This window comes from Pseudomonas sp. GM102, from assembly GCF_000282555.1.
In the GTDB taxonomy this organism is placed as follows: Bacteria; Pseudomonadota; Gammaproteobacteria; order Pseudomonadales; family Pseudomonadaceae; genus Aquipseudomonas.
The window spans coordinates 1-104,972 of sequence record NZ_AKJB01000055.1 but is presented as its reverse complement, the minus strand read 5'-3'; the positions used below and the strand labels follow the sequence as shown (position 1 = coordinate 104,972).

Here is a 104,972-nt window from a genome sequence, read left to right as displayed (position 1 = left end):
CCGCAGAAACGGATATGTACCCGATCAAAGAGCCCAGTCGACTATCAGGCCGCCTTCGCGGGCAAGCCTCGCTCCTACAAAGACGGGCGATAACCGCCAGCGGCCGTGACCGCAGAAACAGATATGTACCCAATCAAAGAGCCCAGTCGGCTATCAGGCCGCCTTCGCGGGCAAGCCTCGCTCCTACAAGAGCGGGCGATAACCGCCGGCCCAACACAGAGGGAGCCCCCTCGCCACAGGGCCCTAAAGCTCGAACCGCAACTCAGGCCAGATCGGCGAGGTGCCGCGTTTTTGCGACTCCAGAATGGCCCGGCACAGCGAGCACAGGCGCTGGTCCTGGAACACGGTACGGTCGACGCTTGACCAGCGCGGTTGCGCCGGCAACAGGCTGCCGCACAAGGTTCGGTCCGCCGAGCCGCCCAATTCCAGTTGACGGGTCACCAGATGTACCCGCACTTCCTGGCAGGCGAACAGATCCAGCTGTTCGTCAGGCTCGATCAGTTGATAGGCAAAAAGGGACCAGGCAGGACGCGGCATCGGGGGCTCCAAATCGGGGGCGCCACCTTAGCCGAAACACCGCCGCTAGAAAAGCGTCAAAGCAGCGGTTTCAGTGTCGGCCAGACATTTTCCAGCAACTTGTCCTGAGCCGCCTCAGCCGGGTGCAGGCCGTCGCCTTGCATCAGGTCCGGGTGACCGCCCACGCCGTCTAGAAAAAACGGCACCAGCGGGATCTTTTTCTCGTTAGCCACCTTGATGAATACCTCGGCAAAGGCCTGGGTGTAACGCACGCCATAATTGGGCGGCAATTGCATGCCCAGCAACAGCACCTTGGCGCCACTGACGCGGGAGCTGTCGATCATCGACGCAAGATTTTGTTGCAATTGTGTTGGCGGCATTCCGCGCAGGCCATCATTGCCCCCCAACTCGAGGATAACCAGCGCAGGCTTATGCTCTGCAAGCAGCGCCGGCAGGCGCGCCCGACCTCCGGCACTGGTGTCGCCGCTGATGGACGCATTGACCACCTTATCGTCGAAACCTTCGCGCTTGAGCCGTTGCTCGAGCAATGACACCCACCCCAAGCGGGTATCCAGGCCGAAACCGGCGCTGATACTATCGCCAACGATCAGGACTGTACCCGCCGCTGCGCTCTGGGCCATGCACATCAAGGCCAGGCCAGCACTCAAAAACCACACACGCATCGGATTCTCCATGGGCGCAAGCATTCTCACCGCGAAGAACCTCAGCAAAGTGGTTCCGAGCGCGGAAGGTGAACTGACTATCCTGCACGAACTCAGCCTGGAACTGAACAAGGGCGATAGCCTGGCCATCGTCGGCGCTTCCGGTTCCGGCAAATCCACCCTCCTCGGCCTGCTCGCCGGCCTCGACCTGCCGAGCAGCGGCGAAGTCACCCTCGCCGGGCAAGGCCTGAGCAATCTCGATGAAGATCAGCGCGCCCGCATTCGCGCCGAGCACGTGGGGTTTGTCTTTCAATCATTCCAGTTGCTCGACAGTCTCAACGCTTTGGAAAACGTCATGCTGCCGCTGGAACTCGATGGCCGCAAAGACGCTCGCGAACGCGCCACTGAACTGTTGCAACGGGTCGGCCTGGGACAACGCCTGACCCACTCACCGCGCCAGCTCTCCGGTGGCGAGCAGCAGCGCGTGGCGATTGCCCGGGCGTTCGCCGCCGAGCCCGACGTGCTGTTCGCCGATGAACCCACCGGCAACCTCGACAGCCACACCGGCGAGCGCATCAGTGATCTGCTGTTCGAACTCAACCAGGAAAGCGGCACCACCCTGGTGCTGGTGACCCATGACGAACGCCTGGCACATCGCTGCCGGCGCCTGATCCGCCTTGAAGCCGGCCTGCTGGTCGCCCCTCTGGAGCCTTGATGGCACGCTTGCCGCTGTTGCGCCTGTTCAGCCTCGCCATCCGCCAACTGCTACGCGATGCCCGCGCCGGTGAGTTGCGGGTGTTGTTCTTCGCCTTGCTGGTGGCCGTGGCGGCAAGTACCGCCATCGGTTACTTCGGTGCCCGCCTGAATGGCGCCATGATGCTGCGCGCCACCGAATTTCTCGGCGCCGACCTGCTGCTCGAAGGCAGTTCGCCAGCGCGGCCGGAGCAGATCAGAAGCGGCACGGAGCTGGGCCTTGAGCACGCTCAGGTGGTGGAATTTTCCAGCGTCATCGCCACCGACAACGGCATTCAGCTGTCCAGCATCAAAGCCGCCGATGACATTTACCCGTTGCGCGGCGAACTGAAAAGCGCCCCCGCACCCTTCGCGCCGGAAGAACCCGGTGGTGGTCCGAAACCCGGCGAAGCCTGGGTCGAAGCGCGACTACTGACCGCACTGGACTTGAAGATCGGCGACAGTATCGATGTTGGCATGAAAACCCTGACGCTGGCGCGGGTGCTGACCTATGAACCGGATCGCGCTGGCAATTTCTACAGCCTGACACCACGGGTGCTGATCAACCTTGGCGACCTTGAGGCGACCGGCGTGGTGCAACCCGGCAGCCGGGTCAGTTACCGCGAACTCTGGCGCGGCAACGCCTCGGCGCTGGAAACCTATCGGCAACTGATCAAGCCAGGCCTGGCGGCCAACCAGCGTATCCAGGATGCTCGCGATGGCAATCGGCAGATCGGCGGCGCCCTGGGCAAGGCTGAACGTTATTTGAACATGGCCAGTCTGGTGGCGGTGCTGTTGTCCGGTGTGGCGGTGGCGCTGTCGGCGACACGCTTCGCCACCCGCCGCTTCGATGCCAGCGCATTGCTGCGCTGCCTGGGCCTGTCCCGTCGGGAAACCATGGTGCTGTTCAGTCTGCAACTGACCGTACTCGGACTGCTCGCCAGCGTCAGCGGCGCCCTGCTCGGCTGGCTGGCGCAGCTCGGGCTGTTTGCATTGCTGCATGATTTATTGCCGACCGATGTTCCACCGGGTGGCCTGCTGCCGGCCATCGCGGGGATCGGCACCGGGCTGGTGGCGCTGGCCGGTTTCGCCCTGCCACCATTGGCCGCTTTGGGTCGAGTGCCACCGCTACGCGTGTTGCGTCGCGACATGCTGCCGATTCCGTCCAGCAGCTGGATTGTTTATGGCGCGGCATTGGGCGCCCTCGGCCTGATCATGTGGCGCTTGAGCCTGGACCTGTTGCTGACCTTCGCCCTGCTCGGCGGCGGTGTGATCGCGGCACTGGTGCTGGGCAGCGTGCTGTTGCTGCTACTGAAAAGCCTGCGCCGGATGCTGGCACGCGCCTCACTGCCATGGCGCCTCGGGTTGGGCCAACTGCTGCGCCATCCACTGGCGGCGGCCGGTCAAGCCCTGGCCTTCGGTCTGATTCTGCTGTCCATGGCGCTGATCGCTTTGCTGCGTGGCGAATTGCTCGACACCTGGCAAAACCAGTTACCGAAAAATGCCCCGAACTACTTCGCCCTGAACATTCTGCCGGCGGACAAACAGGCCTTTACCGATCGACTGATGGAGTTGTCGGCACAATCGGCGCCGCTGTACCCGGTGGTGCCGGGACGGCTGATCAGCGTCAATGGCGAGCCGGTGCAGGACATCGTCAGCAAGGATTCGGCCGGTGATCGAGCCATTCAACGCGACCTGAGCCTGACCTGGGCGGCCGAGCTGCCGGAGGGCAACAAACTCACCGCCGGCAACTGGTGGGATCAGCAACCATCGGATGAAATACCGGGAGTATCGGTGGAAGGTAAAGTCGCCGAAAGCCTCAAACTCAAGCTCGGTGATCACATGGTATTCACCGTTGGCGGGGTCAATCGGGAAGCGAAAGTCACCAGCCTGCGGGAGGTCAACTGGGACAACTTCCAGCCGAACTTTTTCATGATCTTCCAGCCCGGCACCCTGAAGGACTTGCCGGCGACCTACCTGACCAGTTTCTACCTGGCGGCCGGTCACGATCAGCAGATCGTCGATCTGTCCCGAAGCTTTCCGGCAGTGACCATTCTGCAAGTCGAAGCGTTGCTGGCGCAGCTGCGCAGCATCCTCGCCCAAGTCACTCTGGCGGTGGAATACGTACTGTTGTTTGTATTGGCGGCGGGGATGGCGGTGCTGTTCTCCGGCTTGCAGGCAACGCTGGATGAACGCATTCGCCAAGGTGCATTGTTGCGAGCGCTAGGCGCCGAGCGACAGTTGCTGGTCAGGGCCCGGCGGATCGAGTTCGGCCTGCTCGGCGCGGTCAGCGGGTTGTTGGCGGCACTGGGTTCGGAACTGGTGAGCCTGGTGCTCTACCGCTACGCCTTCGACCTGCCCTGGCATCCGCATCCATGGCTGCTGGTGTTGCCACTGATCGGTGCCGTGCTGATCGGCGGTGCCGGTGTGTTCGGCACGCGCCGCGCCTTGAATGCCAGCCCCCTGACAGTCTTGCGCGAGGGTTGATAAACACATCAAGTACTCAATCGCAAGAAGTCACCACGAGCCGTTATCGCCCTCCCCGTAGGGCGATCGCTCGGAAAACGCCGAGTGCACCCTATTTCGGGTATCTGATCTCGTTTATCCACCACAACATTTCTCCGCTCGGGGTCTGCACAACAGCCTCATCACCGACCTCTTTCTTCAAAAGCGCACGCGCCATTGGCGAATCGATGGAGATGTAATCGTTGCGACCGTAGATTTCGTCATACCCCACAACCCGGAATTTCTTGATTTCACCTGCCTCGTTTTCGATCTCGACCCAAGCCCCGAAAAAGACCCTGCCTTCCTGCTCAGGTGAGTACGCAACCACCCGCACATCTTCGAGGCGCTTGCAAAGGTACCGAACACGCCGGTCGATTTCCCGGAGCAGCTTCTTGTTGTATTGGTAATCCGCGTTTTCGCTACGGTCGCCGAGCGACGCCGCCCAAGTGACCTTGCGCGTGGTGTCAGGACGCTTTTCCCGCCAAAGGTAGTCGAGCTCCTGCTTCAGAGCCTCATGACCTTCCTTTGTGATGATGTTCGTACTCAAGATGGATTTCTCACTAACGATTTATCTCCAGCAAGGTTATATCGACTCTTGGAGCCCCAGGTCGCGCTCAAGCGAAGTGCACCCTTGAATCACTGAGAACCCGGTGAATTGCTGCCCCCGCAGACTTGGGAATTTTCAGTGCTCTGAGCACACGATCCCAGTCATCAAGCGCCGCGAGGGTTTGGTCGAGGTATTCATCAGGCTTGAGGTATTTGTAATCCTTGCACAGGTCTCTGATGACCTTTCGTGTCGGTTTACCATGACCTGAAAATGCAGTGGAATGCTCACCCATCCCATCGGAGAAAGTAAGGTCGTACGCCGGAGACAGCCTCCAGCCCCCCTGCCCACTTTTGTCCTGAGGTTCGTGATACAGGAACGCAAAGTTTTTGGTGTGATCGTCGTAGTTGTGGAACACCGCATTGAAGATCATGAGCCTTGCCATTTTCTCAACCTCGGCAGCGCTTTTCGTCAGTGCGCTTGTCAGCTTGAGTAGCTGGCTGTAATCCATTGTCGGCGCCCGGAAGTCTGCGTAGACCAACGCGCAGAGGGTAATCATATGAATCTTGCGATCGCCATCACGATCGAAACGTTTGGCTGCGAAGAACCGTTCAAATCCGCCCTGGCGCATCTGCACCTCTAGCAGTTCCGTATGCGCCATATTCACCCCAGCCCTTCTGGCCATCACCGCATACGCTTGCTCGATCCCGCCAGTCTCCAAAGGCTCACTCAGAGCCCTGAACTTCACAAGCCAGTGAGCGTATCCAGGTGGAAGTTGGCCAAAAGCTGAAGTCGCAGTTTCAAGATCGTGTGACAGTGCGGCGATTGCTTTGGGGCGAGCACCACCGGGGGAACCACCCGCCAAGCGTAACCCCTTGAGCACTCTTGGGGTGTCTCCATGTTGTACCTCGACAGATGCCTCGAACAGGCGAGCAAGATTCACTGACTCGGCGGCGACCTTTTCTGCTTTGGGATGGTACTCAAAGATCCCCATAGCTCGATCACCTATATAGGCCAGCCGATCCAGCGGACTGAGCGTCAGCGAGGTGCCTGCTCCGAAGGTCGCGTCGAAGAATCTATCCATCAGCAGAAGCCCCCAACCGTCCGGCAAGGAATCTGCAAATGGGCCATGCAAGCCCTTGAACACACGACTTTCACGAGCGAGCTGTGGCTTGTCATCGAATGTCATTGTCAGGGGAGAAAGGTCAAACCCCTTGGCCAGCCATTCTTTGTCGTACACAAAGTAGATGCCTTTCCCCTCGATACGGCTCAATTCGCCAACCATTACGCCATTGGCAGTGACGGTGAGCGATTCAGTGGGCTTGAACCTGGGGATAGGCGAGCTCATTTGGTGCCTCGTTTACGCTTGAGATTTTTTAGCTCGTCGATTGAGCCTGGATGCGAGGGTTTGAAAAGACTCATCATCGGCGTTAGCTCATCGAGCGCCGTGGCCAGGAGAATCATGGACTCAAGAGTGATCGAGCCTGAGTGTTCGAACCGCTTGATGGAGGACTCAGACACTCCGGATTGCTCAGCCAAGGTTCTGCGAGAAAGGTTCTTGGACAAGCGCAACGATTCAGCATTCTTCCCCAGCTCGCGTGCGATTTCCGCTGGACTGTACAAAAAATGCACAAGCGACATAGATTTCTCCGAACACACTATTGGTCATAACTGATCCAGTATGACCAATAATATCGAACAAAGGATCTATTCTGACCAGTTGCATCAATAGAAAGATATGTAATTTTTTACATTAATGGTCATATCAGACCAATTAACACAAAATAACAACCATAAAAGGTCAAATACGACCAATATAATTAAAATGCGCGCACCCTGATCGGCAAGGCACAGGACGCCGAAGTGCGGGTCCAGACACCGACCGGTGAACAACTCGTGTATATCGTGGCGATCGACTATTTTTGAGCCGCGGCGCTCTGAGTCGCAGCGCCATGAACCTCAGCGACGGGTAATCAGCCCTTGGCGAGCCACGCGAGTCAGCTGCCTGATCACTTCCGGTGCATCCTCGAGGCTGGGTGCCAGAATCACCGCCAGATCGAAACTGTCGTTGGCAAACCGTGCCAGTGACTCGCCGTCGTCGACAAACTGAATCAGGAAGGCAGCAGGCCCACCGGTACGACGTGGCCAGCCATCGAGGTAACGCAGAAGCGTCGGCTGATGTTTACCGCCAAGCAGGATTTTTGGATTGCGCTGGGTGAGGTGTGCCGTGATCGGCGCGGGGCGTATAACGGGGCTTAATGCATTCATTGTGTCGTGTCTCTGCCTCAAAAGTCTGCATGGCAGGTGAGAGGCAACACCGAACCAGCGCTTTAGCGGTATTTCGAAGCCTGTTTCAAGCTTCTATCGGCAACTGAAGGAGTCACCTGGCGCCCCGCAAGTAGCTGTTTAAATCGGCGCATGGGCAGCATCCTAGAGAAGCTGACCGGACAGTGTCAAGAATCACGCGCAACAAAAAAGGCCTGCACAGTGCGTCGCACAATGCAGGCCTTTTTGTTGAGCCAGGGCAGTCAGTTGGTGATGGCGCGGTCTACCGAAAGTTTGCCTGCACCTTCGATCAGCACCGCGAGGCTGCCACCGAGCAAAGCCAGGGCGAATTCATAACCGTTGTTGGCCATGAACAAACCGTTGCTGATGTGCACCGTGAAGATCGCCACCAGCGAGAGAAAGGTCAGACCCAGCGCTGCCGGGCGTGCCAGCAGGCCGATAATCAGCGCCAGACCACCGAAGAACTCGGTACCACCGGCCAGGATCGCCATCAGATGACCCGGTGCCAGCCCGATGCTTTCCATGTACTGCGCGGTGCCGGCAATGCCGTAGCCGCCGAATGCCCCGAAGAGTTTCTGTGAGCCATGGGCCGCGAAGATGATGCCGACGAAAATACGCAGAATCGTCAGACCGTAGCCCGCGCGAGTGAACAGTACCTTGTTGATCAGTGTGCTCATGCTATGTCATCCATTGTGAGTGCGTGTTGGTTGGCCGCTATATTAATCAGTAAAACTCATGTTAAAAGCGCAAAAAACGCACCATAACAATCAGATTAGTCGATCATTTCCGTGAGGCCACTTTTTGCCCTTGGGGCTCCAACGACTCCCGCTCCCGATCGAACGCCAGGTAATACTTGTTCACGCTATTAACATAGCTGACAGCCCCCATCCCCACCTGCTCCATGGCAATGCGCTCGACCTGGAAGAACCACTGATTAGGATTCAAGCCGCGTCGCCGGGCTTCGGCGCGCATGCCTTGAACCCGCTCCGGTCCCATGTTGTAGGCCGCCAGCACGAACGCCATGCGCTCGCGCTCATTGAGTTTGGGGCTGGCGAAAAACTTGCGGCGGATCATCGCCAGGTACTTGGCGCCGGCCTGCACATTGGCGTCGAGGTTTTGAATATTGCTCACGCCAACCCGTTGGGCGGCGGACGGGGTGATTTGCATCAGGCCGGTGGGGCCGCTGCCGCTTCTGGCGTTGGGCTGCAGCGCCGACTCCTTGAAGGCCAGCGCTGCCAGGTTCAGCCAGTCCATCCCTTGGGCTTCGGCGTGTTTCTGCAACACCGGGCGAAGTTTTTCCAGGCGCTGCCGATCAGCCTTGGCCAAGGGATAGTGCACTTGATACAGACGCCTGTAGATCCGCAGGAACGCCGCATCCTGGTCCGACGGTTTCTTGTAAGTAGTCAGGAAGCGATCGATGCTCGAACGCAGCATTGAAGCGTCGCGGCGCACAAACCAGTATTCCTCGCCTGGCTCGCTGATAAGGACCTGTCGATCGAAGCGTAATTTGGGCAGGATCTTGCCCCAACGTTCGGCAATCGGTTGCTCGACAATCGTCAGATGAAAAATCCCGCCCTGGACCATTTCCAGCACGTCCTCGACCGCCAGGCTGGGATCGACCCACTCGATTTTCACCGGCGGCAGTTTGTGCAGCGCGAGCTTCTGATTGATCTGACTGACCGCATCCCCGGCGGCACTGCCGGTGGGCAGCGCGAGGGTTTTGCCCGAGAGTTGTTCGAGGCGGGTGTAACGTCGCTCGCCTTTGATCCCCACCAACAGCAACGGCACATTGCTGGCGATCGGTTGGCTGGTGCTGACCGCGAGGCCCGATTGCGGATCGAGCAATTCCCCCGGCGCAACCAGATCACCCTCCCCGCGCTGCAACGCGCCGAGCAGTTGATCCTTGGCTTTGGGAATGATCTTGAGGGTGATTTCCTGGCCATCGCGGGCATGGCCATTGAGGTATTGTTCGAAAGCGCGCAGGCGGTGGTATTCGACGCCGATGGCCTGGCCCTGGACTTCACCGGAGCTGTTGCGGCTCTGGTTGACCAACACCCGCAACACGCGACTGCTGCGAATCTCCGCCAGGTCGCGGACCTTGGCCGCCGGCACGGCTTGCAACGGCCCGGCCAGACGCGCAACCGCCGGCATGGGCAGCAGCAACGAGCAACACAGCAGTAACAAAACCGAGGGACGAGTCATCCACTCTCCGGGAAGAATACGGGTCGACTCATGGATAATTTCATGACGTCGAGCGACAGAAACAGAGCGCCTGAAGCGCTGGCAAAGTGCGAGAGTGGCACAGTGATAGCAAACCTACCAATTCAATCCTACCAATCCGACCTGCCTCGCGGCCTCAACAGACAGCTTTAACTCGTTGTAGTTCTTGGCTTTTCTTATAAATCTACAGCTCTGATATGCTTTCCGGCCTTTGGTCCGAGGTAGCACCATGCAACTCATCGATATCGGCGTCAACCTGACCAACCCCAGTTTCGCCGACAAACACCAGGCTGTACTTGACCGTGCGTATGCTGCCGGAGTCTGCCAACTGGTGCTCACCGGGACCAGCGTCGAGGGCAGCGAACAGGCTCTGGAGCTGTGCCAGCAACTGGACGAAAGCGCTCAGCGGCTGTTCGCTACGGCCGGTATTCACCCGCACTCGGCCAGCGACTGGAACGCCGACAGCGCTCAGCGTCTGCGCAGTTTGCTCAAGGAGCCGAACGTGGTGGCCGTGGGTGAATGCGGCCTGGATTTCAATCGTGATTTCTCGCCCCGCCCGCAACAGGAAAAGGTCCTCGAAAAACATCTGGAGATGGCGGTCGAACTGCAGCTGCCGGTGTTCCTGCATGAGCGCGATGCCAGCCAACGATTGCTGGAGATCCTGCGTGATTACCGCGACCAGTTGCCAGCCGCCGTGGTGCACTGCTTCACCGGTGAAAAGAAGGCGCTGTTCAGCTACCTCGATCTGGATCTGCACATCGGCATCACTGGCTGGATCTGCGATGAACGCCGGGGCACGCACCTGCATCCGTTGGTCAAGGAGATTAAACGCGGGCGCTTGATGCTGGAGAGCGATGCGCCATATCTGCTGCCGCGCAGTCTGCGCCCCAAGCCGAAGAATGGTCGCAACGAGCCGGCTTATCTGACCGAAGTGTTGCGTGAGGTGGCGTTGCATCGTGGGGAAAGCCAGGAAGACCTGGCAAACCACACCACAGCATGCGCACGGGCATTCTACGGGCTGCCTTCGATCCCCCAGTAACTACAAATCCCCTGTGGGAGCGGTATGTGGCGAGGGGCTTGCCCCCGTTCGGCTGCGTAGCAGTCGTAAACCATTGCATGCGGTGTACCTAATACACCGCGATTGCAGGTTTTGGGGCCGCTTCGCGACCCAACGGGGCGATGCGGCGTTCCGACAAGCCCCCTCGCCACACAGGCTCGCTCCCACATTTGGATAGGCTGTGCTCGTTGACCTGCATCAATATCTGAAGCCCTGCATAGCGGCACAATGCTGGCACCTTGCCAAAACTGTTTCCGCTATCAGAGAAGACCTCCATGGGTGCCTGGCTTAGCAACATCTCGCTGAAATACAAATTCTGGGCGGTCAACGCCGTCGCCTTCGTCACCACCCTGTTGCTGGTGCTGTACGCCGTGCAGCTTGAACAACAAGCCCGCAGCCACGCCGCCCAGGCTTCGGCTCAGGCCCAGGCGCGATTGCTCAATGCCTGGCCTGCCGGGCAGCCGCTGCCCAAGGCCGATAACCTGTTGACCTTCAATCACGGACAGGCGCCGTTACTGAATGGGCAGCCGCTGCTGGAGCTGACCGATACCAACGGTTGGGTCGAGATCAACGCTATGCCGCTGTTCGGTGAAAACCCGTTGATGGGCGCCGAGATATTCACTCGCCCTGACGGTCAACAGGTCGCGGTGATTGCCTATGGTCCGAGCCTGATCCAAGTGTTCGGCGAACGCTTCACTCACTATGCGGTAGCAGTGTTCATTCTGATGCTGGCAATGCTCGGCGCGTCGCAACTGTTGATCCGCTTCTTGCTCAGCCAGCTCAACACCTTGAAAGACGTGATGCTCCACGTCGAGAAAACCGGTGACCTGTCGGCCCGTGTGCCACTGGCTTGCAAGGATGAAGTCGGGCAGATGGCCAACGCCTTCAATGCCATGCAGGCCGGTTACCAGCGAGTGGTGAACACCGTCGCCAGCACCGCCCGGCAACTGGATGTTGGTGCCGCGCGGCTGGCCTCGAGCATGAACGAGGTGCGTCACGGCATGCTCGGTCAACAAAGCGAAACCGATCAGGCCGCCACGGCGATCAACGAAATGACTGCCACGGTCCATCACATCGCCCAACACGCCGGTGCCACCCGCGACCTCTCGCAAACCGCCGACACCCTGGCGGGCAGCGGCCAGGCAGTGGTCACTCGGGTGCAGCAATCGATTGGCGGGTTGTCCACCGGCGTGCAGCAAACGGCCGAGATGATTCAGCGTCTGGCCGAGGACAGCCAGAAGATCAACGGCGTGGTCAGCGTGATCCACAGCATCGCCGAACAGACCAACCTGCTGGCCCTTAACGCCGCCATCGAAGCGGCCCGGGCCGGGGAAATGGGCCGCGGGTTTGCGGTGGTCGCCGATGAGGTGCGTAACCTGGCCAAGCGAGTCCAGGCGTCCACCGACGAGATCACCACCATGGTTTCAGCGCTGCAAGCCGGCACTCGGGATGCCGTGGACTTCATGCAGGAAAGCTCGTACAAGGCGGACGACTGCATGCAGCAGGCTCAGGAAGCCAGTGTGGCCCTGGCCGAAATCACTGGAGCGGTGGCGCAGATGCGTGAAAGCAATACGCAGATCGCAGTGGCAGCCGAGCAGCAGAGCCATGTGGCGGAGGAAATGAATCGGGCGGTGGTGAGCATTCGCGACGTCACCGAAAACACCGTGCAGCAGACAGTGAATTCAGCGATCACCAGCAATGAGTTGGCGATGTTGGCGGGGGAATTGAGCAAGGCCATTGGGCAGCTCAAGCTTTGAGGGCCTCTTCGCGGGCAAGCCTCGCTCCTACATGGGATGATGCGTTCACAAATCCCTGTAGGAGCGAGGCTTGCCCGCGAAGGCGTCAGACCGGTCAACATCAATATTGACCATGACCCCTATCACTTCGATAGCCAGCCTCGATTCGCCGACGGCTTTCGCCCGGCCTATTCTTTGTTCAAGAGCCTCATCGAACCAAGGATAAGCATCATGGGCAAACGTCACCCCAACCTTCCCGCCTGGCAATGGCGAACGCACCCGCATAATCATCAGAACCCGACTAATCCGGTATTGCACCTGATTGCCGTGCCGCTGTTCATCGTGGCGTTTTTACTGATGGTTTCGGGGGTATTCAGCCTGGATCTGACGAGCATCGCGATCGGCGTTATCGGCCTGCTCGCCGCCCTGGGCCTGCAGCGCCACGGTCACCGCCTGTAGGCGTAGCCTGCGAGCAGTGGCGGCTGGTGGCGCGCTTGGCGTGAACGCCACCGTCGTCGTCACTGATCAGGCGAAAATCGTGACTGTCTGCCGGCTCATGGCAATCAACTGACCGTCTTCGCTCCACAGTTTTGCGGCGGCGTGCCCGTAGCCGTCAGCGGCATACTCGATTTCAACCAGGTACTTGCACCAGTCCAGCGTGCTCAACGCAAGCAACGGCTGGACGAATTCGATGGTCCAGGTCAGCGTGCTGCCTGCCGCCGGCTTCTTAAGATACGACAACAAGGACGGCGGCCAAGCGTCGACCAGCGCCAGAATATGCGCCTCGCTGACCACCTCGTCCTTCCCTTCTCCACGCAAGCGCACCCAACCTCCCATGTCGCGGGAGGTGTTGCCGGTGAACGGCAGGCCACCGACACTCCAGCGCATTGCCAAATGACGCATGAACTCCGGGGTCACCCCTTTGATATAGGGCATTTCCTGGCAGTCGTCCCAGTGCTTCATCTCGGGCGCAGCGTTGGCCGTGACCGCCACTTCGGAAGGTCGCGAGGCGCCGAAGCTGCCCTGGACCAACGTCACCACTTGCCCCTTCTGCATCGCCCGGCCCAGCACCTGGCTGACGGCTTTGCCTTCGCGCAACACATCGACTTCAAAACTGACTGGCACATCAGGCTCGACTGGGCCGACAAAGGTGATTGCCAGCGAACGCACCGGACGATCCGCCGGGACTTTTGCGCGCATGGCTTCGTATTGCAAGGCGGCTATCAGCCCCCCAAAACTCGCCCGGCCCTGGCCCCATTCGGCCGGAATAGACAGCTCCTGCGGCTGACTGCGCACAGCGTCGAGCAGATCGGAAAAGTGCATGGGAACCTCAGAGACAGGAAAATGGATGGAACGATCTTAACCAGCGCGCAAAGCCGATACAGCGCTTATTCCGGCCAAAATCACTGACAGATGAGCCGTGCCTGCATTGAACACACAACTAATGTGGGAGCGAGCCTGCTCGCGATGAGGCCATGACATTCAACATTGATGCTGGCTGTCATGCCGCCATCGCGAGCAGGCTCGCTCCCACATTTGATCTTTAGGGTGTTCAGGATTTGAAGCAGGCGGCACTGAATTTGTCGAGGACGCGGTCGGCGCGCTCTTCGGCCTTGGCCAAGGTGGTTTTCCAGACCGCGACACATGGCTGCAAATCGGGCTCTTCTTTGGCGCGATCCAGCCACTGCCAGCTGTCGTGCCAATCGCCCAAGGCAGCCTGCGCCGATTTCAGTCTGGGCAGGGCCGCTTCCGGCAAGCGATCCAGTTCGGGGTAGGCTTCGATGCCATAGCGCACGCGCTTGATCAGCAGACGCAGGCGATGGCGGTCATGGGCGGGATCATGCAAAGCCTGGTCGAGTTTCTTCCACTGTTTGCCCAGGCGTTTTTCGATGCGCTTGCGCAAGCCCTTGAGCAAGCCCTGACGCTGGGAAGCCCGCAGGAAACGCGGAAAAGCATCGAGGATCATCAGCATCTGCGCCACTTCCCGGCTCGCCGCGACGATGGGATAAGCCTCGTCCATCCGCGCCATGCGCCGGTGCGCGGCCTCGGGTTGATCGTGCTGGAGCAGGTACGCCGCTAGCACTTCGCGATCACGCAACGGCGTGGTCAGGTCACCGACCCTGGATGCCGCCGCTTCCAGTTGCTCGACCCCGGGCAAACCGCGCAAGGGCCGCAACAAGCTGCGCAAACGCCGCACGGTGGTGCGCAGATCGTGCAGCGCTTCAGAATCGGTACGGGCACTCAAGCGTGCCTGGCAGGCGAGCAGGCGAATGTCCAGGCTCAGAACGTGAGCCACCAATCGATCAACCAAGGCAGACATCGCTTGCTCCGTGAATCGAATTCCCCCATTGGCTATAGCATGCTTCAGCGACCGGCGCGAGATTCACGAATGTAGAAGCGCGCCTTCTCGGCCTTCTTGGTGCAACCCTCGTACGCTTCGAATTGCTGCTGGGTCTTGGCACCGGTCAGCAACGACAGCGCCTTGGAGTAGCTGACAGTCCCGGCAAAGCCCTCGACCTTGGCCAGATCCAGTTCACGCCAGGCGGCATCGAGCTGGCTGCCGCAGGCGTCACGGTAAGCGGTTTTACCGGCACAACCGGCGAGCGCCAGGGCAATCAACGGCACACAGATCCAGACTTTCATCACTCACACCTCAAAGATAGGTAAACATGCATGCACGTAAGACGGTCTGGCACGTGAAAAGTGCCTTGGGCCGCAGTGGAAACCCGCCGTGGAAATCACAGCGCCCGCGAGAATACCCATTCGCTCTCCCAGAGTGTCAAAAAACGACGCACTGGCCTCGCCGAACGACCATAGCGATTGAAGCGTGCCCCTCGATAGGTGCATTGTTGAACCTTGTCAGAGAGGTCGATTCATGAAAAAGCGTGTCGCACTGGTGTTGGGCTCGGGTGGCGCCCGGGGCTACGCCCATATCGGCGTCATTGAAGAGATCGAACGGCGCGGCTACGACATCGCCTGCATCGCCGGTTGCTCCATGGGCGCAGTGGTCGGCGGGATCTATGCCGCCGGTAAACTCAACGATTATCGCGACTGGATCGAGAGCCTGGATTACCTCGACGTGTTGCGTCTGGTGGACGTCAGCTTTCGCCTGGGCGCGATTCGTGGGGAGAAAGTCTTCGGGCAGATCCGCAAGATCGTCGGCGAGATCAATATCGAAGACCTGCGCATTCCCTACACGGCCGTGGCCACGGACCTGACCAACCAACAGGAAATCTGGTTCCAGGAAGGCTGCCTGCATCAAGCCATGCGCGCCTCGGCGGCGATCCCCAGCCTGTTCACGCCGGTGATGCAGGGCAATCGAATGCTGGTGGACGGCGGTATCCTCAACCCGTTGCCGATCGTGCCGGTGGTGTCGAGCCATTGCGACCTGATCATCGCAGTCAACCTCAACTCCACCAACCAGCGTCACTATCAACTGCCGGTGATCCAGCGTCCGGCCGCGTTCAAGACCCGCTTCGACAGCCTGATCAACTCGCTGGGTTCGAAATTGCCCTTCCGCCGCAAACAGGCCGAACAATTGCTGCTGCTGGAAAAGGAAGCGTTGATGGCAGAAGCGGCCGATATCAATCCGTGGATCGAGTCCGCCGAGCCCGAAGGCCAGCAACCGGCGGCGGCCCCGGAAAGCAACGGCGCACCGAAGTCCGCCACCGGGTCGTTCATCATCGACAACGTCGGGCCGGCGTCCTTGCTGGATCTGATCAACCAGAGTTTCGAGGTGATGCAGACGTCATTGGCGCAGTACAAGATTGCCGGGTATCCGCCGGATATCCTGATCAACGTGCCCAAGCGAGTGTGCCGGTTTTTCGAGTTCTACAAGGCGCCGGAGTTGATCGCGCTGGGGCGCGAGATTGCGCGCGATACGCTGGATCGGTATGAGAATGAGCGGGATTCTTGAGGTTCTTGGGTGAATGTGAGGGCCTCTTCGCGGGCAAGCCCGCTCCCACAGGGTTTGAGTCGATCATACGTTTTGTGATCAACATCAAACCGTAGGAGCGAGGCTTGCCCGCGAAGGCGTCAGATCAATCAATACAGAACTAAAGGCTACCCTCACTCAACAACCGATACCCAACCCCCGCCTCGGTAACGATGAACCGTGGCTGAGTCGGATCATCCGCCAGTTTCTGCCGCAGGTGCCCGACCACGATCCGCAGATAGTGGCTGTCTTCGGTGTGTGTCGGGCCCCAGATGTCCTTGAGCAATTGCTGCTGGGTGATGACCCGCCCCGGATGCCGCGCCAGTTGCGCCAATACCGCATATTCCTTGCGCGTCAGCGCCACTTCGGTGCCGTCCAATAGTACCCGGCGATAAGCCAGGTCCACGGTGAGCGGGCCGAAACTAAGCGCCGCTTCCTGGGCCTCACCCGTCGGCGCCTGACGCAGCAACGCGCGCACTCGGGCCAGAAACTCCTGGATGCCGAACGGTTTGGTTACGTAGTCGTTGGCGCCGCCATCCAGGGCTTGTACTTTCTGCCCCTCGCTCGCTCGCACCGAGAGCACCAGTACCGGCATCGTCGACCACTCGCGAAACTCGCGCAGCACCTGCTGGCCATCCATATCCGGCAGACCGAGGTCGAGCACCAGCAGGTCGGGTTTGTTCAATGCGGCCTGGACCAGGCCTTCCGTGCCGGTGCCGGCCTCCAGCACTTTGTAGCCTTGGGAAACCAGGCTGATGCGCAGGAATTTGCGGATCTGCGGTTCGTCGTCGATGACCAAAATGGTCGCAGTCTGGCTCATGAATTCACATCAACATAAAGAAGTGGCAAGAGAGTAGCGCAGGCGAGATCAGGCTTCACTGTCCAGTCCCGGCTGAGTCTGCAACGGCAGGTGCAGCGTGATGCAGGTGCCGCGTCCGCCGATACCGTCGGCGACGCTGATCCGCCCGCCATGGGCACCGACCATGCCCTGACAGATCGCCAGCCCCAGCCCGGTGCCCTGCCCGCCGCGATCGCCGCGAGCGGCGGTGTAGAACATGTCGAAAACCTTCGCCCGTTCCTCCTCCGGAATCCCCGGCCCCTCATCGCTCACCGAAAAAAACAGCTCGCTGTCATTGGCCCCTGCACGCAATTCAAGACGCCCGTGGGGTGGTGAGAAACGCGCGGCGTTTTCCAGCACGTTAACCAGAGCTTGTTCGATCAGCGCGGCATGCACATAGAGCAGCGGCAACTCGGCCGGCACTTCGGTAATCACCTGCAACGATGCCAGCACCGCGCGCAGACGATTGAGCGAACTGCCGACGATGTCTGCTGGCGACACCCAGTCTCGTGCTAGCTTCAGGGCGCCGTGACCGAGGCGAGTCATGTCCAGCAGATTTTGAATATAGCGATCCAGCCGTTCGGCTTCATCGCGGGTGCCTTCGAGCAGTTCGCGGCGGTCCTCCAGGGGAATCGCCTCGCCAAGCGCCAGCAGGCTGTCGATGCTGCCGCGCATGGAGGTCAGTGGCGTGCGTAAATCGTGGGACACCGAGGCCAACAGCGCACTGCGCAGTTGCTCGGTTTCACCATGCAAGCGTGCCGCCTCAAGGTCATCGGCCAGTTGCGCGCGAGCCAATGCCTGGGCCAGCGGTTGGCTCAGTGCGGTCAACAAGCGCCGACGCTGGCCGCTCAAGGTCTGACCTTCTTTGGCACACACGCCGAGCAGCGCGAGCGGCCCATCGTCCACCGACAACGGCCACCACCACCAGCGCCCGAACGGCAAGGTGCCGGTGCCTGCGCCGGCCGGTTGGTCGTGTTGCCAAGCCCAATCGGCGGCGGCACGCTCGGCTTCGGAGAACTCCAGCGGCCCGCCGGTTTCAACTTTCCAGCCGTTCTGGCCATCGCGATTGAGCAGGCACAGTTTCAGGTCGGTCCAGCCATTGAGGTGCTGCGCCGCAGCGCTGACCACGGCCTGACGGTCGGTGGCGGCGGTGAGTTTGCGCGACAGGTCGAGCAGTTCGCTGGTTTCTTCCTGGGTGTCACGCAAGGCCTGCAATTGCCGCCGTTGCCGAGCCGCAAGGTTGCCGGTCAAGGCCGCCATCAACAGGAAGAACAACAAGGTCAGCACGTCTTCTTCGCGCTGGATGCTGAAGGAGAAATTCGGTGGAATGAACAAAAAATCATAGGTCAGAAACGACAGCGCCGCACAGGCCAGCGCCGGGCCGAGGCTGCTGCGCACCGCCACCAGCAACACCGCCGCGAGGAACACCAGGGAAATGTTGGGCAATGGCAAGACGCTTGAGACCGCCCAGGCCAGGGCACTGGCGAGCACCGTCGCCACCAGCGCCAACGCGTAGTCGAACCACACCAGCGACTGCGCCGAGCGTTGGCGCGGTTGATGCTGTTCGTGGTCACTGTCGAGCACGTTGATTTCCAACCCGCGAGCATCGCGCAGTAAACGAGACGCCAGCCCGCCACCGAACAACCGTCGACGCAAACGCTGGCGCGACTGGCCCACCAGCACCAGGCTGGCGCGTCGTTCAGCGGCATGCTGGATCAGCGTTTTCGCCACCTCGCCCGCGCGCAGCAACACCACTTCGCCACCGAGGCGTTCGGCCAGTTGTTGAGCGCTTTGCAGGCGCAGACGCGATTGCTCGTCGCGCACACGGCCGTTGTCCACATGCACCAGACTCCACGGCAGATGCCGACGCTGGGCGACACGACTGGCGTGACGCACCAGGCGCTCGGCCTGAGCATCGCCGTCGACGCCCACCAGCAAACGACCGCGCACCGCCGGTGCGGCCTGCCCCAACTGGCGATACCCCTGGGCCAGATCGTTATCGACCTGAGCGGCGGCGGTTTGCATCGCCAGTTCGCGCAGGGCGGTGAGGTTGGTCTGGGTGAAGAACGCATCGATGGCCGCCCGCGCCTGCTCCGGCACGTAAACTTTGCCGTCGCGCAGACGCTCCAGCAACTCGCGCGGCGGCAGGTCGATCAGCAGCAGTTCGTAGGCTTCTTGCAGCACCCAGTCCGGCAGGGTTTCGCGCACCTGTACGCCAGTGATGCCGCGCACCTGATCGTTGAGACTTTCCAGATGCTGGACGTTGACCGTGGTGAACACGTCGATGCCGGCAGCCAGCAATTCCTGAATGTCTTGCCAACGTTTGGCGTGACGACTGCCGGGGGCGTTGCTGTGGGCCAGTTCGTCCACCAGCACCAGTTTTGGTTTGGCTTTGATGAGACCGTCGAGGTCCATTTCTTCGAGCATCACGCCGCGGTATTCCGAGCGCACCAACGGTTGCTGCGGCAAGCCAGCCAACAGCGCTTCGGTTTCGGCGCGACCATGGGTTTCGACCACCCCGGCCATGACTTTCACGCCCTGGCGCAGTTGAGTATGGGCGGCTTGCAGCATGGCGTAAGTCTTACCGACCCCTGGGGCTGCGCCCAGAAATACCTTGAGCCGGCCACGGCCATCGCGGGGCAGGTCTGCTAACAGCGCGTCGGCGCGGCCGGAGTCACTCATGCTTGGGGATCTCTTTTTTTCAGATTGATCGTTCCCACGCTCTGCGTGGGAATGCAGCCCGGGACGCTCCGCGTCCCAGCCGAAGCGGACGCAAAGCGTCCATAGATGCATTCCCACGCAGAGCGTGGGAACGATCCTTTCCAAACTTTTGACCTTTACAGTTTTTCCAGCGCCATATTCAGCGCCAACACATTCACCACCGGCGGCCCCACCAAGGGCTGCTCGATGTGCGCGGCCATCAGTTGCTCAAGCGTAGACACTGGCAGATTGCGCGCCGCCGCGACACGCGCCAGTTGATAGGCAATTGCGGCCGGTGGCAAGTGCGGATCGAGGCCGCTGCCGGAGGTGGTCAGCATCGCCAACGGCACCGGCCCCTGGCCAGCTACCTGCAATTTACTGGCCTCGTCGATAACCCGAGTGGCGAGCGCCCGATTGCTTGGCGAGAGGTTGCTGGCGCTGCTCGACACAGTGGCAAAGGCACCGGCCGATGGTCGTGGGTGGAACCAGGCGTCGCCGACGAAATCCTGGGCAATCAATGACGAGCCACGAACCTTGCCGTCGGCGTCACGCACCAGGCTGCCATTGGCCTGGTCCGGGAAGGCGACCTGGGCGACGCCGGTGACCACCAACGGGTAGGCGACGCCGGTGATCAGGGTCATCAGCAACAACAGGCTCAGGGCCGGACGTATCAGTGTGGACATTTCAAAATCCTCTATTCGACTCGGAAGGCACACACATCACCTGTGGCGAGGGAGCTTGCTCCCGCTCGGCTGCGCAGCAGTCGTAAACCTGGTGAATGCGGTGTGCCTGAATAAACACTTGGGCCTGAGGTGGGGCCGCTTCGCAGCCCAGCGGGAGCAAGCTCCCTCGCCACAAAAGCCCCTGCCTCAAGCAGCAACCGCTATACCAAATGCAACGCCGTCAACAGCATGTCGATCGCCTTGATGCCCACGAACGGCACCAGAATCCCGCCCAGCCCATAAATCAGCAGATTGCGCCGCAGCAACGCCGCCGCGCTCACCGCTTGCACCCGCACACCGCGCAATGCCAAAGGAATCAGCACCACAATGATCAAGGCGTTGAACACAATCGCCGACAGAATCGCGCTCTGCGGACTGCTCAGGTGCATGACGTTGAGCACACCCAGTTGCGGGTAGATCGAGGCGAACAGCGCCGGCAAAATTGCGAAGTACTTGGCCACGTCGTTGGCGATGGAAAAGGTGGTCAGCGCACCGCGGGTCACCAGCAATTCCTTGCCGATTTGCACCACGTCCAGCAGCTTGGTCGGGTCGCTGTCGAGGTCGACCATGTTCGCCGCCTCCCGCGCCGCTTGTGTGCCGTCGTTCATCGCCATGCCGACGTCCGCCTGAGCCAGGGCCGGGGCGTCGTTGGCGCCGTCGCCACACATGGCGACCAGGCGACCGTCGTTCTGCTCGTGACGAATGCGCGCCAGTTTTTTCTCCGGCGTGGCTTCGGCCAGCACGTCATCCACGCCTGCTTCGGCAGCAATCGCAGCAGCGGTCAGCGGGTTGTCGCCAGTGACCATGACCGTGCGAATCCCCAATTTTCGCAGTTCGGCGAAACGCTCGCGGATGCCGGGCTTGACCACATCCTTGAGGTGGATGACACCGAGCAATTTGCCGTCAGCGCAGACCAGCAACGGTGTGCCGCCACTCTGGGCGATCTTGTCGATTTCCCGGGACAGCGGCGCGGCCAGATCGGCGCGTTTCAGGCCAACGAAGGTCAGCAGCGAATCCACCGCGCCTTTGCGATAGACCCGGCCTTGATAGTCGACACCGGACAGGCGGGTTTCAGCGCTGAACGGCACGGCAGTCAGCACCTCGGCGGACGGCTCGGGTTGCGGGTGAAGACCGCGCAGGTACTCGACGATGGATTTGCCTTCAGCCGTGTCATCGGCCAAGGAGGCAAACAACGCGCCTTCGGCCAGTTCCTTGGCAGTGACACCCGGCGCGGCATAGACCGCGGAGCAGCGACGGTTGCCGAAGGTGATGGTGCCGGTCTTGTCCAGCAGCAGGACGTGAACGTCCCCCGCCGCTTCCACGGCGCGACCGGATTTGGCGATCACATTCAGGCGTACCAGACGGTCCATCCCGGCGATACCGATGGCCGACAACAAACCGCCAATGGTGGTCGGAATCAGCGTGACCAATAACGCCACCAGGAACACCAGCGGCAGGCTGCCATTGGCGAAGTGGGCGAACGGTTGCAGGGTCACCACCACCAGCAGAAAGATCAGGGTCAAGCCGATCAGCAGAATATCCAGCGCCACTTCGTTCGGGGTTTTCTGGCGTTTGGCGCCTTCGACCAGCGCGATCATGCGGTCGAGGGTCGATTCACCGGGGTTGGCGGTGATGCGTACCAGCAGCCAGTCGGACACCAGGCGGGTGTTGCCGGTGACGGCCGAGCGGTCGCCACCGGACTCACGAATCACCGGTGCCGATTCACCGGTAATCGCCGCTTCGTTGACCGCCGCGATGCCTTCGATCACCTCGCCGTCACCGGGGATCATCTCCCCCGCTTCGACGCGCACCACATCACCCTTGCGCAGGCTGGTGGCGGGCACCACCTGAAAGCTGCCATTGGCGTTTTTGCGCCGGGCACTCAAGCCTTCGCTGCCGGCCTTGAGGCTGTCGGCGCGGGCCTTGCCGCGACCTTCGGCCAGCGCTTCGGCGAAGTTGGCGAACAGCACGGTGAACCACAGCCACAAGGCGATTTGCGTGGCGACGAAAGTCGGCACGGCGCTGTCGGGAATGAAGCACAGCACGGTGGTCAGAATCGCGGTCAGTTCCACCACCAGCATCACCGGCGCACGTTGCAATTGCCGTGGGTCGAGCTTTACGAACGCTTGCACCAGCGCCGGGCGCCAGAGCGCTGCGATCGCGGTTTTCGGTTGTTCCGGCGCCTTGACGACGGCGGCTTTAGTTGCGGGCATATTCATCATTGACTCCTTAGAAGCCCAAGCTCAGATGTTCGGCAATCGGGCCCAGCGCCAGGGTCGGCAGGAAGGTCAAACCACCCACCAGCAAAATGGTCACGGTCAACAGGACCACGAACAGCGGGCCGTGAGTCGGGAAGCTGTTCTGGCCGATCGGCGCGGTTTTCTTCATCGCCAGGCTGCCGGCCAGGGCCAGTACCGGGAGGATGTAACCGAAGCGACCGATCAACATGCCCAGCCCCAGCATCAGGTTGTGGAACGCGGTGTTGGCACCGAAGCCGCCGAACGCCGAGCCGTTGTTGGCACTGGCCGAGGTGTAGGCATAAAGCAACTGGCTGAAACCGTGAGCACCGGGGTTACTCACCGCCGCGACCGGGCCAGGCAGGCTGGCAGCAATCGCGCCGAGCACCAGCACGCCGACCGGCATCACCAGCAAGGTCACCACCAGCAACTGGACTTCTTTGGCTTGCAGTTTCTTGCCGAGGTATTCCGGAGTGCGGCCGATCATCAGCCCGGCAAGGAATACCGCAATCAGCACGTTGAGCAACATGCCGTAGAGCCCGGCCCCGACGCCGCCGAAAATCACCTCGCCGACCATCATGTTGACCAGCGCGACCATGCCGCTCAGCGGGTTGAGGCTGTCGTGCATGCCGTTGACCGAACCGTTCGACGCCGCTGTGGTGGTCACCGACCACAGCACTGTGGCGGTGGTGCCGAAACGCGCTTCCTTGCCTTCCAGCGGCGCGGTCTGTTCGACGGCGACGTTGTTCAGGGTCGGGTTAGGCTGGTACTCAGCCCACAGTGAAGTGGCGCCGCCGATCAAAAACAGCGCCAGCATGCAGGCGATGATCGCGCGGCTCTGACGCAGGTCTTTCACGTAATGGCCGAAGGTGAACACCAGCGCCACCGGGATCAGAATGATCGAAGCGACTTCGAACAGGTTGCTCCACGCCGTCGGGTTCTCGAACGGGTGCGCCGAGTTGACGCCGAAGAAGCCACCGCCGTTGGTGCCCAGTTGCTTGATCGCAATCTGGCTGGCGGCCGGGCCGAGCGGGATCACCTGATCGACGCCCTGCATGGTCACGGCGTTCACGTACTGGGCGAACGTTTGTGGCACGCCCTGCCAGACCAGATACAGCGCCAGCAGCAGGCACAGCGGCAGCAGGCCGTAAAGGGTGGCGCGAGTCATGTCGACCCAGAAGTTGCCCAGGGTCTTGGTCGTGCGACCGATGCCACGCGCGCCTATACCTCGACAGAGTGCAACCAAAACCGCCAGGCCGGTGGCAGCGCTGACGAAGTTCTGCACGGTGAGACCGACCATCTGGCTCAGGTAGCTGAGGGTCGCTTCGCCGCTGTAGGACTGCCAGTTGGTGTTGGTCATGAAGCTGACGGCGGTGTTGAACGCTTGCGTCCATTCCTGAGCCGGCAAATTTTGCGGATTGAGCGGCAAATAATTCTGAAACAGCAGGATCGCGAACAACAGCAAAAAACCCGCGAGGTTGAAGGCGAGCAAGGCCAGGGTGTATTTCTGCCAGCTCTGTTCGGCCTGCGGATCGACGCCGGCCACCCGATAGCAACCCCGCTCCACCGGCCCGAGGATCGGCGACAGCCAGGTACGCTGCCCTTCCATCACCTTGTAGTAGAAGCGCCCCAGAAACGGTGCCGGGATCAGCACCACGGCGAAGAAGGCGAGGATCAGCCAATAGTCATAACTGTGCATAGCCGCTCCTAGTTCCGGTCCGCGCGCAACAGCGCAACCAACAGATAAATGAACAGCCCCACTGCCAATAGCAGTGACACCCCGTCCAGAACGCTCATGGAAATTCTCCGTGTTACGGCGTATTGCCGCGTGTGGAGTGATTGTCGGGAGGGAGGCTGTAAAGGCGCGAGATCGAGGGGTGTGGCGGGGCATAAAGAATGCGTAAAGAGTGGGTTTATGCCGTTGTTACGTTGGTGTCTGGTCGGGCCTCTTCGCGGGCAAGCCTCGCTCCTACAAGGTCAGGTGCGCCATATCTCCTGTAGGAGCGAGGCTTGCCCGCGAAGGCGGCGGCACAGCCGATAACGCCCCCAACTGGCGCACAAAAGCCCCCCATCTAGCGCCGAACATCCCCGATACGACACCTTTTCGCGCTTTACGACTGGTGTCGCAACACTGGCACGCCCACTGCACACGCCCTCCCCCGAGCTTTTCCAAACCGTTCAGGGAGCAACGCATGAACACACAACTCAAACCCACGCTGGGCACGCTCCACCTGTGGGGTATCGCGGTCGGGCTGGTGATTTCCGGTGAGTACTTCGGCTGGAGTTACGGCTGGGGCGTTGCCGGGACACTTGGCTTCCTGGTGACCTCTTTCATGGTCGCCACCATGTACACCTGCTTCATCTTCAGTTTCACCGAACTGACCACCGCGATTCCCCATGCCGGCGGTCCCTTTGCCTACAGCCGCCGCGCCTTTGGCGAGAAAGGCGGCTTGATAGCCGGGTTGGCGACGCTGATCGAATTCGTCTTCGCCCCTCCGGCGATTGCCCTGGCCATCGGTGCCTACCTGAATGTGCAGTTTCCCGCCCTCGACCCGAAACACGCGGCGGTCGGTGCCTACATCGTGTTCATGGGCCTGAACATTCTCGGCGTGAAACTGGCCGCGACCTTCGAGCTGGTGGTCTGCGTATTGGCGGTCGCCGAATTGTTGGTGTTCATGGGCGTGGTCGCCCCGGCGTTCAGCTTCAGCAACTTCGCCCTCAACGGCTGGGCCGGTTCTGATGTGTTCGGTGCGCCCGCGATTGCCGGGATGTTCGCGGCCATTCCGTTTGCCATCTGGTTCTTCCTTGCCATCGAAGGCGCGGCCATGGCCGCCGAAGAAGCCAAGGACCCGAAACGCACGATTCCCAAGGCCTACATCAGCGGCATCCTGACCCTGGTGCTGTTGGCCATGGGCGTGATGTTCTTTGCCGGCGGCGTAGGTGACTGGCGCACCCTGTCGAATATCAACGATCCGCTGCCGCAAGCCATGAAAGCCGTGGTCGGCGAAAGCTCCGGCTGGTTGCACATGCTGGTGTGGATCGGTTTGTTCGGCCTGGTGGCGAGTTTCCACGGAATCATCCTCGGTTACTCGCGGCAGTTCTTCGCCCTCGCCCGGGCCGGTTACCTGCCGACATCCCTGGCCAAACTGTCGCGCTTCCAGACCCCGCACCGGGCGATCATCGCCGGTGGCGTGATCGGCATCGCGGCGATCTACAGCGACGGCTTGATCAACCTCGGTGGCATGACGCTGACGGCGGCGATGATCACCATGGCGGTATTCGGCGCGATCGTGATGTACATCATGAGCATGCTCAGCCTGTTCAAACTGCGCAAAACCGAACCGAACCTGGAGCGTACCTTTCGGGCACCGTGCTATCCGCTGGTGCCGTTCATTGCGCTGGTGTTGGCGGTGGTCTGCCTGGTAGCGATGGCCTGGTTCAACACGCTGATCGGGTTGATCTTCCTGGGCTTCATGGCAGCGGGTTTCGTGTACTTCATGCTCACGGCGCAATTGCGTGCCGATGCGCCGGCGGACGCGATGCTGACCGGGCTCTAAACAGGCGAAGTGCGGCTGTCAGAACAGGCATAGAATGGAACCACTGCGAAAATTAATCGCTCAAAGTGGTATGCACGATCGATTGGCGAAACCCGCCAATCGGCCTGCCCTCAAGGAGAGCCCTATGCCCTGGTATGCCTGGTTGATTCTGATCGTTGCCATCGGCTCGATCGTTGGCGGTTTGATGCTGCTGCGCGACACCGCCAACAAGGTCGAATTGACCGAAGAGCAACGCAAGCGCGTCGCCGAACGCAATGCGGAAGCGGATGCCAAGGATGCGCAGGACCGCTAGCAAACAATTGTGGCGAGGGAGCTTGCTCCCGCTGGGTCGCGTAGCGACCCTTGAGGTTCCTCGCACATTTTTTGCGCCCGCTGCGCGGTCGAGCGGGAGCAAGCTCCCTCGCCACAAAACCTTTTCTATTTCTCCCAATCGGCCTTGGCAATGTGCAGGCCATGCAGCCCTTTATAGGCCGCACGTTCCGGCTGGCTCCAGCCTTCAAGCAACGACTCTTCCAACCGATAAATCTCAACTCCCAACGGGCGACACACACTCAGCGGATCCTGCGCATCCGGCCCCCACATGGCCAGGGACAGATCGCCACCCGGGCAGGTCGACAGTGCGCACAGCAAATCAATCTCGGCAAAAAACTCCAGGTAATCGCCCTTCTGCGCCGGACAGGCTTTCATGAAGTACATGTCATCGTGATTCAGGCCGGTGCACTGGAAAATGTTCAGCACATCATGCACGTCAAACTCGGTCAGACCATGGGGCAACACTGCGCGAGTCAAATTCGAGTGACAGTGATGATGGAAATCCTCGCCGGTGAGCATTTTGTTCACATACGGATCGCACCGCGTCCCCAACAAATCGTGCAAACGTCCTCCGTGCTCGTCGATGCCGTATCCGGCCAGGCTGTCGTCGGTGATGGTCACCAGCGGTCTTAAGAAAGGCAGATTCGACCAGAGCCGGTCATGGGTGCTGACATGAGCGCCCTGCAACTGCCGGGTTCGCGCCGCCCACAAGCGTTCGCGCGGGTCGTGGGCATTCCAGACATTGAAGTCCCCGACTTGCGGGCCGACCGGGGTCGTGACCCTGAACACATGCCCGGCTGGCACATTCCAGGCGCGACCGGTGCGGATCGGCACTTCGAATTGTTCGATCAGCGTGCGCCCCTCTTTCTTGTCCCGAACTCTCTCGTAAAAAGCCGTGTCTACCTGCAAGGCCCAGCCTTTGCTGACTTGATAGGCCGCCGGATAGTCTTTGTACATGGCACAAATCCTCGATCAATGATGGGAAGAAGGGGCAAGCATCTGCAACAGGAGGTGTTCGGAGTCGTCGAGATAAAGGCTCATGGCGTCACCGGCCGCACGCTTATCGCCGTCGGCCAACAAGTCATGAATCTGCCGGTCACGCGCCAGCCAGGGCGCCTGAAAACGTGATTCATCGGGAGCGGTGCAAAACACCAGGCGCAGTTGCGCGACGACGTTGGTGAAGAACTCATCGAACAATGGACTGCGCAGCAACCCGACGATGTGTTGGTGAAAGGCCAGGCTGTGGGTGCCGACCGCGCGCCAGTCCTCACGCTCCCGGGCCAGCTCGGTGGCCTCCAGGGCTTCGAGCATCCGGTCGGACTGATAATCACGAAGCGGCTGACTGGCGCTGATGGCTTGCAACTCCAGGGTGCGACGCACCTTGAACAGATCGCGCACATCATCAGCCCCCAACCTGCGCACCATCACACCCTTGTTGCGGACATAACGGGTCAACCCTTCTTGCCCCAGACGATGCAACGCCTCGCGAATTGTGTTTCGCGAGGCGTTGTAAGCCGACACCAGATCGTTTTCCACCAGCGCCATGCCGGGCAGCAAACGACCGCCGATGATGTCAGCACGTAACTCCAATGTAATGTGGTCAGCCAGGGACAGTCCGCTGCTCATACTCAACGCCTCTAGATTGTTCAACAATCGTCAGCGGATGAGTAATCACTATTCGTGCCATCAGCCTTGAACTACTCCTCCCAGTATTTGAACAACACACTGGCATTGACACCGCCAAATCCGAAGCCGTTGGATAAGGCGTAATCGATGGTCATTGGCCGCGCCTGACCGTGAACGATGTCCACGCCTTGCGCCGCCGGATCCGGGTTATCGAAGTTAAGCGTCGCCGGCACCACCTGATCGCGGAGCGCCAACAGCGTAAAGATTGCCTCGATCCCGCCAGCGGCGCCTAGCAAATGCCCGGTGGCCGATTTGGTCGACGTCACCGCTATCTTGTTGTCCGAGCCGAACAACGACTTGATGGCCGCCAACTCCCCCAGATCCCCGACCGGCGTCGAGGTCGCATGAGCGTTGAGATGCTGCACCTGCGCCGGCGAAATGCCCGCCTGGGCCAACGCCAGCGACATCGCCCGACGTGCACCGCTGCCATCTTCAGGCCCCGCGGTCAGGTGATAGGCGTCGGCGCTGGTGCCGTAACCGACCAGCTCGGCCAACGGTTGAGCGCCGCGCGCCAGGGCATGCTCCAGGGATTCGATCACCAGCAGGCCCGAGCCTTCGCCCATCACAAAGCCATCACGTCCACTGTCGAACGGTCGCGAGGAGCGCTCCGGGGTGTCGTTGTAACCGCTGGATAAGGCCCGAGCCGCCGCGAACCCGGCAAGGCTGACACGATCGATCGCCGCCTCCGCACCGCCACACACTGCAATGTCTGCCTCACCACATCGAATCAGCCGCGCCGCGTCACCAATCGCCTGAACCCCGGCCGCGCACGCTGTTACCGGAGCCCCCAAAGGGCCCTTGAAACCGTGCTCGATCGACACATGGCCCGCGGCGAGGTTCACCAGAAACGAAGGAATGGTGAATGGCGACAAACGTCGCGGGCCACGGCTGTCGGTGGTGCGCACCGCATCGGCAATCGCGCCGAAACCACCCACACCCGAGCCAATAATGGTGGCCGTGCGTTCCTGGGCGTTGACGTCCTGCGGATGCCAACCGGCCTGCTCCAGCGCCTGACGCGCCGCCTCCATGGCAAACATAATGAAGCGGTCCATCTTCTTCTGCTCTTTGGGCGGCGTCGCCCGGTCCGGATCGAAACCCGCCTCGGGATCTTCCGCCAGCGTCTGCACCGCGCCACCGACCTTGGCCGGCAGATCGGCAACCACCTCGTTCGGCAACACCCGCAACCCGGAGCGCCCGGCCAACAGACGTGCCCAAACCGCTTCGACGCCACTACCCAAAGGCGACACCAGCCCCATTCCCGTGACCACCACTCGACGATTACTCATAACGCAAATACCTCAAGCCGATTCATGGTGCCTCACTTGTAACGCGGGGCGGCCGTGCTTCTAGACAGATTCGGCGCCATCGCATGACGCGCCGCCATAAAGGTCTCCCACTCGGAGGCATTCGGTAACGAAGGAATGGTGATCAACTCCCCCTGATCCAGCCCCGACAATGCCGCGTCGACCATCTCCCCCGCTTCCATGATCATGTCCGCCGGAATCTGGGACGCATCGATACCGGAGCGCTCCAAAATCTCGGTGCGTGTTACACCCGGCAACACCGCTTGAACCTGAACCCCGGTACCCTGCAGTTCGGCGTTCAACGACTGAGTCAGACTCAACACATAAGCCTTGCTCGCGCTGTACGTCGCATTGAACCGCTCAGGAAACAACGCCACCACCGATGCGATATTGATGATCGTCCCGCGACCAGCCTTGGTAAAACTGGCCGCCGCCGCCGAGGCCAAGCGCGTCACCGTAGTAACATTCAGCTGAATCAACCGCTCCAGCTGATCCATATCCGCGTTGGCGAGCAAACCATCCGCCGCGACACCGGCGTTGTTCAGCAGCAGGCTGATACTTGAATCGCTGCGCAGACGCTGCTCAAGCTTCAACACATCATCCTTTTGCGTCAGATCCGCCTTCAGTACCTCCACCTGAACACCATGCGCAGCGCGCAACTTACTCGCCGCAGCTTCCAGCCGTTCTTGATCACGGGCCACCAGCAACAAATCAAAACCACGCGCTGCCAACCGCTCCGCGTAAACCGCACCGATGCCGGAAGAAGCACCGGTGACGAGGGCCGTACCTTGGGTCTGGACAGAATTCATGACAATGCTCCTGGAGGATGCTTGAGGATGCTTGAGGAAGGCGAGCGCCCGGAAGTCAGGGCGCATCAACGAATGATGAATTTATTATAGGCATAATTTAAGCGCCATATGATAACCATAATTTTTTGTCTTCCGATGAAAGGCGTCAGATCACCCTCTGCGGCAATATGCAAAAAGGCCGGTCAATGACCGGCCTCTTGGTGTGGATTTACAAGCTTAGTTCACTTCCAGCTTCTCGCGATTCTTGTCCAGAATGGCTTTGCCAATCCCCTTCACTTCCAGCAATTCGTCGACGGACGAAAACGGCCCATTACTCTCACGATACGCAACAATAGCCTTGGCCTTGGCCTCACCAATCCCGGACAACTCGCGCTGCAGAGTCGGCGCATCAGCCCCATTAAGATCGACCTTGGCGGCAACGTCCAGCATCAAGGGTGCCTTGGCAGCCTCTGGCGCAGCCGTTGGCGCAGCAATGGCCGCAATAGAGGCGCTGGTGAGCAGGGCAAAAACCAGAGAGTAGAAATAGCCAGTACGCATAGATGAAGCTCCATGACATCGATTGAAAGAAGCAGCTTTTCCGAAGCTGCCTTCCAAACTTAGGCGATGTGCTGGAGCTGTCAAAAGTGTGTCTGTTGCAGGATGTGAAACAATCAAGGTTCAAGGCGGCGTTGTTGGCAAATCCAGTCGACGATTTCGCCATCAGGGCTATAACCGCTGATGGTTTTCACACAGGAGCTGGACGCGCGAGGGCGCGTGGCTCACTGGCTCTTGCGCACGACGCACCATGCTTGGTGTATTTTAAAAAAACCGGTCAATCACCACCCCTGTCTCTGATTGACCACCTAAGGCATTGCGGCGCTGGCCTCCATGAAAGTGGCAGGGAAACTGTTGAGCAAAGCTGCAGCACTCCCGAGCCATCAGCATCATAAGCGTCAGATTGATGAAATCTTCCTTCCTGTCGAAGGCGCCTAAGACGCCGCATAATTAGTCGATAACTTCAGCGGCTCTGCGCTCAACCCAAACAGACAGTCACAAAATCGCGGCCTTAAGCGCGGTTAGTTTTCATTGATTTTGTGAGGAAGGACACAAGATCAGAATTCGGCGGGAATTCATGCGTGAAAGAGAGAGGCGTAGCAGTGAAATTGCTCTTGCGAAAGAGATGGTGCTGGGTCGGCAGAAGACCAGAGAGGCCTAGGCCAACTCTCTCTTGTGAGCTCATCTGTTTGCGGCCGAGAGTGGCATGACCGAAGTAGCACAGCTAATTTCTCAAAGATTTATTCAAGATACAACGCTGGCCACTACCTCACTTGATTAAGCTATACCCTTTCTGATAATGTTATCAGTTCTTGAAAAATGCATTGAGCCGTTAAAAACATTCAGTGAATGGAGGGCTATATCCACATGATATCCAAAACTGCACGAAATACCCAATGAGCACAATACACGCCTCCTCTATTGGTGGATAAACTTCGTAATCGCGGCCTTCAGGCTGTGCACCACAAGAAAAATACATCGAAATGAATAAGTTATCTGGTATTGACCGCCATGCAATAATGGGCTGCGTGGGGGTCCTGTTCATGGTGCTCTGGCTCTCTTTTAATTTCAATCACGGCGAAAGAATTCAGCACAACGATGGTCTAGGCTGGGACGGCAGTGCCTATGCTGATTGGGCGCAACGCGATTCAATAGAGATACTCAACAGTCACACAGTGTCCGAGTATTATATCGGCCGTCTACTTCCCTCCATCATTATTCACAACACCACGAAATTACTAGGCTACGATATAACTTCGACCCCTCGAGTGATTCACGCCTTCTACTTATTCAATGTCGGCCTACTTGTCATTGCAGCCGGATTACTCATCCTGATCGGCCGACACTATCAATGGCGAATGCCTATTTACTTCCTGGGCTTCAGCGCACTTTTTTTCAATTACCCGGTACTCACCAACCTATCCTATAACCCAACTCTGACAGATATTTCCGGTTACGTCCTAGGCCTGGGTATTTTCTATGCCTACATCAAAAATCGCTTCGCCCTTTTGGTAGTGCTCAGCTTCCTCTGCTGCTTTGTATGGCCCACGATGCTTTACGGCGCGCTACCGATGATCATGCTAGGCAGGGCCAGCGTCGCCAACCGCCCGCCCTCTCTGCATAGCCACCTGTTGGCATTGCTGGTTGCCATCTCCCTGATTGCGCTTGCCGCCTACCTATATGCCAATGGCCTACGACAATCCTTAGGCACAACCGTTTTCAAGAAAGAGATTCTTCCACTCAGCATAATTCTGTTTATTACCTACATTTACTTAGCGCTGAAGCCGATGATCGACGTGCCCGCCTATCTGCGAGCATCCAAGTACATCAAGGTGGCTCCAGTGGTAGTGGGCATCCTCCTGTACGTATCGGTCAAAGCAATTGTCTTTCACTTTTCCGACCGGACGCCTGGACCACTCACAATCACTAGCTATCTAGGCCTGTTTACACAGGCATCCTTGTCAAACCCGTTAATCAACGTCGTTGCGCACGCTATGCACTATGGTCCGTTTTACATGATCGCCATCTTGCTTTGGCCGCGTATCGCTGCGCAGGCAAAAGCCGAAGGCCTGGGTCTCAGTGTCTTCATCGCCTTGTTTGCCTTCCTGTCCATCGGCTCCGAATCACGTCAGTTCCTCAATGCCTGGCCGGCTCTTGCAATGCTGACGTGCCAGGCACTGAACCAGTTGGGCGATGAGCGCAAGGTCGACTGGTGGTTTACCTATGCCGTCGCCGGCATGGCACTGATCCTGTCCAGGTTCTGGCTGAGTATAAATGTCGGCCCTTGGACAGGTAACTTCCAGGCATTCCCGGACCAGATGCTCTACATGTATTCCGGCCCATGGATCTCTCACCAGATGTATGGTGTTTTTCTCGCTGTGACGTTGCTCTGCTTCATTAGCCTGCTTACATTACTGCGCCAACCGTCCAGTTCACCCGTGCGCACATCGACACAGGAAGTATGATCCGATGAAAACGCTATCCATTGTGGTACCTGTCTATTTTAACGAAGGCTCCTTGCCGGATCTATTCAGCAAGCTTCTTTACATAGAGCAACTACTTAATCAACAAGACATGCTGCTGGAGCTCATTTTCGTCGACGATGGCTCCCAAGACAACTCACTGAATTTGCTCAGACAGTTTGTGATTGCGCGCCCGGGCAGCAAAGTGATCAAACTAAGTCGTAATTTCGGAGCCATCAGCGCGGTAAAAACTGGCCTCAATTACATCACTGGGGATTGCTTTCTGTTCTTGGCCGCCGACCTTCAGGATCCGCCAGAGCTTATCCCGGAAATGGTTAGCCGCTGGAAAAACGGTACCAAGTACATTATCTGTGAGCGCACAGATCGACAAGATCCATTGGGGTCAAAAATATTTTCAGCGGTGTATTACAAGCTCTTGCGCAAGTTCGTGATGGCAAGCTATCCGAAAAATGGTTTTGACCTCGCTCTCATGGACGCCCAGCTTCTGCCCTATCTTAAAGACAGTGGCAAGCATATTAACTTCCCTCTATTCCCATTTTGGCTAGGGTTCACCCCCGAAAAAATACCTTACGTTCGTGTGGCTCGTGAGCATGGAAAATCCAGGTGGACTTTCGGAAAAAAATGGAAACTGCTTATCGACTCCATTTTTTCGTTTTCCTTCGCTCCGGTCAGGCTGATTTCGGCAATAGGCCTGATAGTGTCGCTGGGTAGCTTCGCTTATGGCACCGTTGTGGTGCTGAGCGCTCTGTTTGGCAAGGTTGAGGTGCCTGGGTTTGCGACACTGGCCACCCTCGTCTCCTTCCTGTTGGGTCTGATCATAGTAATGCTTGGTGTAATGAGCGAATATATTTGGAGGATATTTGATGAGGTCAACAGACACCCTCATGCAGTTATTGAAGAAGAAATTCTTTAATTTTGAATTCATTAAATTTCTTATCGTTGGTTGCATCAATACTGGCGCTGGATATATTTTCTATCTAGTGTTTATTCAAGTGATGGTATACACATATGCCTATTCTCTTTCGTATGCCTTAAGTATCGTAATTTCGTACGTTCTCAATGCGCGCTACGTCTTCAACGAGCCCCTCTCCCTGAAAAAGCTTCTCTCGTTCCCGCTTGTTTACATCGTTCAATACCTAAGTGGTTTATGCCTGATATACATCGCTGTTGAACAGCTCTCTATCCCCGTCACCCTAGCTCCGCTCCTAGTCGTGGTTATCACCCTACCGATCACCTTCCTACTTGCTCGGTTCATTGTGAAATAGCGTGGCGCGGTGAAAAACACCACTGCTCTGGCTGGCACGCTGGGCTTGGGTACTGAACGACCTCAATGAGCCAAACCCAAGTGCTTCAAGGATGCAAAGGGGGCGGCACCGTCACCACCAGAATCGAGTAGGAGGCGGCTTTACAGCCCCGCCCTCTCACACCAACGTACGTACGGATCCGTATACGGCGGTTCAAGCGCTCCATGAACCCCACATTTTAAAGGTGCGGATCTACGGCTATCTTGAAATTTGCGACGTGCAGTTCCACGGCAGCAAGGCCTCGAAGTCTTCTACGCTCGAGGCTTGTGGCAGGCGCTCAAGTGCGTGGCGCAGCCACGCATAGGGCTCTTGGCCGTTGGCTTTAGCCGTCTCGACCAGGCTGTAAAGTTGAGCGCTGGCCATCGCACCTTTGGGCGTGTCGCTGAACAGCCAGTTCTTGCGCCCGATCACGAAGGGCCGGATCGCCCGCTCGGCCGCATTGTTGTCGATCGGCAAGTAACCGGCTTCGGTGTAGCGCACCAACTTGATCCAGTTGCTGGCCAGGTAGCTGATGGCTTTGCCCAGTGCATTTTGCGCCGTCACTTGTGGCTGGGTTTTCTCCAGCCAGGTGTGCAACTGCGCCAACACCGGCAGGCTGTTTTGCTGTCGGCTTTCATGGCGATGTTCATCGCCGACTTCTTTTAAATCTCGTTCGATACCGTACAGCTTGTTGATCAGATTCAGGGCGATATCCGCACGCCCGGTTTTGCCCTTAGGCTGCACCTTTTGCGCCTCGACAAACTTGCGTCGCGCATGTGCCCAACAGCCTAAACGCTCGACACCGGATTGTGCACCCAAGGCGTTATAACCCCCTTGCCGGGTGTGCAGAGGACTTTCACCTCCAAGTCACCCGCGAGGCCACCACAGCCAAGCTGGTTGCGCTTGCGCGCAACGCGCCATGCCTGGCGCACCATGCAAAAAGGCCGGTCAATGACCGGCCCTGATGTTGAGCTACTAGCTTAGTTCACCACGATTTTATTCGCGACGCCTATCCAGAGAATCGCTTTCTTGATTCCCTTCACTTCCAAAACTCCTCCACCGAGATGTGAAACAATCAGGGCTCTAGGCGACGTTGCTGGTAGATCCAGTCGACGATTTCGCCATCAGGGGTGTAGCCGCTGACTGCTTCGCGCAGAAGTTGGCGAACACGTGAGTAGTCGTCTCGATCAACTGCCGCTAACAAGTCAGTCAAACGACCTTTCAGGACATCCCAGGCGAGGTGATCTTCGTTCGCGCTCATAATCATCGGGTGCTGGGTAGCCGATACGTTTTCGCCAATCAGTAGCTCTTCGTACAGTTTTTCGCCTGGACGCAACCCAGTGAACTCGATAGAAATGTCGCCGTGCGGGTTCTTGTCCGAACGAATACTCAATCCAGACAAATGGATCATTTTCTCCGCAAGTTCAACGATCTTCACCGGCTCGCCCATGTCCAGCACGAACACATCGCCACCCTGCCCCATGGAGCCTGCCTGGATCACCAGTTGCGCTGCTTCAGGAATGGTCATGAAATAGCGGGTGATTTTAGGATGGGTAACCGTTAGCGGTCCGCCCGATTTGATCTGGCTATGGAATAGCGGGATGACGGAACCCGACGAGCCGAGGACATTGCCGAAACGAACCATCGTGAAACGTGTTTTGTTGACGTGCGAAACGTTCATCTTATCGCCAAACAATACGGGGGCAATCTCACGACTCAGCGCTTGCAATGTCAACTCGGCGAGACGCTTGGTGCTGCCCATTACGTTTGTTGGACGGACCGCTTTGTCGGTCGATATCAGCACGAAATTGGACACACCCGTCTGTAGTGCCGCTTGAGCCGTGTTGAGCGTTCCAATTACGTTATTCAGCACGCCTTCAGCAATATTGTGCTCGACCATCGGCACATGCTTGTAGGCGGCAGCGTGGTAGACCGTGTCGACACGCCAGGTTTTCATCACATCCAGAAGCTTGTCTTTATGACGAATGGACCCAAGAATCGGCAACAGCTGAATCGCAGACGACTCTCGAGAACTGCGCTGCTCGAGTTCGGACAGGATACTGTAGAGATTAAATTCACTGTGTTCGAACAGCAGCAGCGTAGCGGGTCCCAGGGCGAAAATCTGTCGGCACAGTTCGGACCCGATCGAGCCGCCAGCGCCCGTTACCATGACCGTTTTGCCGCGGATACAGCGTTCCAGCAACTCAGGCTGCGCAGGCACCGAGTCGCGACCTAGCAAGTCGGCGATATCGACTTCCCGAATATCTTCAACCTTCACGCGGCCGCTGGCCAAATCGGTAAAGTTGGGGACGCTACGCACGTGAAGCGGAAACCCTTCCAGCACATTGAGAATTTCCCGGCGTCGAGCGCGGGTCGAAGACGGCAGCGCAAGAAGGATCTCTTGGGCACCAGTGACATCGATCATCTGCTGGATGTGTTTGGGTTTGTAGACGTGCAAGCCGGAAATGGAGCGATCGGCAATGCTGGAGTCGTCATCGATGAATGCGACCGGTCGCATGACACGGCCCATACGCAATGCTGCTACCAGTTGGTTGCCCGCTACGCCCGCGCCGTAGATAGCGACCTTTGTCAAACCGTCCTCACGGTTTGTGAAAGGAACGTGCTGGGCAGCTGTGAACCAGTCGCCCATGAAATACTGGCGCATGCATAGGCGCAGACCGCCGATGATGACGAGGCTCAACCACCAGTAGTTGAAAATGACAGACCGGGGAACAACCGTCTCGTGATTGCTGTACCAGTAGACCATCAAAGCCAGGATCAGCGAGGAAAGGCTGACCGCTTTAATGATGGCAACAAGGGCATCGTTACCAAAATACCGCATTACGGCTCGGTACATGCCGAACCGTATGAACAAGGGAATCGCGACAACCGGCGCAAAGACGAATAGCCATATAGGAATTTTGAAAGGATTGATCATCTCATCAATCCCCAAACGCACAACGAACGCCATCCACAGTGCAACCCAAACGAGAATAACGTCCGTGAACACTTGGATTAACCGCTTCTGCCGACGCGGAAGCCCCAGCAAAAACATCCTCAGCCTATCCATATAGCCTTGCCCCAAAGTGCCCTACTCCCTTGCTTGAACTCGTTGAAGTCCATTGTACGTAGGTAAGCATCGTCGTAACAGGAAAAAACGACGTATAGGATCTCCTGACGGGTTTGTACGACCCATTAGTCTATTGTGGGTTAATCGTGGCGGACGTTGCGACGGACAATCTGAGCGTGCGATAGGCCGGTTCCGGCGCTCAGGACGAGCAGCTAAAAAACAGATTTACTGTAAGCGCTCATAACCCCGCCGATTTCAAGGCTACAAACCTCGGTAACTGGCGCTCTCTTTCCGAAGGTTTGCCTCGACGTTACGTTCGGGAATCCAGCCCAACGTTCGCTGGGCATTGGAGCTGTCCACCTCCAGTGAACAGCAAAGCTGCTGGTAGAGTGCTTGCTTACCTACCAGTGAGAACAATGTCTTCAGCAATACTGGCGGAACAGGCAACTGTATACTTCGCTTGCCCATCCCTCGCGCCAGTGCTCGCACCATAGCAGCAGTGGATATTGCTGGCTCATCAGCGACCAGGAACAATTCCCCCGCCGCCTTCGGATGTTGTGCAGCGAGCAAGATGAAATTACAAAGGCTCTCAACGCTGATAACACTGCGCCTGTTGGCTACCCCAGCGAACGGCATCGGCGCGCCGCTGGCGACCAGTTTCAATAGACGCCGAAAATTCCCCGGTGCGCGAGCCCCGTATACCAGCGGCGGGCGAATAATCACCAGTTCGGTAGGCGTGTCTTTAAAAAGAGAAGTCAGCCCCACCTCAGCTTCGTGCTTGGCAATCGCATAAGGAGCGTGGGGGGCTACTGGTGACAGCTCAGTGAATGCCTTCTCGCGTGTTTCATTTCCGTTCACACCGATGGAGCTAATGAAAACAAACCGCTGTACACCATGTAACAAGCAGGCCTCAGCTAGTCGAATGCATGCATCTCGATTGACTTTCCGAAACGCTTCCAGCGGGTTTGGCTCATTGGCATTTTTCACATGTGCCCGCCCCGCCAGATGAATGACACAATCAACTGTTTCCAGTCGGTCTGACCAGGCTCCGATGTCGTCAAGCTCTCCAAGCACTACTTCGCCGCAAGCGATTTCCGGAGGACTACGATGCAGCGCTACCACTTCATGCCTCTCAGCCAAAAGTTGCTCGCACAAGTTACGGCCAATGAACCCGGAGGCCCCCGTCACAAATATCTTCATGCATCCTCCTTAGCTAAACCGTCATGCGCCAGCCCTGCGACTGGAGCCATGCTTTCAGCTTTTGCCAACGCGCCTCAGGCAAGCCGCCAAAAGTCCTACCAGCAACCCGGTGATAAGCCCCAGAAGAATCACTGGGGTTTGCCGCGGGAATACAGCTTCAGGAGTAGGATAAACAGAAATCAACTGCGTGGGCACGTAACCCAATGCGTATTCGTACTTGCGCAATACGGCTTCGATTTTGTTGATGGCATCTCGGTGCGCGAGGTAGACGGCCATTCCCTCTGCCACCCCACCCCCGCCCCCTAGCGCGTCTAAATGAGCTTGTCTCGATTTACGAAGATCAGCAACCATTTGCGAAAGACGTTCCCGGCCGGGTTGGCTCAAGACATCCTGTTGCTGACGAACCATCTCGAAGATACCTTCGGCGCATTTTGAAGCTAGCTCCGCACCTCGAGCTCGGACGTTGACCATAAGGAAAGCCGGCTGACCTTCGGCGGTGTACCGAGCCAGCCTAGTCATCCGCTGTTTAGCCTCTGGCACATCGTCAAGGCCACACTCACGCAGGACTTCGCCTGAATAAGCGGCAGGGCTGTTCAGCCGCGCGATGACTGAAGTTGCAGACTCGATCTGGTTTGTAATCGGCGGGCCGTCACCTTCCAACCCACGATTTTCAGCCATTCTTATTATCGCAGAGGCTTCGTACTCTAATGGGGTAACCCATAAATAGGCGGTAGCTCCCAGTAAGCCGAAAACAGCGCCGGCAGTGATAAACTTCCAGCCTTGTGTCAAAAACTTCAGCAATGACACAAATGTAAAAGCTTCCACATCATTTTTCACTTCAGGGTCGTGCATAAAGCATCACTCGCGTAAGTTGAAATTAGGCTATCTGGTCCGAACTCGATAATCCGCCCCCCTTCCCAAGGCCGTTGAGAAGACACAGGAAACGCAAACCCAGCATAAGCTCGCGGATAAATTGCACATCTGCAAGAGCAAGCGAGCCCAGCTGTCGGACAACCAGAAGCGATCATCTAAAACCATATAAAGAGGGGCCGGGTTCCGCTAAATTTTTGCGCAAATACGTGGAGTCGTATTGACCTACCACCATTCGATGCGACCTCCACCTCGATAACGCCAAGGTACAGGAGAATACTGCGCCACTGCTGTCACAAATAAATTCGGGATGTATTGTACTGAAATACAGGTGCGTGTGAGTACAGTTGTCGCAGCCGCCGCATAAAGCAGACTCAGGCTTAGCTTTTTCTGTCATATTTCGATAGTGCTATTAAGGGTACCCGGTATGTAAATATTTGCATGAGCAGACACAACGCAATGAAGCCCAGATTGGTCCAAGTGTAAGCTTGAGGAGCGAAGCCTGCCATCACACAACAGTAACTGATGCGCAAAAATATCAAGAACGAGATTATATTCGGGCGCTTCCAGAAGAAATAAACGGAGGCGACTAGTGACAGGTACAAAAACAATGCCGCACCCACCGCCCCCACAGGCCCCCACGCCATCAGGAAGGGAAAGTATTCAGTTCCAACGTTAATGACAGGCTCATCAAATGGGATAGTAGACCCTAAGGTTTCTACTCCGCCTGCTTGGGGGACCAATTGATTAATCAAGAAATCTGAATCGATGTAACCTTTGGCCATTATTGAACTAAAGTTGTAAATCCCCGCACCAATGTAGAGTAAAATCCATTTAAACCCGGATGAAGCCGCTACGTAGAATTCGCTGAAAGGTAATGCCACCCAATCAAGGCGTCCCGAACGAAACTGCCCCAATTTAGCAAAAAGAAGCAGCGCCCCTAGCAAGCTGACAATCAGGGTTTTCCAGGGAATTTGCCGCTTGGAGAAAAAGACCATGGTTACGGCCAATCCATACACCGAGGCAAAAAGCCGGTTTCGATCCAGTACCAGAACAGGAAATGCCAGTCCTATAGCAATAAAAAAAACTCTGATGCGTTTGTCTGGGTAGCAAAGCAATCCTACAATGGGAAGTACCCAGCACATATTCGAGATATGTCGAACATGCGATCGACCTCCGTCGAAGTTGGCATAGATCTCCGGATTGAGTAATGGCAATGGAAACAAGGTCAAGTCGAGGATGCAGGCCACCAGCACCGACCAAGCCAACACCTTCACCCAATAGCATTCGGGCGAGCGATCAAAGGGCACTAGTTGTAGTGCGCGGCGCGCGGGCAAACGAATACCTAGTATCGAATCGAACACTATCGCCAAGGCGGCGACCACCATCAAAATCGAAATACCGACGCCGTAACCTTGAGGCAGTTCAAATGTAAGCAGCGCAATAATGCAGCTGCCCAGCAAGGGCAATGAGAAAAATATCGAGGGAGACCGATGGAAATCTTTCACACGTCGCCCTTTTTAGAGTTGCTCATTCTTTGCAACTCCCCCGCAATGCTAAATGCAAAATATCCTGCCATATAAAATGACGTCTTGAGCCACTGGTGCTTTAAAAATGCTACCTTTGCGTCGACCAAGTAACACTGTGCTTGAAGCAATTTTTTATAAGGGCCGTGGAATTTTGCGATGTGCCGTTTTGCTACTTTTCCGGACTCTTCGAGATTCCTGATTCTAGACGCGACGTCGGGAGTTCGGCAGGTATTGGTGCTGTGTACTCGGTATGCACATACGCGCTCATCGATAAAGCCCAGCCCACCTTGTGCCGCGATCCGGAGAAAAAAATCCCAATCATCAATCCGCAACCCCTCGTCCCAGCCTTCACCGCCAGTAACGAATGCTTTACGCACCATCGGGACAGGGCCCGCAACAGCCCAGTCGCTAATAACCGACGCGATAATGCCTTTCTCCGAAAGGTATCTTTGCTTGTTCGCCCGGTGCAAGCCGGTCATGCCGCTGTCGTGAATCACTTTGCCATGCTCGTCGACAACGATGGAGTCACCAATGACAGCCAACTTATCCGGGCAATTTAGCAAATAGTCGACCAGCTTTTGACTGCCTCCCGACAAGAAATAATCATCACTGGCGCCCAACCTGAGAAAATCGCCGTTTGCCAAACTTGTAAGCTCATTTATAGTCGCCGTTACACCTTTGTTTGGGCGACTCTTATAGATAACGTTTATGCTCTCGGCGTGGCGTGAAAGCCATTGTTCGATCACCTTCGCGGTATTATCGGTAGATCCATCATCAATAATAACAATTTCTTTATTGCCATAAACATCGGCTAAAATACTATCAAGGCAGCATTGAACGTATTGATCATGATTGTAAGCAGGTACGATGTAGGATACTAAAGGTACCAATACGTCCTCCGGACATTGTTGCGACCGAAATAAGGCCTAATTGAATAATCGCAATTTATATACTATGGCATGCAGAGAGTCAACCGAAGCCCCCCCTTTGAAACAATTGCCTGCATCAGGTTCAGTCCACCCAAGCTTCTTATGCGCGCGCCTTTTGCCGCTCTGAGGGCTGCGCAAAGCTGATCTTTTAGTCGTTCTGCGGTGCCTTGCGAGTCTCCCTTCATGGTTTGGTTTTCCGTGTTGACAACCTTGCAGGAGTACTTGAGGTCAGTGCCAAGGATCACGGTTACACGGATTAGATCCCCAGCCTACAGCTGGATCGAGACCGCAATGGCAGACAGCAATCGTATTTGTGGCTATGCCAGTACAGGAACCGTAGGTGGCGTTGATTGAGGGTTCGAAGCGCTACTTTCTTGAAAACAGAGGCGTCATGAATGTCAATCCTGATCATCAGAGGGTCGATGAATCGGCTGCATTGACCCGCCGAATCATCGAACGCCTGCAAGGCGCCGGAGTCCTTGGACGCTCGCAAATTGATGATGCAGTTACACGAATACGACATTGATTAAAACTTGAAGCTGTCGCTTTTTACGGCGCGACAGCCCAAGCAATAGCTCACCAGAATTGTTTTTGAACAAGCCGTTGATGCTAGCAATAATGCCCGAAAATTTTCGACAACCTTCACCTAGCCGCATCACTATATCCACATGACGCATTCCATGTTTGTCGACAACAACTTATCTTATCAATTCGTTAAATCTTACCACCACCGAGGCCGTCGGCATTTTCCATTTCACCAGCGTGAAATTTCACCGCCAGAATTATTAAAGGAAAGTAGGCCAAAATCAGACCAAACATACCGTCCACCCCTAGTAAAACCACACTTAGGGCAATTGGGAGCAGCCAAAACGCATTGATAGCCGCTACCGCCAGTATTACCGGTAAATGCTTACCAAAGCGTCGCGACGCAAACTGATAGGCATGACTGCGATGCGCCTCATAGACTTTGTCACCACGCATACAACGACGCATTAAAGTAAAAGTGGCATCCACGACGAACACGCCAAGCAAAATCAACATTGCCCAAAACAACTGTGAAGAAGCCCAGGCAGAATTAATGGAAATCACTCCCAACACAACCCCTAAAAACCCGCTCCCGGCATCGCCCATAAAAATTCGCGCTGGAGGGAAATTCCAAAACAAAAAACCTGCAGTAGCGCCAGCGAGTGCAAGGGGAAGCCAAACCATGCTATCAAAACCGCTTACCTGATAAAGCAAACAGGCCCCCGTACATACGCAGATAGTTTCGATACTGGCGATGCCATCGATTCCATCCATAAAATTGTATAAATTTAGCATCCATACCAAGTAAAGCGCAGATAGAACGTACCCAAACCATCCCAGGTCAATAGTCAACCCGAAAATGACGATCGCAGGTAAACCACCCAGCCAAAATAATGCCCAAGCAGCGGCAGCGAAATGCCCTAACAAGCGCCATCTAGCGGCGACATGGCCATGATCATCAATAAATCCGATCACTGCGATCAATGCTCCAGCTCCGCCTACCGCGACCAACGTAGTGACCGGCACCAACTGCATCCATGCCAAAAACGGCAGGCACAAGAGAAAAACCAAAACAATCGCTACCCCCCCACCACGAGGCGTTGGAACCGAATGAGAACTTCGAGCATTTGGAACATCAATAATGCTGCGCGCAAGGGCATAACGCCTCAGCAGCTCAGTCAGCGTTAAAGACAGGAGAATAACGAAAGGAAGGAACAGCCACTGAATCATTATTTTTCATGCTCCATTTATTGCTCCGCAGCAGCTTTCAGCTGCTTCCCCAGCTGATACAAGTGAACTCGTTTGCACAAGAGCGTAAGTTATTAACATGCGAAACCTCATTGATTCGCAAAGATTTCGATAGGATTATACATTCCTAAGAATTCTACTCAAGATTTCAACGCCCGACTGAAGACTCAAAATGATCCGCCTGCACGCCAATATCTTGATCAAGATATAATTGACTCTCTGCCAAGAAGAGCGGAATAGCTCTTCCAATATTCAAAAACCTTAATGTCAAACACTCAATACCGCTTAACCTAAGAGCATAGGGGTGAAAGCCCCAAAAAACCAGACCATTGCACAACTACCTAATAAATCCCCAGAACAACCATCACCAACAAAAAAACTCGATCGCGAAATCGACGACGCAAGCTAGCCCAGTTGCGAATCAAAAAAGAAGAAGGAATCTTACCCTGCTTGAGCAACGAAGCCGGTAATCCTTGGACCCTATCTGCCAATAAACCTGAAATTTTACTTACCTCGCCACGATACCACCCGCTTCGCAATAAAGACAAACGGGCCACGAGAGCCTTAATACCAGTATTGGCGCCGAATTGATTATTTGAATGTTGACGATAGAGCATGTGAGAAATCGGGTCTATGTACCAACTCAGGCCACTTGACCTAAACCAGGCATACACCAACCAGTCATGCAAAGATACTTCACATACACGCGACCAATTCGTTATTACAAATCGCTTGAACTCAAGCGCATTAGACACTTTAAGAACATAGCTGCATCCAGGCCCTGCCGCCTCGAACAAAAAATCATACTTACGTTGCCGCTGTGCTTTATCCAGTAAGACCTTCCGCCCATCAGGCCAAAACGCAGTGACATTACTGGAATAACCCGAAGCACACGATTCCAAAATTTTCTCGTGAGCAACGTTCAACTTATCGGCTAACCAAATATCATCTTGATCAGCTAAAGCTATATAATCAAACTCAGAAAAATCTACGTCACGGATAAGCCGATAAAAATTTCTACCTGCCCCACCAAAATGTTCACCATGAGGAAGAACTTTGACCCGAGCATTATTTAACGCCAGCTCACTAACCCATGCCTCTGTTGCATCGCTAGAAGAATCGACACTAATAAAAACATTCACATCAACATTTTTTTGCTGAAGAATTGATTCAACCTGTGCAGGCAACCATTTAACGCCATTATAGGCAGCTAATAGTACAGCAACTTTAACCATATCCAACAAGACCTCCTTTCTCGATCACCGACCGCTCACTAACATCCCTTGCCGACAGGCATTCAAACGACTGAGGCATTAGCCTCGCCAATACCAAGAGCAGAAAACCAGAATGATTTTAAACCCCATATTGTGAGATGCTAGCACCGCCCAAACAATGATCACTACTAAAAACCACTTTACAATAATACATGACCCGCAATCATCATAAAATCAATTATCCCGGCCGAGCAATAATCTACGACCTAAATCCCATCACCACAACGACCTTCCTCACCTCATACTCACTATAAACCGACGAGCAACCACAAAACTGAATACAAAATAAATCGCATAATTCACAACAAAAGCGTACATCGCACCAATCAGTCCGAAGTGCTCCGTCAAAAAATACACCCAGGCCACATAGGTCAAACTGAAAAACACCTCAGAGAATATGAATAATTTCGTCATGGCTTTGGCGAGCATTATAAAAGACAGTATGAAGGACATTACCTTAATGACATCGCCGAGCAGCTGCGGAGCGTAAAGATAAAGCGCATTCGAAAACTCGCTAGAAAACAGTACCTGAGTAATGAAATCACGAAAAAAATATATGCCCAACGCTGATACAACAACAAGCGGGATCAAGTATTGATAAGCAATTCTAATTTCAGAAACAAACAATTTTTTATCTGTAATTGCGGACAACCTAGGAAGATAATAAACACTGATCGCCATGGTTATAAACAGCAAATAGGCTTCCGAGACTTTGCTAACCGCCTGCCAATACCCGACTTGCTCCCAAGAAAATTTTTCAGCTAAAATATTTCGAGTAGCAATTTGAACTGCTGGAGCGAGAAGTGCTGAAGTCAAGGTCATCATTGAATAATGCGATAACTTCTTAACCATCTCCACATCCCAGACTAGAGAAAAATAACTCCAGTTGAAATAATCACTTTTCTTATAAAACATAAAGCTAACAAAGAACAGACTCGCTTGAGCCAATAAAAAGGCCAGAAGCACACCGTACAACTGATAATAATAGCCCAATACCAATGGGGCAAGAACCCCAAGAGCCGCTCCTCCTACGTGTATCGCGGCAAGACGTTTAACGTCCATCATACCATTGACGATTGCGATAATTAAATTATGCAGCGCTACGAAAATCTGTGCAAACGCCAGTACTACAATCAGACTTTTATAGCGGAGATCACCAAGCAACCAAACCGTTAAATGCTCGCTAAAAACGAGCACTACTACGCACATCACTAACGAAGACGCGAGGGAAAAACAAAATGCTGAGTTTAATAGTATTTGCAGAGGGATATTTTTCTCACGGTATTCCGCCAAATACTTGACTACACCTGCTCCAACTCCCCCTCCCGAGAATACAACCAGTAACGCCGTAAGGCTCATAAACTGGCCGAGTTGTGCAACTCCTTCAGGCCCTGCTAAAATCGCTACAAACTTCATCACTAGGAAACCCGACAGTAATCGAGCAACGGTAGCGATAGAGGTTAGCAAACCAGTTCTTAATATATTCAAAATCAAAACCATTTTAACGCAGCATTGTAAAAATATTAGCTTTAGCCCCTTCTAAAGCTAACTTATTCCCCAGCCAGCTAAAACATAAAATTTTAAGAAAAGGTATTCAAACGATCGATCACCATGCTAACTTCAGCAGAAGAAGTAACTGGACTTAACGGCAAGCTTAATACTGTCCGATGTATTGCATCTGTTAGAGGATGATGTTCCGTAGCCAGCGCTTTATAAGCATTTTGTTTGTGTGGCGGGATAGGATAGTGTATCAATGTTTCAATGCCATGGCCTTGCAGATAGCTTTTCAACTCATCGCGCCTTTCGCTACGCACAACAAACAAATGCCATACATGTTGTTCCTGGAGAGTGAGCATCGGAACCTGAATCAGAGCGTTATCAATGTTAGCTATATATTGATTAGCCAGCGTTTTCCTCACGCCTATTTCACGATCCAGATGACGCAATTTAACTCTCAACATTGCCGCTTGAATTTCGTCCAAACGACTATTCACGCCCCTATATTGATTTTCATATTTTTTATAACTTCCATAGTTGCCCAGTGCACGAACAACAGACGCCAGTTCATAATCGTCAGTTGTGACAGCCCCTGCATCACCAAGAGCCCCTAGGTTTTTACCCGGATAAAAGCTGAACCCTGAAGCATCTCCCCAACTACCTGCCTTGCGGCCGTTAATACTGGCACCGTGAGCTTGAGCGGAATCTTCTAGCACTAATAGATTGTATTTTTTTGCCATCGCGCATAGTAACGGCATCTCTGCCAGTTGCCCATACAAGTGTACCGCCAGAATGACTTTAGTTCGATTGGTTATTGCACACTCTACCAGTTGAGGCGATAAATTGAAGCTATGCTCATCAGGCTCAACGAGAACTGGCACTAAGCCATTCTCTGTGATTGCCAGAATGCTGGCAATATAAGTATTGGCGGGAACAATAACTTCGTCGCCGTTTTCCAGCTTACCCATTTCCTTCCATGCTCTGAGGGTCAAACTCAAAGCATCCAGACCATTGGCAACACCAACACAGTGCTGGGCACCACAATAGGTTGCAAATTCCTGCTCAAACTTTGATAGCTCTTGACCACCGATATACCAACCAGAGTCAATAACTCTTGCGCAGGCTTCTTTTAATTCAACAGCGTAGGCCTGATTTACTTTTTTCAGGTCAAGAAAATTAATCATTTAGTTTAATCTCATAAAAATCAATTATCATACCACGGGCGCCAAAACTCTCTTTTTGAGCAAGTAGACCGGAATTAATGTGTTTTCCACCATTCTCAGTAGACACCCCGAAACTAAAATGCTTAAACCCGTCGTCTAAACTCTCTTGAATACAGGTTTCAATAAGATAATCTAATGCCCCCACCTCTTTACCTTCGGAGCTTGTCGCCAAATACTGAGTATGGACAACAGTACCAAATTTAAAGAGCAAGGTCGCAGCCAGTAACTTCCCTTCAGACTTGACGATTCTAAGAGCTATATTTTCAGGAAAAAGAGATGACAATAATTCAAGTTCTTGTGGTGTGTGAACTGGTACAGCTCCATGCTTCTCTAATACACCACTTAGCAAATCAATAAATTCGCCCCAGTTTTTGGAATCCGTCACAACTAAATTATTTTTTTTTGCTCGAGCAATAAGCCACTTTCTACCTTTGGAAAGTTTCAATCGCCGATCCAGGCAAATAATGCTCGATAGATCCCTACGGACAATCTCAGCTCCGACTCTGAATAATGAATACAGGTCTTCTTGTGCACCATGAGTTGAAAATATATAAGGAGTAGCTTTGTATAAAATCTTATTAAACCCGTGAACTCTAGCAAAAAGAATAATAGCTTCAACGCTTTCTAAAACAGTTTCAGCCTTTACCTTTTGAGACAGAATCAAGCCGCCGTATGTCAAACCGCCGTGGCTGACCAGAACATCCTCGTTACGAGATGCCGGCAAAACAGCAACCAGTACTTCTTCCTCGTAAACCATCAATGAAGCATCAATAAATCGATCCGAGTGGTACTCCACAAAGTCTCTTTTAAATAGAAACAAAGGGGTCTTGGAGTCTATAACAAAACTATCCCATTCGTTTTTTTTTGCAGCTGAATAAAACTCGCAAACTACCATTCCAACAACTCCGCCACACCGAACCCCTCCGCCCCCATATTATTTCCATTATAAAAACAAAACGTTTTCTCTCCTACAGCGACTAATCTAGGATAACAAAGATGTACAGAATCAAAGCCACTCTCAGAAAGCGTCAAACCAAAGTTCGAATCTTGACGAACCCAATGCTTTCCGTCGCTAGACACGGCGACACCTGGAAAATAGTCACTACCCGATGTGCCGCCCTTGGTATAAAACATATAATATTTTTCTTTCACTTTGTATACTGAGGGCCTCCCGATCCGATACTCATCGCCCTCCACATCTATACATAACAACTCTTTCTGATTAAATATTCGGCCGTCGACAGATTCTGTATACCAAATATTGTAGTCAGGATAGTGGTTGCCATTGATTAATGTCCAAGAATTACCCACCGCATACCATACTTTCCAGACACCATCCTCGAACAGAACAGAATGGATTGCGCGAATTGTTATTCCGGCGTCAGCCCTGTCCATGACAGGCACTTCAGAAACACGCAAAAATGTATCGCCGCCATCAGTGCTTTCCGCCAATCCTGTGAATGCTAAAAATTTTGCACGCTTAACTATTTGGAAACCAACATAGTACATCCGCAGGACGTTACCACATCTAACAATATCACCCAGAATAACGCCGTTGTCATCGAAACACCCGTCTCGCCCCCGATCCAAAACTGGAACATCAGATACCCTTAGGACCTTAGTAGGGTCTTGCGCATCAACGTCCACGTAACCGATTCTACTAATACCCTCTTCATCCCTGAACCCTGCATACACACGAATTACATTGTCGTTCAGTAGAATCGGAGTAGGCGTCAGTGCAGAATTTTTTTTCCAGCCATTAGTTCCTGTCGGAGAAAAGACATGCCCTAGCTTGTTCCACTTCATGGCGCCTTCCTTTACAATTTAACGCTTAGAGAACTTTTCTTGGGTAGTTCTTTTGCTGGAGAACCATAATAAATACGCTCAGGTTCTTTCAGGTCTTTCGACACTAACGAACCAGAAGCCACAATACAGTCCCGCGCAACTGTCACATGATCATTAAGTGTAGAGTTCACCCCTAAAAAACAAGATTCCCCGACTCTACAGTAGCCCGACACAACCACATGCGAAGAAATAAAGCAGTTATCCTCAATCACTGAGCGATGACCGATGTGATTACCACTCCAAAGAATTACGTTATTCCCAATCTCAACAAAAGGTTGCACAGTATTATTTTCGAATATAAAACAATTTTCCCCTATTTTCGCATTCCGCCATACAAATGCGTGAGAACTGATATAGGTGGCACAGGTGTAGCCTTTCTCTTTAACACTCTGATACAAACGCGTTCTCAAGCGATTGAGTTGTGACGCGGGAATCGCCACAAACACTTCAAACTCGGAAGGGGGAAATTGTTGCTGCATATCCTCAAAGGGGACGATAGGCAATTCATAAAGTGTATCGCTTTCGATATAGTCTCGCTCAACGGCGAACCCACAAACTTCGTAAGCAGAGTCATACGTAAAATATTCATAGGCGATCATAGCTAACTCGCCTGCGCCAGCGATTACTAGCTTCTTATTTTTTTCCATAATTCACCTCCTTAATGAATTGATCATAATCCCGAATATAGTCGGACTCATCATAGGGCTCACTGGCCAACACAAGAAGGACGCAATCATCACTAAACTCATGCATCTCACGCCATATCATATTGCGTATAATCAAGGCTTTACTCGCTGAATCCAAGCCTATCTGCTGCCTGGTGACCCCATCATCAATTACTATCTTACAACTTCCAGATACACAAATTGCCATTTGCTCTAAACGTCGATGCGCGTGAAAACCACGCCCCACATCAGAGAGAGTATCGTATATATAATAAACCCGCTTTATCGCAAAGGGAATATTTAGGCCTTGTTCGAGAGCGATCAAACTTCCGCGCTCATCACCGATTACCTTTAAGTCCATTAACTCAGTAGTGCCTTGAAGGAACTCAGAGTGTGGCTCGCTGTTTTTTAAGAGAGGAGCAACTTCATCTTTTGCGCTAATGGATATTTCCGTAAACTTAGGCCAATCTATACCTATACACGGATCATTCCACCTGACGTTTCGTTCCGATTCTTTATGGTAATCATTGGTTGTCTTATAGAAGAAATGCGTATCGTCCTCTAATGCAACGAAGCCGTGTGCGAAGCCCTCGGGAACCCACAACATGCGCTGACTAACAGCATCCAATTCAATGCCAACCCATTTTCCGAATGTCAGAGAATCACGACGTACATCGACGACCACAACATAACCTGAACCATTTACTACCCTGATCAAATTGCCTTGAGCATGGGGAGGAAGCTGATAACGCAAGCCTCGGATAACACCCTTCTTTGAACAGAAATGGTTATCTTGAATTAGAGGCCGCGGCACCGGAAAACCGGCATTTTTAAGTGCCTTGTGAAACGCAGGCTCATTAAAACTTTGCATAGAGTAACCCTGCGAATCCTCATAAATCGCAGGCTCTAGAACAGCTACATCAGGCAAAGAAGTTTGAAGGAGCCTCACGAGTGACGTCCCTCATCTAGAATTTTTTGTAAATACTGCCCATATCCAGTTTTTATTAATTTATCAGCTTGAGTTTGTAGTTGCTCTGGGCATATCCAACCATTATTGAATGCAATTTCTTCCAGACAAGCCACTTTCAGGCCCTGGCGCTGCTCGATGGTGTGAACGAAATGGCTGGCTTCCAAGAGGGAGTTATGTGTGCCCGTGTCGAGCCAGGCGAAACCGCGCCCAAGCATTTCCACGCTGAGTGTCTTGCGCTCCAGATAAGCCCGATTGACATCGGTGATTTCCAGTTCACCCCGCTCTGAAGGTTTAATGCTCTTAGCGATTTCAACCACATCGTTATCGTAGAAATACAGTCCGGTGACCGCGTAATTGGATTTAGGCTTTACTGGCTTTTCTTCAATGCTCAAAGCACGTCCCGAGGCATCGAATTCAACTACACCGAATCGCTCAGGATCAGAAACGTGATAACCGAATACCGTTGCGCCCTCCTTTCGGGACGTTGCGGAACGCAAGTTGTCTGAGAAGTGCTGGCCGTAGAAAATGTTGTCGCCCAGGATCAGACAGCAAGGGTCTTTGCCGATGAACTCTTCACCGATGATGAAAGCCTGTGCCAAGCCATCCGGACTAGGTTGCTCCGCATATGTCAACTTAATGCCGTACAGGCTACCGTCACCCAGCAATTTGCGAAAACAAGGCAAGTCTTCGGGAGTGGAAATGATCAGAATCTCTCGCATACCTGCGAGCATCAGCACTGATAGCGGATAAAAGATCATCGGCTTGTCGTAGATCGGTAGCATCTGCTTGGAGACACCAAGGGTCAATGGATGCAACCGCGTGCCCGAGCCACCAGCGAGGATGATGCCTTTACGATTTGTCATGGTCATTTATTCAGAACTTCCCTAAGCATTCGGGTTACACCACTTTGCCAATCCGGTAAGTGTAGAGTAAAACTTTTACGCAGCTTCTGAGTATTCAAACGCGAATTCAGGGGCCGACGTGCAGGTGTTGGATAAGCGGCTGTTTCGATTGGATTGATTACGTTAACGGCAAGTTGCTCGCCATTGGCCCGCGCAAATTCGATCACATGGCGGGCATAGCCATACCATGACACTTCGCCTCCGGCGGCCAAGTGATACAACCCTGCCAGTTCCGGACGTTGCAGTATTTGCTGAATGGCCAACGCCGTCACGTCGGCAATCAGGTCTGCCCCAGTCGGCGCCCCGATCTGGTCGGCGACGATGCTCAGGGTTTCGCGGTCTTTGGCCAGACGCAGCATGGTCTTGGCAAAATTATTCCCGCGACTGCTGTATACCCAACTAGTGCGGAAAATCAGGTGCTTGCAGCCCGAGGCGATAATCGCACGCTCACCTGACAGCTTGCTCGCACCATAGTGATTCACTGGTGCGACCGAATCTGACTCCTTCCAAGGCGATGAGCCCTGACCGTTGAAAACGTAGTCGGTCGAATAATGGATCAACCACGCATCCAGGGCACTGGCTTCCTCAGCCAAGACTTGACTGGCCTGACTGTTCACACGGTCCGCCAGTTCGATCTCGGTCTCGGCTTTATCGACAGCCGTGTAAGCCGCAGCGTTGACGATAACGTCAGGCTTGACCTGGCGAATCGTTGCACGCAATGCATCCAGGTCAGATAAATCGCCACACAAACCGTCAACGATATGACGATCCAGCGCAATCAAGTCACCGAGCGGCGCCAAGGAGCGTTGTAATTCCCAGCCTACCTGACCATTTTTTCCCAGCAGTAGGATCTTCATGCCTTGCTCGAAGAACGGTCCGCGTAATTCTGGTCGATCCACTGTTTGTAGCTACCACTTTTCACATGGTCTACCCATTCAGTGTTGTTCAGGTACCACTCGACGGTTTTGCGAATACCGGTTTCAAATGTTTCTTCCGGCGTCCAGCCCAGCTCGCGCTGAATTTTGCTGGCGTCGATTGCGTAACGCTGGTCGTGGCCCGGGCGATCCTGAACGTAGGTGATCAGGCTGGCATGGGGGCGATGCGCGGAATCCGGACGCAGTTCATCGAGCAGTGCGCAAAGGGTATGCACCACTTCGATGTTTTGCTTTTCGTTATGGCCGCCGATGTTGTAGGTCTCGCCGATTACGCCTTCGGTCACGACTTTGTACAGTGCGCGGGCGTGGTCTTCGACGTAGAGCCAGTCACGGACCTGGTTGCCTTTGCCGTAGACCGGCAGCGGCTTGCCTTCCAGTGCGTTGAGAATGATCAGCGGGATCAACTTCTCAGGGAAATGACAAGGACCGTAGTTGTTCGAGCAGTTGGTCACCAGCGTCGGCAGGCCGTAGGTACGACTCCAGGCGCGAACCAGGTGATCGGAACTGGCCTTGCTGGCCGAATATGGCGAGCTTGGCTGATACGGCGTGGTTTCGGTGAAGAGGTCTTCCGGACCTTCGAGGTCTCCGTAGACTTCGTCGGTGGAAATATGGTGGAAGCGGAAGTTGGCTTTACGTGCATCATCCAGTGCCGCCCAATAGTGGCGTGCAGCTTCCAGCAAGGTGTAAGTACCGATGATGTTGGTCTGGATGAATTCGGACGGACCTGAGATCGAGCGATCAACGTGGGACTCTGCGGCCAGGTGCATGATGGCATCCGGTTGGTGTTCACGCAGGACACGGTCCACTTGATCACGGTCGCAGATGTCGACGCGCTCGAACACGTAACGCGAGTTCTGGCTGACTTCGGCCAGAGACTCAAGGTTACCGGCATAAGTCAGCTTATCGACGTTAACGACAGAGTCGTTAGTGTTGGAGATGATATGACGAATGACTGCCGAGCCGATAAACCCGGCGCCGCCGGTTACTAGAATTTTCACGCGAAACCATACCCTTAAGTTACTGACAGGGCCGCCAATCGCGCACTGTCTAATCCATGAATGCAAAAGCCATCAAGTCAGCCGCGGCTTCTGACAGAGTCAGTCTGAACCGATCGGGAACTACCCTATCGACCAAGCACAGCATTTTACAGCTTAATGAAGGTTTTACTAATGGATATGGACAAGCCGGGATGCAAGTTCAACGCGTACCACAGGTTTCTCGCGATCAGACAAGGCGCTTGCGTGAAGCTCTGGACGTACGTCCCAGAAACCAGCCGAGAATCGGCCCGATCACCATACCGATCAGCAGCGCAATCACCATGACCAGCGATACTGGCAACTGCGGGCCCGCCCAGCCCAGGAATAGCAGCGACACACTTTGCTGGTTCTCCAGAACGAACGCCAGGATCGCGAGAACGAGCAACATGGCAAATACAGCGAGAAGTACACGCTTGAGGTTACGCATCAGCGATTCCTTGAAGTGCAGCTGTCAAAGCCCCTCCTCCTCTTCCTCGTTCACGCGATCGCGCAGTTCTTTGCCTGGCTTGAAATGCGGAACGAACTTGCCGTCGAGGCTTACGGACTGACCAGTTTTCGGATTGCGACCTACGCGCGGTGCGCGATAGTGCAGGGAGAAGCTGCCAAACCCACGGATCTCGATTCGATCACCAGTGGCCAGACATTGGGACATTTGCTCAAGCATGGTCTTGATGGCCAGCTCCACATCCTTGGATGAGAGCAGCCCTTGATGGGTGACAATTCGTTCGATCAACTCCGACTTCGTCATATTTTTCCCTTCTTTTTCAAGCAGCTAGGAAAAGCGCTTCAAAGGTTTTAGCATGCCCGGAGAAATTTGAACAGCCCGAGTTTTGACATATCTTTCCTTGTAATGAGGTGCCCGATTTCAGAGCATCGGAACATTGCTCAAACCCGGCTTTCATCTACAGATAACCAGCATGGTGCGCGTCAGATAACCCGCGGGATTGAAGCCGAAAGGGAATTCATCTTCCTCCTTCGCATCATCGGACCTTACGACAACTTTATAACCTGCACCCTTGCACTCCTTGGCGGCTCTCTTGTGACACTTCTCCCATCCGGAGCCCAAGCCTGAACAATCGATCTCTATACCACTGACTCCGCGTACCGCATGAGTCTTGGCGCTTGTGGTACAGCCCGCCAATGTCAGTACTGCTATCACGACAATGAGCTTGTTCATTCACTTCCTTAATACCAGGCCACTGCCCGACTGCGTTCACTTCATACCAAGCCTAGCCTTGAATAGACGACTGACCTGTATGAAATTACAGACAGCTTATGTAGATCATTGGTTTCACGAAAGAAATAATGCAGCGGGCAAACTGCTTTTCGTAGGAGCCAGGCTTGCCGGCGAAGGCGTCCGCAAGAGCGCTTTCGCCGGCAAGCCTGGCTCCTACAAAAAAGCGGTGCCATCAGCCCCTCCCCTGGAGTTCACCAAATCGCAGACACAAAAAAGGGCGACCGAAGTCGCCCTTTTTCTATGGTCTGACAGAACTCAGTTCTGTTTTTCCATTTGTGCACGCAACAGGTCGCCCAGAGTGGTAGGACCAGCAGCGATGCTATCCGAAGGCTTGTCTTTCAAGCTTTGGATGGCTTCTTTCTCTTCAGCATCGTCTTTCGACTTGATGGAGAGCTGGATTACGCGGCTCTTGCGATCAACGCTGATGATCTTGGCTTCTACTTCCTGGCCTTCTTTCAGAACGTTACGCGCGTCTTCAACGCGGTCACGGCTGATTTCGGAGGCTTTCAGAGTCGCTTCGATATCGTCGGCCAGAGTGATGATGGCGCCTTTAGCGTCAACTTCTTTCACGATGCCTTTAACGATGGCGCCTTTGTCGTTCTCTTGAACGTACTCGGAGAACGGATCGCTTTCCAGTTGCTTGATACCCAGGGAGATGCGCTCGCGCTCTGGGTCAACCGACAGGATAACGGTGTCCAGCTCGTCGCCCTTCTTGAAGCGGCGAACGGCTTCTTCGCCCACTTCGTTCCAGGAGATGTCGGACAGGTGAACCAGACCGTCGATGCCGCCGTCCAGACCAATGAAGATACCGAAATCGGTGATCGACTTGATGGTGCCGGAGATTTTATCGCCCTTGTTGAACTGGCCAGAGAAATCTTCCCATGGGTTAGATTTGCACTGCTTGATGCCGAGGGAGATACGACGACGCTCTTCGTCGATGTCCAGAACCATAACTTCCACTTCGTCGCCGACTTGTACGACTTTCGAAGGGTGGATGTTCTTGTTGGTCCAGTCCATTTCGGAAACGTGCACCAGGCCTTCAACGCCTTCTTCCAGCTCAGCGAAGCAGCCGTAGTCGGTCAGGTTGGTTACACGAGCGGTAACGCGAGTGCTTTCTGGGTAACGGGCTTTGATAGCGACCCATGGATCTTCGCCCAGTTGCTTGAGGCCCAGGGAAACACGATTGCGTTCGCGATCGTACTTCAGAACCTTGACATCGATCTCGTCGCCAACGTTGACGATTTCGGAAGGATGCTTGATACGCTTCCAAGCCATGTCGGTAATGTGCAGCAGGCCATCGACGCCACCCAGATCGACGAATGCGCCGTAATCGGTGAGGTTCTTGACGATACCTTTGACTTGTTGGCCTTCCTGCAGGGATTCCAGCAGAGCTTCACGCTCGGCGGAGTTCTCGGCTTCGAGGACGCTGCGACGGGAAACGACAACGTTGTTGCGTTTCTGGTCGAGTTTGATGACCTTGAATTCCAGCTCTTTGCCTTCCAGGTGCGTGGTGTCGCGCACTGGACGGACGTCAACCAGAGAACCTGGCAGGAACGCACGGATGCCGTTAACGTCGACAGTGAAGCCGCCTTTAACCTTACCGTTGATAACGCCCTTGACCACTTCTTCGGCTGCGAAGGCTGCTTCCAGAACAATCCAGCATTCAGCGCGCTTGGCTTTTTCACGGGACAGCTTGGTTTCACCAAAGCCGTCTTCAACCGAGTCCAGAGCAACGTGAACTTCGTCACCGACGTTGATGTTCAGCTCGCCAGCATCGTTGTAGAACTGCTCAAGCGGGATGAGTGCTTCAGACTTCAGGCCAGCGTGAACGGTTACCCAGCGAGCCTGGTAATCGATATCAACGATAACACCGGTGATGATGGAGCCTGCCTGAAGGTTCAGGGTTTTTAGGCTTTCTTCAAAGAGTTCCGCAAAGCTTTCGCTCATTTTAATTCCTGTTGATGAGGGCGAAGAATACGCCCATCTCCACACCCCAGACGGTATGGGTTAGTTTCATTTAAAAGAAGCCACCGCAGGACTATGACTGGTCCCCTGCGGCCCTCTTGGTCACCCGGCGATATCGCGAATGGCGATCTCGCTCATGATGCGTTCCAACACCTGATCGATGGATAATTCCGTGGAATCCAGCTGGATGGCGTCAGCCGCCGGTTTGAGCGGGGCTACCGCTCGCTGGGTGTCACGCTCATCGCGCGCACGTATCTCATCTAGCAGACTCGACAGACTAACACCATCGACTTTGCCCTTCAACTGCAAGTATCGACGGCGCGCACGCTCCTCGGCACTGGCGGTCAGGAAAATCTTCAACGGTGCGTCGGGAAATACCACCGTGCCCATGTCGCGGCCATCGGCCACCAGACCCGGTGATTCCTGAAAGGCCCGCTGGCGCTGAAGCAACGCGTCGCGCACGGCGGGCAACGCAGCGACTTGCGAGGCACCCGAGCCGATACTTTCAGTGCGGATGACATCGCTGACTTCGTCGCCTTCCAGAATAATGCGCTGCAGCTGACCGTCGGTCGCTGCGATGAACTGCACATCCAGATGAGCGGCAAGCTTTTTGAGCAACTCCTCATTCGTCAGGTCGACGCCATGGTTATGCGCCGCGAACGCCAGCAATCGATACAGCGCACCGGAATCCAGCAGGTTCCAGCCCAGGCGCTTGGCCAGCATGCCGGCGACCGTGCCCTTGCCAGAGCCGCTTGGCCCATCAATGGTGATGACCGGTGCGATGTTTTTCACGACTGAGCCTCTTGTGCAACACGGATACCGACCTGCGCGCACAGCGCGAGAAAGTTCGGGAACGAGGTCGCGACGTTGGCGCAGTCATGGATGCGGATCGGTGCAGTGGCGCGCAACGAAGCCACGCTGAAGGCCATGGCAATCCGGTGATCGCCGTGACCGTGCACTTCACCGCCGCCGATCTGGCCGCCGTCGATGATGAGGCCGTCCGGGGTTGGCTCGCACTTGACGCCCAAAGCCAGCAGGCCGTCCGCCATCACCTGGATCCGGTCCGACTCCTTCACGCGCAGCTCTTCGGCGCCACGCAGCACGGTGCGCCCTTCGGCACATGCAGCGGCCACGAACAGCACCGGGAACTCGTCGATAGCCAGTGGAACCAGCGCCTCAGGGATCTCGATACCTTTGAGTTTAGCTGCCCGTACGCGCAGATCCGCTACCGGTTCACCGCCGACTTCACGCTGGTTTTCCAGAGTGATATCAGCGCCCATCAGGCGCAGGATGTCGATCACGCCGGTACGGGTCGGGTTGATGCCGACGTGCTCAAGCACCAGCTCCGAACCTTCAGCAATCGACGCCGCCACCAGGAAGAACGCCGACGACGAGATATCGCCCGGCACTTCAATGTGGGTCGCGGTCAACTTGTGGCCGGACTCGACCGAGGCAGTCGCGCCGTTGACGCTCACCGGATAGCCGAAGCCGCGCAGCATGCGCTCGGTGTGATCACGAGTCGGCGCCGGCTCGGTGACGGTGGTCTTGCCTTCGGCATACAGACCCGCCAGCAGCAGGCAGGATTTAACCTGGGCGCTGGCCATCGGCATGGTGTAAGTCAGACCCTTGAGCTTGTTGCCGCCACGAATGGTCATCGGTGGACGACCTTCAGCAGCGGTCTCGATCACGGCGCCCATTTCACGCAGCGGATTGGCCACGCGATTCATCGGACGCTTGGACAGAGAAGCATCGCCGGTCAGAGTGCTATCGAAGTTCTGCGCAGCCAAAAGGCCAGACAGCAGACGCATCGAGGTACCGGAGTTGCCCAGATAGATCGGGCCCGGCGCAGGTTTGAGGCCGTGCAGGCCGACGCCGTGGATGGTCACACGACCGTGGTGCGGACCTTCGATCACGACGCCCATGTCGCGGAAGGCCTGCAAGGTTGCCAGGGCGTCTTCGCCCTCGAGGAAACCTTCCACTTCGGTAACGCCTTCAGCCAGGGAGCCGAGCATGATCGAGCGGTGGGAAATCGATTTGTCGCCCGGTACACGAATCCGCCCAGTCAGGCGGCCACCAGGTTGTGCCAGGAAAATCAGATCGTTGGAATTCATAGCGTCCACATAGGCCCGGCGGGCCAGGATTTTACTGAAATGCTCGCGGGCAACCCGGGCGCGCGTGAACACGCCCAATAATTGGTGCCCATCCCCTGCATCGACCGCGTCGCGCAAGGCGTCGAGGTCGCTGCGAAATGTATCGAGTGTGCGCAGGACAGCTTCGCGGTTGGCGAGGAAGATGTCGTGCCACATGACCGGGTCGCTTCCGGCGATTCTTGTGAAATCGCGGAAACCGCCCGCAGCGTAACGGAAGATCTCAAGATTTTCATTGCGTTTGGCCAACGAATCGACCAAACCGAACGCCAGCAAGTGCGGCAGATGGCTGGTCGCCGCTAGCACTTCGTCATGACGCTCGACCTGCATGTGCTCGACGTCGGCACCCAGTTCGCGCCACAACCGGTCGACCACCGCCAACGCGGCCGGGTCGGTCTGATCCAGCGGCGTCAGAATGACTTTATGGCGACGGAAGAGTTCGGCATTGGAGGCTTCCACCCCGCTCTGCTCGGAACCGGCAATCGGATGCCCCGGCACGAAACGCGCCGGCATGCCGCCAAACGCTTCGGTCGCCGCGCGCACCACATTGCCTTTGGCGCTACCGACGTCGGTCAGAATCGCTTGCCCCAGGTCCATGCCCGCCAACAGCGCGAGCAACTTTTCCATGGCCAGGATCGGCACCGCCAGCTGAATCACGTCAGCGCCCTGGCAAGCCGCCGCCAGGTCTTCTTCGCAGCGATCCACCACGCCTAACTCGACCGCCAGCTTGCGCGACTGCGGGTCGAGATCGACCCCAACCACTTCGCGACACAGACCGCTTTCACGCAGGCCTTTGGCAAACGAACCGCCGATCAAGCCCAGACCAACCACCACCAGGCGACCGATCATAGGTTGCGCAGATTGCAGCGCAGTGACATCAACCACGGGCCATAACCTTGGTCAGCGCCTCGAGGAAGCGGCTGTTTTCTGCCGGCAAACCGATGGTGATACGCAGGTGGTTCGGCATGCCGTAGTTGGCCACCGGACGCACGATCACCCCTTCACGCAGCAACCCCTCGAACACTGGTGCCGCAACGCGACCCAGATCGACACAGATGAAGTTGCCTTTGGATGGAATCCAGCTCAACCCCAGCTCGCGGAAACCCGCTTGCAACTGCTGTATGCCGGACTCGTTCAGGCGGCGGCTTTCGGCCAGGTACTCGACGTCTTGCAGAGCCGCACAAGCGGCGGCCAGCGCGAGGCTGTTGACGTTGAACGGCTGACGCACGCGATTCAGCACATCGGCGACGATGACCGAGGACAAACCATAGCCGACCCGCAGCGACGCCAGGCCATAGGCCTTGGAGAAGGTGCGCGAGACCAGCAGGTTCGGGTAGGCCGCCAGATAGTCCAGGCCATCGGGCAAGTCGCTGCCTTCGGCGTACTCGATGTAGGCCTCGTCCAGCACCACCAGTACATGGGCCGGTACGTCCTGCAGGAAATCATCCAGCGCCTGGGCGTCGAACCAGGTCCCGGTCGGGTTGTTCGGGTTGGCAATGAACACCACGCGGGTATCGGCATCGATCGCAGCGAGCATGGCCGACAGATCGTGGCCCCAGTCTTTGGCCGGGATCACTTTTGCCTGGGCACCGACGGCCTGGGTGACGATCGGATAGACCGCAAACGCATGGGCGCTGAACACCGCGTTCAGGCCTGGCGCCAGATAGGCACGCGCCACCAACTCCAGAATGTCGTTGGAGCCGTTGCCCAGCGTTACCTGGTTCAGCTCGACGCGGCACTGGTCGGCCAGCAGGGTCTTGAGCGCAAAACCGTTGCCGTCCGGATAGCGGGTCAGCTCGGTCAGCGCTTCGCGAATCGCTGCCAAAGCCTTGGGACTGGCACCCAACGGGTTTTCGTTGCTCGCCAGTTTGACGATATTGGCCGGATCAAGGTTCAGCTCACGGGCCAGTTCGTCCACGGGCTTGCCCGGAACGTAAGGCGAAAGTTGTTGCACGCCCGGCTGTGCCAGAGCGAGGAAGTTGCCACTCATTTGCTACCGCCCTTAGAGAACTGCTTTCGGGTAGGAACCCAGCACTTTGAGTGCTACTGCTTCCTGACTGATCTTTTCCAGTACACCCTTGACCAGAGGGTCGCGGTGGTGGCCGACGAAGTCGATGAAGAACACGTAGGTCCATTTACCGCTGCGCGACGGACGGGTCTCGATGCGCGTCAGGTCGATGCCATTGTCGTGGAACGGCACCAGCAGCTCGTGGAGCGCGCCGGGTTTGTTGCTCATGGAGACGATGATCGAGGTCTTGTCGTCGCCGGTCGGCGGTACTTCCTGGCTGCCGATCATCAGGAATCGCGTGGAGTTGTCCGGACGATCCTCGATTTTCTCGGCCAGACGAGTCAACCCGTACAGACCGGCGGCCATGTCGCCGGCAATCGCGGCCGAGTTCCACTCACCCTTGACCCGCTTGGCCGCTTCGGCGTTGCTCGAAACCGCCACGCGCTCGACATTCGGGTAATGGGCGTCCAGCCACTTACGGCACTGGGCCAGGGACTGGGCGTGGGAATAGATGCGGCTGATGCTGTCGGTCTTGGTGTTTTCACCCACCAACAGGTGATGGTGAATCCGCAGCTCAACTTCGCCACAGATCACCATGTCGTGTTCGAGGAAGCTGTCGAGGGTGTGGTTGACCGCACCCTCGGTGGAGTTTTCCACCGGGACCACGCCAAAGTTCACCGCACCGGCCGCGACTTCACGGAACACTTCGTCGATCGCCGCCATCGGCTTGCTGATCACCGCGTGGCCGAAGTGCTTCATGGCTGCAGCCTGGGTGAAGGTCCCTTCAGGGCCGAGGTAAGCCACTTTCAGCGGCTGCTCGAGGGCCAGGCACGAGGACATGATTTCGCGGAACAGCCGCGCCATCTCTTCGTTGCCCAGCGGCCCCTGGTTACGCTCCATTACACGCTTGAGCACCTGGGCTTCACGCTCAGGACGATAGAACACCGGCACTTCGCCTTCGGCCAGCGAGGCCATCTTTACTCGCGCAACTTCCTGGGCGCAACGTGCGCGCTCACTGATCAACTCCAGGACTTTTTCGTCCAGAGCATCAATGCGCAGGCGCAGTGCCTTGAGTTCTTGCTCAGACATTAGCCGTGTTCCTTCTCGAACTCTGCCATGTACGAAACCAGTGCGTTGACCGCAACGATATCGACGGCGTTATAGATGGAGGCACGCATGCCGCCCACGGAACGGTGGCCTTTGAGGTTCAGCAGGCCGCGCTCGTCGGCACCGGCCAGGAACGGCTTGTCGAGACGATCGTCGGCCAGACGGAACGGCACGTTCATCCACGAGCGGTCCGACTTGTTGATCGGGTTGCTGTACAAGCCGCTGGCGTCGATGAAGTCATACAGCGTGCGCTGCTTCACTTCATTGAGCTTGCCGATGGCTTCGACGCCACCCTGCTCTTTCAGCCACTCGAACACCAGACCGGACAAGTACCAGGCCAGGGTTGGCGGGGTGTTGTACATCGAGCCGTTATCGGCCGCGACCTTGTAGTTGAGCATGGTCGGGCAAATGGAACGGGCGTGACCCAGCAGGTCTTCGCGCACGATGTTCACGACGATGCCACTCGGGCCGATGTTTTTCTGCGCGCCGGCGTAGATCATGCCGAAACGCGAAACATCCACCGGACGCGAGAGAATGTCCGAGGACATGTCGGCGACCAGCGGCACATCGCCGGTTTCCGGAATCCATTGGAATTCCAGGCCGCCAATGGTTTCGTTCGGTGCGTAGTGAACGTAGGCCGCGTCTTTCGACAGCTTCCATTCGTTCTGGCCGGGGATAGCGAAATAGTCGTAAGGCTTGGCGGTGGCGGCAACGTTGACGTGGCCGTAGCGCGAGGCTTCTTCGATAGCTTTCTGCGACCAGATACCGGTGTCGATATAGTCGGCGGTGCCGCTTTCCGGCAACAGGTTCAGCGGAATCTGAGCAAATTGCTGGCTCGCGCCACCTTGCAGAAACAGCACTTTATAGTTCGAGGGGATATTCAGCAGATCACGCAGATCCTGCTCGGCCTTGGTGGCAATGGACACGAACTCATCGCTGCGATGGCTCATTTCCATGACCGACAGACCCTTGCCATGCCAATCAAGGAGTTCACCCTGGGCGCGCTTCAGGACAGCTTCGGGAAGCGCCGCAGGACCGGCACAGAAGTTATAGGCTCTCTTGCTCACATCCAATCTCGCTCTGATTTGGTGGTCACTTAAATCTTTCGGTCTGCGGATGATCGTTCCCACGCTTTGCGTGGGAATGCATCCAATGACGCTCTGCGTCATGGGACGCGGAGCGTCCCGAGCGGCATTCCCACGCAGAGCGTGGGAACGATCCTGTGCAGTGTCGCAAATTTTCAAACAGAACAAACAACAAGGGGGCGAATCTTCATCCGCCCCCTGCTTGCCCGCTTACTCTTGCGGCTCTTCGTCAGCGGCGGCGTCGAGTTGCTGGTCTTCGGTAACGTCGTCGATCACGACTTCACCGTCGAACACTGCACCCTCTTCACCTTCAAGCCCTTCGCCTTCCAGCTCTTCGCCTTCGACTTCCGATGGCTCTTGAACCCGCTCCAGGCCCACCAGCGTTTCATCGCTGGCCAGCTTGATCAGGGTCACGCCCTGGGTGTTACGACCCAGGCTCGACACTTCGTCGACACGGGTACGAACCAAAGTACCCTGGTCGGAAATCAGCATGATTTCCTCGCCGTCGAGCACCTGAACCGCGCCGACCAGACGGCCGTTACGGTCGTTGCTGACCATGGCGATAACGCCTTGACCGCCACGCTTGTACTCAGGGAACTCGGTGATCGCAGTGCGCTTGCCGAAACCACGCGCCGAAGCGGTGAGGATCTGGCTGCCTTCTTCCGGGATCAGCATGGAAATCAGCTTCTGGCCTTCCGGCAGACGCATGCCGCGGACACCGCGAGCGGTACGGCCCATAGCGCGGACGTCGGTTTCCTTGAAGCGAGTGACCTTGCCGCCGTCGGAGAACAGCATGACTTCACGCTCGCCATCGGTAATGGCGGCAGAGATCAGAACGTCGCCTTCATCCAGCTCCAGTGCGATCAGGCCGACGCTGCGTTGACGGCTGAAGGATTCCAGCGGGGTCTTCTTCACAGTGCCTTTGGCAGTGGCCATGAAGATGAAATGACCTTCGGTGTATTCCTCGACCGGCAGCATGGTGGTGATGTATTCATCACTGTCCAGCGGCAGCAGGTTGACCAACGGACGACCACGGGCAGCGCGGGACGCTTCGGGGATTTCGTAGGTTTTGAGCCAGTACACTTTGCCTTTGCTGGAGAACAGCAGCAGCGTGGTGTGGCTGTTGGCGACCAGCAGGTGAGCGATGTAGTCCTCATCCTTGACGCCGGTCGCCGATTTGCCTTTACCGCCACGACGCTGAGCCTGATACGCAGCCAATGGCTGGGTCTTGGCGTAGCCACCGTGGGAAATGGTCACGACGCGCTCTTCTTCCGGGATCATGTCACCCAGAGTCAGGTCGAGACGGGCATCGAGAATCTCGGTGCGGCGCACGTCGCCGTACTCGGCACGGATCACTTCCAGCTCTTCGCGGATCACTTCCATCAGGCGCGTGGCACTGCTGAGGATGCGGATCAGCTCGCCGATCTGGTTGAGGATCTCTTGATACTCGGCCAGCAGCTTCTCGTGCTCCAGACCGGTCAGACGGTGCAGACGCAGTTCCAGAATGGCTTGCGCCTGTTCCGGCGACAGGAAGTACTTGCCTTCGCGCAGACCGTATTGCGGGTCCAGGGTCTCTGGACGGCAAGAATCGGCACCGGCACGTTCAACCATCGCGACCACCGCAGAGGATTCCCAGGCCGTGCTGATCAGCGCTTCCTTGGCTTCCGACGGCGTTGGCGAGGCCTTGATCAGGGCGATGACCGGGTCGATGTTCGACAGGGCAACCGCTTGACCTTCCAGAATGTGACCACGTTCGCGCGCCTTGCGCAGTTCGAACACGGTACGGCGGGTAACCACTTCGCGACGGTGACGAACGAAAGCTTCCAGCAGGTCCTTGAGGTTGAGGATCCGCGGACGGCCGTCGATCAGCGCGACGATGTTGATACCGAACACCGCTTGCAGCTGGGTCTGGGCGTAGAGGTTGTTGAGGATCACCTCAGGCACTTCGCCGCGACGCAGTTCGATCACGACGCGCATACCGTCCTTGTCGGACTCGTCGCGCAGCTCGGTGATGCCTTCGAGCTTCTTCTCTTTTACCAGCTCGGCGATCTTCTCGATCAGACGCGCCTTGTTCAGCTGGTAAGGGAGTTCGGTGATGACGATCTGCTGACGACCACCGACCTTGTCGATGTCTTCGATCATCGAGCGGGCACGCATGTAAATGCGCCCGCGACCGGTGCGGTAGGCTTCGATGATGCCGGCGCGACCGTTGATGATCGCAGCGGTCGGGAAGTCCGGACCGGGGATGTATTGCATCAGTTCATCGACGGTCAGCTCAGGGTTGTCGATGAGTGCCAGGCAACCGTCGATGACTTCACCGAGGTTGTGCGGCGGGATGTTGGTCGCCATGCCCACGGCGATACCGCTGGAGCCGTTGACCAGCAGGTTGGGAATACGGGTCGGCATGACCGCCGGGATCATTTCGGTGCCGTCGTAGTTCGGCACCCAGTCCACGGTTTCTTTGTGCAGGTCAGCCAGCAGCTCGTGCGCCAGCTTGGTCATGCGCACTTCGGTGTATCGCATGGCCGCGGCGTTGTCGCCGTCCACCGAACCGAAGTTGCCCTGACCGTCTACCAGCAGGTAACGCAGCGAGAATGGCTGCGCCATCCGAACGATGGTGTCGTACACCGCGGTATCACCGTGAGGGTGATACTTACCGATCACGTCACCGACAACACGGGCAGATTTCTTGTACGGCTTGTTGAAGTCGTTGCCCAGCTCGCTCATCGCGAACAGCACACGCCGGTGCACGGGCTTCAAGCCATCGCGCGCATCCGGCAGTGCCCGCCCGACAATCACGCTCATCGCGTAGTCGAGGTAGGACTGCTTCAGCTCGTCTTCGATATTGACCGGGAGGATTTCTTTGGCCAGTTCGCCCATGAGAAGCCTGATTCCTTTTTCTGGTGAAACTTCGTCACATCCATATGGGACGAACGAAGCTCGCCGATGCAGACTGAGTGCCATGCACCGACTTACGACAAATCAACGAGTTATGCCATGGATCTGCGCAGTAAAGGCAGCCACATCAGGCTACCCTGGAAACCGCCGGATGTTATCACAAGAGCCGCCACGCACCTATCCCCCAGATGCGCATGGAGCATAGTTAGTTGACCGGTGACAGGCTTGAAGGGGACGAGAGGGGCTTAGAGCCAAATTTCATGGGAGATTGTAGTGTATTTGTTGCCTATCGGGCCCCATCGCGAGCAGGCTCGCTCCCACATTGGATCTGCATCGTGCACAAATCCCCTGTGGGAGCGAGCCTGCTCGCGATGGCAATCTCTCAGGAGCCAGAAATCATCAATGCAGACGCTTGCGGCACATCAACTGCGCCATTTTCGCGGTATCCGGCCGTTCGACGATGCCTTTTTCGGTGACGATCACATCGATCAGGTCAGCCGGGGTCACATCGAATATCGGGTTGAACGCATCGACATTCGCTCCGAGCCGCTTGCCGCCGACCTCCAGCAATTCGCGACCATCGCGTTCTTCGATGGGAATCTCGTCGCCACTGGCCAGGTTCATGTCGATGGTCGAACTCGGCGCCACCACCATGAAGCGCACGCCGTGGTGCATGGCATTGACCGCCAGTTGGTAGGTGCCGATCTTGTTCGCCACATCACCATTGGCGGTAATGCGGTCGGCGCCGACGATCACCCAGGTCACGCCTTTGGTTTTCATGATATGCGCAGCGGCGGAATCGGCATTGAGGGTCACGGGAATGCCTTCATTGGCCAATTCCCATGCAGTCAAACGCGAACCTTGCAGCCACGGACGGGTTTCATCGGCGTAGACGCGCTCGACCATGCCTTCGATGAACGCCCCGCGAATCACTCCCAGCGCCGTGCCGAAGCCCCCCGTGGCCAACGCGCCGGTATTGCAGTGCGTGAGGATCGCCTGGGCATTACCCTGATGCTTGCGGATCAAGTCCACGCCCAGTTGGGCCATGGTCAGGTTGGCTTCGCGATCACTTTCATGGATGGCGATGGCCTCCGCCTCCAGCGCCGCCAGAGGGTCTGCGTCGTCCTTGAGGCGGTCCAGGCGGTCGCGCATGCGACTCAAGGCCCAGAACAGATTAACCGCTGTTGGACGGGAATCGACCAGTAACGCGTAATCCTCTTCCCACGCGGCCTGCCAGTCACCGCCCTCGGCCATTCGGGCGCGGGCTGACAGCACCATGGCATACGCCGCACTGATGCCAATGGCCGGCGCGCCGCGCACCACCATTGAGCGAATGGCCTCAGCCACGCCCGCGGCGCTGGTGTAGGCGATCCAGGTTTCCTCGAACGGCAAAATACGCTGATCCAGCAAATACAGGGCGTCATTACGCCAATCGATGGCCTTCACCTTCTCCGCAGCCAACAGTCGATCGCGCATCCCCATACCCCGCACTCATGAACAAAAACCGCCGATTATAGCGAGCCCCCCGCGAAGACGCTCGGGTATACTTCGCCATCCTTTACAAAAGCACTGGAACCGACTTTCGATGCCGACCCCCACCGCTGCGCTCGACCTGTTATTGCTGCCGACCTGGCTGGTACCCGTCGAACCGGCTGGCGTGGTCCTTAAAGAGCACGCCCTGGGCATCCGCGACGGTCGTATCGTATTTATCGGCCCGCGCGCAGCAGCCTTGAAGTTTAACGCAACCGAAGTCCGCGAATTGCCGGACATTCTGCTCAGCCCCGGCCTGATCAATGCTCACGGGCATGCGGCAATGACGCTGTTCCGCGGCCTGGCCGACGATCTCCCGCTGATGACCTGGCTGGAAAAGCACATTTGGCCCGCTGAAGCCAAATGGGTAGACGAGGCGTTCGTACGCGACGGCACCGACCTGGCCATCGCCGAGCAGATCAAAGGCGGCATCACCTGTTTCTCCGACATGTATTTCTTCCCGAAGGTCGCCAGCGAATGCGTACATAACAGCGGCATTCGCGCCCAGATCGCCATTCCGATCCTCGATTTCCCTATTCCAGGCGCCGCCACGGCGGATGAAGCCATTCGTCAGGGCGTTGAATTATTCGGTGATCTCAAGCATCACGAGCGGATCAAAGTCACCTTTGGGCCCCATGCACCCTACACCGTGGGCGACGAAACCCTGGAAAAAATCCGGGTGATCGCCGAAGAACTGGACGCCTCGATTCATATGCACGTCCACGAAACCGCTTTCGAAGTGCAGCAGTCGGTCGAGCAGTGCGGCGAACGCCCGCTGGCCCGCCTTGGCCGCCTGGGCCTGCTCGGGCCGCGCCTGCAGGCCGTTCACATGACCCAGATCAGCGATGAAGACCTGATGCTGCTGGTAGAAAGTAACACCCATGTGATTCATTGCCCGGAGTCGAACCTGAAGCTGGCCAGCGGTTTCTGCCCGGTCGAGCGCTTGTGGCAGGCCGGGGTCAATGTGGCGGTCGGCACCGATGGCGCGGCCAGCAATAATGACCTCGACCTGCTCGGCGAAACCCGCACCGCTGCGTTGCTGGCCAAGGCCGTCGCCGGGTCGGCCACGGCGCTGGACGCCCATCGCGCCCTGCGCATGGCCACGCTCAATGGCGCCCGCGCGCTGGGCATCGAAGCTGAAACGGGTTCGCTGGAAGTCGGTAAAGCGGCGGACATCGTCGCGTTCGACCTGTCGGGCCTGGCGCAGCAACCGGTCTACGACCCGGTTTCGCAACTGATCTATGCCACTGGTCGCGACTGCGTGAAACACCTTTGGGTCGCCGGCAAGCAACTGCTCGACGACCGCCGCTTGACCCGCCTGGATGAAACACAGCTGTGCGCCACTGCCAAGGCCTGGGGCCAGCGCATTAGTGGCCATACCGAATCGTAAGCACCCTGGACCAAAACCGGGGCAACAGGATTTTTCAAGTTTTAGAGGACTGACACCATGAGCAACGTCGACTACGCCGAAATCGCCAAATTCGAAGCCCTGGCCCATCGCTGGTGGGACCGCGAAAGCGAGTTCAAACCGCTGCACGACATCAACCCGCTACGGGTCAACTGGATCGATGAGCGGGTCCATCTGGCCGGTAAGAAAGTCCTCGACGTCGGTTGCGGCGGCGGCATCCTCAGCGAAGCCATGGCTCAACGCGGCGCGACCGTAATGGGCATCGACATGGGCGAAGCGCCGCTGGCCGTCGCTCAGCTGCACCAACTGGAATCCGGCGTGAGCGTCGAGTACCGGCAGATCACCGCCGAAGCCCTGGCCGAAGAAATGCCCGAGCAGTTCGACGTGGTGACATGCCTGGAAATGCTTGAACACGTGCCGGATCCGTCGTCGGTCATCCGCGCCTGCTTCAAAATGGTCAAACCGGGCGGCCAGGTGTTCTTCTCCACCATCAACCGCAACCCGAAGGCCTATCTGTTCGCCATCGTCGGCGCCGAATACATCATGAAGTTGCTGCCACGCGGCACCCACGACTTCAAGAAGTTCATCCGCCCCTCCGAGCTTGGCGCCTGGAGCCGCATGGCCGGCCTGACCGTCAAGGACATCATCGGCCTGACCTACAATCCGTTGACCAAGCATTACAAACTGGCGGCCGATGTCGACGTCAATTACATGATCCAGACCCTGCGCGAGGAGTAAGCCGATGCGTATCAGAGCAGTCCTTTTCGACATGGACGGCACTCTGCTCGACACTGCGCCGGATTTCATCGCCATCTGCCAGGCGATGCGCGCTGATCGTGGTTTGCCGCCAATCAACACTCAACACATTCGCGATGAAATTTCCGGCGGCGCCAAGGCGATGGTCGCCGCAAACTTTTCCATGGACCCGGAATCGCCGGGGTTCGAGGAACTGCGTCAGGAATTCCTCGACCGCTACCTCAAGGGTTGCGCGGTCCACAGCCATCTGTTCGACGGCATGGCCGAAGTGCTGGAGAAAATCGAAAAGGCCAACCTGATCTGGGGCGTGGTCACCAACAAACCGGTGCGTTTCGCCGAACCGATCATGCAGCAGCTGGGCCTGGCCGAACGTTCGAAGGTGCTGATTTGCCCCGATCATGTGAAAAACAGCAAACCGGATCCGGAGCCGTTGATCCTGGCGTGCAAGATGCTCGACCTGGACCCGGCCAGCGTGCTGTTTGTGGGCGATGACCTGCGGGACATCGAATCCGGCCGCGATGCTGGCACCAAAACCTGCGCAGTGACCTACGGCTATATTCACCCGGACGATAACCCCAAGCACTGGGGCGCGGACGTGGTGATCGATCATCCGCTGGCGTTGCTCGATGTGTTGGATAACGCTTTGTGCAGTTGCTGAACACAGAGGCTTTTGTGGCGAGGGAGCTTGCTCCCGCTGGGCTGCGAAGCGGCCCCTCTATCTATGAACGCATTCTTTCAGGCACACCGCATTTGCAGGTTTTTACGACTGCTTCGCAGCCGAGCGGGAGCAAGCTCCCTCGCCACAAGTACGATGCCTGCCTGTTGAATTGTTGTGAGGTTTTTTATGTTTGATTATTCCGCCCGCCCTGAATTGCTCAAGGATCGGGTCATCCTGGTCACCGGCGCTGGCCGTGGCATCGGCGCTGCCGCCGCAAAAACCTACGCCGCCCACGGCGCCACCGTGCTGTTGCTGGGCAAGACCGAAGCCAACCTGACTCAGGTCTACGACGAAATCGAAGCCGCCGGGCATCCACAACCCGCCGTGATTCCGTTCAATCTGGAAACCGCACTGCCTCATCAATACGATGAACTCGCGGCCATGATCGAGACCGAGTTCGGCCACCTCGACGGCTTGCTGCACAACGCCTCGATCATCGGTCCGCGCACCCCGATCGAGCAGTTGTCCGGCGAGAACTTCATGCGCGTCATGCACGTCAACGTCAACGCCATGTTCATGCTCACCAGCACCCTGCTGCCACTGCTCAAGCTGTCTCAGGACGCCTCGGTGGTGTTCACCTCCAGCAGCGTCGGTCGCAAGGGTCGTGCGTACTGGGGCGCTTACGGCGTTTCCAAGTTCGCTACCGAAGGCCTGATGCAAACCCTGGCCGACGAAGTAGACACCGTGGCACCGGTGCGTTCCAACAGCATCAACCCCGGAGCTACCCGTACCAGCATGCGCGCCCAAGCCTACCCCGGTGAAAACCCGCTGAACAACCCGACACCCGAGGAGATCATGCCGGTCTACCTTTACCTGATGGGTCCGGACAGTACCGGCATCAATGGTCAGGCATTCAACGCTCAGTAGTGTCCGTGCGTCGCTTTTCTGCCGCGACGGCTTCCCGCCGCGGCACTCAAACCCGGTGGTAACTACCCCTGCTTCAAGTCAAATAAATGTCATCACCCTCCGCAACTCCCCTCGCATGACCTTCCAGCATTCTGATTTTTAAAGCTTTTTATTCGACTGAACCGAATGGCACGACTTTCGCTCTAAATTTGCTCAGACACGCCGTGTGAAAGCAGACGAGGCGGAGCTTGAGCCGATAGGTTACTAATCTTCGGCAAAGCGGACTAAACTCGTGCCAAATGTCCTACGGGACTGATGGACCAGTATGACGCGCAGCCCAAAGCCGCTCTCACCCAGCCTGTAAGACAGCCTTACTGCTTTAGGGGCTCACGCCATATGAAATCACCTTCCCAGACCAACGCAATTGACTTCGACAGTGCCAAATTGCAACGCCTGGGCTTTGGTCAGCAGCCTCCCCTCCTGGAGCGGCCCGCCAGTCTTGCGCAATTGCGCCAAGCGCTGGGCCTGCAACTGCAAACCAGTCTTGAGCCGCAACGCATTCTCGGACTTTTCTTCCGTGAAATTCAGCGCCTTGTGCCGCTGGATGCCTTGAGTTACGAACATCAACCCAGCGACTTGCGCCTGCAATTCGGCACGCGGGGTCATCATTCAATCAGCTACAGCCTCAGCCATGAAGGCGAGCAATTGGGTGAGCTGGTGTTCCGTCGCAATCAGCGTTTCAGTGACCAGGAACAGGGCAACCTGGAGTCACTGTTGTCGACCCTGCTCTTCCCCATGCGAAACGCTCTGCTCTACCGAGCGGCGACTCAAAGTGCATTGCGTGATCCGCTGACCGATACCGGCAACCGCATCGCTATGGATCAGACGCTGGAACGGGAAATCGAAATGTCGCGGCGACACTCGCAACCCCTGTCGCTGTTGATGCTGGACATCGATCACTTCAAACAGATCAACGACACCTACGGGCACAGCGCCGGCGATGAAGTGCTGAAGGCCGTCGCAGCCTCGATCAAAAACCAGTTGCGCAACGTCGATATGGTGTTCCGGTTTGGTGGCGAAGAATTCCTGATTCTGCTTTCTAACACCAGTCGGGAAGCTGCAGCCATGATCGGTGAACGACTGCGGTTTGCGGCGCAGGCTCAGGACTATGAGGCCGAGGGGAAGGTGATCGAGCTGACGGTCAGCATCGGTTGCTCGACGCTGCTGCCCGGCGAATCTGCCGAGAGTCTGTTGCGACGGGCCGACAGTGCGTTGTATGTGGCCAAGCGTGAGGGGCGTAATCGCCTTGCGATGGCGGGCTGATATTTCAGCACCGCTGTATAACCAATGTGGGAGCGGGCCCGTGGCGAGGGGGCTCGCCCCCGCTGGGCTGCGAAGCAGCCCCCAAATCTCTGATGTACCAAAGATCTTGTGAGTGCTACGCACTCAAACGGGGGCGAGCCCCCTCGCCACAGGTTTGCTCCCACATTTGGTTTGTGTTGTTTTCAGGGGATCAGCTTTCAGCCAACGCCATCCGCTCACGGGCTACCGGGGTTTTCACTGCCAGTTCCAACTGCATGCAACGTTCCAGGAACAGATACATGTAGTCGTAACTTTTGCAGACAGCCTGGCGCAATTCCACTTGCAGTGCTTTGCTCGGGTTCATGCCCGCCAGGGTGCAGATGATTTCCAGCGCTTCCCATGGATGGGCATCGTCATACTGGGCGTGCATCTTCAACCACTTCATGGCCCGCTTGCGATCTTCCTCGGGGAACGCTGCCGCGTAGACGCCACTGGAACAGACCAGCGCCGACCACTCCCCGGTCGCACCCTCGATGGCGTAGTTGGTGGCCGCGATGGCCACGATCAGCGAGTCCGACGAACTGGTGTGCCAGCACCAGTGGCTCAAGGCGTGAAGCTCAGGGGCCACCTGTTGGGCTTGTAGATCTTCCAGGCTGATACCGTGAGCACGGCTCCAATGCACCCAGTAATCGGCATGGTTCAATTCGACGCGAATGTTGCGCATCAGCCAGCGACGCGCCATGTCTTCGCCAGGGTGGCGCGCAAAACGGGTCTTGGTCAGGTTCTGTGCCATGTACAAAGCGAACTGTTCGACCACCGGCCAGCCACCAATAAGGTACTGGCGCATGGTTTTTGCACTGAGTTTGTTATCTCGCATGCGTTGATACAGTTCGTGTCCGACAACCCGGCGCTTGCTCTCGCTGCAATCCTGGATCAGTTGCTGAGCCCAGGCGGGGTAACTTGCAGCTTCCATGAGTGGTCCGGTTCTGTTGAATGTGTCGATCACTGTCGCGCTCCTTTTGATTGTGATTTTCAGATCAACAAAAGTTTCAACGGAACGTGCCGGGCGCCTTGAACAACAAAGGTCGGGGCCGGGCTGGACGACTTTGCAAACTATCCCAGGTAAACAGATGCGGGCGTTCAATCACATACCCTTGAGCGTAATCCACCCCGATCTCCAGCAATGCCTGCTCGATCTGAGGTGTTTCAACGAACTCGGCAATCGTGCGCTTACCCATGACATGACCGATGTGATTGATCACTTCGACCATGGCGCGGTTAATCGGGTCGTCCAGCATATCCTTTACGAAACTCCCGTCGATCTTCAGGAAGTCTACAGGTAAATGTTTCAAGTAAGCGAATGAGGACATACCAGCGCAAAAGTCATCTAGCGAAAAATAACAACCTAAACCTTTGAGTTCATTGATAAATCTAATTGCGCTACCCAGATTTGCAATCGCACTGGTTTCTGTAATTTCAAAACAAATCATTTCAGGTGGAATTGAATATGCAACAAATTGTTCACGAAGGAAGTCCAGAAACGCCTCATCTCCGATAGTAATACCTGACAGATTTATCGCACACATGGCCAACGGCCCTGCGCGCTCTTCAGCGATGCATTGGGCAATGACCTTGAAAACATTTTCCACCACCCAACGGTCAATCGACGTCATCAAACCGTAACGCTCGGCGGCCGGAATGAAACTGTCCGGCAGAATCATGCGCCCCGCTTCGTCATGCAGGCGCAGCAGGATTTCGATATGCCCGCGGCCCTGCTCGTCAGAGCCAAGGGGCGCGATTTCCTGGGAGTACAGACAGAAGCGGTTTTCTTCCAACGCTACGTGCAGGCGCTGCACCCAGGCCATCTCGCCAAAACGCAGGGACAGCTCCGAGTCGTCGGCGTGATAGACCTGAACCCGGTTGCGACCCTTTTCCTTGGCCATATAACAAGCCATGTCAGCGGCCCGCAGCGAGGCTTCGAGGGTGGCCGGATTCTGGGCCACATGCACCAGACCGATACTCACGGTGGTCACGAACGGCCGGCCTTTCCAGACAAAATGCAGGTTCTGCACGGTCTGGCGCAGGCCCTCGGCGATTTTCTCGGCCGCTTCCGGCGCGCAGTTTTCCAACAGTATGCCGAACTCGTCGCCACCCAATCGGGCCAGGGTGTCGCCTTCGCGCAAACCTGATTGCAACAACGCACAGATATGCCGCAACAGCTCGTCGCCCGCCGCATGACCGCAGGTGTCGTTGACCAGTTTGAATTGATCCAGATCGAGAAACATCAAAGCGTGACGCCCCGCTTGGCGTATCAGGTTATGCAGGGCCTGTTCGAGGCGATATTCGAATTCGCGGCGGTTGGCCAGCCCGGTCAGGGCGTCATGGGTCGCCTGCCACGACAGATTGGCGATGTACTGTCGCTCCTGGGTCATGTCATGCAGCACCAGCACGGTGCCACTGACCTTGCCCGTATTGCGGATTGGCGCACCGACCAGTGTGACCGAAACCGTGCTGCCATCCAGACGCTGGATCAGTTTGGAATGCTCGCTGCCACCGCTGAGCTGACCGCTCAAAATGTGCTCGATCAAGGTAAAACCGTCGGCCTGAGCGTTCTCGTCCAGCAGATTGAACAGCGCCGCCAATGGCAACCCCGCCGCCTGTTCGGCCTTCCAGTGAGTCAAGGCCTCGGCGGCCGGATTCATATAGACAATCGCACCCTCGACATCCGTGGTGATCACCCCATCGCCAATCGATTGCAGAGTGATCTGCGCCCGGTCTTTCTCCAACTGCAAGGCATCGGCGAAGGCATGGCGCTGCTTGAGCAGTTTATGAGTACGCAGCAGGGCCAACACAATCAACCCCAGCGCGGTGGCGAGGTTCGTCACCAACAGCAGCCGGAGAATCACCCGCGAGCCTTCGCCCAAGGCGTCGCTGAACGCTTTGGCGGCAGGCGTCACGCCATCGTTGATGGCAAAAATCTGGTCTTTCCAGCGTTTGACGTCGGCATCGGTGACCTGGCTATCGGCAATGCGCTGATGCATCTCCCGTGCGACGTTATCGAGTCGCACCAGGTACGCGTCACCGACCGTCCAGAGGTCGATGGCTTTTTCAAGGTAACTGAAGTGGCGGAAATTGAGGTACAGCCAAATCAGGCTGGAGACGTCGTCAGGGTGGTTGCCGCCCTTGAGGATCGCGACCCGCGCCGCCTCGATATTCGGAGGCTGATGATCCAGCGCCAGACGCAATTCATGGCCACCCTGAGGCACCGCAATTGCGTTCTGGTATTTGAGAAAAATTGTTTCGTCGCGACTGTCGGCGTAGAGATTGAGGTAATAGATGGCGTCTTTCTGGCCCTTGGACCACAGGCTTTCACCACCGACGTAGCCGCGTACCGCCGAAAGAACGTAAAGACTGACACCTCCCAACACTGCCTGAAATAACACGACGGCGATAAAAGGCCAGACGATGCCCAACAACCGAGGGGTTCCGAGAGTCCGTTTCTGCTTCATGAGGTCCTTTACGTACGCACTACCAGATCATCATCAGGTTGAAATCGCTATCGCTAGACTAGGGTGCGATCGTGATCCCGACAAGTGCGAACCTGCTGTCATCCTTGAGCAAGTCCTCACAGACAGTTTTTTCATCAATAGACCCGCGCCACGCTCGACGATCGCGCCCCAGAGGGGAAATACCTTCCTCAAAGCTTTCGCAATATCTATATACCGCACGATTTCTCGTATGAATCGTTGTAATCGACGGCGTGCAACAGCACGAAAACCATCCAAAACAACGAACAACGAGAAAGCACACCATGCCAACGCTTTTTAGCTCTGCATCAACCGACACCCAAGACGCATCCCCGTCCGCAACGCAGGTGTATCAAAGCCAGTTGGAGGACTATGAACTGTTGCTGTCCTTCATGCGTGCCGAAATCGGTTCGATTTCCCAGTTCAGGAAAACCCTACTCAAGCCCCGCACTTTCTCCCCCCTGGACCAGGAAAACGAAACGGGCCAGGAGGCCTTGCAACAGTTACTGAAAACGACCGACTACCTGGAGTTGTGCAAAAAGCACAAAGTTTCCCCCCATTATCTGATGGTCACCCTCAGAGACGGGGTCTACGTCTACGAGACATCGAATCGCGGCAGCGAAAAAAAGGTCGTCTTGCCGATACGCGGGCATGCAAGCTTGCAAGTACTGACAACCCGGATCGAAAAGTCAGCCACATTGATGGGTGGAGAAATTCGCTATGACCGCCTTGTCAGTCTGCCCGGCATCGCCACATTTTACGGTATCGCACCGTGGGATCAGGCAGACACTGCCGCCCATAAAGCCGCCACCGATACTGTTGAAGAAAGGATCGCCAGCTATCGTTTGGGTCTGGAGGATGACTTCAACATTCTCGACCTGAGGCGCCGTCCCACCGAAAAAGATCGCGCGGTGATACAAACCGTCCTCTCCGCCTCCTCGGATCCTTCCCAGGTCGACAGGCAGAAATGGCAAGCACAGCTTATTGCCAGGGAAATAGTCGACGCCGTCATTAAATTTCTGCCGCAGAGCAGCACTTCCCTTCTGACCTATCTCGCCCAAGACGTTCTTCCCTCAGCCACTATTGAACAGGTGCGGGCAACGCCAACTGTTTATCTGCAAAAAATCCTGCAGGGCCCGGAAGCCGAGAAGCTTGCAACGATCTTACTGTCGGTGATGGATTGGTACGGGGGAAAAACCGGCGAAGAGACCTCGCCGCAGATCCGCACCAAAGTAGTCGCCAATGCACTGCAAATATGGCTGAAATCGCCGACCAGCGAGCATCCCGACGGGATCACCGGTTTCGACTGGCAGTCTCGTTCACACTGGGGAAAGAGTTATCAGGCTATCTGGCGCGAATTCGAAACCCATCTCCTCTCGACAAAGCGGGCATCGTCGGAAAAAGAAGCGGCTGTTATTGCAAGGTTGTTTCTGGGCCAGTTTCCCACTGAGTTCGGCGTCAACGATATTCCGCCCGACCTTGCGTACAGGAGTTCCGTCGTCTGGGTGAACTTCGTCAACGGCGTGAACCTGATCAACACCACCGATCCCACGGCCTTGCGCAGGATGACTTTTCAGCAACTGGTCAACTTGCCTCTCCAACGGGCTGAAGCCGCGACCAGGGAGCAACTGAATGAGATCAGCCTGGCGCGGCTGCTGCCGACACTCGACTGGGCCGTGACCCAAGGGGTCATCCTGCAAAAACATCGTGAGGATTACACGCAGTCCGAGATTGAACTGGCACTATCGGAACTGGATAAACACATCAGCGCGCTCAACGATTCGATCACCCTACTCAAGGAAGAACCACCCCAACGAATGTCGATGGCGAAAACAGTCGCGCAGAAGTTCTTTGGAAAACGCTATGTAGAGCAAGGTCGAAAAGTGGCAAGGAAGCGTCAGGAATCGATACGGTGGAATAGCGTGCCGACGCTCCCCGGCAAGGAGTATGACTATTACTCGCTTATCGACGTCCTGGCTTCGGATGAGCTCGATAATCAGACACGATGGTATTACACACTAAGTGACGGCTCCCGCAGCACATGTTTTTTCAGCATAAACAGCAAACGGTACATAACGGCGACCTTCGACGACTTATTCTCCACGTCGGGGATACCGATAGTGCGCGGCACCCTGCCTGACGTCAAAACCGAGTTCTATCAAAGTTTCCAAAGTCATCTGGAACAACAGACAACTGCTTATAAAACGCTGATCAGCAGTCAATTGGCGTCGCTTGCGTTCTCTGATCGCCAGGCCATTGAATCGGGCGAACTGAAAATCTACAGCCTGAGAAAGGAAACCAGCGGTGTCGAGGCTCAGAACGAAACACCCGAAATAATCCTGCCGCTACGAACCCGCAATGGGTTTGTGTTGCAAACAACCTACGCCAACGAAACAAGGACCTACGAATTGCTGCCCAGAGCAGGCGTGATACGCCGCATCGAAAACCTTGCTCCGGAACAATTCGGCGGTGCCGAAAAGACTGAGCAGTGGCGTACCGGTAAATCGACCGTCTCCGTATCGGTATTACGCCATGAGGAATTACCGTTTGACTGGGACGCTCATGCAACCGGGAGCACACCGAAGAAGGGAGCGGTTTGCCAGGCAATCATCGAACAACTGGGTAACGCTTTCACCGCGCCTCCCGATACCGTGGCAACTTCAAATAACGTTCCGCTGACGCTGTTCTCACCCCGTTGCACGGAAATCAGCGATTTCATTGCCACCCACTTACTATTCATAGATCCAAAAAAACTTTACACAACCGCCTACGGGCAGACAGCGTTTGAAAAGGAAAAGGCCGATAAAGAAGAAACTCTCGAAATTATCAAGGCCTTCGTGCCCTTCTGGAAAAGTATCGAAGATCTGGCGTCGGGAGACAAAACGCGCCTGATCAACGGAGCGTTCGGGCTATTTACCGACCTGGCGTCATTTGCATTGCCCGTCGGCAAGTTTGCTTCGGGCTCGGCAAAGCTGATCAGCAATGCAGGCCGTCTGACCTTGCGCGCCAGACTTCCCGCGTTTACGGCACTGACCAAAGAGTTGATTATTTTGACTCTGCTAGAACTGAACCCTGTTGACGGCATCGGGCAGTTGCTCAAGGCGTTGGGAACAAGGGGGTTGAAATTAGGCCGATTCGGCATTTTCCAGGTCAAGCAGCTGGCGGGCAAAGCCGGTCATTATGACTTCGCCCGCAGTTTGCCGCAGATAAGCGATGGCGGCCGGTGGAGGCCATTGGTGAGCGGCGACCAACTGGCCACGATCAGAGGGATCGACGACGTGCCGGTACGCAATATCGCGGCCAACTACCGTCTGATTGATCCGGTATCGTCCAAGCCTTATGGCCCGTCGCTCACTACCCACTCGGGTGGACTGTCATTGGGGCGTTCGCGCTACAACACGCTGGAAAACAACAGTCGACACGTCATTGTCGAGCTCGCTGAAAACAGCCGTGTTCGGGAAGTGCTTGAAGTCGATGGCAGCACGACACTGTTCATCGACAATCAGCCTTACCGATTGAAGAACGGCTCGCTGCGCCGCGCTGAGTTGACGGAGAACACCTACAAGGCGATTCCCTGCCGAGTACCGCGCGCGCCCGGCCCGCAGCTGTGCAAGACAAGTTATGTCGTTCGCGACCCGGCCCCTGCTCCGGATATCGGGAGCGTCGATGACGTCAAAGGTTGGGCACCCTGGTTCGGGGATACCCTCTACACCCCGGCTACCGGCAGAGCTGCAATGCGCATTGATGCGATGCTTATGCCCTCGACGCTGACCGCCACGATGGAATTTCAAAAGGGGATTTATGGGCGCGTCATGGTCAGCGTGCCCTCTGCGGGGCACGAACTGGTCGATACAGTGCGCACGGGCGCCACGATCGTCGAAGCAATAGACGGATCGAAACACTACATTTTCATGCGTCTGGACGCCGGAAACTTTTACGTTGCCGAGCGTGCCAAGGGGCGGAACGTATTCGACACTCTGACGTTCAAGAAAGCCGACACCCTTCCCGAGGAATTGAAAAGCGAGTTGATGGTGGTCTACATCGGCTCTCTGAATGCCAACAACATGGTCAGAATCCATGGCCAGGCGTCGGTCGAGCGAGCATTGAAAGCCATGGATGACATCGCCATTTCGATCGGTAGCCATGCCAACCCACCCGATACACTCAAATTGCTCAAGGTTGATACCAGCCCGGGGGAAGCGGCGCTGTTCGATCACTCCACAAGAATGATCGTACGTAGCTCCACTGATGGTGCTGCAACCTGGTCGTTGTCCAAGGCCGCGCCCGACAGTGTGCGTGAAACAACCGCAGAAATTTTCAACAACCTGTTCGGGAAAACAGCCATAACCGTCGGGCCATCGACTCAGGCAGGACCTAAAGCATTGAAAATTGATAAGACGATGATGGAACTGCAACACCTGATCAGCACAAATACAGGCCGCCCCCTGCACAGCCCCAGGAACATTGCGTTCGCAGAGATCAAGACCAAGGCAGGGGTGCGTGAGGTATACGTCAGCGTTTCCGGCCAACAAGGTGATACCGGTTTTCTGCCGTTGTTTGACAAAAACAGGACTACGAACGAGGTAAAAGTCGGCAGCACCCGTTACTTCAACATCGATCGTGGAACCCGCTTCCCGGAGACGGCACTTAGCGTAACGCCCGAAGGCAAGTTGCAGGCGATCCCGCACACCATCGACAACATTGAAAAGTACACACCTGCGCTCACGTCTCGTCCCACTTCGCTGGACACCGAGAGTAAACTCATCGGCGTTATTCGAGGCAAATACCCTGACCCGAAAGATCTTGATTCCATCACGATCGCCACCACCATGGCACCGTGCGACTCATGCTCGGTGGTGATGAAGCAGTTCGGTTATGACGGCAACCCCAGTGCGCTGGACGTGATCTGGAAGTAAGCGCTCGCCGCGATCAATGCTGCTGCAAATGCCCATAAAGCTTGGCGTACAACCCACCATCGGCAATCAGCTGCTGATGGTCGCCATCCTCGGCAACCTGACCACCGTCGAACACCAGCACCCGGTCGGCCTGTTTCACGGCCGACAACCGGTGCGCAATGATCAGCGTGGTGCGGTTGCTCAAGAACCGCGCCAGTGCCTGGTGCAGGTTGTATTCGGTGGCCGCGTCCAGAGCGGATGTGGCCTCGTCGAGGATTACCACCTTGGGTTCGGCCAACACCATCCGCGCAATCGCCAGGCGTTGACGCTGCCCGCCGGATAAACGCACACCGGAGCGCCCGACAATACTGTCCAGGCCGTTGGGCAACTCACGCACCGTATTGTGCAGTTGAGCAATTTCCAATGCCTGCCAGCAGGCTTCGTCGCTGCGTTCGCGGCCCATGGTCAGGTTGGCGCGCACGGTGTCGTTGAACAGTGCCGGATGCTGCAAGACCACGGCGACATTTTCACGCACGGTTTCCAGGCCGATCTCTTCCTGAGTCGAACCACCAAAACGGATGGTGCCGGCCAAGGGCGTATACAAGCCAAGCAGCAACTGCACCAGGGTGCTTTTGCCTCCCCCGCTGGCGCCGACAATCGCGACTTTTTCACCGGGGGCAATCGACAGGTTCATTTGATTCAGCACCAACTCGTCGCCGTAGCCGAAACTCAGCCCCTGAACTTCGATGCCTACCGTGTCGCGTCCCTGGAACGGGTCGACACTGCCGGTGTACTGCGGCTCATCAGCGCGGGCCAGCAATTCGTTGATCCGCGACAGTGCACCGCCGGCGGCGTAAAAGGCGTATTGCAGGTTGAGCAGTTGTTCCACCGGACCGATCATGAACCACAGGTAGCTGAACACGGCCAGCATCTGGCCGATGGACAGGTCGGAAAACAGCACGGTGAGCATGGCCGCGGCGCGAAAAATATCGATGCCGAACTGGAACAGCAAGCCGCTGGCGCGGTTCGATGCATCGGTTTTCCACTGTGAACTCACGGCGTAATCGCGCACTTCACGCGCTCGCTGGCCAAGCCGTCCGAGGAAAAAGCCCTGACGATTACCGGCGCGCACTTCCTGGATGGCATCCAGGGTTTCGGTCAAAGCCTGGGTGAAGCGCGAAGTGCTGTCGTTCTCGAGTTTCTTCAGGTGTTTGACCCGCTTGCCCAACTGCACCGTGGCATAGATCACCAGCGGGTTGAACAGCAGAATCAGCAGCGCGAGTTTCCAGTGCATCCACATCAGGATCGAGGCGGTGCCCACCAGCGTCAGCATGGCCACGAGGAAACGACTGAGGGTTTCGCCGACGAATTTGTCCAGCGTGTCCAGGTCGGTGACCAGGTGCGTAGTCACCGTGCCGCTGCCCAGGCTTTCGTATTCCCCCAACGAGATGCGCTTGAGTCGCTCGATCAGCCGCACCCGAATCCGATACACAATGTCCTTGGCCAACGCCGCAAACAATTTCGCCTGCACCACGTTGAACAACAACGCTGCACAGCGTAATACGAGCGTCACCAGCAGCATCAGACCAATGTAACCCGCAGCTTTCTGCCAGACGTCGGGCAGCGCGTGGTTCATGATTTTCAGCGCGGCGTCACCGTGGCCCAGCAGTACTTCGTCCACCAGCAACGGCAACAGCAAGGGGATCGGCACGCTGCACAGCGTTGCCAATACCGCGACGCCGTTGGCGATCCACAGGGATTTTTTATGGTGAAGGGCCAGGCGACGGATTTCCGCCCAGCTCAGACGGTCGACACGTGCAGGGGCTGGAACGTCGTCGGGCAGATCATGCACAGGCAGCGCGCTCCAGCCAGCGGCCGAGCAACGGTGACAACACATTCAAAGGTTGATACCCATTGGTCAGCAACGCCAATTGACCATCACGCTCTGCCAGCAAGGTCGGGAAACCGGCAATGCCCAGGTCCTGGACCCAAGTGAAATCGGCAGCGGTGGCTGCGTGCTGATCGGCACGGTCGAAGGCGGCGGCGAACTCGATGCGCGGCAAACCAGCCTGTTCTGCCAGTTCCACCAATACGCTGGCGTGGGTGACGTCGCGACCTTCGGCGTAGAACGCATGCTGGATCAACCCAAGCAGTGTCCACGCGCAATCCGGTGCCAGGCTGCGCGCCGTCACCAGCGCCCGACACGCCGGCTCGGTGTCGTAGACAAACCCGTCGGGCAGCGCGCCTTCAAACTTGAACGGTTGGCCAGTGGCCTCGTGGACCGCCTGCCAGTGCTCAAGGATGTAGCGCCGAGTGGTCGGCTCCAATGCTGAGCCGCTGCCGGTGCGCAAACCGCCGACTACCAGATGCACGTCCACCCCCGCTGCCTGCGCCTGCTCGACTAACGCTTTGGCCACCGGCGCAAAACCCCAGCACCAGGAACACATCGGGTCCATCACATAGAGCAGGCGACGTGCAGACATGGTTCAAGCCTCGGAAGGAGTTTGCTTGTAGTTGTAACCGATCGGGTGCGGCATGTTGCGCGCCTTGGCCAGTTCGATCTGCTTCTGCCGGTCGATGGCACTGCGACGGGTTTTCTCGCTCAGCTTATCCCAGCAATGCGGGCAACTGATGCCGGCCACATAATGCTCGGATGCACGGTCTTCCACGCTGACGGGCGTACGACAGGCATGACATTGATCGTAGTCGCCTTCGCTGAGGTCGTGACGAACGGTCACGCGGTTATCGAACACGAAGCAGTCGCCCTGCCATTTGGTTTCTTCCTGCGGCACCTCTTCGAGGTACTTCAGGATGCCGCCCTTGAGGTGATAGACCTCATCGAAACCCTGGCTGAGCATGTAGCTCGAAGCCTTTTCGCAGCGAATACCACCGGTGCAGAACATCGCGACTTTCTTGTGCACGGCCGGGTCGAAATGGGCTTTGATGTAGTCGGGGAATTCGCGAAAACTGGTGGTCTTCGGATCGATGGCGCCTTCGAAGGTGCCGATCGAGACTTCATAGTCGTTACGAGTGTCGATCAGCAGCACTTCCGGATCGCTGATCAGCGCGTTCCAGTTCTGTGGATCCACATAGGTGCCGACTTTTTTGTTCGGGTCGACGCCTTCAACGCCGAGGGTGACGATTTCTTTCTTGAGTTTGACTTTGGTGCGGTAGAACGGCTGCTCGTCGCAGTACGACTCTTTGTGATCGATGTCGTCCATGCGTGGGTCGTTCTTGAGCCAGGCCATCAACCCGTCAATGCCTTCGCGGCTGCCGGACACGGTGCCGTTGATGCCTTCTTCGGCGATCAGCAGCGTGCCTTTGATGCCGTTGTCGACCATCGCTTGCAGCAGCGGCTCGCGCAGGGCGACGTAATCTTCCAGGGTGACGAACTTATACAGTGCCGCCACGACAATCTGTTGTGTCATGGGTGATTCTCCAGGTGGCTACCCTCGTAAGGGGTGAACCGGACGCGAAAAAAAACGCGCCGGGTGAGCGGCGCGTTGCGGATTCTAGCAAAAACCGTGTGGTTTTAGGACTGCGAGATGCCTTTGTGGCGAGGGAGCTTGCTCCCGCTCGGCTGCGAAGCAGTCGTAATGCTGGCGACTGCACTCTTTCAGACAGAACGCTGTTGCAGGTTTTAGGACTGCTTCGCAGTCCAGCGGGAGCAAGCTCCCTCGCCACAACAGCCCGTCAGCCCGTCACATCAATGCTTGCTACCGCCAGCACAGGTCGGCGAGGGCGGGGCCGCGTCGATCTGTGCCCATTCTTGCGGCGTGTAGGTATGCAGCGCCAACGCATGGAACTCGCCCATCAGTTCGCCCAAAGTGCCGTACACCTTCTGGTGACGCTTGACGCGATTGAGGCCCTCGAACTGCTGGCTGACCACCACGGCCTTGAAGTGGGTCTGCAACCCACGGCTGTGCATGTGGCTTTCATCCAGCACTTGCAGGTGCTCGGGCTGTAACAGCCCGAGCGTCGATTCGATGCGTTGTTGCATGGTCATCCCGAACTCCGCTTAAGGCTTTTTCTTGGCAGGAGCGGCGCCTTTAGGCTCCAGCTCGGCCGTCATGTCAGCCAGCAGTTTGTTGACCACAGGCACCGCGCTTTCCAGCTTGGCCTGGGTCATCTGGGCCGATTGCTGAGTCAGCTGCGGCATTTTTTCCAGGACTTTCTTGCCCAATGGAGACTGGTAGAACGCAACCAGATCCTTGAGCTCCGATTCGCTGAAATTGGTGGTGTAAAGCTTGACCATGTCCGGCTTCAGCTTGTTCCAGCCAATGGCTTGGTCCAGAGCGGCGTTGGCTTTGGCCTGGTAAGTTTCCAGCAAGGCTTTTTTCGATTCAGGGGCTTTGGTCTGTTCAAAGCGCTGAGCGAACATTTGCTGCACTTGCATGTACACCGGAGTGCCCAATTTGTCAGCGTGCGCCAGGGTCAGGAAAGCTTCGGCACTGGCGTTGTGGCTGGCGGTATCGGCAAAAACCTGGCCGCTGGCGCAAACCAGTGCAACCGCGGTACAGATGGCACGAAGACGAGTCATCGAGTTTCCTTTTCTAGCAGGCGAGGCAAAACCTCAAGGGCGTCCATTCTGCACCTAAAAAAGTGTGTCACTCAACCCCAAGCCTTGTCGCGCCTGATTTAGAGGGGTTGAACGGTCAAATTCCAGACTGATGGAACCACGACCGGCGATCACGGCCTAAACTGCGCTATCAGACCGACAGGAGTGTGCATGATGAGCCGTATCGAAACCGACAGCCTGGGCCAGGTGGAAGTCCCGGATGACGCTTACTGGGGCGCTCAGACGCAACGCTCGCTGATCAACTTCGCCATCGGCAACGAGCGCATGCCGCTGGCCGTGCTGCACGCCCTGGCCCTGATCAAGAAAGCCGCGGCGCGCGTCAACGATCGCAACGGTGACCTGCCCGCCGACATCGCCCGGCTGATCGAACAGGCCGCCGACGAAGTGCTCGACGGTGATCACGACGAGCAGTTCCCGCTGGTGGTCTGGCAGACCGGCAGCGGTACCCAGAGCAACATGAACGTCAACGAAGTGATCGCCGGTCGCGCCAACGAACTGGCCGGCAACCCGCGCGGCGGCAAGACGCCGGTGCATCCCAACGATCACGTCAACCGTTCCCAGAGTTCCAACGATTGCTTCCCCACGGCCATGCACATCGCGACGGCTCAGGCGGTGCAGCAGCATTTGCTGCCGGCGATCAGCGAGTTGTCTGGCGGGTTGGCGGAGCTGTCTGCACGGCACATGAAACTGGTCAAGACCGGTCGTACCCATATGATGGACGCCACGCCGATTACCTTCGGCCAGGAACTCTCGGCGTTCATCGCGCAACTGGATTACTCCGAGCGGGCGATCCGCAGCGCGCTGCCGGCCGTCTGTGAACTGGCTCAGGGCGGCACTGCGGTCGGCACCGGATTGAACTCGCCCCACGGTTTTGGCGAAGCGATCGCGGCTGAACTGGCCGCCCTCTCCGGTCTGCCGTTCGTTACGGCCCCCAATAAATTTGCCGCTCTAGCCGGCCACGAGCCATTGGTCACCCTCTCCGGCGCACTGAAAACCCTTGCCGTGACCCTGATGAAAATCGCCAATGACTTGCGTCTGCTGGGTTCCGGACCGCGAGCTGGGTTTGCCGAAGTGAAACTGCCGGCCAATGAGCCCGGTAGCTCGATCATGCCCGGCAAGGTCAACCCGACTCAGTGCGAAGCCCTGTCGATGCTGGCCTGTCAGGTATTGGGCAATGACGTTGCCATCGGTTTTGCCGCCAGTCAGGGCCACTTGCAATTGAACGTGTTCAAACCGGTGATCATCCACAACCTGCTGCAATCGATCCGCTTGCTGGGCGATGGCTGCAGTAACTTCCAGCAGCATTGCATCGCCGGGCTGGAACCGGATGCAGAAAAAATGGCCGAGCATCTGGAACAAGGTTTGATGCTGGTGACGGCGCTGAACCCGCACATCGGCTACGACAAGTCGGCGGAGATTGCCAAGAAGGCTTACAGCGAGGGACTGACCTTGCGCGAGGCGGCGTTGCAGCTGGGGTATCTGACGGATGAAGAGTTTGATACGTGGGTGAGGCCAGAGGATATGTTGGAGGCTGGCAAGCAGGGGTGAATCTGAAAGTGATTTAGTGCCTGACAGTCAGTCTTCGCGAGCAAGCCTCGCTCCCACAGTTTTGTGTCGATCCTGAATATTTGTGATCGACACAAAACCTGTGGGAGCGTGGCTTGCCCGCGATGAACGATAACGCGGTCTAACTGGCCGCCATCCGCACCCGCCGGGCACGAAGCCCCGCCATCAACGATGGCCCCAACGCCACCAGCGCCGACCCGATCACCACCAACACCGCCCCGCCATAACCCAGGCCGTTGATCTGCTCGGCGTGCACATACTCAGGCCATAACCAGGCGGCCACGGCCACAGCAGCAAAGGTCACCAGCGGCGTGATCGCCAGCGTCGCGCTGACCCGCGAAGCTTCCCAATGGGCCAAGGCTTCGGCGAAGGCGCCATAAGCGATCAGGGTGTTCAAACAGCACGCCAGCAGCAGCCAGCCTTGCAACGGACTCAATTGCAGCGCTTCCAGCGGATGCACCCATGGTGTCAGCAACAGCGCACAAAACAGGTAAATCACCATCATCACCTGCAACGAATTCCACACTGTGAGCAACTGCTTCTGGCCCAAGGCATAGAAGGTCCAGACCGTGGACGCCAACAGCACCATCAGCACGCCGGCGGTGTAATCGGTCAGGGAGGTCAGCAGTTCACTCAAACGCTGATTGAAGAACAGTGCAAAGCCGATCAGCAGCACCAACAGGCCAATCCCCTGCCCCACGCTGAACCGTTCCTTGAACACGAACAGACTGGCGATCAGCAACATAATCGGGCCCATCTGCACCACCAGTTGCGCGGTGCCGGGGCTGAGCAGGTTCAGCCCCATCAGGTACAGCACGTAGTTGCCGACCAGCCCGAGTACCGCCATCAACACCAGCCAGCCACCGCGCGGGCCGAGGACTTTGCGACTCGGCAGGCGTTTGGTCGCCGCCAGATAAATAAACAGGCAACCGCCGGACACCAGCAGCCGAAACCAGGTCACCGTCACCGGGTCCATCACCAGCAGCACTTGCTTGAGCTTGATCGGCAGGATTCCCCACAGCAACGCGGTCAGCAAGGCCAGGCACAGACCATAAACCCAGCGACCCGATGAAATATGCATGCTGACCCCGAAGCCGATTGGCGAAAACGGTCATTCTAGGCTCAGACGGGAACGCGACACAGGGACAGTTGCCGACGGGCCGCGAATGAAACTGTGCAGGTCGCACCATAAAGTTGACGATATGCCGTCGATCAGGTGGCCAGGCGTGGCAAGTGGTTCATGCATAAGCTCATTGAAACCGTCACCCGCAGGAGATCGCCCATGTACGGCATGCGCGCCCAAGACAACGCCCCCGCCACCCACTTTCGTTGTGACCGCTTGTGTCGTGTGAATGGAGAGCTGTATTTCACCACGCGGGAACAGACGCTGGAGGGGCCGTTCGACGATGCGGTAACGGCCGAGAAAGAGATTCAGGCATATATCGAGCGGATGCAGGTTTCGCGGATGAACTCGTAAACCGCGTAGCTTTCATCGCGGGCAAGCCCGCTCCCACAGGGTTTGTGGCGTTCGACGTATTTGTGATCGCCGCTAAACACTGTGGGAGCGGGCTTGCCCGCGATAGCAATGCAACAGTCACTACATAACCAGAATACTTACCGCACCGCCTCAAACAACCCCGTAGCCCCCATCCCGCCCCCCACGCACATGGTGACGATGCCGTAACGCAAATTGCGTCGCTGCAACTCACGCACGATATGCCCGACCTGACGCGAACCGGTCATGCCGAACGGATGGCCGATGGAAATCGAGCCGCCGTTGACGTTGTATTTGTCGTTGTCGATTTCCAGCCGATTGCGGCTGTACAGGCATTGCGAGGCGAACGCTTCGTTGAGCTCCCACAGATCAATGTCGGCAACCTGCAATCCCTTGGCCTTGAGCAACTTCGGCACCGAGAACACCGGGCCGATGCCCATCTCGTCTGGCTGACACCCGGCCACGGCAAAACCGCGGAAGAAGGCTTTGGGCTTGAGCCCCAGCGCCAGGGCTTTTTCCAGGCTCATCACCAGGGTCATCGAAGCGCCGTCGGACAGCTGCGACGAGTTGCCGGCGGTCACCGAGCCGTCCTCGGCAAACACCGGTTTCAACCCGGCCAGGCTTTGCAGCGTGGTGTCCGGGCGGTTGCAGTCATCGTGATCGACGATGCCGTCGAGAATCTGCACCTGGCCGGTGGCCTTGTCTTCAACGCGATACTTCACCGCCATTGGCATGATTTCATCGTTGAACAACCCGGCGGCCTGCGCCAGGGCGGTACGTTGCTGGCTTTGCAGGGCGTACACATCCTGCTCTTGGCGGCTGACGTCGTAACGACGTGCGACGATTTCGGCGGTCTGGCCCATGGGAAAATAAATACCCGGCACCTGCTCTTTCAGCAGCGGGTTGATCAGGTTGTCGGTGTTGACGCTTTTCATGGTCAGGCTGATCGACTCGACGCCACCGGCGACGATGATGTCGCTGCAACCCGAAGCGATCTGATTGGCGGCAATGGCGATGGCCTGCAAGCCCGATGAACAGAAGCGGTTAAGGGTCATGCCACCCGTGCCGATGCCCAAGTGCGAAAGCACCGCGACGTTACGGCCGATATTGAAGCCCTGGGCGCCTTCGTTGGAGCCGGCGCCGACGATGCAATCCTCGACGCTGGCCGGGTCGACGTCATTGCGCGTGAGCAGCGCATTGACACAGTGGGCCGCCATGTCGTCCGGGCGGGTCATGTTGAACTTGCCGCGAAAGGATTTGGCCAGGCCGGTCCGTACGCTGTCGACGATCACCACTTCACGCATGGCATACACCTCATTGTTGTTGTCAGTCAGGAGTTGGACCGAGCATAAGTCCACCCTATGACTGACCGCGACAATCATTCACCCCGCGTATGCGTAGCCATCGGTTCAGCGCTTGCGCAGTTTCTTCTCGCGTTTGTCGGACTTTTCGAACGCCTCTTCCAGCGCCTGGTTAATGGTGCGCAGGACCTTGACCCGCGCCCAGCGCTTGTCATTGGCTTCCACCAGGGTCCACGGTGATATCTCGGTGCTGGTGCGATCGACCATATCGCCAACAGCGGTGCGGTAATCGTCCCACTTGTCGCGATTGCGCCAGTCGTCTTCGGTGATCTTGAAGCGCTTGAAGGGGATCTCTTCGCGCTCCTGGAAACGCTCCATCTGAGTCTGTTTGTCGATGGCCAGCCAGAACTTGACCACGATTACCCCGGCATCGGCGATCTGCTCTTCGAAGTCGTTGATCTCGCCATAGGCGCGCATCCAGTCCGCCTTGCTGCAAAAGCCTTCGATGCGCTCCACCAGCACCCGGCCATACCAGGAACGGTCGAACACGGTGAATTTGCCCCGGGCCGGGATATGCCGCCAGAACCGCCAGAGATACGGCTGGGCCCGTTCTTCCTCGGTAGGCGCGGCGATCGGCACGATGTCGTACTGACGTGGGTCGAGCGCTGCGGCCACCCGACGAATTGCCCCGCCCTTGCCTGCCGCGTCGTTGCCTTCGAACACCGCGATCAACGCGTGGCGACGCATGCGCTTGTCGCGCATCAGCCCGGAAAACCGTGCCTGCTCGGTAATCAGCTGCTCTTCATAATCGTCCTTATCCAGCTGCCGGGTCAGGTCCAGGCTATCAAGCAGATTCACTTGATCGACGCTGGGGAACAAGGGCGCGGCGCTGACTTTTTCCGGGTGAATCCTGGGTCTTTTCAAGGCACTTTGCAGGCCATCGAGCAGAATCTTGCCGACCGCCAGGCTTCTATAGTTCGCGTCCACGCCTGCAATCACATGCCACGGCGCATAGTCGCGACTGGTGCGGCGCAGCACCCGTTCGCCATACTTCACGAATTTGTCGTAGGTCGCGGATTGCTGCCAGTCCAGCGGGCTGATTCGCCAGCTGTGCAGCGGGTCATCGGCCAACGCCTTGAGCCGCGCTTTCATTTGTTTTTTGGAGAGGTGAAACCAGAACTTGAAGATCAGCGCGCCTTCGTCGCACAGCATCTTCTCCAGCCGCTCGGCCCCGTTGATGCTTTGATCGAGTCGCGGATCCTTGAACAAACCATGAACCCGTCCCTGCAGCATCTGGCTGTACCAGTTACCGAAGAAAATCCCCATGCGGCCCTTGGCCGGGAACATCCGCCAGTAGCGCCAGGCGGGCGGGCGCGCCAGTTCTTCGTCAGTCTGCTGGTCGAACGTGCGGACCTCGATCGAGCGCGGGTCCATCCATTCGTTGAGCAACTTGACCGTCTCGCCCTTGCCTGCCCCTTCAATGCCGTTGATCAAAATGATCACTGGAAAACGGTGTTGTTGCCGAAGTTCGAACTGCGCTTCGAGCAAAGCTTCACGCAGGGCCGGCACTTCGGCGTCATAGGTTTCTTTGTCGATGGTATGACCGATTTCGGCGGATTCGAACATAAGGCAGCTCCTTCCAGGATTGAGCAAGACTAGCGGATTGGGCAGGTAGTCATCAGAGAAATTCCCAGGGGCGCTTTTTGTGGCGAGGGGGTGCCGCACAACCTGTAGGAGCGAGCGGTGCGGCGATCCGACTTGCCCGCGAAGAATTCACCGCGTTTTTTCAGGTATTACGCGTCATCGTTCTTCGCGGGCAAGCCTCGCTCCTACAGGATTTTGGATCAAGCACCGCGGCAGCGATCGGCTAGAATGGCCACCTTGTCGTTGCCGAGCCTGCCATGAAATCTGTATTGCCCCACGCCCAGCTCGACTGGGACGACCAAGGTCGCCCGCGTTCGCGGGTGTTCGATGATGTATATTTTTCCGACCTGTCGGGCCTTGAAGAAACCCGCTACGTGTTTCTGCAGCAAAACGATTTGCCCGATCGTTTCGCCGCTTTGCCGGCGGGTGGGCGACTGGTAATTGGCGAGACCGGTTTCGGCACCGGGCTGAATTTTCTCTGTGCCTGGCAGTTGTTCGAGCAGCACGCGGTGGCCGGTGCGCGACTGCATTTTGTCAGCGTCGAAAAGTACCCGTTGAGCGCGCCCGATCTGCAACGGGCCCTGGCGTTATGGCCGGAACTCAAGCCATTCGCCGATCAATTGCTGGCGCAATACGTAGCGATCCATCAGGGCTTTCAGCGCCTGGTGCTGGACAACGGTCGCGTCACCCTGACCTTACTGATCGGCGATGCGCTGGAGCAGTTGCCACAACTGGATGCGCAGATCGACGCCTGGTTTCTCGACGGTTTCGCTCCGGCGAAAAACCCCGACATGTGGACCGCCGAATTGTTTGCCGAACTGGCGCGCCTGGCGGCACCCGGCTCGACCATCAGCACCTTTACCAGCACCGGCTGGGTGCGCCGTTTGCTGAACGCGGCGGGTTTCAAGATGAAGCGCACGCCGGGCATTGGCCATAAATGGGAAATTCTGCGGGGCACGTTCCTCGGTTGGCCCGAAGAGGCCGCTAAACCAGCCTCGGCAAAACCATGGTTCGCTCGTCCACAGCCGCTGACCGGCGAACGCCACGCCCTGGTGATCGGCGCCGGGCTGGCCGGTTGCGCCAGTGCCGCCAGCCTGGCCGCGCGGGGTTGGCAAGTGAGCCTGCTGGACCGCCACGAAGCACTGGCGCAGGAAGCCTCGGGCAATCCTCAGGGCGTGCTCTACCTCAAGCTTTCGGCCCATGGCACGGCGTTGTCGCAATTGATCGTCAGCGGTTTTGGTTACACCCGCCGTCTGCTGGAACAGCTGCAGCGTGGCGTCGACTGGGACGATTGCGGCGTCTTGCAACTGGCCTTCAATGCCAAGGAAGCCGAGCGTCAGGCGCAATTGGCCGCGGCCTTTTCACCGAGCCTGGTGCATCTGCTCGATCAACCCCAGGCCCAGGCCCGAGCCGGCATCGAATTGGCGCACGGCGGCTTGTTCTACCCTGAAGGCGGCTGGGTTCATCCGCCTGCGTTGTGCCAGAGGCAGGCGTCCTCAACGAACATCCAGTGGCTGCCCCATCGCGACGTGCTGGAGCTGCGCAAGGTCGATGATCAGTGGCAGGCCTGGGACGGCGATGCATTGCTGGCCAGTGCGCCCGTGGTGATTCTGGCCGGCGCCGCCGAGATCAAGCGTTTTCCTCAAAGCGCCGACCTGCCCCTCAAACGCATTCGCGGCCAGATCACCCGACTGGCGCAAACCCCTGAAAGCCAGAGCCTGGCGACCGTGGTCTGCGCCGAAGGCTATGTGGCGCCCGCACGCCTGGGCGAACACACACTCGGCGCCAGCTTCGATTTCAAAAGCGATGAGCTGACCCCGACCGTCGCCGAACACCTTGGCAACCTGGCGTTGCTCGAAGAAATCTCCACTGACCTGGTCGCCCGTCTGCATGTTCCAGACCTGGACCCGCAGCAGCTTGAAGGGCGCGCGGCATTCCGCTGCACCAGCCCCGATTATCTGCCGATCGTCGGACCGTTGGCCAACCAGGCGGCCTTCGCTGAAGCCTATGCCGCGCTGAGCAAAGATGCCCGGCAAGTGCCCGATATGCCATGCCCATGGCTCGACGGGTTTTACGTCAACAGCGGTCACGGTTCTCGCGGTTTGATCACCGCGCCATTGTCTGGCGAGCTATTGGCCGCATGGCTTGAAAACGAGCCCCTGCCCTTGCCCAGAACCGTGGCCGAGGCCTGCCATCCCAATCGTTTTGCCTTACGCCAATTGATCCGCGGAAAGGCCTGACCCATCGACATATAACTTATCGGTCTAAAACTCCAGGGATCCAGCTGGGTCAGTTTCCGGGTACCCGCCGTTTTTGGCGAGGTATCGATTGACCCTCCCCAACGGAAAAACCGGTAAGGACTTATGTGCGGATTAGCTGGAGAATTACGTTTCGACCATCAACCTGCGGACCTCGCAGCCATTGAACGAATCACCCATCACCTGGCCCCTCGCGGCCCTGATGCATGGGGTTTCCACAGTCAGGGGCCGATTGCCCTGGGCCACCGGCGCCTGAAAATCATGGACCTGTCGGACGGCTCGGCACAGCCGATGATCGACAACCAACTGGGCCTGTCCCTGGCCTTCAACGGCGCGATCTACAACTTCCCGGAACTGCGCACTGAGCTTGAAAGCCTCGGGTACGCCTTCTATTCCGGCGGCGACACCGAAGTGCTGCTCAAGGGGTATCACGCCTGGGGCGAAGCCTTGTTGCCCAAACTCAACGGCATGTTCGCCTTCGCCATTTGGGAGCGCGACGCCAAGCGTCTGTTCATCGCCCGCGACCGTCTGGGCGTGAAGCCGTTGTATCTATCGCGCACCGGTCAACGCCTGCGCTTTGCCTCGGCTCTGCCAGCATTGCTCAAGGGAGGCGACATCAACCCGATCCTCGATCCGGTGGCACTCAATCATTATCTGAACTTCCATGCGGTGGTCCCGGCCCCGCGCACCTTGCTGGCGGGCATCGAGAAACTGGCCCCGGCGAGCTGGATGCGCATCGACGCGGACGGCACCACCGAGCAGAAAACCTGGTGGACCTTGCCCTACGGCCCACATGCCGATGAGATGAATCTGACCCTCGAAGACTGGCGTGATCGCGTGCTCGACAGCACCCGTGACGCGGTGGCGATCCGTCAACGGGCGGCGGTGGACGTTGGCGTGCTGCTTTCCGGCGGCGTCGATTCGAGTCTGTTGGTAGGCCTGTTGCGCGAAGTCGGGGTCGAAAATTTGTCGACCTTTTCCATCGGTTTCCAGGATGCCGGCGGCGAGCGTGGTGACGAGTTCCAGTATTCGGACCTGATCGCCAAGCACTACGGCACGCAACACCATCAACTGCGCATCGACGAAAAAGAGATCATCGAGCAACTGCCCGCGGCGTTCCGCGCCATGAGCGAGCCGATGGTCAGCCATGACTGCATCGCGTTCTATTTGCTGTCTCGCGAAGTGGCCAAGCACTGCAAGGTGGTGCAAAGCGGCCAAGGCGCGGACGAGTTGTTCGCCGGGTATCACTGGTATCCGCAGGTGGACGGTGCGAGCGATCCGTACGCGGCCTATCGCGATGCGTTTTTTGACCGCAGCTACGCCGACTACGCCGCCACGGTGCAGCCGAAATGGCTGACGACCAACGACGCGGCCGGCGACTTCGTGAAGGAACATTTCGCACAGCCCGGTGCCGACGCAGCCGTGGACAAAGCCCTGCGCCTGGACAGCACCGTGATGCTGGTGGATGACCCGGTCAAACGCGTCGACAACATGACCATGGCCTGGGGCCTGGAAGCGCGTACGCCCTTTCTCGACTATCGCCTGGTGGAATTGTCGGCGCGGGTGCCGGGCAAATTCAAACTGCCGGATGGCGGCAAGCAAGTCTTGAAAGAAGCGGCACGGCTGGTCATTCCGAGTGAAGTGATCGACCGCAAAAAGGGTTACTTCCCGGTCCCTGGCCTCAAGCATTTGCAGGGCGACACGTTGAACTGGGTGCGTGAACTGCTGCTCGATCCTAGTCAGGATCGTGGTCTGTTCAACCCCGCCATGCTCGACCGCCTGCTGACCGATCCACAAGGTCAACTGACCCCGTTGCGCGGTTCCAAGCTGTGGCAATTGGCAGCCCTGAACCTGTGGCTCAGTGAACAAGGAATCTGATCGATGAAACCTCACGCTACGGCTTATAGCCAACGCCTGTTGCGCGGTCAGGCGCCCTCCTACGAACGCTTGCAGGCGCGCCTGGCCGAAGACGGCAGTGAATTGGGTGCCGCGCCAATCGCGGTGCATTGCGGTTGGGGCCGGCTGCTGATCGGCCATACCTTTCCCGATGCCGCGAGCCTTGCCCAAGAGTTGCTCAATGAGCAGCCCGGTGAGCGGGACATCGCTTTGTACGTTGCCGCGCCCCAGCAAGTGCTGGGGCTGGAGCCGGCGCAACTGTTCCTCGACCCATCCGATACCTTGCGCCTGTGGTTCAGCGATTACCGTCAGGCCACCCGGGTATTTCGCGGCTTTCGCATCCGTCGGGTGCAAAGCGAAGCGGACTGGCAAGCCGTCAATCAGCTGTATCAGGCGCGCGGCATGCTGCCGATTGATGCGAGCTTGCTGACGCCTCATCCCCAGGGCGGCCCGGTTTACTGGCTGGCCGAAGATGAGGACAGCGGCGCGATCATCGGCAGCGTCATGGGCCTGAATCATCACAAGGCGTTCAACGATCCGGAAAACGGCAGCAGCCTGTGGTGCCTGGCGGTCGATCCACAGTGTTCCCGCCCAGGCGTCGGTGAAGTGCTGGTGCGGCACTTGATCGAACACTTCATGAGTCGTGGCCTGAGTTACCTGGACCTGTCTGTGCTGCACAACAACCGTCAGGCGAAAAGTCTTTACGCCAAGCTCGGTTTTCGCAACTTGTCGACCTTCGCCATCAAGCGCAAAAACGGCATTAACCAGCCGTTGTTTCTCGGCCCCGGCCCCGAAGCCGAGTTCAATCCGTATGCGCGAATCATCGTCGAGGAGGCTCATCGGCGCGGCATTGAGGTGCAGGTGGATGACGCGCAAGCGGGTCTGTTTACCTTGATTCACGGCAGTCGTCGGGTGCGTTGCCGCGAATCATTGAGCGATCTGACCAGCGCCATCAGCATGACCTTGTGTCAGGACAAGAGCCTGACCCACAAGGTGCTGAAAAACGCAGGTCTTGAACTGCCCGCCCAACAACTGGCGGGAAGCGCGGACGACAATCTGGCGTTTCTCGACGAGCACCAACGGGTGGTGGTCAAACCGCTGGACGGTGAACAGGGCCAAGGGGTGGCGGTGGATTTACGCACCCTCGAAGAGGTCCAGCAAGCCATCGAAAACGCCCGCACCTTCGACAGTCGGGTGCTGCTGGAAAGCTTCCATGAAGGCCTCGACTTGCGGATTGTGGTGATCGGTTTCGAAGTGGTCGCCGCCGCCATTCGCCGGCCGGCGGAAGTGGTGGGCGATGGTCAGCATTCCATCGGTGCGCTGATCGAGGCCCAGAGTCGTCGCCGGCAGGCGGCGACCAGCGGTGAAAGCAAAATCCCGCAGGACCATGAGACCCAGCGCACGTTGCAGGCTGCGGGTTACGACTACAGCAGCATTCTGCCGGTCGGTGAGCATCTGTTCGTACGGCGCACGGCGAACCTTCATACCGGCGGCATTCTTGAGGACGTCACGGCGATTCTGCATCCGACCTTGGTGGATGCGGCGGTGCGTGCGGCGCGGGCGCTGGATATTCCGATGGTCGGGCTCGATCTGATGGTGCCGGCCGCTGACCAGCCGGAGTATGTGTTTATCGAAGCCAATGAGCGCGCCGGGCTGGCCAACCATGAACCGCAACCGACGGCCGAGCGGTTTGTGGATTTGTTGTTTGCGCATAGTCAGCCGGTGGCCTGACATTGATGTGTCGCCTGTTCCATCGCCATCGCGAGCAGGCTCGCTCCCACATTTGACCGCATTCCCCTGTGGGAGCGAGCCTGCTCGCGATGGGGCCCTGACAGATCACACACCCTTCATGATCGTTCCCACGCTCTGCGTGGTAATGACTCCTCGGACGCTCCGCGTCCACTTGGGACGCAGAGCGTCCCTGGCTGCATTCCCACGCGGAGCATGGGAACGATCAGCTCTCACCTCATCAGGAGTTTCCATGACCAGCAAAATTCCCGAACCGGACCTCAATTACCTGCAAAAAGTCCTGCTGGAAATGCTCGCCATTCCCAGCCCCACCGGGTTCACCGACACGATCGTGCGTTACGTCGCCGAACGCCTCGAAGAGTTGGGCATTCCCTTTGAGATGACTCGTCGCGGCACTATCCGCGCCACCCTCAAGGGCAAGCAGAACAGCCCGGACCGCGCCGTCTCCGCTCACCTGGACACCATTGGCGCGGCGGTTCGCGCGATCAAGGACAATGGTCGCTTGACCCTGGCGCCAGTCGGTTGCTGGTCCAGCCGTTTTGCCGAGGGCAGCCGCGTCAGTCTGTTCACCGACAACGGCGTGATTCGCGGCAGTGTGTTGCCGCTGATGGCCTCGGGGCACGCGTTCAACACTGCCGTGGACGAAATGCCGATCAGCTGGGATCACATCGAATTGCGCCTGGACGCCTATTGCGCCACCCGCGCCGATTGCGATTCGCTGGGGATCAGCGTCGGCGATTTCGTCGCCTTCGACCCCTTGCCGGAATTCACCGAAAGCGGCCACATCAGTGCCCGTCACCTCGATGACAAGGCCGGCGTTGCCGCACTGCTGGCGGCGCTGAAAGCCATTGTCGACAGTGGCGAAGAGTTGATGATCGACTGCCATCCGCTGTTCACCATCACCGAAGAAACCGGCAGCGGTGCGGCGGCGGCCCTGCCTTGGGATGTCAGCGAATTCGTCGGCATCGACATCGCGCCAGTCGCGCCCGGCCAGCATTCCAGTGAGCACGCGGTGAGCGTCGCGATGCAGGATTCCGGCGGGCCTTACGACTATCACCTGTCGCGTCACCTGCTGCGGCTTGCCAGCGACAACGAACTGCCGGCGCGTCGCGATCTGTTCCGCTACTACTTCAGCGATGCTCACTCGGCCGTCACTGCTGGCCACGACATTCGCACCGCCCTGCTCGCCTTCGGCTGCGATGCCACCCACGGCTATGAACGCACCCACATCGACAGCCTCGCCGCCCTGAGTCGCCTGCTCGGCGCCTACATCCTCAGCCCGCCGGTGTTCGCCAGCGATGCACAACCGGCCAAGGGCTCCCTGGACCGGTTCAGTCACCAGATCGAACACGAGACGCAGATGGAAAGCGATACCCGGGTGCCGTCGGTGGATAGTTTGATTGGGCAGCGTTCGGAGAGCTGATCCTGACGATCGTTCCCACGCTCCGCGTGGGAATGCAGCCCGGGACGCTCCGCGTTCCTTTCGAGAGCTGGAACGCGGAGCGTCCCCTGAGGCATTCCCACGCAGAGCGTGGGAACGATCAAGATCAAAAGATCGCAGCCTTCGGCAGCTCCTACTGGTGATGCGTTCATAACCGCCGTAGCATCGCGCCATTGTTTAGCCGAGGTGCCTTATGCTGATCCCCCACGACCAACTTGAAGTCGACACGCTGACCCGTCTGATCGAGGATTTCGTGACCCGCGACGGCACGGACAACGGCGATGACACACCGCTGGAAACCCGCGTCTTGCGTGTTCGTCAGGCATTGACCAAGGGCCAGGCGCTGATCGTCTTCGATCCGGAAAGCGAACAATGCCAGTTGATGCTCAAGCACGACGTGCCCAAGCACCTGTTCGACTGAGGTTCTTAACGGGCTTTGGCTTGGGCCTGTTTGATCTGGATGCGCTCATAAACTTCGGCGCGATGTACGTTGACCTGCTGCGGCGCTTCAACACCGAAGCGCACGCTGCTTCCGTTAACGGCAAGAACCCGCACGGTGATGTTGTCACCAATGGATATCAACTCGCCCACAACGCGACTAAGTACAAGCATGGCATTCATCCTTCAGGGTTACCGGCCCTTGAAGATGCCCGGCGCGTAGCGGGTCTTCAATGCAACAGCAGCAAAACAGTCTCGCCCTACAGCGCAGGCTGCTTCGCCCTGAAGGACGTATCCGACAAACCGGTTTGAATAAGGACCGATCCTTCAGGAAGCGGAAAAACGCGGGCCAAACAGGATGACGCTCGCCCCGATCACACACAGCGCCACGCCAATCCAGTCCGAGCCCAGCGGACGAATCCGCTCGACCACCGCCAGCCAGCCGATCGACGCAATGATGTAGATGCCACCGTAGGCGGCATAGGCGCGGCCGGCATAGCTCGCTTCGACCCGGGTCAGCAGCACCGCGAACAAGATCAGGCTGAGCAACGCCGGGATGATCCACCAAGCGCTTCTACCTTGGCGCAACCACATCCAGAAGGCGAAGCAGCCAGCGATTTCGAACAGCGCGGCGAGGAAAAACCACAGGTAATTGATCATGCAGATGTCTCGTGAGGATGACCGGTTGCGGCCACCCTAACGACGGTCTTGCGCGCGGGCAAGTTCAGCCTGCGGATTGTTTGGCCTTGGCGCGCATTTTGTCGGCCATCACGGTCATTTCGTTGTAGAGCACTTGCGGGTCTTTTTGTTTGATCGCCCAGGCCATGCGGCCCTGTTCGTGAGGCAGAATCAGGAATTCGCCGGCGGCGACCTGCTGATAGATATAGTCGGCAATGTCGGCAGCACTGATCGGCGAGCTTTCCAGCAACTTACCAACTTGGGCTTTCATGGCCGGGGTCGGGCCGCGGAAAGAGTCCAGTAAGTTGGTCTGGAAGAACGACGGGCAAACGACATGCACGCTGACTTCCTCGTGGGCCAGTTCGATCAACAGACTTTCGGACAAAGCCACCACACCCGCCTTGGCCACGTTGTAGTTGCTCATAGCCGGACCTTGCATCAGTGCGGCCATCGAGGCGATGTTGATGATCTTGCCTTTGCTTTTCTCCAGTAGCGGCAGGAAGGCCTTGCAGCCCTTGACCACGCCCATCAGGTTGATCGCGATCTGCCAGTCCCAGTCTTCCAGCGACAATTCACTGAAGAACCCGCCCGAGGCCACGCCGGCGTTGTTAACGATGACGTCGATGCCGCCGAACTTCTCTTCACAGGCTTGGGCGAACGCCGTTAGTTGGCTGTAGTCGCGCACATCACAACGCTGGATGAAACCATCACCGCCGGCTTCGCGAACCAGCTTCAGGGTTTCTTGCAGGCCGGGTTCACTGACATCCGACAAGGCCAGCTGCCAGCCTTCACGCGCCCAGCGCAGCGCGATTTCGCGACCCAGGCCTGAGCCCGCGCCAGTGATCATCATGCGATTTTGCATAGCAAACAGCCTTGTTGTTCCGGGGAAGATGCACCGAGTGTAGCGAAGGACAATGCGCGACCCACGCTCCATCAGATTGCTGAATGGCCAGCAATGAACCACGGCGCGGTCCGGTTGTTTCAACGTTGAAACGCAGTAAAAGAAATAAACGTACTTGCCAAATACATTAAAAAAACCTGGAATTTTTCTTCATATCCATGAGTCGGATTTTGTAAGCAGCTAGGATTAATACAAGTCCTGCTGATGGCTAAAACGCCAGGTCAAATCCACAACCAACAAGGAAATAGACATGGGCACAATTCTTATCATTATTCTTATCCTGTTGCTGTTAGGTGGTCTGCCGGTCTTCCCATACTCCAGAAGTTGGGGTTACGGCCCGTCCGGTATCATCGGCGTGGTGTTGGTGGTGCTGTTGATCCTGCTGCTGCTCGGCAAGATATAGAGGTTTATCAGGCAAAAAAAAGAGGTCCTTGAAAGGACCTCTTTTTTATTGCGTCAACACTTAGTCTGGCTTGCCGTCAACCACACCGGCGGTGTTGTCGATCAGGCTTTTGGTGGCCGTCTGGATGAACGACTCGAGCTTCTGCTTGAGCGCCGCTTCATCAGCCGATGCCGGAATCACTTCACCTTTCGGATTGGCGCCCAGTTCGTATTGATACAACTTCGGCGGCATCTCTTTGGGCAGTACCAGCACGCGATCCCCGGTAAGCAATGCGACCGTCTGATCGCTGCCCGACGGCTTGATCATGCCAAAACCCTTGTCGCCTTCCGGCAGGTTCAGCAAGTCGCGACCCCAGCATTGTTGAATCACCTCTCCACCAATACGGCCCATGATGGTCGGCACGATGTCGATCTGGGTGCCGACGGTATGGTCGACCTGGCCGAATTTTTCCTGGACGCCCGGCCCGATCAGCAGCATCGGCACGTTGAAACGACCCAGGTCCATTTCGGTGATCTGTTGTTCATTACCGAAACCGTGGTCGCCGACCACCACGAACAGGGTTTCCTTGAAGTACGGCTCTTTGCGGGCCTTCTCAAAGAACTGACCTAACGCCCAGTCGGAGTAGCGCATGGCGGTCAAGTGTTCGTTGAGGCTGCCGCGATCGGTCACGCGCGCAACCGGCAATGGCGTCGGCAAGGCGTACGGCGTGTGGTTGGAGAGGGTTTGCAGCAAGGCATAGAACGGCTTTTTGTCCTTGCCATCGCGAGCTTTCAACTCTTCCAGGCCACGGTTGAACATGTCCTGGTCGGACACGCCCCAGGTCGGATCGGAGAACACCGGGTTGACGAAGTCATTACGCCCGATGAAGTTGGTCATGCCCTGGTTGCTGAAGAAGCCCGACTGGTTGTCCCAGGCGAAGTCGCCGTTATAGACGTACACATCGTCGTAGTCACGGGCGCTGAGCAACTGCGGCAGGCCGGACAGTTTGTGGCTGCCTTCCGGGGTCTGCATCAGGTATTCGAAACCCGGCAGGTTCGGGAAGCAGGCCATGGTGGCGAACATACCCTGATGGGTATGGGTGCCATTGGAGAAGAAGCGGTCGAACAACAGGCCTTCTTTCGACAATTTGTCGAAAGAAGGCGTGACTTCACCCGGACGACCCAGAGCGCCCACCGAGTGACCGGCAAAGCTTTCCATCAGGATCACCACCACGTTCTTGATCGGCAGTGTCTTGTTGGTGTCGGGGCTGAAATTGCGACGCACCGCGGCGGTCTCGGGATCGACCAGCTTGTCGCTTGAGGTCAGCAACATATCGCGCACGGTCTGCTGGGCCAAAGGCTGCGGCAGTGTGGCTTTCCAGATGTTGTCGCGATCTTCGGACATCCGGCTCTTCGCCGCCGCGATCAGCGACAGCGTGCCGTTGAGGCCCAACTGGTTGGCGAAGTTGGAGTCGGTGGTGTAAACGTCACCCCAACGCATCGGCGGGCCTTGACGCAACGTACCGCGAGCCGCGACCACGCAGACCAGCAGGCAGACGACGAACACCACGCCGCGCGCATACCACGGAGCCACCTGCCGCGTACTAATGCTGCCACCGCTGAACGGCCCGCGAGGACGCGTGGCACGGTCGGCGCCCTTGAACGCGAGGGTCAGAATCAACGTACCCACGGCCCAGGCCAACAGATAGCGAACCACCGGAAAACCGTACCAGAGCATGCTCATCACGGTTTTCGGGTCTTCTTTCACGTACTGGAAGACCAGACCGTTGAGGCGCTGGTGGAACTCGCGGTAAAAGTCCATCTCCATCAGGCCGAGGAACAGCGCGATGCTCGAGACAACGGTCAGCCACAACCGGAAGAACCCGCGGGCGGCCATGGCCCTGGCACTGAACAGGGCCAGCAGCAGCGGAATGCTGAGGTAAACCACCAGGCGCAAGTCGAAACGCAGGCCGTTGGCGAACGCTTCCAGAAAGGTCGAGGCCGGTGTGTCGAGGATCATCGAGCTGTTGTAGACCAGCAGCGCCACGCGCAGCAGGCTGAACATGACCATCATGACCAGGGCACACAATAGCGTGTAGGCCAAATGCGATTTGACGGTCGGTTGCAGCAGGCGACTAGAAGCTCGCTGCTGACTCAGGGCGTCCGGGTTTGCCATGTCGTTTTAGGACCCATTGGAAGTTGAAGTTTCAAAAATACAGCGGCGCCTTGCCTGATGCTGGTCGGTCAAGAAGCGAAATCCGTGGGAGCGGGCTTATGTGGCGAGGGGGCTTGCCCCCGTTCGAGTACGCAGCGCTCGCAAATTTTTGGGTCCGCTGCGCGGCCCAACGGGGGCAAGCCCCCTCGCCACAAACCCGCTCCCACATGGATTTGCGTTTAACTGACCGGCATCAGCTGTCTTGCCCTCTGTTGGCCATCCTCGGCCCAGGGCTTGCGCGGTGCGCAAATGTTGCACGATCAACCGCGGCATTACCATTGATTACTGACCCGCAGGCCCGACTGTCGCTTGTAGCGTTGTGGGACAAGAGACATGGTGCAAAGTTGCGGGCTGACTCATTGGGACGCGAGTGAATTGTCTTGGAGGCTTTGTGAAAATTTCGTTCAACGCATATCCAGAAACAAAATAAAGCCCCGTCCCTTGGTAAAAACACGAACGCCCCGATCAAATCGCAATGCTGTTCACTTAAGAACGTCTTGAGTCAATGAGAAACCTGTGGCGAGGGAGCTTGCTCCCGCTTGAGTGCGTAGCACTCACAAAAATCGGCAATGATTGTCAGATTTTTGGGGCCGCTACGCAGCCCAGCGCGAGCAAGCTCGCTCGC

General features: G+C 57.0%; 88 protein-coding genes and 3 pseudogenes. 27 read left to right on the top strand and 64 right to left on the bottom strand.

Annotated features, from left to right (window positions below; genetic code table 11):
- Positions 1-243 precede the first annotated feature (243 nt).
- Together PMI18_RS16710 and PMI18_RS16715 are read right to left on the bottom strand one after the other, a co-directional pair.
- Positions 244-537 (bottom strand): hypothetical protein, encoded by a 294-nt coding sequence (locus PMI18_RS16710; RefSeq protein WP_007899882.1) that lies wholly within the window; start codon positions 535-537, stop codon positions 244-246.
- A 56-nt stretch (positions 538-593) separates the two neighbouring features.
- Positions 594-1,199, bottom strand: a complete 606-nt coding sequence (locus PMI18_RS16715; RefSeq protein ID WP_007899879.1) for an arylesterase — start codon at positions 1,197-1,199, stop codon at positions 594-596.
- Positions 1,200-1,209: 10 nt separating this feature from the next.
- Here PMI18_RS16715 and PMI18_RS16720 point away from each other — a divergent pair, with 10 nt between their 5' ends.
- Positions 1,210-1,893, top strand: a complete 684-nt coding sequence (locus PMI18_RS16720) for an ABC transporter ATP-binding protein (RefSeq protein ID WP_007899869.1) — start codon at positions 1,210-1,212, stop codon at positions 1,891-1,893.
- Complete coding sequence (locus tag PMI18_RS16725; RefSeq protein WP_007899867.1) at positions 1,893-4,397, top strand: ABC transporter permease; 2,505 nt, start codon at positions 1,893-1,895, stop codon at positions 4,395-4,397. The genes PMI18_RS16720 and PMI18_RS16725 overlap by 1 nt, the downstream gene beginning before the upstream one ends.
- Before the next feature lie 91 nt (positions 4,398-4,488).
- Here PMI18_RS16725 and greB read toward each other — a convergent pair whose 3' ends face one another.
- The 3 genes from greB to PMI18_RS16740 form a co-directional block, all read right to left on the bottom strand.
- Positions 4,489-4,962: a transcription elongation factor GreB gene (gene greB / locus PMI18_RS16730; RefSeq protein ID WP_007899863.1), complete on the bottom strand. Its 474-nt coding sequence runs from the start codon at positions 4,960-4,962 to the stop codon at positions 4,489-4,491.
- Between the two features lie 67 nt (positions 4,963-5,029).
- On the bottom strand, positions 5,030-6,307 hold the full coding sequence (locus PMI18_RS16735; protein ID WP_007899854.1) for a type II toxin-antitoxin system HipA family toxin: 1,278 nt from the start codon (positions 6,305-6,307) through the stop codon (positions 5,030-5,032).
- A complete protein-coding gene (locus PMI18_RS16740; protein WP_007899852.1) occupies positions 6,304-6,600 on the bottom strand; it encodes a helix-turn-helix domain-containing protein in 297 nt (98 codons plus the stop codon). The genes PMI18_RS16735 and PMI18_RS16740 overlap by 4 nt, the downstream gene beginning before the upstream one ends.
- Positions 6,601-6,786: 186 nt before the next feature.
- On the opposite strand from PMI18_RS16740, the pseudogene PMI18_RS30280 reads away from it, so the two are divergent.
- Positions 6,787-6,885, top strand: a pseudogene (locus PMI18_RS30280) (transcription elongation factor GreB); the annotation flags it as partial.
- Between the two features lie 33 nt (positions 6,886-6,918).
- Here the strand turns inward: PMI18_RS30280 and PMI18_RS16745 are convergent.
- From PMI18_RS16745 to PMI18_RS16755, 3 genes are all read right to left on the bottom strand, one after another.
- Positions 6,919-7,227, bottom strand: coding sequence for a hypothetical protein (locus PMI18_RS16745; protein WP_007899849.1), 309 nt, complete (start codon positions 7,225-7,227; stop codon positions 6,919-6,921).
- Between the two features lie 260 nt (positions 7,228-7,487).
- A complete protein-coding gene (locus PMI18_RS16750; RefSeq protein ID WP_007899846.1) occupies positions 7,488-7,922 on the bottom strand; it encodes a DoxX family protein in 435 nt (144 codons plus the stop codon).
- 103 nt (positions 7,923-8,025) lie between these two features.
- Positions 8,026-9,447 (bottom strand): transglycosylase SLT domain-containing protein, encoded by a 1,422-nt coding sequence (locus PMI18_RS16755; protein ID WP_007899843.1) that lies wholly within the window; start codon positions 9,445-9,447, stop codon positions 8,026-8,028.
- A gap of 247 nt (positions 9,448-9,694) precedes the next feature.
- Between PMI18_RS16755 and PMI18_RS16760 the strand changes: the two genes are divergently transcribed.
- From PMI18_RS16760 to PMI18_RS16770, 3 genes and pseudogenes are all read left to right on the top strand, one after another.
- Positions 9,695-10,504: a TatD family hydrolase gene (locus tag PMI18_RS16760; protein WP_007899841.1), complete on the top strand. Its 810-nt coding sequence runs from the start codon at positions 9,695-9,697 to the stop codon at positions 10,502-10,504.
- Between the two features lie 293 nt (positions 10,505-10,797).
- A complete protein-coding gene (locus PMI18_RS16765; protein ID WP_007899840.1) occupies positions 10,798-12,279 on the top strand; it encodes a methyl-accepting chemotaxis protein in 1,482 nt (493 codons plus the stop codon).
- Between the two features lie 210 nt (positions 12,280-12,489).
- Positions 12,490-12,783 (top strand): annotated as a pseudogene (locus PMI18_RS16770) (terminase).
- On the opposite strand, the gene PMI18_RS16775 reads toward PMI18_RS16770, so the two are convergent.
- The 3 genes from PMI18_RS16775 to PMI18_RS16785 form a co-directional block, all read right to left on the bottom strand.
- Positions 12,784-13,581 carry an acyl-CoA thioesterase gene (locus PMI18_RS16775; RefSeq protein WP_007899838.1) on the bottom strand — a complete coding sequence of 266 codons (798 nt, stop codon included), beginning with the start codon at positions 13,579-13,581 and terminating at the stop codon, positions 12,784-12,786. It abuts the pseudogene before it with no gap.
- Positions 13,582-13,810: 229 nt separating this feature from the next.
- Positions 13,811-14,578 carry a CHAD domain-containing protein gene (locus PMI18_RS16780; RefSeq protein ID WP_007899836.1) on the bottom strand — a complete coding sequence of 256 codons (768 nt, stop codon included), beginning with the start codon at positions 14,576-14,578 and terminating at the stop codon, positions 13,811-13,813.
- Positions 14,579-14,622: 44 nt separating this feature from the next.
- Entirely contained in the window at positions 14,623-14,901 is a 279-nt protein-coding gene (locus PMI18_RS16785) for a hypothetical protein (RefSeq protein WP_007899835.1), read from the bottom strand.
- A 232-nt stretch (positions 14,902-15,133) separates the two neighbouring features.
- Between PMI18_RS16785 and PMI18_RS16790 the strand changes: the two genes are divergently transcribed.
- Positions 15,134-16,174, top strand: a complete 1,041-nt coding sequence (locus tag PMI18_RS16790) for a patatin-like phospholipase family protein (protein ID WP_007899830.1) — start codon at positions 15,134-15,136, stop codon at positions 16,172-16,174.
- Positions 16,175-16,313: 139 nt separating this feature from the next.
- On the opposite strand, the gene PMI18_RS16795 is transcribed toward PMI18_RS16790, so the two are convergent.
- From PMI18_RS16795 to kdpF, 6 genes are all read right to left on the bottom strand, one after another.
- Complete coding sequence (locus tag PMI18_RS16795) at positions 16,314-17,012, bottom strand: response regulator (protein WP_007899828.1); 699 nt, start codon at positions 17,010-17,012, stop codon at positions 16,314-16,316.
- A 48-nt stretch (positions 17,013-17,060) separates the two neighbouring features.
- Positions 17,061-19,712 carry a sensor histidine kinase gene (locus PMI18_RS16800; RefSeq protein ID WP_007899826.1) on the bottom strand — a complete coding sequence of 884 codons (2,652 nt, stop codon included), beginning with the start codon at positions 19,710-19,712 and terminating at the stop codon, positions 17,061-17,063.
- Positions 19,713-19,867: 155 nt separating this feature from the next.
- Entirely contained in the window at positions 19,868-20,413 is a 546-nt protein-coding gene (gene kdpC / locus PMI18_RS16805) for a potassium-transporting ATPase subunit KdpC (protein WP_007899825.1), read from the bottom strand.
- A gap of 200 nt (positions 20,414-20,613) precedes the next feature.
- Positions 20,614-22,671, bottom strand: a complete 2,058-nt coding sequence (kdpB, locus tag PMI18_RS16810; RefSeq protein WP_007899823.1) for a potassium-transporting ATPase subunit KdpB — start codon at positions 22,669-22,671, stop codon at positions 20,614-20,616.
- A gap of 10 nt (positions 22,672-22,681) precedes the next feature.
- A complete protein-coding gene (gene kdpA, locus PMI18_RS16815) occupies positions 22,682-24,388 on the bottom strand; it encodes a potassium-transporting ATPase subunit KdpA (protein WP_007899820.1) in 1,707 nt (568 codons plus the stop codon).
- An 8-nt stretch (positions 24,389-24,396) separates the two neighbouring features.
- Positions 24,397-24,486 carry a K(+)-transporting ATPase subunit F gene (gene kdpF, locus PMI18_RS30275; protein WP_007899818.1) on the bottom strand — a complete coding sequence of 30 codons (90 nt, stop codon included), beginning with the start codon at positions 24,484-24,486 and terminating at the stop codon, positions 24,397-24,399.
- A 395-nt stretch (positions 24,487-24,881) separates the two neighbouring features.
- Here kdpF and eat point away from each other — a divergent pair, with 395 nt between their 5' ends.
- Together eat and PMI18_RS30270 are read left to right on the top strand one after the other, a co-directional pair.
- Positions 24,882-26,246, top strand: coding sequence for an ethanolamine permease (eat, locus tag PMI18_RS16820; protein ID WP_007899814.1), 1,365 nt, complete (start codon positions 24,882-24,884; stop codon positions 26,244-26,246).
- Positions 26,247-26,370: 124 nt separating this feature from the next.
- Complete coding sequence (locus PMI18_RS30270; RefSeq protein WP_007899812.1) at positions 26,371-26,538, top strand: DUF2897 family protein; 168 nt, start codon at positions 26,371-26,373, stop codon at positions 26,536-26,538.
- 125 nt (positions 26,539-26,663) lie between these two features.
- Here PMI18_RS30270 and PMI18_RS16825 read toward each other — a convergent pair whose 3' ends face one another.
- The 5 genes from PMI18_RS16825 to PMI18_RS16845 all read right to left on the bottom strand — a co-directional run bounded on the left by PMI18_RS16825 (position 26,664) and on the right by PMI18_RS16845 (position 30,894).
- Positions 26,664-27,515, bottom strand: coding sequence for an urea carboxylase-associated family protein (locus tag PMI18_RS16825; protein ID WP_007899810.1), 852 nt, complete (start codon positions 27,513-27,515; stop codon positions 26,664-26,666).
- A 15-nt stretch (positions 27,516-27,530) separates the two neighbouring features.
- On the bottom strand, positions 27,531-28,184 hold the full coding sequence (locus PMI18_RS16830) for a GntR family transcriptional regulator (RefSeq protein ID WP_007899808.1): 654 nt from the start codon (positions 28,182-28,184) through the stop codon (positions 27,531-27,533).
- A 71-nt stretch (positions 28,185-28,255) separates the two neighbouring features.
- Entirely contained in the window at positions 28,256-29,530 is a 1,275-nt protein-coding gene (fabF, locus tag PMI18_RS16835) for a beta-ketoacyl-ACP synthase II (protein ID WP_007899806.1), read from the bottom strand.
- Positions 29,531-29,562: 32 nt separating this feature from the next.
- The gene (locus PMI18_RS16840; protein ID WP_007899802.1) at positions 29,563-30,357 is read right to left on the bottom strand and encodes an SDR family NAD(P)-dependent oxidoreductase; all 795 of its coding nucleotides are present in this window, start codon (positions 30,355-30,357) and stop codon (positions 29,563-29,565) included.
- 216 nt (positions 30,358-30,573) lie between these two features.
- Positions 30,574-30,894, bottom strand: coding sequence for a ComEA family DNA-binding protein (locus PMI18_RS16845; protein ID WP_007899800.1), 321 nt, complete (start codon positions 30,892-30,894; stop codon positions 30,574-30,576).
- A gap of 980 nt (positions 30,895-31,874) precedes the next feature.
- Between PMI18_RS16845 and PMI18_RS16850 the strand changes: the two genes are divergently transcribed.
- From PMI18_RS16850 to PMI18_RS31885, 3 genes are read left to right on the top strand one after another with little or no spacing between them, the layout of a single operon-like run.
- Complete coding sequence (locus PMI18_RS16850) at positions 31,875-33,356, top strand: hypothetical protein (protein WP_157221674.1); 1,482 nt, start codon at positions 31,875-31,877, stop codon at positions 33,354-33,356.
- Between the two features lie 4 nt (positions 33,357-33,360).
- Positions 33,361-34,287: a glycosyltransferase family 2 protein gene (locus PMI18_RS16855; RefSeq protein WP_007899796.1), complete on the top strand. Its 927-nt coding sequence runs from the start codon at positions 33,361-33,363 to the stop codon at positions 34,285-34,287.
- Positions 34,238-34,639 (top strand): GtrA family protein, encoded by a 402-nt coding sequence (locus PMI18_RS31885; protein ID WP_007899794.1) that lies wholly within the window; start codon positions 34,238-34,240, stop codon positions 34,637-34,639. Before PMI18_RS16855 ends, PMI18_RS31885 begins: the two co-directional genes overlap by 50 nt.
- 237 nt (positions 34,640-34,876) lie before the next feature.
- On the opposite strand, the pseudogene tnpC reads toward PMI18_RS31885, so the two are convergent.
- The 6 genes and pseudogenes from tnpC to PMI18_RS16890 all read right to left on the bottom strand — a co-directional run.
- Positions 34,877-35,488, bottom strand: a pseudogene (gene tnpC, locus PMI18_RS16865) (IS66 family transposase); the annotation flags it as partial.
- A gap of 244 nt (positions 35,489-35,732) precedes the next feature.
- Positions 35,733-37,727, bottom strand: a complete 1,995-nt coding sequence (locus PMI18_RS16870) for a polysaccharide biosynthesis protein (RefSeq protein ID WP_033036328.1) — start codon at positions 37,725-37,727, stop codon at positions 35,733-35,735.
- A gap of 261 nt (positions 37,728-37,988) precedes the next feature.
- Positions 37,989-38,927 (bottom strand): NAD-dependent epimerase/dehydratase family protein, encoded by a 939-nt coding sequence (locus PMI18_RS16875; protein ID WP_007899788.1) that lies wholly within the window; start codon positions 38,925-38,927, stop codon positions 37,989-37,991.
- A gap of 54 nt (positions 38,928-38,981) precedes the next feature.
- Positions 38,982-39,779: a Wzz/FepE/Etk N-terminal domain-containing protein gene (locus tag PMI18_RS16880; protein ID WP_007899786.1), complete on the bottom strand. Its 798-nt coding sequence runs from the start codon at positions 39,777-39,779 to the stop codon at positions 38,982-38,984.
- A 398-nt stretch (positions 39,780-40,177) separates the two neighbouring features.
- Positions 40,178-41,305, bottom strand: a complete 1,128-nt coding sequence (locus tag PMI18_RS16885) for a hypothetical protein (RefSeq protein ID WP_007899783.1) — start codon at positions 41,303-41,305, stop codon at positions 40,178-40,180.
- Positions 41,302-42,216 carry a glycosyltransferase gene (locus PMI18_RS16890; protein ID WP_007899781.1) on the bottom strand — a complete coding sequence of 305 codons (915 nt, stop codon included), beginning with the start codon at positions 42,214-42,216 and terminating at the stop codon, positions 41,302-41,304. Before PMI18_RS16890 ends, PMI18_RS16885 begins: the two co-directional genes overlap by 4 nt.
- A 379-nt stretch (positions 42,217-42,595) precedes the next feature.
- Here PMI18_RS16890 and PMI18_RS31055 point away from each other — a divergent pair, with 379 nt between their 5' ends.
- The gene (locus PMI18_RS31055) at positions 42,596-42,781 is read left to right on the top strand and encodes a hypothetical protein (protein ID WP_157221672.1); all 186 of its coding nucleotides are present in this window, start codon (positions 42,596-42,598) and stop codon (positions 42,779-42,781) included.
- A gap of 188 nt (positions 42,782-42,969) precedes the next feature.
- Here the strand turns inward: PMI18_RS31055 and PMI18_RS16895 are convergent, their stop codons facing one another.
- The 22 genes from PMI18_RS16895 to mtnA form a co-directional block, all read right to left on the bottom strand.
- Positions 42,970-44,010, bottom strand: a complete 1,041-nt coding sequence (locus tag PMI18_RS16895; RefSeq protein ID WP_007899777.1) for an MraY family glycosyltransferase — start codon at positions 44,008-44,010, stop codon at positions 42,970-42,972.
- Between the two features lie 359 nt (positions 44,011-44,369).
- Positions 44,370-45,263 (bottom strand): glycosyltransferase, encoded by an 894-nt coding sequence (locus PMI18_RS30265; RefSeq protein WP_007899774.1) that lies wholly within the window; start codon positions 45,261-45,263, stop codon positions 44,370-44,372.
- 273 nt (positions 45,264-45,536) lie between these two features.
- A complete protein-coding gene (locus PMI18_RS0129505; protein ID WP_274517917.1) occupies positions 45,537-46,802 on the bottom strand; it encodes an O-antigen translocase in 1,266 nt (421 codons plus the stop codon).
- 80 nt (positions 46,803-46,882) lie between these two features.
- Complete coding sequence (locus PMI18_RS30260) at positions 46,883-47,983, bottom strand: DegT/DnrJ/EryC1/StrS family aminotransferase (RefSeq protein ID WP_007899772.1); 1,101 nt, start codon at positions 47,981-47,983, stop codon at positions 46,883-46,885.
- A complete protein-coding gene (locus tag PMI18_RS16900) occupies positions 47,976-48,917 on the bottom strand; it encodes a GNAT family N-acetyltransferase (RefSeq protein ID WP_007899770.1) in 942 nt (313 codons plus the stop codon). The genes PMI18_RS30260 and PMI18_RS16900 overlap by 8 nt, the downstream gene beginning before the upstream one ends.
- Positions 48,911-49,828 carry a hypothetical protein gene (locus PMI18_RS16905; RefSeq protein WP_007899769.1) on the bottom strand — a complete coding sequence of 306 codons (918 nt, stop codon included), beginning with the start codon at positions 49,826-49,828 and terminating at the stop codon, positions 48,911-48,913. The genes PMI18_RS16900 and PMI18_RS16905 overlap by 7 nt, the downstream gene beginning before the upstream one ends.
- Positions 49,829-49,839: 11 nt before the next feature.
- On the bottom strand, positions 49,840-50,514 hold the full coding sequence (locus PMI18_RS16910) for an acetyltransferase (protein WP_007899768.1): 675 nt from the start codon (positions 50,512-50,514) through the stop codon (positions 49,840-49,842).
- Positions 50,501-51,481 carry a dTDP-4-dehydrorhamnose 3,5-epimerase gene (gene rfbC, locus PMI18_RS31515; RefSeq protein WP_007899767.1) on the bottom strand — a complete coding sequence of 327 codons (981 nt, stop codon included), beginning with the start codon at positions 51,479-51,481 and terminating at the stop codon, positions 50,501-50,503. The genes PMI18_RS16910 and rfbC overlap by 14 nt, the downstream gene beginning before the upstream one ends.
- On the bottom strand, positions 51,478-52,371 hold the full coding sequence (rfbA, locus tag PMI18_RS16915) for a glucose-1-phosphate thymidylyltransferase RfbA (RefSeq protein WP_007899764.1): 894 nt from the start codon (positions 52,369-52,371) through the stop codon (positions 51,478-51,480). Before rfbA ends, rfbC begins: the two co-directional genes overlap by 4 nt.
- The gene (gene rfbD, locus PMI18_RS16920; protein ID WP_007899761.1) at positions 52,368-53,261 is read right to left on the bottom strand and encodes a dTDP-4-dehydrorhamnose reductase; all 894 of its coding nucleotides are present in this window, start codon (positions 53,259-53,261) and stop codon (positions 52,368-52,370) included. Before rfbD ends, rfbA begins: the two co-directional genes overlap by 4 nt.
- The gene (gene rfbB / locus PMI18_RS16925) at positions 53,258-54,337 is read right to left on the bottom strand and encodes a dTDP-glucose 4,6-dehydratase (RefSeq protein ID WP_007899757.1); all 1,080 of its coding nucleotides are present in this window, start codon (positions 54,335-54,337) and stop codon (positions 53,258-53,260) included. Before rfbB ends, rfbD begins: the two co-directional genes overlap by 4 nt.
- Before the next feature lie 226 nt (positions 54,338-54,563).
- Positions 54,564-54,803, bottom strand: a complete 240-nt coding sequence (locus tag PMI18_RS16930) for a lipopolysaccharide assembly protein LapA domain-containing protein (RefSeq protein WP_007899754.1) — start codon at positions 54,801-54,803, stop codon at positions 54,564-54,566.
- 24 nt (positions 54,804-54,827) lie between these two features.
- Positions 54,828-55,124 (bottom strand): integration host factor subunit beta, encoded by a 297-nt coding sequence (ihfB, locus tag PMI18_RS16935; RefSeq protein WP_007899751.1) that lies wholly within the window; start codon positions 55,122-55,124, stop codon positions 54,828-54,830.
- 150 nt (positions 55,125-55,274) lie between these two features.
- Positions 55,275-55,553, bottom strand: a complete 279-nt coding sequence (locus PMI18_RS16940; protein WP_007899746.1) for a hypothetical protein — start codon at positions 55,551-55,553, stop codon at positions 55,275-55,277.
- 315 nt (positions 55,554-55,868) lie between these two features.
- A complete protein-coding gene (gene rpsA, locus PMI18_RS16945) occupies positions 55,869-57,560 on the bottom strand; it encodes a 30S ribosomal protein S1 (RefSeq protein ID WP_007899744.1) in 1,692 nt (563 codons plus the stop codon).
- A gap of 120 nt (positions 57,561-57,680) precedes the next feature.
- A complete protein-coding gene (gene cmk, locus PMI18_RS16950) occupies positions 57,681-58,370 on the bottom strand; it encodes a (d)CMP kinase (RefSeq protein WP_007899742.1) in 690 nt (229 codons plus the stop codon).
- Positions 58,367-60,574: a bifunctional prephenate dehydrogenase/3-phosphoshikimate 1-carboxyvinyltransferase gene (locus PMI18_RS16955; RefSeq protein WP_007899731.1), complete on the bottom strand. Its 2,208-nt coding sequence runs from the start codon at positions 60,572-60,574 to the stop codon at positions 58,367-58,369. Before PMI18_RS16955 ends, cmk begins: the two co-directional genes overlap by 4 nt.
- 28 nt (positions 60,575-60,602) lie before the next feature.
- Complete coding sequence (gene hisC, locus PMI18_RS16960; RefSeq protein WP_007899728.1) at positions 60,603-61,715, bottom strand: histidinol-phosphate transaminase; 1,113 nt, start codon at positions 61,713-61,715, stop codon at positions 60,603-60,605.
- A gap of 12 nt (positions 61,716-61,727) precedes the next feature.
- Complete coding sequence (gene pheA, locus PMI18_RS16965; protein WP_007899727.1) at positions 61,728-62,822, bottom strand: prephenate dehydratase; 1,095 nt, start codon at positions 62,820-62,822, stop codon at positions 61,728-61,730.
- Positions 62,822-63,907: a 3-phosphoserine/phosphohydroxythreonine transaminase gene (serC, locus tag PMI18_RS16970; RefSeq protein ID WP_033036325.1), complete on the bottom strand. Its 1,086-nt coding sequence runs from the start codon at positions 63,905-63,907 to the stop codon at positions 62,822-62,824. Before serC ends, pheA begins: the two co-directional genes overlap by 1 nt.
- Positions 63,908-64,135: 228 nt before the next feature.
- Positions 64,136-66,805 carry a DNA gyrase subunit A gene (gyrA, locus tag PMI18_RS16975; protein WP_007899725.1) on the bottom strand — a complete coding sequence of 890 codons (2,670 nt, stop codon included), beginning with the start codon at positions 66,803-66,805 and terminating at the stop codon, positions 64,136-64,138.
- A 417-nt stretch (positions 66,806-67,222) separates the two neighbouring features.
- Positions 67,223-68,299, bottom strand: coding sequence for an S-methyl-5-thioribose-1-phosphate isomerase (gene mtnA / locus PMI18_RS16980; protein ID WP_033036333.1), 1,077 nt, complete (start codon positions 68,297-68,299; stop codon positions 67,223-67,225).
- Between the two features lie 109 nt (positions 68,300-68,408).
- On the opposite strand from mtnA, the gene PMI18_RS16985 reads away from it, so the two are divergent.
- From PMI18_RS16985 to PMI18_RS17005, 5 genes are all read left to right on the top strand, one after another.
- Complete coding sequence (locus tag PMI18_RS16985) at positions 68,409-69,743, top strand: TRZ/ATZ family hydrolase (protein WP_007899723.1); 1,335 nt, start codon at positions 68,409-68,411, stop codon at positions 69,741-69,743.
- A 57-nt stretch (positions 69,744-69,800) separates the two neighbouring features.
- Positions 69,801-70,499, top strand: a complete 699-nt coding sequence (gene ubiG, locus PMI18_RS16990; protein WP_007899720.1) for a bifunctional 2-polyprenyl-6-hydroxyphenol methylase/3-demethylubiquinol 3-O-methyltransferase UbiG — start codon at positions 69,801-69,803, stop codon at positions 70,497-70,499.
- Between the two features lie 4 nt (positions 70,500-70,503).
- Positions 70,504-71,175, top strand: a complete 672-nt coding sequence (mupP, locus tag PMI18_RS16995) for an N-acetylmuramic acid 6-phosphate phosphatase MupP (protein ID WP_007899714.1) — start codon at positions 70,504-70,506, stop codon at positions 71,173-71,175.
- Positions 71,176-71,361: 186 nt separating this feature from the next.
- The gene (locus PMI18_RS17000) at positions 71,362-72,102 is read left to right on the top strand and encodes a YciK family oxidoreductase (RefSeq protein ID WP_007899713.1); all 741 of its coding nucleotides are present in this window, start codon (positions 71,362-71,364) and stop codon (positions 72,100-72,102) included.
- A 375-nt stretch (positions 72,103-72,477) separates the two neighbouring features.
- Positions 72,478-73,404: a GGDEF domain-containing protein gene (locus PMI18_RS17005; RefSeq protein ID WP_007899707.1), complete on the top strand. Its 927-nt coding sequence runs from the start codon at positions 72,478-72,480 to the stop codon at positions 73,402-73,404.
- A gap of 190 nt (positions 73,405-73,594) precedes the next feature.
- Here the strand turns inward: PMI18_RS17005 and PMI18_RS17010 are convergent, their stop codons facing one another.
- Together PMI18_RS17010 and PMI18_RS17015 are read right to left on the bottom strand one after the other, a co-directional pair.
- Positions 73,595-74,356: a TenA family transcriptional regulator gene (locus tag PMI18_RS17010; RefSeq protein WP_443200868.1), complete on the bottom strand. Its 762-nt coding sequence runs from the start codon at positions 74,354-74,356 to the stop codon at positions 73,595-73,597.
- 76 nt (positions 74,357-74,432) lie between these two features.
- Positions 74,433-76,892 carry an EAL domain-containing protein gene (locus PMI18_RS17015; RefSeq protein ID WP_007899702.1) on the bottom strand — a complete coding sequence of 820 codons (2,460 nt, stop codon included), beginning with the start codon at positions 76,890-76,892 and terminating at the stop codon, positions 74,433-74,435.
- A 302-nt stretch (positions 76,893-77,194) separates the two neighbouring features.
- Here PMI18_RS17015 and PMI18_RS17020 point away from each other — a divergent pair, with 302 nt between their 5' ends.
- A complete protein-coding gene (locus PMI18_RS17020; protein WP_007899700.1) occupies positions 77,195-81,826 on the top strand; it encodes a deaminase domain-containing protein in 4,632 nt (1,543 codons plus the stop codon).
- Positions 81,827-81,839: 13 nt separating this feature from the next.
- Here PMI18_RS17020 and PMI18_RS17025 read toward each other — a convergent pair whose 3' ends face one another.
- The 5 genes from PMI18_RS17025 to PMI18_RS17045 all read right to left on the bottom strand — a co-directional run bounded on the left by PMI18_RS17025 (position 81,840) and on the right by PMI18_RS17045 (position 86,345).
- Positions 81,840-83,657 (bottom strand): ABC transporter ATP-binding protein, encoded by a 1,818-nt coding sequence (locus tag PMI18_RS17025; RefSeq protein WP_007899698.1) that lies wholly within the window; start codon positions 83,655-83,657, stop codon positions 81,840-81,842.
- Positions 83,650-84,252 carry a DsbA family protein gene (locus PMI18_RS17030; RefSeq protein ID WP_177319021.1) on the bottom strand — a complete coding sequence of 201 codons (603 nt, stop codon included), beginning with the start codon at positions 84,250-84,252 and terminating at the stop codon, positions 83,650-83,652. Before PMI18_RS17030 ends, PMI18_RS17025 begins: the two co-directional genes overlap by 8 nt.
- Before the next feature lie 39 nt (positions 84,253-84,291).
- Entirely contained in the window at positions 84,292-85,233 is a 942-nt protein-coding gene (trhO, locus tag PMI18_RS17035; protein ID WP_007899692.1) for an oxygen-dependent tRNA uridine(34) hydroxylase TrhO, read from the bottom strand.
- A gap of 278 nt (positions 85,234-85,511) precedes the next feature.
- Positions 85,512-85,811 carry a BolA family protein gene (locus PMI18_RS17040; protein ID WP_007899690.1) on the bottom strand — a complete coding sequence of 100 codons (300 nt, stop codon included), beginning with the start codon at positions 85,809-85,811 and terminating at the stop codon, positions 85,512-85,514.
- A 12-nt stretch (positions 85,812-85,823) separates the two neighbouring features.
- Positions 85,824-86,345, bottom strand: coding sequence for a DUF2059 domain-containing protein (locus tag PMI18_RS17045; RefSeq protein ID WP_007899688.1), 522 nt, complete (start codon positions 86,343-86,345; stop codon positions 85,824-85,826).
- A gap of 192 nt (positions 86,346-86,537) precedes the next feature.
- Here PMI18_RS17045 and PMI18_RS17050 point away from each other — a divergent pair, with 192 nt between their 5' ends.
- On the top strand, positions 86,538-87,932 hold the full coding sequence (locus PMI18_RS17050; RefSeq protein ID WP_033036323.1) for a class II fumarate hydratase: 1,395 nt from the start codon (positions 86,538-86,540) through the stop codon (positions 87,930-87,932).
- 139 nt (positions 87,933-88,071) lie between these two features.
- Here PMI18_RS17050 and PMI18_RS17055 read toward each other — a convergent pair whose 3' ends face one another.
- Positions 88,072-89,031, bottom strand: coding sequence for a DMT family transporter (locus tag PMI18_RS17055; RefSeq protein WP_007899686.1), 960 nt, complete (start codon positions 89,029-89,031; stop codon positions 88,072-88,074).
- Positions 89,032-89,232: 201 nt separating this feature from the next.
- Here PMI18_RS17055 and PMI18_RS17060 point away from each other — a divergent pair, with 201 nt between their 5' ends.
- Positions 89,233-89,427, top strand: coding sequence for a DUF6316 family protein (locus tag PMI18_RS17060; RefSeq protein WP_007899685.1), 195 nt, complete (start codon positions 89,233-89,235; stop codon positions 89,425-89,427).
- Between the two features lie 137 nt (positions 89,428-89,564).
- Here the strand turns inward: PMI18_RS17060 and PMI18_RS17065 are convergent, their stop codons facing one another.
- Both PMI18_RS17065 and pap read right to left on the bottom strand, forming a co-directional pair.
- Entirely contained in the window at positions 89,565-90,749 is a 1,185-nt protein-coding gene (locus tag PMI18_RS17065; RefSeq protein ID WP_007899684.1) for a thiolase family protein, read from the bottom strand.
- Positions 90,750-90,854: 105 nt separating this feature from the next.
- A complete protein-coding gene (pap, locus tag PMI18_RS17070) occupies positions 90,855-92,372 on the bottom strand; it encodes a polyphosphate:AMP phosphotransferase (protein WP_007899681.1) in 1,518 nt (505 codons plus the stop codon).
- A gap of 275 nt (positions 92,373-92,647) precedes the next feature.
- Between pap and mnmC the strand changes: the two genes are divergently transcribed.
- From mnmC to PMI18_RS17095, 5 genes are all read left to right on the top strand, one after another.
- Positions 92,648-94,630 carry a bifunctional tRNA (5-methylaminomethyl-2-thiouridine)(34)-methyltransferase MnmD/FAD-dependent 5-carboxymethylaminomethyl-2-thiouridine(34) oxidoreductase MnmC gene (gene mnmC / locus PMI18_RS17075; protein WP_007899678.1) on the top strand — a complete coding sequence of 661 codons (1,983 nt, stop codon included), beginning with the start codon at positions 92,648-92,650 and terminating at the stop codon, positions 94,628-94,630.
- Between the two features lie 123 nt (positions 94,631-94,753).
- Entirely contained in the window at positions 94,754-96,526 is a 1,773-nt protein-coding gene (locus PMI18_RS17080; RefSeq protein ID WP_007899676.1) for an N-acetylglutaminylglutamine amidotransferase, read from the top strand.
- Positions 96,527-96,529: 3 nt separating this feature from the next.
- Entirely contained in the window at positions 96,530-98,275 is a 1,746-nt protein-coding gene (gene ngg, locus PMI18_RS17085; protein WP_007899674.1) for an N-acetylglutaminylglutamine synthetase, read from the top strand.
- Between the two features lie 250 nt (positions 98,276-98,525).
- The gene (locus PMI18_RS17090; RefSeq protein ID WP_007899671.1) at positions 98,526-99,716 is read left to right on the top strand and encodes an osmoprotectant NAGGN system M42 family peptidase; all 1,191 of its coding nucleotides are present in this window, start codon (positions 98,526-98,528) and stop codon (positions 99,714-99,716) included.
- Between the two features lie 211 nt (positions 99,717-99,927).
- Entirely contained in the window at positions 99,928-100,155 is a 228-nt protein-coding gene (locus tag PMI18_RS17095) for a YheU family protein (RefSeq protein WP_003199186.1), read from the top strand.
- 5 nt (positions 100,156-100,160) lie between these two features.
- Here PMI18_RS17095 and csrA read toward each other — a convergent pair whose 3' ends face one another.
- The 3 genes from csrA to PMI18_RS17110 all read right to left on the bottom strand — a co-directional run bounded on the left by csrA (position 100,161) and on the right by PMI18_RS17110 (position 101,712).
- Positions 100,161-100,346 carry a carbon storage regulator CsrA gene (csrA, locus tag PMI18_RS17100; protein ID WP_007899659.1) on the bottom strand — a complete coding sequence of 62 codons (186 nt, stop codon included), beginning with the start codon at positions 100,344-100,346 and terminating at the stop codon, positions 100,161-100,163.
- 153 nt (positions 100,347-100,499) lie between these two features.
- Entirely contained in the window at positions 100,500-100,832 is a 333-nt protein-coding gene (locus PMI18_RS17105) for a YnfA family protein (RefSeq protein ID WP_007899658.1), read from the bottom strand.
- Positions 100,833-100,896: 64 nt separating this feature from the next.
- A complete protein-coding gene (locus PMI18_RS17110) occupies positions 100,897-101,712 on the bottom strand; it encodes an SDR family oxidoreductase (RefSeq protein ID WP_007899657.1) in 816 nt (271 codons plus the stop codon).
- A gap of 283 nt (positions 101,713-101,995) precedes the next feature.
- On the opposite strand from PMI18_RS17110, the gene PMI18_RS30245 reads away from it, so the two are divergent.
- Positions 101,996-102,154: a DUF3309 family protein gene (locus PMI18_RS30245; RefSeq protein WP_177319020.1), complete on the top strand. Its 159-nt coding sequence runs from the start codon at positions 101,996-101,998 to the stop codon at positions 102,152-102,154.
- A gap of 60 nt (positions 102,155-102,214) precedes the next feature.
- Here PMI18_RS30245 and PMI18_RS17120 read toward each other — a convergent pair whose 3' ends face one another.
- Positions 102,215-104,308 (bottom strand): LTA synthase family protein, encoded by a 2,094-nt coding sequence (locus PMI18_RS17120; protein WP_007899655.1) that lies wholly within the window; start codon positions 104,306-104,308, stop codon positions 102,215-102,217.
- Positions 104,309-104,972: the final 664 nt, after the last annotated feature.

Bases quoted from the DNA above. Each gene is read 5' to 3' on its own strand.
- PMI18_RS16710 (WP_007899882.1), bottom strand. From the start codon at position 537: ATGCCGCGTCCTGCCTGGTCCCTTTTTGCCTATCAACTGATCGAGCCT.
- PMI18_RS16715 (WP_007899879.1), bottom strand. From the start codon at position 1,199: ATGCGTGTGTGGTTTTTGAGTGCTGGCCTGGCCTTGATGTGCATGGCC.
- PMI18_RS16720 (WP_007899869.1), top strand. From the start codon at position 1,210: ATGGGCGCAAGCATTCTCACCGCGAAGAACCTCAGCAAAGTGGTTCCG.
- PMI18_RS16725 (WP_007899867.1), top strand. From the start codon at position 1,893: ATGGCACGCTTGCCGCTGTTGCGCCTGTTCAGCCTCGCCATCCGCCAA.
- PMI18_RS16735 (WP_007899854.1), bottom strand. From the start codon at position 6,307: ATGAGCTCGCCTATCCCCAGGTTCAAGCCCACTGAATCGCTCACCGTC.
- PMI18_RS16740 (WP_007899852.1), bottom strand. From the start codon at position 6,600: ATGTCGCTTGTGCATTTTTTGTACAGTCCAGCGGAAATCGCACGCGAG.
- PMI18_RS16745 (WP_007899849.1), bottom strand. From the start codon at position 7,227: ATGAATGCATTAAGCCCCGTTATACGCCCCGCGCCGATCACGGCACAC.
- PMI18_RS16750 (WP_007899846.1), bottom strand. From the start codon at position 7,922: ATGAGCACACTGATCAACAAGGTACTGTTCACTCGCGCGGGCTACGGT.
- PMI18_RS16755 (WP_007899843.1), bottom strand. From the start codon at position 9,447: ATGACTCGTCCCTCGGTTTTGTTACTGCTGTGTTGCTCGTTGCTGCTG.
- PMI18_RS16760 (WP_007899841.1), top strand. From the start codon at position 9,695: ATGCAACTCATCGATATCGGCGTCAACCTGACCAACCCCAGTTTCGCC.
- PMI18_RS16765 (WP_007899840.1), top strand. From the start codon at position 10,798: ATGGGTGCCTGGCTTAGCAACATCTCGCTGAAATACAAATTCTGGGCG.
- PMI18_RS16775 (WP_007899838.1), bottom strand. From the start codon at position 13,581: ATGCACTTTTCCGATCTGCTCGACGCTGTGCGCAGTCAGCCGCAGGAG.
- PMI18_RS16780 (WP_007899836.1), bottom strand. From the start codon at position 14,578: ATGTCTGCCTTGGTTGATCGATTGGTGGCTCACGTTCTGAGCCTGGAC.
- PMI18_RS16785 (WP_007899835.1), bottom strand. From the start codon at position 14,901: ATGAAAGTCTGGATCTGTGTGCCGTTGATTGCCCTGGCGCTCGCCGGT.
- PMI18_RS16790 (WP_007899830.1), top strand. From the start codon at position 15,134: ATGAAAAAGCGTGTCGCACTGGTGTTGGGCTCGGGTGGCGCCCGGGGC.
- PMI18_RS16795 (WP_007899828.1), bottom strand. From the start codon at position 17,012: ATGAGCCAGACTGCGACCATTTTGGTCATCGACGACGAACCGCAGATC.
- PMI18_RS16800 (WP_007899826.1), bottom strand. From the start codon at position 19,712: ATGAGTGACTCCGGCCGCGCCGACGCGCTGTTAGCAGACCTGCCCCGC.
- kdpC (WP_007899825.1), bottom strand. From the start codon at position 20,413: ATGTCCACACTGATACGTCCGGCCCTGAGCCTGTTGTTGCTGATGACC.
- kdpB (WP_007899823.1), bottom strand. From the start codon at position 22,671: ATGAATATGCCCGCAACTAAAGCCGCCGTCGTCAAGGCGCCGGAACAA.
- kdpA (WP_007899820.1), bottom strand. From the start codon at position 24,388: ATGCACAGTTATGACTATTGGCTGATCCTCGCCTTCTTCGCCGTGGTG.
- kdpF (WP_007899818.1), bottom strand. From the start codon at position 24,486: ATGAGCGTTCTGGACGGGGTGTCACTGCTATTGGCAGTGGGGCTGTTC.
- eat (WP_007899814.1), top strand. From the start codon at position 24,882: ATGAACACACAACTCAAACCCACGCTGGGCACGCTCCACCTGTGGGGT.
- PMI18_RS30270 (WP_007899812.1), top strand. From the start codon at position 26,371: ATGCCCTGGTATGCCTGGTTGATTCTGATCGTTGCCATCGGCTCGATC.
- PMI18_RS16825 (WP_007899810.1), bottom strand. From the start codon at position 27,515: ATGTACAAAGACTATCCGGCGGCCTATCAAGTCAGCAAAGGCTGGGCC.
- PMI18_RS16830 (WP_007899808.1), bottom strand. From the start codon at position 28,184: ATGAGCAGCGGACTGTCCCTGGCTGACCACATTACATTGGAGTTACGT.
- fabF (WP_007899806.1), bottom strand. From the start codon at position 29,530: ATGAGTAATCGTCGAGTGGTGGTCACGGGAATGGGGCTGGTGTCGCCT.
- PMI18_RS16840 (WP_007899802.1), bottom strand. From the start codon at position 30,357: ATGAATTCTGTCCAGACCCAAGGTACGGCCCTCGTCACCGGTGCTTCT.
- PMI18_RS16845 (WP_007899800.1), bottom strand. From the start codon at position 30,894: ATGCGTACTGGCTATTTCTACTCTCTGGTTTTTGCCCTGCTCACCAGC.
- PMI18_RS16850 (WP_157221674.1), top strand. From the start codon at position 31,875: ATGAATAAGTTATCTGGTATTGACCGCCATGCAATAATGGGCTGCGTG.
- PMI18_RS16855 (WP_007899796.1), top strand. From the start codon at position 33,361: ATGAAAACGCTATCCATTGTGGTACCTGTCTATTTTAACGAAGGCTCC.
- PMI18_RS31885 (WP_007899794.1), top strand. From the start codon at position 34,238: ATGAGGTCAACAGACACCCTCATGCAGTTATTGAAGAAGAAATTCTTT.
- PMI18_RS16870 (WP_033036328.1), bottom strand. From the start codon at position 37,727: ATGGATAGGCTGAGGATGTTTTTGCTGGGGCTTCCGCGTCGGCAGAAG.
- PMI18_RS16875 (WP_007899788.1), bottom strand. From the start codon at position 38,927: ATGAAGATATTTGTGACGGGGGCCTCCGGGTTCATTGGCCGTAACTTG.
- PMI18_RS16880 (WP_007899786.1), bottom strand. From the start codon at position 39,779: ATGCACGACCCTGAAGTGAAAAATGATGTGGAAGCTTTTACATTTGTG.
- PMI18_RS16895 (WP_007899777.1), bottom strand. From the start codon at position 44,010: ATGATTCAGTGGCTGTTCCTTCCTTTCGTTATTCTCCTGTCTTTAACG.
- PMI18_RS30265 (WP_007899774.1), bottom strand. From the start codon at position 45,263: ATGGTTAAAGTTGCTGTACTATTAGCTGCCTATAATGGCGTTAAATGG.
- PMI18_RS0129505 (WP_274517917.1), bottom strand. From the start codon at position 46,802: ATGGTTTTGATTTTGAATATATTAAGAACTGGTTTGCTAACCTCTATC.
- PMI18_RS30260 (WP_007899772.1), bottom strand. From the start codon at position 47,983: ATGATTAATTTTCTTGACCTGAAAAAAGTAAATCAGGCCTACGCTGTT.
- PMI18_RS16900 (WP_007899770.1), bottom strand. From the start codon at position 48,917: ATGGTAGTTTGCGAGTTTTATTCAGCTGCAAAAAAAAACGAATGGGAT.
- PMI18_RS16905 (WP_007899769.1), bottom strand. From the start codon at position 49,828: ATGAAGTGGAACAAGCTAGGGCATGTCTTTTCTCCGACAGGAACTAAT.
- PMI18_RS16910 (WP_007899768.1), bottom strand. From the start codon at position 50,514: ATGGAAAAAAATAAGAAGCTAGTAATCGCTGGCGCAGGCGAGTTAGCT.
- rfbA (WP_007899764.1), bottom strand. From the start codon at position 52,371: ATGACCATGACAAATCGTAAAGGCATCATCCTCGCTGGTGGCTCGGGC.
- rfbD (WP_007899761.1), bottom strand. From the start codon at position 53,261: ATGAAGATCCTACTGCTGGGAAAAAATGGTCAGGTAGGCTGGGAATTA.
- PMI18_RS16930 (WP_007899754.1), bottom strand. From the start codon at position 54,803: ATGCGTAACCTCAAGCGTGTACTTCTCGCTGTATTTGCCATGTTGCTC.
- ihfB (WP_007899751.1), bottom strand. From the start codon at position 55,124: ATGACGAAGTCGGAGTTGATCGAACGAATTGTCACCCATCAAGGGCTG.
- PMI18_RS16940 (WP_007899746.1), bottom strand. From the start codon at position 55,553: ATGAACAAGCTCATTGTCGTGATAGCAGTACTGACATTGGCGGGCTGT.
- rpsA (WP_007899744.1), bottom strand. From the start codon at position 57,560: ATGAGCGAAAGCTTTGCGGAACTCTTTGAAGAAAGCCTAAAAACCCTG.
- PMI18_RS16955 (WP_007899731.1), bottom strand. From the start codon at position 60,574: ATGATCGGTCGCCTGGTGGTGGTTGGTCTGGGCTTGATCGGCGGTTCG.
- hisC (WP_007899728.1), bottom strand. From the start codon at position 61,715: ATGAGTGGCAACTTCCTCGCTCTGGCACAGCCGGGCGTGCAACAACTT.
- pheA (WP_007899727.1), bottom strand. From the start codon at position 62,822: ATGTCTGAGCAAGAACTCAAGGCACTGCGCCTGCGCATTGATGCTCTG.
- gyrA (WP_007899725.1), bottom strand. From the start codon at position 66,805: ATGGGCGAACTGGCCAAAGAAATCCTCCCGGTCAATATCGAAGACGAG.
- mtnA (WP_033036333.1), bottom strand. From the start codon at position 68,299: ATGCGCGATCGACTGTTGGCTGCGGAGAAGGTGAAGGCCATCGATTGG.
- PMI18_RS16985 (WP_007899723.1), top strand. From the start codon at position 68,409: ATGCCGACCCCCACCGCTGCGCTCGACCTGTTATTGCTGCCGACCTGG.
- ubiG (WP_007899720.1), top strand. From the start codon at position 69,801: ATGAGCAACGTCGACTACGCCGAAATCGCCAAATTCGAAGCCCTGGCC.
- mupP (WP_007899714.1), top strand. From the start codon at position 70,504: ATGCGTATCAGAGCAGTCCTTTTCGACATGGACGGCACTCTGCTCGAC.
- PMI18_RS17000 (WP_007899713.1), top strand. From the start codon at position 71,362: ATGTTTGATTATTCCGCCCGCCCTGAATTGCTCAAGGATCGGGTCATC.
- PMI18_RS17005 (WP_007899707.1), top strand. From the start codon at position 72,478: ATGAAATCACCTTCCCAGACCAACGCAATTGACTTCGACAGTGCCAAA.
- PMI18_RS17010 (WP_443200868.1), bottom strand. From the start codon at position 74,356: ATGGAAGCTGCAAGTTACCCCGCCTGGGCTCAGCAACTGATCCAGGAT.
- PMI18_RS17015 (WP_007899702.1), bottom strand. From the start codon at position 76,892: ATGAAGCAGAAACGGACTCTCGGAACCCCTCGGTTGTTGGGCATCGTC.
- PMI18_RS17020 (WP_007899700.1), top strand. From the start codon at position 77,195: ATGCCAACGCTTTTTAGCTCTGCATCAACCGACACCCAAGACGCATCC.
- PMI18_RS17030 (WP_177319021.1), bottom strand. From the start codon at position 84,252: ATGTGTTCCTGGTGCTGGGGTTTTGCGCCGGTGGCCAAAGCGTTAGTC.
- trhO (WP_007899692.1), bottom strand. From the start codon at position 85,233: ATGACACAACAGATTGTCGTGGCGGCACTGTATAAGTTCGTCACCCTG.
- PMI18_RS17040 (WP_007899690.1), bottom strand. From the start codon at position 85,811: ATGACCATGCAACAACGCATCGAATCGACGCTCGGGCTGTTACAGCCC.
- PMI18_RS17045 (WP_007899688.1), bottom strand. From the start codon at position 86,345: ATGACTCGTCTTCGTGCCATCTGTACCGCGGTTGCACTGGTTTGCGCC.
- PMI18_RS17050 (WP_033036323.1), top strand. From the start codon at position 86,538: ATGAGCCGTATCGAAACCGACAGCCTGGGCCAGGTGGAAGTCCCGGAT.
- PMI18_RS17055 (WP_007899686.1), bottom strand. From the start codon at position 89,031: ATGCATATTTCATCGGGTCGCTGGGTTTATGGTCTGTGCCTGGCCTTG.
- PMI18_RS17060 (WP_007899685.1), top strand. From the start codon at position 89,233: ATGTACGGCATGCGCGCCCAAGACAACGCCCCCGCCACCCACTTTCGT.
- PMI18_RS17065 (WP_007899684.1), bottom strand. From the start codon at position 90,749: ATGCGTGAAGTGGTGATCGTCGACAGCGTACGGACCGGCCTGGCCAAA.
- pap (WP_007899681.1), bottom strand. From the start codon at position 92,372: ATGTTCGAATCCGCCGAAATCGGTCATACCATCGACAAAGAAACCTAT.
- mnmC (WP_007899678.1), top strand. From the start codon at position 92,648: ATGAAATCTGTATTGCCCCACGCCCAGCTCGACTGGGACGACCAAGGT.
- PMI18_RS17080 (WP_007899676.1), top strand. From the start codon at position 94,754: ATGTGCGGATTAGCTGGAGAATTACGTTTCGACCATCAACCTGCGGAC.
- ngg (WP_007899674.1), top strand. From the start codon at position 96,530: ATGAAACCTCACGCTACGGCTTATAGCCAACGCCTGTTGCGCGGTCAG.
- PMI18_RS17090 (WP_007899671.1), top strand. From the start codon at position 98,526: ATGACCAGCAAAATTCCCGAACCGGACCTCAATTACCTGCAAAAAGTC.
- PMI18_RS17095 (WP_003199186.1), top strand. From the start codon at position 99,928: ATGCTGATCCCCCACGACCAACTTGAAGTCGACACGCTGACCCGTCTG.
- csrA (WP_007899659.1), bottom strand. From the start codon at position 100,346: ATGCTTGTACTTAGTCGCGTTGTGGGCGAGTTGATATCCATTGGTGAC.
- PMI18_RS17105 (WP_007899658.1), bottom strand. From the start codon at position 100,832: ATGATCAATTACCTGTGGTTTTTCCTCGCCGCGCTGTTCGAAATCGCT.
- PMI18_RS17110 (WP_007899657.1), bottom strand. From the start codon at position 101,712: ATGCAAAATCGCATGATGATCACTGGCGCGGGCTCAGGCCTGGGTCGC.
- PMI18_RS17120 (WP_007899655.1), bottom strand. From the start codon at position 104,308: ATGGCAAACCCGGACGCCCTGAGTCAGCAGCGAGCTTCTAGTCGCCTG.